The organism is Paenibacillus phytohabitans (genome assembly GCF_013141775.1).
In the GTDB taxonomy this organism is placed as follows: Bacteria; Bacillota; Bacilli; order Paenibacillales; family Paenibacillaceae; genus Paenibacillus_AQ; species Paenibacillus_AQ phytohabitans.
The window spans coordinates 230,687-346,029 of the sequence record NZ_WHOB01000062.1; the positions used below are offsets into that span (position 1 = coordinate 230,687).

Below are 115,343 nucleotides of genomic sequence, written 5' to 3' on the forward strand. Positions count from 1 at the left end.
GTGACCTCCATTCTGGCCATCGGCATGGTGCTGGTCATTGTGGCAGGGCACATCGATCTGTCTGTCGGCTCCATCGTCGGACTGACCGGCGGCATGGCAGCTATTCTCAGCAACTGGCTGGAGCTGCCGGCTATTGTAGTCATTCTTGGCACACTGGCCGCAGGTGCGGTACTGGGTCTGATTCAGGGCTGGCTGGTGGCGTATAAAATGATCCCCGCCTTCATTGTCACCCTCGGGGGAATGATGGTGTTCCGCGGGGTGCTGATGGGCGTGACCGAGTCGATGACCATTCCGGTATCCGACCCGGTGCTGGCCTTGCTCGGCAATGCTTATTTTGCCCCGGGCTTCGGGATCATCCTTGGTGTGATCGCAGTAGGACTGCTGCTCTGGAGTGCGTTCAATAAACGCCGTTCCCGCAGGAAATACGGCTTCGAAATCGCCCCGCTGGGCCTGGACGTCGCCAAGGTGGCCGGACTTGCCCTGCTGGTGGTGGCTTTTGTAGCCGTGATGAACAATTACAAGGGCATTCCGTTCCCGATTATTTTCGTAATTGTCCTGGCGGTCATCTTCTATTTCCTGTCAACCAAGACGACCTTCGGCCGTCATATCTATGCAATAGGGGGCAACATTGAGGCGGCACGCCTCTCCGGTATTAACATCAAGCGCAAATCCATGCTGATCTTCGTGCTGAGCGGACTGCTGGGCTCGATCGCCGCCATCGTGCTGACCTCACGCCTGGCCTCGGCTACCATCACCGCCGGTAATATGGCTGAGATGGATGCTATCGCCGCTTGCGTCATTGGCGGCACTTCACTGATGGGCGGAGCCGGCACAGTTATCGGTGCCATTATCGGAGCGCTGGTGATGACTTCGCTTGATAACGGAATGTCGCTGATGGGACTGGAATCCTTCTGGCAGTATGTCGTCAAAGGCTCCATTCTGGTCATTGCCGTCTGGCTGGATATTTCCAATCGCAGCAAGGGTGTGAGATAACCGCAGCTCCAGCAGGGTAAACAATTTCAGCAGAACAGCTAAACAGCCGGTTAAGGACAAGGGGACTGAGTCCCATGTTGACCTTGACCGGCTGTTTGCTGTGCCTATAGAGCCGCTTATTCGACGATAATCTTGGCGCTCATTCCGCTGTGGCCGGAGCCGCACATGATCGCGCAGGTGACCTCGAAGGTTCCTGCCTCCTCGGGGAGAATCACCTTGGAGGAATCTTTGGCGTCCAGCCGCAGCTTCATCTCAGGCACAAGAATGCCGTGGTTGCCGCTCTCGTTTTTGAAGATGATTTTGACAGGTACGCCCTTCTTCAAGTGGTATTCTTTCTGGTCAAAGCTGTAGTTGGTTGCTGTAATGACGATTTCTTCTTCCGCCGTAAGATTGGTGTCAGCAGCCTGGCTGTTAGCGCTGTCAGAATTGCTGCTGCCCCCGCCGGCTCCGCAAGCCGTAAGCAGTAGTGCAAATACAATAGAACAAAGAATAGCCGCCTTCCTGATCATAAGCATCCTCCTAAAAGGTTCGTGATGAATTGTGATAACAGATGACATTAGCATAGCTCAAATCCTGAAAGTTGTCTTGGATAATCTGTGAGGATTTGTTTGACCGGAAGCTGACTCCAAACTTTGTCGAAAATTGCAAAAATATGATGCAAAAACAATTAAAATTTATTATAATTAAAGCTATTATAATTTTAACTTTTATATTATTTGGTTAGAAGTAGGGGATCCACATTATTTTAGCCCACGAATCGCAAAGTTCGGAGAAATGGCACCGCAGAATATTAACCGGATACTGGATTATTGTGCTCTGTATGCTGGCAGCCCAATTTATTTTTATGCTGTCCTCCCATTCCACTGAGACTAAGACCATCCTCATCCCCAGTAAGGGCCACTTGTTCATCGCCTGTAATCTGATGATCATTATAGCTATGGCTTCCGCCGAGATTTGGCTGCGTATGATGCAGCATTATCATAAGCAGGCCGTTGTGATCTGCGGGTTCATCGTTTCTTATCTGATGTATTTTGTGCTGGAGCCTTTTGTAGATGGTGCCCAGATGACACTTATGATGCCGATTATGATTGCCCTGATCTATTTCGACCAGCGGCTGCTATACTATCTCGGGGTATTCAGCACGCTATTCTATAGCGGGATTTATTTCGGGCTGGAGCGGCCGCTGCTGGACAAACCGCTGCTGGAGTTTCTGATGGTGGAATGTGTGTTTATTGTGTTCGCCGTGATGGCGCAGGCTGTCATTGTCAGGGCCCGTGAGACCCGCGAATATCTGGAGCAGTTGACCAAGTCGGAGCAGGGGCTGATGGTGGAACGGGCGATTTCCGACAAGCTGCTGAAGATCGATGCGCTTACGGGCCTGTACAATCACAAAACCTTTCATGAATATCTGGATTCGCTGCTGGAGCAGTGCGAGAGCAACGGGCTGAGGCTGCAGCTGGCGCTGTTTGATATCGACAACTTCAAGCGTGTTAATGATACGTACGGACACTGGGTTGGCGATCTCGTGCTTAAGGAGGTGGCAGCGAAGGTGAATGGTCTGATCGGGCTGAATGATTTCGCGGCGAGATACGGCGGGGAAGAGTTCGCGGTGATTTTTACGGATAAAAGCTTTCCGGAAGCCTATGCTGCCGTCGAGGAGATGCGGGTAGGTATAGCCGCTATGGAGCATCCGTATGCCGGAGGCAAGCCGATTACGGTCAGTATCGGATTCTGCGATTATCAGCTGGGGGACGGCAAGGAAATGCTGTTCCGCAAGACGGACGAAGCGCTGTACAGCGCCAAGCGGGGCGGTAAAAATGCTGTCGTTACGGCTGCTGTCACCCAAGGCGATGATCCGGTTGTGTCCTATGCGTAATTTTTAGTTATAAAAATTTTTTAATTACAAAAAACCCCCAGTATCCGGTATAATCCGGGGATTGGGGGTTTCGTTGTACGCTGAAACGGATACCGTCCCCTAAGGATGGTTCAGCCGTTTCTACTTGGCCGCTTCAAACGGAGTGGATACCGGCAGGAAGAGGTCGATAATACCAATGACCAGGGCTGCGAGCAGCGCTCCGAGAATGGTGACACTGACTCCGCTCACAATGAACTGGGCAATCCAGATCACCAGGGCACTGACCAGGAAGCCGACGATACCGCGGCCGAAGGGTGTTGTTTTTTTGCCGAAAATGCCTTCAACCACCCAGCCGAGCAGAGCGATAACCAGCGCAAGCACAAGCGCGCTCCAGAACCCCCCGACCGTGAATTGCGGGACAATCCAGCCGACCACCATCAGAACGATTGCCGCGACCACGAAACGTACCACATGACCTAAGAATCTCACCTAACTAACCTCCTTTGGCGTTCGCGTAAGGATATGTGCGTTGTTATTGTGGCCCACAGCCGCTTTTCTATGCCCAGAAATCATACCCAAATAGCGAAAATGGGCTAAATTAGGTATAATGTAACCATCTATGAAGGGAGCTGTGACAGTAATTGGACGACAAAATTTTGCATACGCTTGAATATCGCAAGATTTTAAATAAATTGATGCAGTATACGCAGACACCGATGGGACGGCTGACCGCCGAATCGCTGAAGCCCTCCGGGGATTTCGAAGGAGTGAAGCTGCTTCTGCAGGCTACGGATGAGGCTGCTAATGTTGACCGGCTGAAGGGAATACCTTCCTTCCGCGGTGTGACTGACATCAAGCCCGCCCTGAAACGCGCTTCGATCGGCGGAATGCTGGGTACCACTGAACTGCTCTCTGTCGGCAACACGATCGGCGGAGCCCGCAGAGTGAAGCGGTTCCTCGGGGCGATGCACGAGGATGAGAAGATCCCTACCCTCTTCGCCCATAGCGATCTGCTCTCGGAGCAGAAGCATGTGGAGGACGCCATCCGCCTGTGTATCGACGAGAATGCGGATGTCATGGATTCGGCCAGTACAGAGCTGGCCTCCATCCGCCGGGAGCTGCGCGGCGGCGAGACCCGCATCCGCGAGAAGCTGGATTCCATGATCCGCTCGTCTTCGGTATCGAAGATGCTGCAGGATCAGCTTGTGACGATCCGTGGTGACCGGTTTGTCATTCCGGTCAAAGCGGAGTACCGTGCCCATTTCGGCGGCATTGTTCATGATCAGTCCGGCTCCGGGGCGACGCTATTCATTGAGCCGGAATCGATTGTGGCGATGAACAATAAGCTGCGCGAGACACGGCTGCGCGAGGAGCGGGAGATCGAGATCATCCTGCACCGCCTGACGGCACTTGTCGGCGATATTGCCGAAGAGATGGCTTATGATATCGATATTCTCGGCGAACTCGATTTCATCTTCGCCAAAGCGCGCCTGGCACGCGACATGAAGGCTACCCAGCCGCGTATGAATGACCGCGGCTACCTGCGCCTGCGTAAAGGGCGCCATCCGCTCATTCCCGCAGAGCAGGTCGTGCCGCTGGATGTGGAGCTGGGCAACCAGTACAGCTCGATTATCGTGACCGGCCCGAACACCGGCGGTAAGACGGTTACCCTGAAGACCATCGGCCTCCTCAGCCTGATGTCGATGTCGGGATTGTTCATTCCGGCAGAGGAAGGCAGCCAGATGTGCGTCTTCGATGCGATCTATGCCGACATTGGCGATGAGCAGAGTATTGAGCAGAGCCTGAGTACATTCTCCAGCCATATGACCAATATCATCTCCATTCTGAAGAGAATGACGCCGAAGAGTCTGATTCTGCTCGATGAGGTTGGAGCAGGAACGGATCCGGCGGAGGGATCGGCCCTGGCGATTGCCATTCTGGAGAATATCCACCGTACAGAATGCCGGATGGTGGCAACTACGCATTACAGTGAGCTGAAGGCTTATGCGTATGAGCGCAAAGGTGTCATCAATGCCAGTATGGAGTTTGATGTGGCCAGTCTGAGTCCTACCTACCGGCTGCTGATCGGTGTGCCGGGACGAAGCAATGCGTTCGCCATTGCCGAGCGCCTCGGCCTGCCGAATGCCATTCTTGAGCATGCGCGCGGCGAAGTCAAGGAAGAAGACATGCGCGTCGAGCACATGATCGCTTCCCTGGAAGAGAACCGCCTCACCGCAGAGAATGAGCGTGAACGGGCCGAGGGCCTGCGCCGCGAAGCGGAAGAATTCCGCAAGCGGCAGCAGCTAGAGCTGGAGAAGCTGGAAGGCCAGCGCGACAAACGCCTGGAGAAGGCGGAGAAGGATGCCAGCGATATCCTCGCCAAGGCGCGTAAGGAAGCCGAGGAGATCATCAGTGACCTCCGCCGCCTGGCAATGGAGGAAGGGGCATCCGTCAAGGAGCACAAGCTGATCGAAGCGCGCCGGAGACTGGATGAAGCGGAGCCTGCACCGCGCAAGAAGGTTATTGCCCGCAGCAGCACCAAGGCGCCGCGGAAGATTCAGCCCGGGGATGAAGTCAAGGTGGCTAATGTGAATCAGAAGGGCCTTGTTGTAGAGCTGAGCGGTGCCAAGGAAGCCGTGGTACAGTTCGGCATTATGAAGATGAAGGTCAACCTTGCTGATCTGGAGTTCCTGGCCTCTGCGCCGGATGCGCCTCCGCCGGCTCTGCGCCGGGCTACGACAGTCAAGCGTACGCGGGATGAGAATGTCCGCACCGAGCTCGATCTGCGCGGGGCCAATCTGGAAGAAGCCATCATGGAGACCGACCGCTTCATCGACGAAGCGTTCCTCGGCAATCTTGGGCAGATTTCGATTATCCACGGCAAAGGCACGGGGGTATTGCGGACGGGGATACAGGAATATCTGCGTAAGCATAAGAATATCAAAAGCTACCGGCTCGGGAATTACAACGAAGGCGGCGCGGGCGTAACCGTGGCTGAACTGCAGTAGCGTCCGGCAGAAAGAGGGAGAAGTATGCAAGATAATATTGATCTTTTGCTGGATCATCCGCTGGGAGCGCTGCTCGGCTACTTCACTGTGGCCATATTGGGTCTGGTGGTATTCCTGTCCTTCTTTGAAATGGTGACTAAATACAACTGCTGGGAAGAAATCCGCAAGGGGAATGTGGCCGTAGCGATGGCAACCGGAGGCAAGATCTTCGGCATCTGCAATATTCTGCGCTTCAGCATTGAAGCGGGAGCCTCGATCTATGAGACGATGAAATGGTCGGTTGTGGGTTTCCTCCTGCTGCTGCTGGCGTACTTCCTGTTTGAATTTCTAACCCCCGTCTTTTCGATTGATGACGAGATTGCTGCGGATAACCGGGCCGTGGGACTGACAGCACTGCTGATCTCCGTTTCATTGTCCTATGTCATCGGCGCCGCTATATTTTGATTTAGGGAGCAGGGAAATATGAAGATTCTGGTTCGGGTTCTGTTCTTTTCCGCTCTGGCGTTTATAGCGGCCGGAATTATCTATTTAATGTTGCATTGAAATTGAACCTAATGTGAGGAACGAAGGAGATTATACAGATGGAAACGACAGTATGTCCTTGGTGCCATACCGAGATTGTATGGGATGAGGAGTTTGGCCCGGAGGACACTTGTCCTCATTGCAATAATGAGCTTAGCGGTTACCGCACGATTACAATAGGCGCTGACGATCTCGAAGATGAAGAGCTGGACACAGAGGACGCTTCCGATCAGGAAGAGGTCAGTGACGAGGATCTGTGGGATGACGACGGTGACAAGGATAGTGTGGTTCCCATATTTAATACCCTGGTCCAGTTCGGTGATGATTATGATCTGACGCGTTATGAGCAGAGTGTCGCCAGCTTGCTGGCCGCGCAGCTGGAAGCGCCGGAATGTCCGCAATGCCATGAGCTGATGCTTCACTCCGGCACACAGCAGGTAAGCGGATTTACCCCGGCAACGCCGGAAGCGCTGGGCGGCGGAGCCGTGCTGAAGCCGCCGTTCTCGCTGAATCTGTTCGTATGTCCTTCCTGCTTCCATGTGCAGCACAGTCTGGCACAGGAAGACCGCATTCAGCTTGTGCGCAATCTCAGCACTACACCTCAGTAAGCTTCGGATTCATGCTTTCCCTGTGATTTGGACATGTTAGTTATACATGAGGTGTCCAGAATAGCAGGGAGGTATAGCATGAGGAGGTTATTACGGAACCAGGCAGCGCTGCTGCTTGCCGTGGGCGGGCTCTACCTGCTGGCTACGGTGCTGGCAGGTACTTTTTTGAACGTGTATTTGTGGAAAAGCCGGCAGAACTTCGCCATGATCGGCTGGTTTACGGTTGCCCAGCAGCTCGCAGTCGGACTAAGCTTCTGGCTGGGCGGCAAATGGGTGAAGGAGCATAACAAAATGAATGCCCTGCGGCTGGGAATTGCCGTTTCGGGCTTTTTTTATTTGCTGGTGCTCTGGCTGCGCGGAGAAGCGGTGTATTATATCTGGCCGCTGGGACTCATTCTCGGTCTTTCCATCGGGTTCTACTGGCTGGCTTTTAATATTGTTTTCTTTGAGATTACCGAGGCGGGCAACCGCGATTTCTTCAACGGCTGGATGGGACTGCTGGGTTCGCTGACGGGCATTGTCGGTCCGTGGGTATCCGGTAGTCTAATCTCCTTGTGGCACGGGGACAAGGGCTACCGTATTGTGTTTATCCTGTCACTGTGCATCTATGGAGTGGCTGCTGTACTCAGCTTTGGGCTGGAGAAGCGGCCGCGCGGCGGAATCTACCTGTGGTTGGAGCCTTGGCGCGAGCTTAGCCGCAAGGAGAGTCCCTGGCGGCCCGCTGCGGCGGCGCTGCTGTTCCAGGGAGTACGGGAGGGCGTATTCTCGTTCCTGATCGGACTGCTGGTCTATATTGCAGCCCGTGAGGAGAGTAAGCTTGGGCAGTTCGCGCTGATTACCTCGGCAGTTTCTTTGATCAGCTACTATGCGGCCGGTAAATGGTTCAAGCCCGGAGCCCGCTTCAGGGGGATGCTGGCCGGCAGTCTGCTGCTGGCCGCTTTCATTCTGCCGCTTCTGTGGAAGGTGAATTACGCCACGCTGTTAATTATGGGGATTGGAACCTCGCTGTGCATCCCGCTCTACATGCTGCCGATGACGTCTACCAGCTTCGATCTGATGGGTGTCTCTGAAGAGAGTGCCGGCAAACGGGTGGAGCTGGTTGTGCTTAGAGAGCTGAGTCTGATGACCGGGCGGCTGATAGGCCTGCTTATATTCATTGCTGTGCTGTCGGTCAATCAGTCCCCGCAGGCTGTCACTTGGCTTATGCTGCTGCTGGGAACGGCTCCGCTGTGGGGCTGGCTGGTGCTGCGACGGTTGCTGAAGCAAGGAGCCGGGCTTAAGCATACCAAGATAACTTGAGCTCAACAGATCCGGGTGCAGGTGCTGAACCGGCTCGAATCTAGCCGGGATAACCTGTACAAATGTTATTTATGAGGAGGCATGGGCATCCTTGGCCAAGAAAAAAAGCTACAGCCTAAGGACAACGGTAGCGGTAATGGTATCTGCTGTTGTAGTCTTGGTGCTGCTGGTCTTATATATTATATTCCGCAATCAGATTATTCCCCAGACCCGGCATGCGCTGGAGGATAAGGCCATTACGATTGCCCGCACGATTGCCCTGATGCCGCTGCTCTCAGAGGGCTTAAGCGAAGGGAACAGCAAGGGGATTCAAGCCTACACCTCCAAGATTACACGCCGTAATGATATATTGTTTGTAGTGGTGATGGATATGAATAGCATCCGGTATTCGCATCCGGATACCTCCAAGGTTGGGCTGCCCTTCGTGGGAGGCGGGCAGGAGGCTGCGCTGCGCGGACAAGAGAGCATGTCCGAAGGAACAGGGACGCTCGGGAATTCGTTGCGGGCATTCGTGCCGGTCTATGACGGCAGAGGGCATCAGCTCGGGGTTGTAGTAGCTGGACTGTCGATGGACAGGGTGCAGCGTCTGGTCAGGCAGAATGAATGGACGATTATTGCCATTCTGGTCTCAGGCGCGCTGTTTGGGGCCGGAGGCGCTTTTGTTCTGGCGAGGAGGATCAAGCAAATGATGTTCGGCATGGAGCCTGCCGATATTTCCAGACTCCTGCAGGAACGCAGCGCCATGCTGGAATCCATTCGCGAGGGGATTATTGCGATTGACCAGGAAGCGCGCATTACGCTTATCAATATGGAGGCGCACCGGCTTCTCAAGGCGGCAGGGATCAACGGCGCTGTTGTAAACCGGCAGATTGCCGATTATTGGCCAGAGCTGCGTCTGGAGCATGTGCTGGCCAGCGGGGAAGGCAGGCAGGACCAGGAGCTGGAGCTGGGCGGTATCTCCCTGCTCGTAAGCAGCCTGCCGGTCCGCGTAGGCGGCGAGATTGCCGGAGCCATCGCTACATTTCGTGACAAGACTGAGCTGGCAGTTCTGGCCGAACGGCTGTCGGGTATTTCTGTCTATGCAGACGCCCTGCGGGCAGGTGCCCATGAATTCATGAACAAGCTGCATGTGATTATGGGCATGACGCATATGGGCTTATATGACGAGCTGCAGCAGTATATTTTGGGAACGGCAAATAACTACCAGCAGGAGATCGGGGCCATCACGAGACAGATTAAGGACCCGGCTATGGCGGGTTTTCTGCTGGGTAAGCTGAGCCGGGCGCGCGAGACGGGAATTGAACTGCTGCTGACTGCGGACAGTTATCTGCCGGAATCGGCAGATTCGCAGGTTATTCATGAGCTGATTACCATTGCCGGGAATTTGCTGGACAATGCGATGGAAGCGCTGGGCGGGCCGGGGTCTGATGAACACAGCGGCGATGTACACAGCAGAGATGTACACGGCAGAGATGTACACAGTAATAAGCGGATCGGGCTTGCTTTTCACTATGAAGAGGGAAGGCTGCTGTGTGAGGTTAGCGACAACGGCCCGGGGATTCCGGAGGCACTCCGGGAGCAGATCTTCGTCCAGGGCTTCTCCTCCAAGGGGGAACACCGGGGAATCGGACTGTATTTAGTCAGGAAGAGTGTAGACAAACTGCAGGGACATCTTCAGATTGCCGCCTGCGGCGGCGGGCAGGGAACCACGTTCATCGTTGATGTGCCATATGCTGCAAAGGGTGAGGAGAGCCAATGAACATTAAAGTGCTGATTGTAGAAGATGACCCGATGGTAGCGAAATTCAACCGCCATTATCTCGAACAGGTCCAGGGCTTCGAATTCGCGGGCTGGGCGGCTTCAGGAGATGAGGCCTTGAAGATGCTGGCGGAACAGGAGATCGATCTCCTGCTGCTGGATATCTATATGCCCCGTACCAGCGGGCTTCAGCTGTTGTCCACGCTACGGGAGCAGGGAAGCAAGGCGGATATCATTGTGATCTCCGCCGCCAGCGATAATGCAAGCATCCGCAAGGCGCTGCAGAACGGGGCTGTGGATTACCTGATCAAGCCATTTGAGTTTGCCCGATTTCAGGCGGCTTTGTCGGCATACCGCGAAGACTTTCGGTTAATGCACAAGGAGCATCTGAGCCAGGAACAGCTGGATAAGCTGCTGCGCCACTCCGCTCCGGAGGCTGAAGAAGACAAGAGTGGAGCGCAGAGCCTGCCCAAAGGTCTTACCGAAGGCACACTGGAGAGTATCTGGGATACGATTAAGCAGCTGCCGAACCCGGTATTCTCCACTGAAGATATCAGCAGCCAGGCGCCGATTTCGCGGATTTCCGTCCGCAAATATCTGGCTTTTCTGACCGAGGCAGGCATTCTGGAGATGGAGCTCAGCTACGGCGCGGTAGGCAGACCGGTATATATGTACAAAGTGAAGCCGGAGGGGCATGAACTTATAAGTAAATATAGGTGAGCGGCTGGTAAATTGGACAGCGGATGGTTAGTAGTTAATGGAGGGCCTTCGGGTCCTTTTTTTGTTGCCTGGGAGATTGTGTGATCGGGGAAATTGTTGATATTTCAAGCCTGTAAGTGAAGCGGACTGAGAAGTCGCTATATTTGCAAATAACCTTTTTATGAGGATGAAACGGACTGAGAATCCCTTATCCTGTTCATTCGGGCCGGAAATGAGCTATGTCTGGTCAAATAAGCGATTCTGAGTCCGATTAGTCAACGAATCCGCCTAATCTGCCCAAATAACGGAATTTCAGTCCTCTACATCAAGGAATTAATGAATAAGATTACAACTTCTACTAATTCTACTAATATGGAGTCATGGCCGCCCCAACACTGCCAGCTATGACTCCAAGTTTAATTCTGATTCTATACGTTAGCAAAGGTGATTTATGCAGCCCTGCGATCAGGCAAAAGCCAGTTTCAATGCCTGCGGATGGAAGGAACCCATGATTTTATAGGCTTTTAAATGCGGATTGTTCATATCATTATCGTAAATAATCATATGCTGCCTGCCCTTGAGAATGATATCAAACCGCTGCTTCCGGTCAGCCTGTACGATGGTAATATAATAGCTGTATTTGTTGTCTGTGCTTACATTCCGCGCTGATTTCATTAACCGGACGTCGGCGAAATCATCACATATTTGTTTGATGGCCTCCGGCTCCGTAACCACAATATCCTTCTGTTCACCGGGAACAGAGGACAGACGGGTGATTTCAAGGGAGGCGATATCCTCCAGCCGGATGGTTCTGGCCACCACTTTTTTGAAGGAAGTGTAACGGTTTGCTGTATAGGTCATTAGAGAAACACCAGCTGCGGTCAGGATGGCGCCGGCAAGCATATATTTTTTGCTTTTGTCCATGGTTCAGTTCCTCCTAGTCATACGATTGTGTAAGTCCCAATTATAAAACTATAAACATCCGCACGCAAATTCACTTACTTTAACGGGGTGCTTCCGTATAACATTGGCTGCGGGTTGGCGAATGAAAGAAGAATTAAATATGGTGAACATAAATGAAATCCCTACTGGAGGGAAATGCCTTGCCCCCTTAAAGAAGCGTTATGACATTTTTTTGAGGAGGGTTTATGTACATCAACAATTTGACTCCAGCTGCCCATGAGCATAAAATAATAATAAATGATAGATAAATATATCATTATATTCATAAAAATATCAATTAATCCACAGCAAAGGCAGGACTATGTTCATGAAACCCAGTGTTAAGGACAATAAACGGAAAGCTATTCTGGACGCAGCAACGGAGCTGCTGGCGTTGAAGCCCACGGCTACGCTGCAGGAGATCGCGGATCATGCACAAATCGGCATTGCGACGCTGCATCGCTATTTCTCTACAAGGGAGCTTCTGCTGGATGCGCTGGCGCTGAATGCCATCGGGCTGGTGGATGAAGCGCTCGAAGGAATCATGAATGATGACAGCGATATGCTCCGCTTCCTGACGGAGGTGTTCGAGGCGCTGATTCCTTTGGGCAGCAAGATGTCTTTTCTAAGCTTCGCGGCATCGGTTGACGAGAATCCTAATATTCTTGCCGAGGAAGCCCGAATCAAGCAACCGCTGCGGGAAGCTGTGGAAGGGTGGCAGACACGCGGTCTGCTGAATGCCGCGATGCCCGCCCACTGGATGATAACCGTCATGTATAATCTGCTGTTCGTTGCCTGGCAGGAGATCCAGAATGGCAATCTTGCGAAGAATGATGCTCCGCAATTGTTGGTATCCACCGTCATTCAAGGCTTCGGCGCCTCGGGACGAAGCGGCAGCTGAAGCAACATAAAGGAGGAAGCTTTATGTCAACGTTAGACGTAGAAGTTGTCGACCGCCTGGACGAAGTGCAGAAAGGCGAGGTTGCCAGACTGTTTTATCAGGCTTTTGCCTTGAAATTCAATGCCCTGTGGATATTTACCCGCAATGAGAAGCAAGTCGTGGAGGTGTTGTGCCGGAGTCTGCGTTATGACAACGGTCTGTATGCGGTACGCGAGGGAAGGGTGGTTGGATTCGTCGGTCTGGAAAAAGGAGACGGCTTCTTCGCAACGCTGGGTTACGGGGCTCTCAGACATTCGTTCGGCATAGCGGGCGGCGCGTGGCGTTATGCAGCCTACGGTATATATCGTATGTTTCACGGCGGCGTTCCGAAGGACTCCATTCATATTGATCCGCTCGTCGTCTCCAGTGAGGTAAGAGGGTTGGGGATCGGAACCCGGCTGCTGGAAGCGTCCTTTGCCTTAACACGGTCGGCGAACCGCAACAAGATGTTGCTGGAGGTTGTTGACACCAATCCGCAAGCCAAAAAGCTCTATGAGCGGCTCGGCTTCAAGACCTTCAAGGTGCAGAATACCGGGCTGTTCACGGCAAAAGCCGGCTTTGCCAAAGTGCTGCATATGGAGAAGCTGCTGGACTAGCGCGTGCCCCCTTCCCGATCCGCGAGAGGATCGGGAAGTTTTGTTTCTTTTCGGAAATGATGACAGCAACCCGGGAGGTTAGGAGCGGAGAGAGTTAAGACAATAGCAGTTGGATTTTCAACACTTGCTGATGAATGATGGGATCGTGTTGGAGCAGCAGTTGGACAAACAGCATATAAATGCTCACCATTCCTGCAAAGTGGCTAAATCAACAACAGTAGATGCTGTTTGCCCACTTACTTTAGTTACTTAATAATTTCTTTAATTACGTAAGCTTCCAAGGACAGCCCTTTTGCGGATATGATAATTGTGAAAATATGCACAAGGGGGCAAGCGTTACTATGAAAAAGAGATATGCAGCGACTCTTATACTCGTTCTTTCCGTTATGCTGGTTATCGCAGGCTGCGGTAACAACAATACTAACGGCAGTGTCAATGAGAGCAAGGGTAAGAACAGCGCAACCACAGAGCCTGCAGCAACCACTGCACCTAAAGAGACAGCCGAAGCCGTATCGGGAGCATCCGAAGCGAGCTATACACCGTACGATCAGTTAAAAGATAAATATGATATCATCATTGTCGGCGCAGGCGGTGCCGGAATGTCGGCGGCGCTGGAAGCCAAGGCTAACGGCATGAACCCGGTTATTTTGGAGAAAATGCCGGTTGCCGGCGGTAACACCACCAAATCCTCCTCGGGTATGAACGCTTCGCAGACGAAGTTCCAGAAGGAGCAGGGCATCGAGGACACCAATGATCTGTTCTATGAAGAGACACTGGCAGGCGGCCATGATACGAACAACAAGGAGCTGCTCCGCTTTTTCGTGGACAATTCCGCAAGTGCCATTGACTGGCTGGATTCGATCGGAATCCGTTTGAACAATATTACGATTACCGGGGGAATGAAAGAGAAGCGCACCCACCGTCCGGAAGACGGCTCAGCAGTCGGACAATATCTGGTTGCCGGACTCGTAAGAAATGTACAAGAGCAAGGGATTCCCTTGTTCGTTAATGCGGATGTGAAGGAACTTACAGTACAGGATGGCAAGGTGAACGGCGTCAAGGTGCTGTTCAACCAGGCCGATGAGAAAACAATTACCGGATCAGCAGTGATCGTAACAACCGGCGGCTTCGGCGCTAATATGGAGATGATTACCGAAGTCAGACCTGACCTCGAGGGTTATGTGACCACGAACCAGATCGGCAGCACCGGCGACGGCATCCGGATGATTGAACAGGCTGGCGGCACAACGGTAGATCTGGATCAGATTCAGGTACACCCGACTGTACAACAGGAGAAATCCTACCTGATCGGTGAAGCGGTCCGGGGCGAAGGTGCAATTCTGGTGTCCAGCGAGGGCAAACGTTTCGGCAACGAAATGGATACCCGGGATAAAGTGACAGCTTCCATCAATACACTTCCGGAGAAATCAGCGTATCTGGTGTTTGATTCCGGCGTGAAATCCCGCGTCAAAGCGGTGGACCAGTACATCAAGATGGGTGTAGTCAAAACAGCGGATACCACCCGGGCGCTGGCTGAACAAATGAACGTTCCGGCAGATCAGCTGAAGAAGACCGTAGATACCTGGAACAGCGCAGTGAAGAATAAGTCGGATGCGGAATTCGGCAGAACAACAGGCATGGATAATGATCTGTCCGGCGCACCGTATTATGCAATCCAAATCGGCCCGGGAATTCACTACACCATGGGCGGTGTGGTGATTAATACAAATACAGAGGTCTTGAACAAAGACGGCAAAGCGATCACAGGACTTTTTGCAGCAGGCGAAGTAGTCGGCGGATTGCATGGCCAGAACCGTATCGGCGGTAACTCTGTAGCCGAGATTATTATCTTTGGACGCCAGGCAGGGATCAAATCTGCTGAATTTGTAAAAGCACAATAAGCTATTATTCCATATTGTCAGGTTTATTATAAAAAGGGATGCTCCGCAGCCATCAGGCTTGCGGAGCATCCCTTTCCTGCGAGTACTTACTGCTGCTCCCGCCGGATGCAGCAAGGCTCCTGCAGGCTCTGCCGCTTACGCCTGAATTGCCGGAGACGGCGCAGGCTTCGCTGTACGGGTCAGCGAGAACAGCTCCAGCTCGGGGCGCACCTTGCCGGCAAGGGTATCTGCGAGCAGCTCGGCCGCGATCATGCTGTAGACGGTTCCGTTGCCCCCGTAGCCTTCAATGAAATAGCAGTGCGGGTACTCCGGATGCGGCCCCATATAAGGCAAGCCGTCACGGGTAGAGCCGAAGACCGCTCCCCAGGAGTATTCAGCCTCTATTCCCTGAAGCTCCGGGAACAGGGCCACAAGCTCCTCCAGCAGCCGCTGGCACTGGGAGAGCACACGGACATCGCGGCGCTCGGGACTGGTGAGCTGTTCATCCTTGCCTCCGGCAATGATCCGTCCGTCCGGTGTGGTCCGGAAGTACAGATAAGGCCGCGCTGTTTCCCAGAGCAGACTTTGCTCATGCCATTTGGGGAAGTCCGCAAGAGGCCTGGTCATGATGGCATATGTATTGATCAGCTCCGCGCCCCGGTCCTTTTTCATATCCTGCGTTTCATACCCCATGGCAAACACAACATTTTTCGCAAAAATCCGGCCATTCGCTGTGTGGCAGACTACGCCGTCAGCACTATATTCGTAATTAAGGGCTTCGGTATGCTCATAGACCCGGACTCCGCCGGAGTGGGCTTTATCGATCAGGCTGTGCACGGTCCGGAATGGATTGGTCTCGGCATCGCCCCGGGAGAAGAGTGCGGCAGGTTTGGAGAAGGAATAATGCGAGCGTACTTTATCCTCATCCCAGAATTCTGAATCAAATCCATGCCGGATCAGGTTTTCATTTTCCAGCTTCAGGGCGGGTACATCTTCAGGGACGCTGGCATACAGCAGACTGCTGCGTTCTATGATCTGCGGATCAATATCCAGCTTGCCCGGCAGGTCGAGAATCGCGCGGACGCCCTGCTGGCACAGCTTATAGAACAGCACGCCGTTCTCTTCCCCGAAGGTATTCATACAGGCGGTCAGCGACTTGTCGTTCGCAATCTGCAGCAGTCCCGTATTGGCGTGGGAGCTTCCGCTGCCCACTGCTCTTTTATCGATGAGAACGGTATCCGCTCCGCTAAGGGACATACGGTAGGACATCGTCGCCCCGCCCATGCCGCCGCCTACAATAAGACAGTCACAGGTAATATCTTCATTTAGTACCGGATACACCGGCGGTTGAAGCAGTGTATTCTCCCAGGGCAGCTGCCCGCTGATGAGTTTCATGGTATGGTCGCTCCTTTATATAATCCAGGTAAGGTATTGTTTGCAGTTTGGCAGCCGCTCATGCGCGGTTTATAAGGTGTTAATCCGATTTTTTCAGAAGCAGCTTTGCGCTTTTTGGCACATAAAGTGTTCTGCTCTGCGGCATACTAAGGAACGCTTGAACATCCAGAAGGAGGGAATACTGAACATGCAATCTAACCAAATGCAGGCGCTTAGCGGAAAAGAACTGGAATATATCGCAGATTCCATTTCCAACGAAGATTTGCTGATTAAGCAGCTGGCCGCTACAGCCGGAACCACTCAAAACTCCACGGTGCAGGGAATCTGTGTACAGCAAATTCAAAGTCATACCCACCATATGGATATGCTTGTACAGCTGCTGCATCAGCATCAGCAATATGCACCAACCCAGCCACAATAATTATTACTGGCCGCACACAAATTTGATGCCGGGAAGCATATCCCACAAACTTTAAGGAGGTTTTACTGTGTACGCACAAAACGGAACGCCATTCATGGCAGATGAGGATTTACTGAACACGGTTTTGGCTGATTTGAAGCGGACAGTCCGTGAATATACAACAGCAGCTACAGAATCGAATTGTCCTACGGTACGACGGGTATTCAACGATCTGACGATGGATACGCTCAGACTTCAGGGAGAGCTGTATAACCAAATGTCACAAATGAACATGTATACTGCCCCGGGGAAAGCGCTGCGTCAGGATGTAGACAAGCAGATTCAGGCTGCACAGCAGACCCAGCAGAAATGCCAGCAGTTCGTGCGTGAGAAGACAGGCGGAGCCGGTGCCTACAATCAGGCCTCCAATGTTCCGCTGCATCAGGCCAATGTCCAGCACAATAACGGTTCTTACTATATGTAACCCTCACGCGGGGCGGATGAAGCATAGGACTGCCCGTCCGCTGGTGTGGAGAAACACAAATAAAAAGATCCATTGTAACCCCGCCCAGGCGGGGTTATTTTGTTTGCAGAACTGTCATTTTCGTGTCATATTAATACTAAACTCTTTTCGCAGGCGCTCTGCCCTGAAGCAGGGGTACCGGACTGGCGAACTATCCGGAGGGAAGGCATGAAGGAAATGAATGATTTGAAGAGGAAAGTGCTGGAACTGCTCAAGGAGGACGCGCGAAGCTCAACAGCTTTAATGGCAACCCTGCTTGGTGCGGAAGAAGAAGATGTCAAAACCGTGATTGCACAAATGGAACAGGATCATGTCATTGTGAAATATGCTACTGTGGTCAATTGGGATAAGGTGGACGATGAACGGGTGACTGCGCTGATCGAAGTCCAGATTACCCCGGAACGCGGCCGCGGCTTCGAAGGCATTGCCGAGCGGATCTATCTGTATCCGCAGGTCAAATCGGTCTATCTGATGTCCGGCGCATACGACTTGCTGGTCGAAGTGGAAGGCCGCAATCTGCGGGAGGTCGCCAATTTCGTCTCCGAGAAGCTGTCGCCGATTGATGCGGTACTCTCTACCAAAACTAACTTTACGCTCAAAAAATACAAACAGGACGGTATCATCTTTGAAGAGCATGAAGAAGACAACCGTCTGATGATATCTCCGTGAAGGATGTAATGCCATGATTACGAAGTCGATGAATTCCTATTTGGCCCCGCTGGTCCAGCAGATACAGCCCTCGGGCATCCGCAAGTTTTTTGATCTGGCGGCAGGCAGCAAGGATATTATTTCACTGGGTGTCGGGGAACCGGATTTCAAGACTCCCTGGCATGTCAGGGAAGCCTGCGTCTACTCGCTGGAGCGCGGCTTCACCGGTTATACCTCCAATGCCGGAATGCCGGAGCTTCGAGAAGGCATTGCCGAATATCTGCAGACCCGCTTCGCGGTGCAATATGATCCTGCGAACCAGATTATTGCCACCGTCGGCGGCAGTGAAGCGATAGATCTGGCGCTCCGGGCCTTGATCTCACCGGGAGACGAGATTCTGATTCCCGAGCCTTGCTATATCTCTTATTCACCGATAACAGCAATCGGCGGCGGGATTCCGGTCGGCATTGAGACCTTCGGAGAGAATAACTTCAAGCTTACGGCGGCTGATCTGGAAGCCAAGATCACTCCGCGCTCCAAGATTCTCATTCTCTGCTATCCGAGCAATCCGACGGGTGCGATTATGAGCCGTGAGGATTGGGAACCGATTGCCAAAGTGGTAGAGAAACATGATCTCATAGTAATTTCCGATGAAATTTATGCTGAATTGACCTATGGAAGCAATCATGTAAGCTTTGCCTCCCTGCCGGGCATGATTGACCGGACCATTCTGGTCAGCGGCTTCTCCAAAGCCTTCGCCATGACCGGCTGGCGGATGGGATATGCCTGCGGTCACCCGGACCTGATCTCCGCGATGCTGAAGATTCACCAGTACACAGTCATGTGCGCGCCTTCGATGGGCCAGGTGGCTGCGCTGGAGGCATTGACCAACGGAATGGAAGAGAAGGACCGGATGGCGGATTCCTATAATCAGCGGCGCCGGCTGATCGTCAAAGGGCTGCGCGATGCCGGGCTGGACTGTCATGAGCCGCAAGGCGCGTTCTATGCTTTTCCGAGTATTCAGCGCACCGGACTGACCTCCGATCAATTCGCCCAGCGTCTGCTTCTGGAATATAAGGTGGCTGCAGTTCCGGGCAGTGTATTCGGACTTGGCGGTGAAGGTTACCTGCGCTGCTCCTATGCAACCTCGGTATCCCAGCTGAACGAAGCGGTTGAACGGATTGGGGCATTTGTCTCACAGCTGGCCCGCGAGCGGGCAGAGTAATGCAAACAGAATGAAGTAAATTGAACTATAGCCGATCACTCTTCTATATGGTATTATTTTACTCTAAGGACAAGAAACACCTGTAATACACTTACATGGAGGTCTTATTCTAGAAGAGGGCGCAGAGTCCGGATAGGAAGAATTCAGTATCAGGTATCCGGATATCACGCAATAATACATTAGGAGGGATGATTGTGCTGAGCGCAGATTATTACTTACCTTCCTATGGCGGGGAATGTAGTTCCGGAAGCGGGATACATCCTCCCAGGGGTGATGCAAATGCACGCAGGCTCTCGCTGGAAAATGAAATACAGGTCCTCCGCAGCAGAATGGAACAGCTCTTTGTACAGGAGAATTCCTTTACCTCAGATAATGTGATTGCCATCAGCAGCTTGCTGGACCTGAAGATCAATGAGTATATGAGAGGCCGCCACCGTAAGAACGATTAACCGGCTGATTTATATTGAAGCGGACATTTCCCTTTGCGGGAGGTGTCCGTTTTTTATTGCGCGTCACAGTCGCACCATGTAGGTGATTATGATCTTTGTAATTGGAAGCTATCTATCCGAAGGACGGAGCTATTCTTGTATCAGGAATCCCGCTGAATCCGCTGAAAGTGGGCGGGATGGGGGGAATTAAAGGGATAAATCCCTTTGAATCCGCCGAAAGTGGGCGGGATGCGGGAAAGAGGAGCAAAAGTGCCCCTGAATCCGCCAGAAGCGGGCGGCATGCGTAAATGAGGAGCAAAAGTGCCCCTGAATCCGCCGAAAGCAGGCGGTATGGGGAAATTAAAGGGATAAATCCCTTTGATTCCGCCGAAAGCGGGCGGTATGAGGGAATGAGGAGCAAAAGTGCCCCTGAATCCGCCAGAAGCGGGTGGGATGCGTAAATGAGGAGCAAAAGTGCCCCTGAATCCGCCAGAAGCGGGCGGCATGCGTAAATGAGGAGCAAAAGTGCCCCTGAATCCGCCGGAAGCGGGCGGCAGGGGGAAATGAGGGGCAGAAGTGCCCCTGAATCCGCCGAAAGTGGGCGGGATGCGTAAATGAGGAGCAAAAGTGCCCCTGAATCCGCCGAAAGTGGGCGGTATGAGGGAATGAGAAGCAAAAGTGCCCCTGAACCCGCCGAACGCGGACGGCATGCGTAAATGAGGAGCACTTCACAGTACGCAAAAGGAGGAAATGAGAAGCTCTGGCGTGTGATTTCGCCGAAGACTGTCCTGGAACTAGTCTGAGGGAAGCATAGGAGGTAGCCTACTATCTACATAAGCTGCACAGACCGCATAAGTCTCATATGCTTCGGATTGATTCACCCGTTAGGGTGAGTTTGTACTGAATATATGAATGAACTTATTTGCTGAATGCTATAACTTTTCTGCGACAACACAGGCCCCTCTTTTAATTTACATAAATATCCTTTCACAGTATAATGAATGAACAGTCATTCATTTTGAGGGAGATGGGAATCTTGAGTGATAACAGCAAGAGTGATAACAGCAAAAGCGACAACGGCAAATTGCTGGAACGTAAATTCATTGAGGGTTTTGAGCTATTGGCTCCGGACAAGACGATCCGGCAGATCATTTATCATGCAGTCGAGGTCTTCTCCAGGAAAGGCTATGCCGGGACCAAAATCAAGGATATCGCCGCCAGTGCAGGCTTCAGCCAGGGGTATGTCTATATGTATTTCAAATCCAAAGACGATATCTTCACCAGGATCGTTGAGCTGGCTTCGGATGGAGCAGGAATGTCGGTGCAATATGCAGCAGAGCTGGACGGAACCCCGATGGAACGGATTACCTGGCTGACCGAGGCCTTCCTGTCGCAAGGCAGTATTGCCTTGCAGCACTTCCGGCTCATTCTGCTGCAGACGGCAACCTCGGAAGCTATTCCGGAGGCGGCCAAGCTTGTTGCGCAGGAGAAGATTATGAAACCATTCGAGCATCTCGTTCCCCTGATCATTGCCGGGCAGGAGGCAGGGGAGATTATCCCGGGTGATCCGGTGGAAATCGCCGTCGCCTATTTCTCATTCATCCAGGGGCTTGGTATAGCGAGGGTACAGACCACAGCCGCCGCTACTTTTCCCTCAACAGAACTGGTTCTGCGCTTCATGAAAAGAGATCATTAGCCCATCCATATCCGAAAAGGTGGAATTAGCCATGGTCAAGGTATTTAAAAGTGATGCCGGCAAAGAACAGATTCTCCGTTCCTATAATGAGCTGCTCGGGGACTGGGGGACGGAGGTTCGGGAGCTGGATATCGAGACTCCGTACGGGACAACACATTGTATAACGGCGGGAGAGGCCGGTTTTCCGCCCCTGCTCCTGTTCCATGGGGTAGGCGATAATTCGGCGGTGATGTGGCTGCTGAATATACGGGAGCTGTCCCGGCATTTCTGCTGCATTGCGGTGGATACGCTGGGAGGGCCTGGGAAGAGCCTGCCGGGTGCCAGGTTCAATAAGCAGGATTTTAATCAGGTAGATTGGATTAACGGTGTAGCTGCAGGATTGAAACTGGAACAATTCTATGTGGCAGGTGTGTCGAATGGAGCCTACATGGCCTTCAATTATGCGATTAACGAGCCAGGAAGGGTGTTGAAGGCAGTTTGTATGGAAGGCGGGATGGTCACGGCTCCGTTAAAAAGCATGATCCAGACGCTGCTGATGATGTTCCCGGAAATCATGGTACCTACGCGCAAAAATCTGCTTAAAGTAGCCCGGAAGCTTAGTTCGCCTGCCTCCGGACTGTTTGACAAACATCCCGAAGTCGGTGAGCATCTGGTGCTATTGATGAAAAATCATAATCAGCAGGCTATGTTTGCCCATAAGCTCCAGCGATATGACAAAGACAAAGCTGTTGCTGTCAGGGATAAATTATATTTTCTGCTGGGAGATTATAAGCTCGAGCATAAGAAAGAATTCGCAGGAATTCTGAAGGATGACGGGTTTCATTATAAGGTCATACCGGATGCCGGGCATGGCATTAATCATGAACAGCCGGAGCGGGTCAACTGGGAGCTGATAGAGTTTTTGCAGGGACAGGGGGGAGTGCGATGATTCCAGAGAGTATCCGGCAGCGGGTGTTCATAGAGCTCGGCTGTCCTCCTGAAGCGGTCAAGCTGCTTGGAGGGTACAATGACAATGTATTTGAGCTTGAACGGGCAGGAGCCGAGAATATCGTCGTCAAAATACTGGATCACAGCGTGGTCCCCAAGGAACAAATTTTGCCGGAAATGGAATGGCTGAACTACCTGCAGGAGAGTGAAGTGAGTGCGATCCGCCCGCTATGCCTGGAGTCCGGGAAGTATATTTACCCGGTGTCAGAGCCTTTTTATTATATTCTGTTCCATAAGGTTAAAGGTACACATGTGAATCGGGAAGATAAGACGGTTTGGAATCCGCTGTTATTCGAGCACTGGGGAGAGGCGATGGGAAGGCTGCATTCCTGTGCCCGGAGCTACCAGGCAGTCCATCCGTATTCACATATGCAGGAGAATATAATTCTGCTGGCGGAGAGGATAGAAACAGACCCTCTTTTGTCGCAAAAGTGGAAGGTATACCAGGAAGAATTCAGCCGCCTTGGCACCTCCGGGAATGAATTCGGCCTGATTCATGGCGACCTTCATCCGCATAACTTCCTGGTGCATGACGGCTCGCTGACAGTGATAGATTTCGGGGATGCGGAATATCACTGGTTTGCGTATGATATTGCCATTGCCGTCTATCATATGGCCCAGACTGTGCCGGAAGGTGCCGGCAAGAAGGACGCTGTGCTGGCATTTTATCACGCCTTTATGAAAGGCTACCGCAGGGGTAACACAGATACCGGGTTCATGGCTCAGATCGGCTACTTTATAGATTACCGGCATCTTTATTCGTATACATATCATATGGTGCACACAGATCCGGGCGCGCTTAGGGAAGGCCAGAAGGCATATCTTGCCCGAATGAGGCGGACGATCGAAGCCGGGGAACCTTGCCTGGGGTTCAGGCTGCTGTAATGCTTGTACGTCCCGGGGCGGAGGAGGAGGTGGACCCGGGGCCCGATGGCGGACTCCTGCTGCAGGCATATAATGAATACTCACGACGATTCTAAAGGTACGGGCTCTTCTGCAGCGTACCGGAAAAAGAGGATGATATTCATGTTACAAGCCGATATACTGCGGGATCCCTATACGTATGATGAGCTGAAGCTGGAAGGAACAGGAGCAGGTAATACGAAGAGCGGGCGTAAGTATCCGTTGAAGCAGGGTTTTCTCGCCTTTTTGGGAGAAGCAGATGCCGAGGGCAGCAACAAAAAGTACCTTGAGCTATATAACCGGATAGCCCGTTTCTACCGGCTGTCCAACAAAGCTTATTTCGCTCTCAAATTCGGCGGGGAACGCAGCTACAGAGGGCAGTTCCTGTCTTCGCTTGAACTGCGGGAAGGTGACCGTGTGCTGGAGACCTCGGTGGGCAGCGGCGATAATTTCCCCTATCTGGGTGTACAGGCAGAGCTGTACGGACTGGATATCTCCAGCGGAATGCTGAAGCAGGCGGTGCGTAATCTGCGGCGCTGGAAGCTTCAGGGACATCTGTTCCAGGGACAGGCGGAGAAGCTGCCTTTTAAGGACAACGTCTTCGATTGTGTCTATCATGTCGGCGGTATCAATTATTTCAGTGATCCGGGAGCTGCGGTACTGGAGATGATCCGGGTGGCGAAGCCGGGCACGAGGCTGATGATTGCCGATGAGACAGAGAAGCTGGTTAAGGGAACGTACGGGAAGGTGCCGGTGGTTAAGGGGTATTTTCAGCAGGGGGAGGAGTTGCCGGGGGTGCTTGGACTCATTCCGCAGGATATGCTGGAGATCGAGTATAAGGAAGTATGTAAAGGCCTGATGTACTGTATTACTTTCCGGAAGCCGTAGGCGGGGTGGGGATACTAGCTCATTAGGGAGTTATTTACATGTCAGAAATGCTGATCTTTGTTTGCCTACATACATAAGAACGATTACACTATTACTATGTGATTTGCAACTTAGGAGGGAAATACTATGGCGATCTATACGCGTACGGGGGATAAAGGGGAAACCTCAGTCATCGGCGGCCGTGTGGGCAAGGACGATGTCCGCGTCGAGGCTTATGGCACCATAGACGAGCTGAACTGTTTCGTCGGCCAGGCACGGAGCCTGATGGAGGATGAACGGTTCGCGGATGTTAGGGAGCAGCTGCTGGAGATTCAGCATGAGCTGTTTGACTGCGGTTCGGATCTGGCGTTCGTGAAGCTGAGCGAGAACAAATATAAGGTGAAAAGCGAGATGGCCGTGCGACTGGAAGGCTGGATCGATGTGCTGCAGGCGGAGAATCCGGTACTGGAGCGCTTCATTCTGCCCGGCGGAAGCCAGCTGTCCTCGGTCCTGCATGTCTGCCGGACGGTCTGCCGCCGCGCGGAGCGCCGGGCTGTGACCCTGGGACGCAGTGCGGATATTAACCCGGAGGCTGTTGTCTATCTGAATAGACTCTCTGATTATTTCTTCGCGCTGGCCCGTGCCGCCAATACACGGCTGGAGGTTGCTGAGGTGGAATATTTACGCAGCAAAAAGGTGTTCCGGAACAAATGACCAGCTACTATCCGCCGATTACTTATAGAGTGCCGCCGGATGAAGACGGCTGGCTGCTCAAAACCATCCTGCAGAAGCGGATGGATGTCTCCCGTAAGCTGTTGTCCCGTCTGAAGATGACAGACCTCGGGATTACGCTGAACGGAGAGCGTGTCTATATCAGCGTCAAGGTAAGCAGTGGTGACCGGGTAGAGATCCGGATGGAGGAAGAAACGTCAGAGGATATCCTGCCGCAGCCGATTCCTTTTGAGATTCTATATGAAGACGGCCATCTGCTAGTCGTGAACAAAGCCGCGGGGATCATTGTCCATCCGACCCATGGCCATTACACGGAGACCCTCGCGAACGGAGTGGTGCATTACTGGGCGGAGAAGGGGGAACGGGTCCGCTTCCGCCCTGTCCACCGGCTGGACCAGGAGACCTCCGGTGTACTGGTCATTGCCAAGAACCCGTACAGCCATCAGCATATCTCCGAGCAGATGATCGCCGGGACGGTGGACAAGCGGTATGCTGCTTTTGTGCACGGGGTTCCCGCTGTGCAGAGCGGCGACATCGACGGTCCGATCGACCGCGACCCGCTGGAGCCACACCGGCGGATTGTGACGCCGGATGGTTATCCTTCCTTGACCCGGTACGAGGTCAAGGAGGTCTATCCGCGCGCGGCTTCGCGCGTGGAGCTGAAGCTGGAGAGCGGGCGCACCCATCAAATCCGGGTGCATATGAGCTCGATCGGCTGCCCGCTGATCGGTGACGGCATGTACCGTCACCCTTTGTATGCCGGGGCAACGGCAGGCGGACTCGTTCCGTCGGGCGGCGGAGAGCGGGAGGCCGGGCTGGTACTGTCCGGCGGCGAGACGCAAGAAGCCAGGCTGACGCTGCCGGGCGGAGAGAGCAAAGAGGCGGAGCTGTCGCCCGTGGAAGCGGCGCAGCTGGCAGAGATCGCGGAGCTGGACGCGTCCATTCCGCGCCAGGCGCTGCATGCGGTGCGCCTGTCCTTCCGGCATCCGGTCACGCATGCCGATCTGGTCTTCGAGGCTCCGCTGCCGCCGGATATGGCGAAGCTGCAGGCGAAGCTGCGTGAGACTGCGGCCGAGGAATAACGGTCTCAGCTGCCAGCCGTTAGATGGAGGGGCCGCTTAGGATTCCGCAGGTTGTTACAGCCAGGCGCCGGCGTGAGATTGTGAAATAAGTGCGAGGCTGCACTTATTCTTGGCTGTTTCTCCACTCTAAGACCAACAAGTGGAAAAAGTACAACTAATTTCAGAGGTTGGCCGAAAAGTATCGAATGCGCTCAAATTAAGTGTTGAAAATCCAACTAATTCCTATTAAGCTGCTAATTCACGCTAAATAAATGTACAATTTCCATCTATTTAGATTGAACCGGGAAAATTCCACTGTGGGGATTAGCCGTGGCTGCAGAGAATGTTTGACTTCCGGCCCATCCGGCCCGCGAACGCGGCTGCGCCGGCAGCCCTAATAATCAGCGCACTGCAACACTGCTGCTGCGCTTATAATAAAAGGAGAACCACATGAGTCAATTGAAGGTGTATCAATATCCGAAATGCAGCACCTGCCGCGCCGCAGTGAAATGGCTGAAGGAGCAGGGGCATGAGCTGGACTTGCAGCATATTGCCGAGCAGCCGCCCACAGTGGAGGAGCTGCGCGTCCTGCTGAAGAACAGCGGACTGCCGCTGAAGAAGTTTTTTAATACGAGCGGTGAGGTCTACAAGGAACTTAATCTGAAGGACAAGCTGGCCGGTCTCAGTGAAGATAAGCAGCTTGAGCTGCTCGCCAGCCACGGGATGCTGATCAAGCGTCCGGTTGTCACTGACGGCAAGAAGGTTACAGTCGGCTACAAAGATGAGCAGTACGCTGAAGCCTGGAGCAATACCTAAATTACGGAATACAAGGAGAGGTTACACATGAGCACAGTAACAGAAACTAAGGGCCGGGTAATGATCGTGGATGGAATGGCTCTGCTGTTCCGGGCTTTTTATGCTACCTCTTATGGAGGATATATCCGCAAGACCAGCGCCGGGCTTCCGACGAATGCGGTGTATGGATTTTTGCAGTATTTTTTCGACGCGGTGAGTACGTTTGAGCCTTCACATGTGGTCTGCTGCTGGGATATGGGCAAGGGTACCTTCCGTTCGGAGAAGTATGACGGCTACAAATCGAACCGTATTGACGCGCCGCTGGAGCTGATCCCGCAGTTTGACCTCGTGAAAGAGGTAGTGGCCGAGCTGGGCGTGCCGAATATCGGTCTGGTTGGTTATGAGGCAGATGACTGCATCGGTACACTGGCTTCGTGCTACAGCGGGGAGTCGGAGGTCTATATTCTCACAGGTGACCACGATATGCTGCAGCTGGTGAATGACAGCGTCAAGGTCGTGATTATGAAAAAAGGCCGCTCCAACTATAAAGTGTATGATCCGGCGGAGCTCCTTGCTGAGCGTGGCCTCACCCCTGCACAGGTGATAGACCTGAAGGGCTTCATGGGCGACACCAGCGATAATTATCCCGGCGTTAAGGGCATCGGTGAGAAAACAGCCACCAAGCTGCTGACCGAATACGGCACCGTGGAAGGTGTCATTGAGAATCTGCATCTGCTGCCCAAAGGCGTGCGGGCCAAAATCGAGGCTGACCTCGATATGCTGCATCTGTCGCGGGAGCTGGCGGAAATCCGCTGCGATGTGCCGGTGGTCTGCGAACTGGCGGACTGTCTGTGGGCACTGCAGCGGGATACTGCGGCACGCAAGTTCAATGAGCTGGAGTTCGGCAGCCTGATGCATCTGATCGGCGGGATCGCCGAGGTCCGGGATGACCGGGGAATCGTACAGATTGAACTCGGAGATTTGGGCTGAGAAGAGCCTTAGTTATAGGCTTAGGCAGGCCAGAGCCTCCTGAACAAGCAGAAGACCCCTTGCGAAAATCTCGCGTAGGGGTCTTTTTGTGTTGTCCCTAACAAATGAATACCATATACCGGGCTCAGATTACAATTCCGTCGCAGTGATCGATCTCATGCTGAATGATCTGCGCTGCAAAGCCGGTGAAGGTCTGCTTCTGCGGCTTGAAATTATAGTCGAAGTACTCTACCTCAATGGATTCATATCTAGTAGTTTTGCGTACGCCTTCGTGGGACAGGCAGCCTTCCTCTGTTTCATATGGATGGCTACGTTTAGTAATGAACGGATTGATCATTGGAATATTCATCTGTCCGATGCTGAAGGCGATGATGCGCTTGTTGACACCGATCATGTCAGCCGCCATGCCGACACACCGGTCTGCATTCGCCCGCAAGGTATCCAGAAGGTCATCTAACACTGGCAGATCCTCTTTAGTTGCCGGAGTAGACTTCTGGCTAAGAATCGTCATATCTTTACATATGGGTCTGATCATTGTACTCTCCATGTATTTTATTTGGGTGCCACTGCCATAATATCATCTTTTGTATGGACAATGAAATGAATCTGGCTAGAACAATAATGTCAAGCCGTCAGACACCACCGGGTGTGTATGGTGGTTTTTTGCAGTGCCGGTATATCGTGTATGGTACGGAATTACAGATTTACTTTGCTTATTCGACAAGACTACTGTAGAATTAACAAGTGTATAATGGTAAAAATTGGCAACAATAAGGGAGCATGCGTATGAAACTGAAATATCTAGGACTCACCGCAATTGTGCTGGTTTTCACGCTGTCTTTTTCAAGGATTTTGCTGCCCGCTTCAGCTGCGGTAATAGACATGAATTTGGGTTCAGCGGCCACTTTCGGACTACTTGCAAAGACGATGACAACGGTTGAGACTTCCGTTTCCGGAAATACGGGAGCTATTACTCAGACCGTAATTCCACATATAACGAATGGGAATAATTATTTAGATGATAGTGTTTATCATGCTGCTGACATTGATTTGGGTAATGCCATTGTGTATGCGAATTCACAGGTGCCTACTGTTAATGGAACGGCTGGAGCGGATCTGGGGGGCGAAATCCTGCTGCCCGGTATATATAATTATCCGGGTGCAGTTAATATCAGTGCTGATGTAACGCTTAGCGGTGATGATATTTTTATCTTCCAAATTGCTGGGACATTGGATACAACGGCCGGCACGAAGATTCTCTTAACAGACGGGGCACAAGCCTGTAATATCTATTGGGTGGTAAACGGGGCGGCGACACTCGCGGCAAATACGGAGTTCAATGGCAGTCTATTGAGTCAATCTTCAGCAACAACGGTTGGTATTAATACTATTATAAATGGCAGAATTCTGTCACAAGATGCAGTTACATTCACTGGCCCGGGCCCGTCTAACATTACTGTTCCGGCTTGTGTACAGGAGCCGCCTGTGGAACCACCGGTACAACCGCCAGTACCAGCTACGGCAACGCCAGTACCGGCTACAGCAACGCAAGTACCGGCTACGGCAACGCCAGTACCGGCTACGGCAACGCCAGTACTAGCTACGGCAACGCCAGTACCAGCTACGGCAACGCCAGTACCAGCTACGGTAATGCCAGTACCAGCTCCGGCAACGCCAGTACCAGCTCCGGTAACGCCAGTACCGGCCACAGCAACACCAGTACCGGCCACGGCAACGCCAGTACCAGCTCCGGTAACGCCAGTACCGGCCACGGCAACACTAGTACCAGCTACGGCAACACCAATACCGGCTACAGTAATGCCAATACCGGCTACAGCAATGCCAGGTCCCGCTGCTTCACCTGTCAATACTCCTGCTACGGTATCTCCTGCGGAGCCGGCAGTGCCTGAATGGATGGTTGAAACGGAATGGATTAAAGTAGGCTTGCTTCCGGACGGGGATATGGTTATTGATGCAAAGCTCCCTGATCATCAAGAAGACACAGGATTGTGGAATTTCGATCTGGGGGGGAAGTTATACAATATAGAAGGAACTGAAAGTGTTAAGTATAGGATCGCTAAAGCACCAGTAGGGACTTATAATATTCTGGTGAGATTCACTTCCCATAACGGAACTGTGTTCAAGTTTGAGGCGGTTCCCGTATCAGTACCTACAGTCACCGGAGGCCAGCTTCCGGCTACTGCAACGCCGTGGTACAACTTGCTTCTCTCCGGAGCTCTATTAACCATAATGGGAGGAGTAATCTTATGGAGGAGAAAGCTTCGTGAATAAGCGGCACACTGAGCACAAAGTAAAAGCCGGAAAACAGATATACATTATCTCCCTGGGAACAATGATTATGGGGATCTTGTCTATCTCTTGGGCTCTGATTCATATCCAGGCGCAAGCCGTACCCGCTGCTTATAGCGAGAATACTGATCTTTTCCCAATTCAAGCTGATCTGCGCAATATTGTAAAGAGCAGCATCGCCGTTCCGGCAGAAGCAGGCGATTCCAGCAGCATACCGCCGCAGGATGATATCCTCTATCCCATAAGGCCGCTGGAAGGCGATGTTATCGGACAGCTGATAATTCCGGCATTACAGCAAATTCTTCCAATTATACACGGGACAGACGAGGATGAGCTGGAGGAGGGAATTGGACATTTCCCGGAAAGCGTACTGCCGGGTGAGAATAACAATTCGGTTCTATCCGGACACCGGGATACAGTCTTTTCCAAATTAGGCCAGCTGGAAATAGGAAACAAGCTTATCGTTGATACATCAGCCGGTTCTTTCACCTATAAGATAAGTGCTATACGGATTGTTGATAAAGACGATAAAACGATTATTGTACCTACAGACCACGCTGTCCTAACCGTAAGTACCTGCTACCCCTTTCACTTTATCGGTTCGGCTCCCGACCGTTATATTCTCATCGCAGACCTGATTGCTGAGGTTCGTTCCCCCACAACATGAAGAGCTTTCGGCTTACCTTTATCCTTTGACATCTTGGTGTCAAGGGATTTTTTTGGAGGGAAAACGGGCCTGACCACCCAAAGAAGTACTTTATTCTATGCGCCAACGCGGCGAAGGATGGAAAGATTCTTAAGAAACGGTAGCACGAGTCACTTAATTTAAAGATTGACGAACCGGCGGAAGCCTGACTATAATATTAATATAAGTGTTAAATGATTAATAAATATATTAACTTAAAGAGGAGCGTTAACTGAAATGGCAGAACGCATCGTACTGAACACTGATATCCGCAAAGGCACAATTAACCGTAACATCTATGGACATTTCGCTGAGCATCTGGGACGCTGTATCTATGAAGGCATCTGGGTAGGGGAAGATTCGCCGATTCCGAACACGAAGGGGATCCGCAACGATGTAGTGGAAGCGCTTAAGGAAATGAAGATTCCCGTATTGCGCTGGCCGGGCGGCTGCTTCGCCGATGAATACCACTGGAAGGACGGCATTGGCCCGAGTGAAGAACGCAAGCGGATGATCAATACCCATTGGGGCGGTGCGGTTGAGAACAATCATTTTGGTACACATGAATTCATGCGGCTCTGCGCCATGCTGGAATGTGAGCCGTACATCAACGGCAATGTAGGGAGCGGAACGGTACAGGAGATGTCCGAGTGGGTTGAGTATTTGACCTTTAACGGTGTATCGCCGATGGCTGAGCTGCGTCAGAAGAACGGCCAGGAAGAGGCCTGGAGTGTAGCTTACTTCGGCGTGGGCAATGAGAACTGGGGCTGCGGCGGCAATATGCGTCCTGAATATTATGCTGACCTGTACCGCCAATATCAGACTTATGTGCGCAACTATGGGGATAACAAGATTCACCGGATCGCCTGCGGCGCGAACTCGGATGACTATAACTGGACCGAAGTGCTGATGCGCGAAGCCACCCGCTTCATGGATTCGCTTACCCTGCACTACTACACCCTGCCGACTTCGGATTGGACTAATAAAGGTGCGGCTACCGGCTATGGAACGGATGAATATTTCAACACATTGAAGAAGGCGCTGTTCATGGATGAGCTGGTTACCCGCCACAGTGTCATTATGGACAAATACGATCCGGACAAAAGAGTGGGCCTGATCGTTGATGAATGGGGCACCTGGTATGATGTGGAACCCGGTACGAACCCTGGATTCCTCTACCAGCAGAACACGATCCGCGATGCGCTGGTTGCCGGTCTGACCCTGAATATCTTCCACAAGCACAGCGACCGTGTGCGGATGGCGAACATTGCCCAGACCGTTAACGTGCTGCAGGCTGTAATCCTGACCGAAGGCGAGAAAATGCTGCTGACTCCAACCTATCATGTATTCAATATGTATAAAATACATCAGGATGCGGAGCTGCTGGATCTGACAGTGGATAGCCCGTTATACAGCTATGAGGGCGTGGAGATTCCTGAAGTATCTGCTTCAGCTTCCGTAACAGCAGAGGGTGTCATTCATGTCAGCCTGTGCAACCTGAATCACGCTGCACCGGCAGTATTGCCGCTGGAGCTGCGCGGACTGGCTGGACAGTCAGCAGCCGTAAGCGGTACTACACTTGCCGGGTCTTCCATCGATGCCCACAATACCTTCGGGCAGCCGGAAGCGGTAGTACCGCAGCCGTTCACCGCCTTCCAGCTTGAAGGCGACACCCTTACGGTTGAACTGCCGCCAATGTCGGTGACAGTACTGGCAATTACTCCGGGAGCTTAACGGGAAGGAGCGCAGCATGACTACAACCTCAGCATGCAAGGGATGCCGGGAAGAGTACAAGGTGACGGAAGCGCAGATTGCCCGGATTCTCGCCTCCTCCATGTTCAATCCGGAGAATACAGCCCCGGACGAAGTCTATGCCGAGCGGGTTGCCCTATGCGGAGCATGTCCCAAGCTGCAGGATGGCGTAACCTGCATTGTCTGCGGCTGCATTATACCGGTCGTGGCCCGGCTGAAGGCACGCGGCTGTCCGCTGCCGGGCGGCGGCCTGTGGCAGCCGGTGACTGATTAAACTCCAAAGCTGCTGCAATACACCGTAACCACAACAGCGGCAGCGGGGGACCTGAGCTTAAGGTCTCCCGCTGCCGCTGTTTGCTGCCCCATCCTGTCCTGGTCATTCCGTCCGGCTGGCACTTGCCGAAGCTTCAACAGCATCTGTATAAAAGAGCTCAAAGACCAGATCCTCGTTGTAGTTGCCAAACCCCTTGCCGAATAAGGTAAGGCCGCCGATATGCTCCGCATCCTCTTCCACTGAGACCTTGAACGTCCACTGCTTATCACGGATACCGACCTGCTCCAGCGTAACCTCTGACAGCTTCTGACCATCCATGAACGTGCCCGCCGGAGTAATCCGCAGCTGCTTAAGCAGTCCATATTGGTTGGTGAGCGCAGGCCACCAGGCAGGAGTGTATTTGCCCGGACTGTCCCCGTAGTCGCCGGGGCTGGTCCAGAAGCCGAGCCGCTGTCCGTTCAGTGTGAAGGTGATGTCGGAAGGCCAGTTATTATTGATGGACGGGGCTTCGGAGGCAATCTCCATCGTGATGACCAGCTCCTCAGGCTTCTGGCTGGACAGCAGGAAGTTCGGGATTTTATATTCTACGAATCCTTTGCCGAACCACAGAATGCCTGCATTCACCCGCTCCTGATCCCAGAAATACCGCGGATCGTCAAAGTTGCCAATCACCCGCTCGGTTGTAGATAAGCCGCAGGTCGGTTCAATCTGGAAATCAGAGTAGTGGCCCACGGGAATTTCCTTACGGTAGCCTCTGCGCTGTGTTCTGGCTTGTCCGGGGAAAATAATCTCAGCACTCTCGGCGGCCAGTGTACAAATCTTCTGCAGTCCGCTGCGTCCGGGAGCCATGTGGCTGCGGATCAGCCCGGCAGCTTCCAGCTTGCGCACATGCATCGTCATAATGGCACTGCTGAGCTTCAGCGCCCCGGCCAGTTCCTTGACGTTCATAGGCTGTTCGGACAGGAGCCGCAGCATCTGCAGGCGCACAGCGCTGGATAACGCTTCGTACACGGGTAAAGATTGTTCGGTTAGATCAAGTTTCATGTGCTGCCTCCACGTTCAGGTTATATAGTTAATAATTATATTACTCAAATGATGTTCTTACAAGCAAATGAACGCTGCCCTGCAAGCAAATGAATACTGCGCCTCGCAGCCGCTCCAATTTTATCACAGACATGCAGAGCCTGTTCCGCTATGATGTAGGATGGATTAGCGATGTAACAAGGTGCTCTTGCCGGATCAGGCAAGGGATAACAGGGAATCGGGTGCAAGTCCCGAGCGGTCCCGCCACTGTAAGGAAGAGCTGAACTTCAAGATGTCACTTGGGGAGAACCCCGGGGAAGACGAAGGATAAAGCGCCCGTATTCCAAGCCAGGAGACCTACCTTGATTACGCACACCACGACTCTACGCGGATAGGAGCGGTGTACGGATAGGTTAATGAGAAGAGGCGTCTCTGCAGCGTTCTCTATCGAATCATACCTGCGTACATACACTCCCACCCTGAAGGGCGGGAGTTTTTTTTGGTTTGCTAAATTAAAGAAACTTGGAGGCTGACAAATGAAGAAACGCGGATTTTGGAGTTTTGCGGCGCTGATTGCCGGATTTACAGTGTACTTTATGCTGAACGAACCGGGAACGGCCCAGGCTATGCACATTATGGAAGGGTTTCTGCCGGTAGGCTGGGCTGTGTTCTGGTGGGTGGCGTTCTTACCGTTCTTCGTACTCGGGATTATTAGGCTTAGATCGATGACCAGGGAGAATCCGGAGCTGAAGCTGCTGCTGGGTCTGGCAGGGGCATTCACCTTCGTCTTATCGGCGCTCAAAATGCCGTCCGTTACCGGAAGCAGCTCGCATCCTACAGGTACCGGACTTGGCGCAGTTATGCTGGGGCCGCTGCCGATGGGCGTGATCGGCTCGATCGTCCTGTTGTTTCAGGCGCTGCTTCTGGCGCACGGGGGAATCACTACGCTGGGGGCGAATGCGTTCTCGATGGCGGTCGCGGGGCCTTTTGCCGGATATGCAGTCTATAAGCTGATGATGAAGCTGCCGGACCGCGAGAAGCTGGCCTTATTCTGTGCGGCGGCGGTTGCCGATCTAATGACATATGTAGTGACTTCCTTCCAGCTTGCGGTGGCTTTTCCGGCTGCGGATGGCGGAGTCCTGGCGTCTTTTCTCAAATTCGGGGGGATCTTTGCCGTGACGCAGATTCCACTGGCCATCAGTGAAGGGCTGCTGACCGTATTATTGTGGAACTGGCTGAAATCTTATAGTCCGAATGAAATGTCGCTCCTGAAACGCAAGGTCAAAGGGGGAAATGCATGATGAGCAATAAATGGAAAAATGGATTGATGCTGCTGGCCGTTGTCCTGTTGTGTGTCTTGCCGCTGCTGTTCGTGAGTGGTGATTTCGGCGGGGCCGATGATGCTGCCGAGGGTGTAATCACAGAGATTAACCCTGAATATGAACCCTGGTTCAAGCCGCTGACCGAGCTTCCGGGTGAGACGGAGAGTATGCTGTTCGCATTGCAGGCGGCGATTGGTGCCGGGGTGATCGGCTTTTCACTGGGGCTGCTGAAGGGGAAACAGGGCCAGGCGAAGCAGAACAGCATCAGCAAGTGATCAGACGAATTGATGTCCTTTCTTATAATAATGCCTTGAGGCAGCTGTCTCCCATGTGGAAAAGCTCGTTCGCGGCACTGATGTTCCTGCTCTCCTATACCGTACATCCGGTGCTGCAGATTGTGATTACGCTGTGGATGATGTCCTGGTGCATCCTGCATGCCAAAATTCCCTATCGCGCCTATGGGCTGCTGTTTGGTACGGCGCTGCTGTTCTATTGCCTTAGTGTCCCGGCGCTGCTCGTGGAATTCGGCCACCCGGCTGCGGGGGAAGCTGGCGTATTCCGGATTTCCGGGCAGCCTCTTCCGATGTATATCACGGCAGCTGGGCTGGAGCGGGCCGGTGAACTGCTGGCCAGAATCTCGGCCTGCATGAGCTGCTTCTTCTTCCTGATGTTCACCACCCCGTTCAGCGAGCTTCTGCAGGTGCTGCGCAGGCTGCGTATGCCGCAGATTGTGCTGGAGCTGATGCTGATCATGTACCGCTTCCTGTTCCTGCTGAATGATGCAGCGCACGGGCTGATGCTGGCCCGGAGGCTGCGCGGCGGCCGCAGAGGGTACAAGGCCAGGCTGCGGGAGACTGCGGCCATGGCCGGGGCCCTCTTCGGCAATACGATGCACCGTTATTACGGATTGTCGCAGGGGCTGCTGACCCGCGGGTTCACGGGGGAGATCATTCTGCCGCCGTACACTGCGCGTCCTGTGCCGCGGCGTTATGCGGTCCGGGCGTATGCCGGGATCGCTGTGCTGGTGCTGGCGCAGCTTTGGCTGTGGCTGCGGGGTTGAATTTAAGATTTTAGTGCAGGAAATCTGCTGGCTTTGTTGAAATCATGCCCAAAGTACAACAATTTCCCCGGAATATCGGATGTATTCCAAGATTGTTGTACAAAAGGCAGTATTTCACTTCATTTAGTTGGCTTTGAGGGAAGAATGTTGTATTCCATACAACAATCCCCCAGAAGGCCGGAGTATCCAGGATTCAAAGCTGTAAAACGTACAACATTTATCCGATACCGCTTTGCCAAATCACATTAGAGGGGTACGTCATGGACATGGAATATAGTCTGGCTTTTGACGGGGTGGTGTTTCATTACCCGGATACGAAGGAAGCCGCGCTGCGTGAACTAACCGTCTCCATTCCCAAAGGCCGCAAAACGGCGGTGCTCGGCCACAATGGTTCGGGCAAATCGACCCTGTTCCTGCATGCTGTCGGCATTCTGCGTCCACAGAAGGGTACGGTTCAGCAGGGAGGCAGGACATTGTCCTATGCCAAAAAAGAGCTGGCCGCGCTGCGGCGCAGTGTGGGCCTTGTTTTTCAGGACCCGGAGCAGCAGCTCATATTGAGCACACCTCTGGAGGATGTGTCCTTCGGGCTGCGGGGAACGGGGATGGACGAAGCCGCAATAGCTGAGCGCTGCCGCAGTGTCATGGAACTGCTGAACCTGACGGAGCTGAGTGACAAACCGGTTCACCAGCTTAGCCTGGGGCAGAAAAAACGCACCGCACTCGCCGGAGTAATGGCGATGGAGCCGGAGCTGATCCTGCTGGATGAGCCGACCTCGTATCTGGATCCGTTATCCGAGACACAGATGCTGCAGGGTCTTGATCTTATACATGAAAAAGGCACAACCGTAGTTATGGCTACGCATGATATGAACTTGGCGTACCGCTGGGCCGACTGGATTATCGTACTGGATCAGGGGAGGTGCCGGGCTGAGGGGACGCCGGAGGAGATTTTTGCCGGGGCGGAAGAATTGCAGGCCATCGGCCTCGGTCTGCCGCTGCTGGCTGACTTGTGGTACAGCCTGCCTGCACGGCACACCGCCGGCCAGCCGCCCCCCCGCACGGCGGAAGATTTCAAAGCCGTACTAACCAGGCTACTGAATAGTTAATACAGGCATTCACGAATGGGGGAAGAAGGATGAAGAAACAAGGAAAGCTGCTCATTATCGGCTTCGGTCCCGGAGCGCTGGAGCATATTACCGGCCGGGCGCTGGCCGCTCTCGAGGAGAGTGACGCTGTAATCGGCTATAACACTTATGTGGAGCTGATCCAACCGCTGCTGCGGCATCAGGAGATTGTCGGCACCGGCATGACCGAAGAGGTCAGCCGGGCGCAGGAGGCCGTCCGCCGAGCCGAGGACGGCCAGACCATTGCCGTAATATCCAGCGGCGATGCCGGTGTATACGGCATGGCGGGTCTGGTCTACGAGGTGCTGATTGAACGGGGCTGGAACCGGGCTGACGGAGTAGAGGTCGAGGTGATCCCCGGAATATCGGCGATCCAGTCCTGTTCTTCCCTGCTGGGAGCGCCGATTATGCATGATTCCTGCACAATCAGCCTCAGCGATCATCTTACCCCGTGGGAGAGCATTGCTGCGCGTGTGGAAGCGGCGGGTGCTGCGGATTTCGTGATCGCCTTCTATAACCCGCGCAGCGGCAAGCGTACGCGCCAGATTGAAGAAGCACGCAATATCCTGCTGCGTTACCGTGATCCTTCCACGCCGGTCGGCATTGTCAAAAGCGCCTACCGTGACCGTCAGCAGACGATCGTAACTACGCTGCAGGAGATGCTGGAGCATGAGATCGGCATGCTCTCTACGGTTGTCGTCGGCAACTCGGCGACGGTGGTCTACGAGGGTCTAATGGTTACGCCGCGCGGATACAAGCGCAAGTACAATCTTGGCGCGCAGACGCAAGCGCTGAAGCCGCATGAGCGGCTGCGCACTGCGGCCGAACCTTGGTCGCTGGCTGCGGCTGAGAGTGTGGCGGCTGAGGCGGGATGGTCTGAAGGGGCAGCGATAGAGAGTGTGGCTGCTGAGGCGGAGCGGACGGAAGAGATAGCGGTGGAGAGTGTGGCAGCAGCTGAGGCGGGACGGATAGATGGAGCAGTGGCACCGGGTGCAGCTGCCGGTGAAACCGGACGGGTAGAGCGATTGGGGTCAGAGAGTATGGCTCCAACTGACGGGGGACGGAAGGAGGAGGCTGCGGCGCTAAGCCTGGCAGCATCTGCGCGTGTGGAGCAGCTACGCCGTCCTGCCGTTCAGCTGGCGGAACACGCTGATGAAACCTTCGAGCTGGAGGTTTCTCCTGTCATCGGCAGCCGCAGATTCAGCGGTATCCAGATGAAGCTGCTGGCGGAGCTGGCAGGCGATGAGGGGCAGCTGATCTATACGAAGGACGGACATTTTCTGCTGCGCAGCCATCCGGGCGACCGTGCTGAGGTGGCGGCGAAGCTTACAGAGGCAGGACTGAGCGTTAGTATACCCGGTGATTATGTGAAAGTAAAAACCTGCGGGTTCTGTGAATTGCGGAGAAGCGGCGCTTTAAGCGCGGCGGTCCGCCTTCATACCCTGCTGCACGGACTTGCTGTACCCAAAGAGCTGCATATAAGCGTGGCAGGCTGCGGCATGGCCTGCAGCTCGGCTGTTCTGGATGACATCGGGCTGGTCCTTTCGCGGGGCAGCTATGAGCTCTATCTGGGCGGCAAGAAGTCGGGCCGGGGAGCGCATGCCGGCACTCTGGTCCGGGAAGGTATGGATGAAGATGAAGCCGTGGCTGCTGTAGCAGCGGCAGTGGAGCATTATACTGCGCAAGGCCGGGAGAAGGAGCGGTTTCATGCTTTTTATGAACGGATGGGCAGTATTGAAGAACAGATGAACAGCACTGCAGGAAGTATAGATAATAATGACAGCATAGAGGGAGTACGCATGATGAGAACCGTATTACTGGTTGGACACGGCAGCCGGATTCAAGCGGGAAATGATGAGCTGCTGCAATTCACCAGCCAGCTAGCCGCCCGCAAGCCGGAGCTTAAGTTTGAGACCTGCTTCATAGAGCTAGCCTCACCTTCAATCGCGGGCGGAATTGCCAAATGTGTGGAGGACGGCGCGACGCAAATTTATATTGTGCCGATTATATTGTTCGCGGCGGGCCATTCCAAGCTGGATATTCCGCTCGCGATCGATGAAGCCAAGCTGAAATATCCGGGTGTGGAGTTTGTATACGGGCGTCCGCTGGGTGTTCAGGAGCGGGCTGTCGATATTGTGCTGGACCGGATACGGGAAGCTGAATCGCTTTCTGCTTCTGTGAAACACAGTAATGAAGCTGACTCTCTTGCCGTTTCTGTGGATCACAGTAATGAAGCCGGAGCTGCAGACTTGAGTTTGCAGGAAGCCGAAGCCCGTACAACATCTGCAGCAGAGGATAAGGATACCATCGTGCTGCTTATGGGGCGCGGGGGCAGTGATCCGGATGCCAACAGTGATTTCTATAAGCTGGGCCGGCTGCTATGGGAAAGAACGTCTTACCAAAGCGTTGAAAGCTGCTTCATCGCCATCACGAAGCCGTCGCTTCCGGGTGGGCTTGAACGCTGCCTGGCACTGGGTGCGCGTAAGATTATAGTTGTGCCGTACCTGCTGTTCACCGGAGTGCTGATGAAGCAGTTCGCAGAAATGGTTTCTCGTTTCGCCGCAGAGCATCCGGAAATTGAAGTGCAGCTCGGCCGCCAGCTCGGCACACATCCGCTGCTAGTCGATATGCTGACAGAGCGCATTGAGGAGACAATGGAGGGGCAGTCTTTCAGCAATTGCGATAACTGCAAGTACCGTGATGAAGCGGCATTGCACCACCATCACCACCATGGTGAGGAGGGGCATGGGCACGAGCATCACGGGCATGGGAATCATGGGCACGGGCATCACGGGCACGAAGAACACGAGCATGGACACCACGATCATCAGGAACACGGTCATGGGGAACTCGAGCACGGGAAACACGAGCATGGACACCACGATCATCAGGAACACGGTCATGGGGAACTCGAGCACGAAGAACACGAGCATGGACACCACGATCATAAGGAACATGGTCACAGGGAACACACGCACGGAGGACATGGGCATGAGCATCACGGGCACGGGCATCACGGTCATGGGCATAAGCATGGGCATCACGGTCGCGGGGATCATGGGCATGGGCATCAAGAGCAGCATGATGTAACCGGAACAGCGGCTCCGGCAGACAACCGGGATCTGCGCCAGCCGCGATGATCTTCATGCTGTGCGGCACCAGCGATGCCCGGGAGCTGGCGCTGAATCTGTCGCGACAAGGCCTGCCGCTGCAGGCCTCTGTCGTAACGCCCAGTGCGGCTGAACGGCTGGAAGCCGCAGCAATCCGCACCCGGGTCGGCCGTCTGGATAAGCCGGCCATGATCTCGCTGCTGCAGGAGGGCAGCTATCGTGCAGTAGTGGACGGCAGCCATCCTTTTGCGCTGGAGGCACACGTCAATGCTATGGGCGCGGCTGCAGCGCTGGGCCTGCCCTATTTTCGCTACGAGCGGCAAAGTCTTATCTATGACAGCCACCCCCGGCTGATCGTTGTGCATTCCTATGAAGAGGCTGCGCGCAAGGCCAGGGAACTTAAGGGTTCCATTATGCTTACAACCGGCGGCAAGACACTTGAGCTGTTTGCGGAGGCGCTGCTGGGAGATCCGGATATCCGGCTGACGGTCAGACTGCTGCCCTGCCTGGAGAATATGGAGAAATGCCTGTCCCTTGGCATTGAGCAGCGGAATATTATTGCGCTTCAGGGCCCTTTTAGCAGAGAGATGAACGAGGCACTTTACCGGCAATATGGCACACAGGTGATGATTACCAAAGAGAGCGGAGCGGAAGGCTCGGTGGATGAGAAGCTGCATGCCGCGCTGGATATGGGGCTTTACGTCATTTTAATTATGCGGCCGGAGCTGACCTTTGGAGAGAGCGGGAAGGTGTTTGACTCTTTTGACGAGATTACGGAGGCCGTGAGAACTGCGCTGCAAATGAACAAGGAGGGATAACTGTGGATTTTGGTACGGATTTCAAGCCGGTGACGGTACAGCCGCAGGAAATAGAGGGTCTGAGTTTTCAGATGATTACAGAAGAGATGGGTGAACATTCCTTTAGCGAGCTGGAGTACAAAATAGTGCAGCGGATCATTCATGCTTCTGCCGATTTCGAGCTGGGGCGCAGTCTTGTTTTTCACCCGCGGGCGATTGAGGCCGGCATCAGCGCCATTCTGCAGGGCAAGCCGATAATTGCCGATGTGCGGATGGTGGAGGCGGGCATTGCCAAGGAGCGGATTCAGCGGTACGGCGGGGAAGTCAGGGTTCATATTTCCGATTCGGATGTGATGGAAGAAGCGAAGGCGCTCGGGACTACACGGGCCATTATGGCTACGCGCAAAGCTTGTGCACAGGCTCCGGGAGGGATCTATGTGATCGGCAACGCGCCGACTGCCCTGCTGGAACTGATTCGTCTGGTAAAAGAAGGCGCAGCGCAGCCGGGTCTTGTCATAGGTATGCCGGTCGGGTTCGTCTCTGCAGCGGAATCCAAGGATGAGCTGCGCAAGCTCGATATTCCTTACATCACGAATATCGGCCGCAAAGGCGGAAGCACGATCGTGGTCGCTGCGGTCAATGCACTGAGTCTGCTGGCGGACCGCCGGGCTGCGGGCGAATTGAATTAGGTCTGCGTCAGGTATAAGCGGGAACTTTGTTAGCGCTGGGCAAAACTCTATAAGGGTTGGGTCAGAGCGGGTTTTGAACAGGATATGAACAAGTTCTAATCTATATGCCAGGCTTATGAGGTATGTTTACTTAACTGCACTTTGTACAACTAAAACGTCTGATTTACAACCAATTATCCGTTTAGCTGTATTTTGTACAACTAAACTACTGTTTTTTGCTTGTTCTCACCCATTTGGGCAGATTTAGTTGTACAGAGTACAGTTATAAGATGCTAGCCTACCTTTTCGCTGATTTTAATTGCACAGTATACAACTATTATGAAATTTTCACTTGGAACTGAATACATCAATGACTGCATTGTTGATTGAACTCACTTATTTAATTGTTAGCGTGTCTAAATATATCTACGATGCTCCATATAGGTTGCATATCATCACAAAGAGGGATTGCCATGAGCGAGGAAACACCAGACAACCGGGCAGATCAGAATAGGAGGAAACGGAGGTGAAGCATGATAATGAGTCCGCGGCAGAGTACACTGCAAAGCGGTTGTCTGAGAAGAATGCAGAGTACGCAGCGAATCGCGAGCATGAGCATGATGCAGAGTATGCAAAATATGCAGCAAAACGAGAATCTGAGCATGTTGTTGAATCCGCAGCCAACCCAGGCGGTCTGTCAGCGTCACCTACCGCTGCTCCTGCCTCCTCAACTCCTGCCGCCCCGCTGCGCAGGGGCTACACCACAGGTGCTTGTGCCGCCGCCGCTGCCAAAGGTGCGGCATTGCTGCTGATTACAGGCGACAGGCTTGCCGCTGTGGATATTGATCTCCCGGCGGGCTTCCGGCACTCCTTTGAACTTACAGGCTGGCAGCGCGAAGGAGCGGACTCGGCAATCTGTGCCACGGTCAAGGATGCCGGAGATGATCCGGATGCCACGCATCAGGCCTGGATTGAAGCAGCGGTGAGCTGGCTGGATCACCCCGGTGTGGAGATCGACGGCGGCCGTGGCGTCGGCCGGGTGACGAAGCCAGGGCTGCCGGTGCCCGTCGGAGCAGCGGCGATTAATCCGGTGCCGCGGCGGATGATACTGGAGGCGGTGTCCGGTGTGCTGGAGGAGCATGGCGCGGCGCGGGGGCTGCGGGTGGTCATCAGCGTGCCGGAAGGCGAAGCGATTGCCTTAAGAACGCTGAATCCGCGGCTCGGCATCATCGGCGGCATTTCTATCCTCGGCACGCGGGGCGTGGTTACCCCGTTCTCCACTGAAGCCTACAAGGCGAGTGTGGTTCAGGCGATCTCGGTTGCGGCCGCGACGGGGAACGGGCAGATTATTCTGACCACCGGCGGCAGCAGTGAGAAATATGCGATGGCGATGTTCGGCGGGCTTCCGGAGGAAGCTTTTATCCAGATGGGGGAATATGTAGGCTTCTCACTGGAGCATGCCAAGGCCTACGGAATCCGGAAGGTTACCTTTGTGGGCATGGCCGGTAAGTTCTCCAAAGTCGCTCAAGGCGCTATGCTGATCCACTCGAAGAATGCACCTGTTGACTTCGGATTTCTGGCAGCCGTGGCGGCGGAGGCCGGGGCAGATGACAAGCAGGTGAGGGAGATTGCTGCCGCCAATACAGCCTCGCAGGTGGTGGATATGATGACCGAGGCGGGGAATTCCGCTTTTTTTGAGAGCCTGTGCCGGCATGCCTGTGAACAAAGTCTGAAGCATATGAACGGGGGCATGGTTGTGGAAATGGTATTGATGACGATGAAGGGCCGAGTGCTGGGAAGGGCGGAGATCCGTGGGTAACCTGATCTATGTTATCGGTATCGGTGAGGATGGCGCCGGCGGTCTGACACCGGATAGCTTAAGTAAAGTGAATAACAGTGAGATACTGCTCGGCGGAGAACGGCAATTGAATTTTTTTGGCGGATATACCGGTGAGAAAATCGTTCTGCAAGGCGGGCTGAAGCCCTTTACAGATAAGCTGGAGGGGTTGTGGAGGGAGCGGCGGACCGTGGTTCTAGCCTCGGGGGACCCGCTCTTTTTTGGCATCGCGGGGTATCTTGTCCGCAAGTTCGGGCCGGAGCATGTTGAGGTTATTCCGCACTATAGCAGTGTGCAGCTCGCATTTGCCCGGCTGGGGGACAGCTGGCAGGATGCCGAGCTGATCAGTCTGCACGGGCGCCCCATCCAGGGACTGGCCCAGCGCATAGACGGCAAGCACAAGGTGGCTCTGCTAACGGACGAGAGTAATACGCCTGCGGTGATTGCCGCTTATTTGCGTGAGTTCGGGATGATAGAATATGAAGCGTTTGTGTGCGAACGGTTGGGGGGAGTGGAAGAAATCTGCCGCTTCTGGACGCTGGATGAGATGGAGACTAGTGAATTTGCGGCGCTGAATGTAGTTATCCTGCGCAGAAGGCCGGGAACCGGCTCATCATTGCGGCGCGGCTTCGCTTATCCGGACGAGGAGTTCCAGCAGCGGAAGCCGGAGAAAGGCCTCATTACGAAACGTGAGGTCCGGGCTCTGGTCCTGTCCGAGCTGAATCTGTCCGAGGATGCGGTGGTGTGGGATATCGGCTCCGGCTCCGGTGCGGTTGCGGCGGAATGTGCGCGGATCGCCAGGCTCGGCAAGGTCTATGCCCTGGAAAAGGGAGCGGAGAATCTGCCGAACATGGAAGCGAACCGCCGGAAGTTCCGCGCCGATTTCCAGATCATACATCAAAAAGCGCCGCAGGGGCTGGAGAGTCTCCCGGATCCGGATGGAGTGTTCATCGGCGGCAGCGGCGGGGAGCTGGCGGATATTATCGCGCTCTGCGCCGCGAGACTCCGGCCGGAAGGGCGGATTGTTGTTGGAGCGATCACCATTGAGACGTTATATGGAAGCATGGAAGCGTTGAAGCAGGCAGGCCTGGATTGCAGGGTAACGATGCTTCAGGCATCACGCGGCAAGCCGATTCTCGGCATGACCCGGTTCGAAGGCATGAATCCGGTCTATGTGGTAAGTGGACGGAAGAGCTGAGGCAGACCAGATCAGATATTCAGATATAAGGAAGCAAGAAGCATCAGAAACAAAGGAGGAACATGCGATGAATACCCATGTAACGGCGGCGAGTCAGCAGGCAGTGCAGGCTGTGGACGGGCAGGAAGCATCTGAGGGAGAAGGAATTGCTGCTGAAACGCAGCTGGCAGAAGCGGCGATGCAGGCCGCAAGTGCGCTCTATGATGCTATGGATGAGGAAGAGCTGAAGCTGGAGGAAAGGCTGACTCCCCGGGCGATCGGGACGTTGTACGGTGTCGGTGTCGGCCCCGGTGATCCGGAGCTGATTACGCTCAAGGCCTGCCGGCTGCTGCGGGAATGTCCGGTGATTGCCTACCCGGCAACCAAAAAAGGCGGCAAATCCTACGCCCACGAAATCATCGAGATGCATGTGAAGCCGGATGAGAAAATCATGCTCGGACTGATCTTCCCGATGACGAAGGATCCGGTGCTGCTGGCCGGCGGCTGGAACCGCACTGTGGAGCTGTGCTGGAGTGAGCTGAAGCAGGGCCGGGATGTGGCTTTTGTGACGGAGGGTGACCCTAATCTGTTCAGCACCTTTATTCACCTGGCCCGGTTAATGCAGGAGCTGCATCCCGGTGTACCGATCGTCTCCATTCCGGGGATTTCCTCGGTGCTAGGCGCGGCTGCTGCCCTGGAGCAGCCCTTGGCGGACGGAGATCAGCGGGTGGGAATCATCCCGGCGACAGATGACCGTGAGGCACTGAAGGAAGCGCTGCTGCATCACGAGACGGTGGTATTCCTCAAGGTGGCCAAGGTGCTGGATCTGGTGCTGGATGTGCTGGATGAACTGGGGCTGTCCGGCAAAGCATCCGTCGTTACCAAGGTAACCTCGCCTTACGAAACGGTATGGCGCGATGCGCGGGATCTGCGGGGCAAGGAGCTGGAGTACTTAAGTCTGATGGTGGTGAGCAAATGACAGATATCGTGCTCGAACCTAAAGTATACATTGTGGGTGCCGGACCCGGCGATCCGGAGCTGATTACAGTAAAAGGCAGCCGGATCCTGCGCTCAGCGGACGTGGTGCTCTATGCCGACTCTCTGGTCAGTGAGGAGCTGATCCACAGTGCGAAGCCCGGTGCAGAGGTACTGCGAAGCTCGAGGCTGGATCTGGAGCAGCAGGTAGAGCTGATGGCGGCAGCAGTACAATCTGGTAAAAGCGTAGCCCGCGTCCACACGGGCGACCCGTCCATGTACGGCGCGATTCTGGAGCAGATGTCGCTGCTGAAGCTATGCGGCGTCTGCTATGAAATCGTGCCGGGTGTAAGCTCGGTCTTTGCATCCGCTGCGGCGCTTGGTGCAGAGCTGACCGTGCCTGATCTGACACAGACGGTAATTCTGACCCGTGCGGAAGGACGCACACCGGTGCCGGAGCGCGAGCAGCTGCGCAAGCTGGCCGAGCATCACTGTACAGTGGCGCTGTTTCTTAGTGCCTCCCTGGCAGGGCATGCGGCCGGGGAATTCCTGGCTGCCGGCTGGAGCCCGGATACACCGGTAGCTGTAGTGAAGCGGGCGACTTGGCCGGATCAGCAGATTCTGCGGACAACGGTGCAGAATTTGGAGCCGGATCTGCGGGAGGCGGGTATCACCATGCATGCCATGATCCTGGCCGGCTGGGCGCTGGACCCCGGGCTGACGGACCGCGATCAGCACCGCTCCAAGCTCTATGACAAGGCATTTACCCATGGCTGCCGGGAAGGAATTGGCTCTGGTGAGTAAGCGGCGGTATGCAGCGGTCGCGATCACGCGAAACGGCATCGGGCTGGCGCTGAAGCTGGGAGCGGGGCTCGGGGAGACGGAAGTCTTTTGTTATGCCAAGTATAGCGGCGGGGTGGAGATGCGGGCCGGGGAGATTTCGCTTTTTGAGGGGCCGGTAAAAGATTTGCTCCCCCGGCTCTTCCGGGATTACGAAGGCGTCATTCTGTTCTTCTCACTGGGCGCCGCGGTCCGGCTGATTGCTCCGCTGCTGCAGGACAAAAGAACCGATCCTGCCGTCATCGTCATTGATGAGCGCGGGGAGCATGTTATCAGCATGCTGTCCGGCCACCTCGGGGGGGCCAACAGACTGACGCTGCAGATCGCCGGGCTGCTCGGCAGTCATCCGGTAATTACAACGGCTTCCGATGTGCAGGGCACCTTCGCTGTGGATCTGCTTGGCCGGGAATACGGCTGGCGCGCAGACAGCTTTACCGGTATGAAAAGTGTCAGTGCTGCGCTTGTCAACGGGGAAGCGGTAGCTTTTGTCCAGGAGAGCGGAGAGCCGGGCTGGCTGCCGCCGGGGGCAGTGCTGCCGGAGCATGTACGCGTATTTGCCAGCAGGGATGAGCTGCGAGGCAGCGGCTTCCGCTTCAGCGCAGCGATCGTGGTGAGTGACCGGCTGCCGGATCAAAATTTGCCGGAGGAGGCCGTGCTTGCTGAATGCGCTGTAGTCTATCGTCCGCGCAGTCTGGTGCTCGGTTTGGGCTGTAACCGCGGAACCTCTGCGGAGGAGCTTGAAGCTGTAGTGCTGCATTCGCTGGCAGAGCTCAGGCTATCGCTCTACAGTGTGCGGAATGTGGCGACAGCCGGAATAAAGGGAGATGAGGCTGGACTGCTGGCTCTGTGTGCCAAATACGGCTGGGAGCTGGCGTTGTATTCACCGGACCAGCTGAACACCGTCACTCTGGACAATCCTTCGGAGGTAGTGTTCAGAGCGACCGGAGCGTACGGAGTCTGTGAGCCTGCCGCATTGTTATCTTCAGGTGCGCAGGCGCTCCTGCAGCGCAAACATAAAAGCGGAAATGTGACAATCGCCGTAGCGCGGGTTGTCTATGCCGGTTAGAGCGGGGGAGAAGCGGTGAGAGAGAAATGGAATGAAATGAAGGACCGGGAGCCGTTCTTGCAGACACGCCCGCGCTTTGTAGTAGCAGGCACGGGCAGCGGCTCCGGCAAAACAACGGTCACGCTGGGACTGATGCGGGCGTTTGCCCGGCGCGGCCTGAAGGTTCAGGGCTTCAAATGCGGGCCTGACTATATCGATCCTGCGTATCATACTGCAGTCACTGGCCGTTCTTCCCGCAACCTGGACTCCTGGATGACTTCAAGCAGCTATCTGCAGGAATATTTCCTGCGCGTATCGGAGGATGTGGATCTGTCAGTCATCGAGGGTGTGATGGGGCTCTTTGACGGCAAAGAGGACACTGCACTCACCGGATCAACGGCAGAAATCGCCATCCTGACAGACAGTCCGGTGCTGCTTGTAGTCGATGTCCGCAGTATGGGACGCAGTGCTGCGGCCATTGTCCTGGGCTTTCAGCAGCTGGAGCCACAGGTGCGGATTGCTGCGGTCATAGTGAACCGCTGCGGCAGTGATGGCCACTACCGGATGGTCCGGGCAGCGATTGAAGCGGCCTGCGGCATTCCGGTCATCGGCTGGTTGCCGCGCGACGGTGGTCTCGATATCCCGGAGCGGCATCTGGGCCTGCTTCCCGCTGTGGAGCGCGGAGAGCTGGAGCCTTTGTTCGAGCATGCCGCCGACCTGCTGGCGGAAGGCACCGATCTGGAGCGGCTGCTGGAGCTTGCCGCTGCTGCGCCTGCATTGCAGTATCCGCCGGAACCGGATGCGGTGCTGCAGGCGCAAGGGCCCTCGCAGGGCTGCCCGGGTATACTGGAGCCAGGAATGCCGGGGTTTACGGCGACTGAGACTCCGGGTTTGGGCAGCCCGCCGGCAATGGAGCCTGCATCACAGGAGCGGCCTGTGTCAGCAGGGCCAACCTTGTCTTCACCGGCAGTACGGATAATGCCGGCGGATACGAACAGGCCGGCACACCGTCCTGTCCAGCCGGTTATTGCCATAGCCCGGGATGCGGCATTCAATTTCTATTATGCCGACAATCTGGAGCTGCTCGAGCGCGCAGGTGCGCGGCTGGTTCTGTTCAGCCCGCTGAGCGGAGAGGGAATCCCGCCGGAGGCCGACGGAATCTATATCGGCGGCGGGTTTCCGGAAGAATTCGCTGCTGTAATTGCAGCGAATTCGCTCTTCCTGGACGGCGTAAGAGCTGCAGCTGCAGACGGAATGCCGCTGTATGCGGAATGCGGCGGCTACATGGTGCTGGCCCGCAGCCTGACTGACCGCTCCGGCGCTGTACATGAGATGGCCGGGATCATTCCGGCGCACACCGTAATGCAGGAACGCCGCGCTGCTCTCGGGTACCGTGAGGTGACAGCCCTTCACGATTGCCTGCTGCTGAAGCAGGGCGGGCGACTGCGCGGCCATGAATTCCATTATTCCAGCATGAGCTACTCTCCTGGTGAAGCTCGGACTTATGCCTATGATAGCAAAGGCAGAGGAGGCAGTCAGCCGGAGGGCTACATCAGCGGCAACATTATGGCTGCTTATGCGCATATTCATTTGGCGTCCCATTTCCCGGCCGCCGGGCGGGTGGTGGAAGCCTGCCGTACTTATCGGGAACAGAAGAAGCAAGCGAAGCAGCGGCTCTGATTATTCCAGACCGGAGGAGAAGGCAGAAACTGGACTCCGTATAAATCCTGCACCTAATCCTGCTTGAAATCCTGCACGAAATACAACATTCCCCTCAAGCTATCGATGATAATCGGACATTGTTGTATGAAAGGCAGGATTTCTACTCCATCAGGTCGGTTAGCGGATTGAATTCTTGTATTTTCTGCAACAATCTTCATGAACACACTAATATCAGTGAACCCAAGTTGTAATACTTACAACTTTTGAGCCTGTCCATACTGAGGGAGCCTAACAATCACTTCGCTGCCGGGTGAGACTCTAGGCTCATAGCTTAACCCTTAGCCGGATTGCCTAATATATAGTCTATACAGGTGGTCCATACAAGTGGTCTATACCATGAGAGCTTAAGTCTCTTACTTTTCGGATGAACAAATTGGATGGCCTAAATTTATGGTTTGCAGGGATTTCGGCCATCAGTAAGACAGCCTTCTAAAGCCCTTATCTTGTATATTCAGGCTGTTTGCCTGCTGATCATAATCGTTCGGGTAATTCCTGCATCAGCCAGCTCGTAATACTAACACCTTGCCCGAACCGCCATTGACTGGTTTTTCACTCCCCGCTGGAGAGTGGAATTCCAGAATATTTTTTAGCCGTACCATCTATGTCAACCGCTTGTCATACATCTGTAAGCCTCGTATAATAGGATCAAGAGAGCGCTTTATTACCCTGCTGGCAGGTTACCGGCTTATTTTTTATCAGGGGATAGATTGGATTATATGCTGCTGAATTTCAAAGTCTGGAAGCAATCACTTAATGATGGTAATGGAGAAGGGAGCACGCTGCAGTGAAATTGTTGGGAGCGATTGAAGCAGGAGGAACAAAGTTTGTATGCGGAATCGGGAATGAGGTCGGGACGATTATCGACCGGGTGAGCTTTCCGACCACAACCCCTCAAGAAACGATGGGGCTGGTATTAGATTACTTCTCCGGTAAAGATGTGGAGTCCATTGGCATCGGTTCATTCGGACCGATTGACCCGGTGATCGGCAGCCCTACTTACGGATATATTACAACCACACCGAAACCCCACTGGGGCGGATATAATCTCGTTGGAGCCGTGACGGAGCAGCTTGATGTTCTGGTCGGTTTCGATACAGATGTGAACGGAGCCGCCCTGGGCGAGTACACTTGGGGTGCCGCGCAAGGGCTGGATAGCTGCCTCTATATCACCGTAGGCACCGGCATCGGCGCCGGTGCAGTAGTCGGCGGGAAGCTGATCCATGGGCTGTCCCACCCTGAGATGGGACATATTCTGGTGCGCCGCCATCCGGAGGATCACTATGAAGGCTTCTGCCCTTATCATGGCGATTGCCTGGAAGGTCTGGCGGCAGGTCCGGCTATCGGCAAGCGCTGGGGCAAGCCTGCGGGCGAGCTGCCATCGGATCATCCGGCCTGGGCGATGGAGGCCCACTATCTGGCCCACGCCCTGATGAACTATGTGCTGATCCTATCGCCGCAGAGAATCGTGATGGGCGGCGGCGTGATGAAGCAGAGCCAGCTCTTCCCGCTGATTCATACCAAGCTGCAGGAATTGCTTGGCGGATATGTGCAGCATCCGGCGCTCAATGAAGCGATCGGCGGTTATATCGTCCCTCCTCAGCTCGGGGATAATGCGGGACTCTCCGGTGCGCTTGGCCTTGCGAAGCTGGCGCTTGACGGACAGTAGAATATCCTACAAAAAGGCATTGACTGTTTCGCAATATGTGGTATCCTAGGTTTTAACAGTATAGCATTTAAGAGGAAGCACCTCTTTCACGGATTTTCGTGGGAGAGGTGCTTTTTTTTGTGCAAAGATAAGAATTTATAGGCTCCGCGCAATAAATGTTCCTTATCTTTCCCGCTGAAACGGTATCGGCGGGGGCAGGTAATCCGGTCCGCACAAAGCTCATGCATACTGTAAGACGATGAAGGTAGGGATTCATATGCAGATCGTATTTATGAACCGTTTGTCCAGAATGTCAGGAGTAGACCAGGAGGTATTTGCCCAGTTGTGGATTGGAGAGGAGGAGGGACTATGGCGCCTGGGCTGGCGCGACTTCTCAGGAGAACAGGAAATGGGTGACAGCTTATGGTATGAAGGCGGTTCATGGAATGAGATGCTGTGTGTGTACCGGCATGAGCTTGCAATGAAGATGGGAGACGGTTACCGCCCCCTGATTGACGGTGTATTTCATGAAGATGAGCATCTTAACAGCCGCGGCCAGGAGCAGCTTAAGCTGCAGTATTACAGTGAGCAGTACGCCAATGAAACGGTCTATGAGGAGCTTTGCTCCTGGCGCAGGGGGAAGGCCTCAAGCGAACGCAAGGCACCTTACATCTTGGCCAGCAACCGTCTGCTGCGGATGATCAGTGCATTTCTGCCCCATACGGCGGAAGAGCTGCTGCAGATTCCCGGCGTAGGTGAAGGTAAAGCCTCGCAATATGGCGCCGACTGGCTCAGTATTACCTCCGGTGTGCAGCATGAGCATCAATATCCGCTGGGCTGGGTAAGTGATTCGATCGACGAAGAGAGCTTTGTTTCCTGGCTGTACAAACAGAAGGAGCTGAAATACAAGAAGCAGCTGGAGCGGCTGAGACTGCGGCGTGTGCTGCTTCAGGGGATTGAAGAAGGGCAGGGAATGGAGCAGCTCAAGGCGCTCAGCGGGGTCTCCCGCCGTGAAGTTCTTGAAGCTGTAGAGGAACTGGAGAAGGACGGTTATTCCGTCGAGAAGCTCATTGCTCTTGAACTCAGTGAAGTTACTTCCCAGGAACAGAACAATATATGGACAGCCTATGAGCTGATCGGTGATACCTTCCTGAAGCCCGTTCTCTATAAGGCCTATGGCGAGGATTTCTCCCCCGCAGAAGGCCTCGATATGTACTATGAGCGCCTGCGGCTGATCCGTATCCGCTTCCGCCGGGAGCAGCCGGCCTCGTTAGGACTGGCTACGAATCTGTAAGAAGCAGCCTTCTTCCCCGGATTAACCCTGCACAGCTTGCTTTTCCTTTCGCGAGAGAGGAAGCGCGCTGCAGGGTTTTATCTGCGGCCGGCAGTGTTGTCCAGGTTATTAGGAGAAAGGGGCGATTAGCGGTACTATACCTGTATGCAGTTAAAAAGGAGTGGGACATATGATAGTAACGTTGACGGTTAATCCTAGCGTCGATGCCAGTACGGGTATAAGTAAAGTTGTTCCCGATCATAAGCTGCGCTGCCGTGAAGCCTCGTACAAACCGGGAGGCGGCGGTGTGAATGTGTCACGGGCGATTCACAGACTGGGCGGGGATTCCCTTGCACTCTATGCCTCAGGCGGACTTCATGGTCAGCTGCTGCACCATATGCTGGAACAGGAGGGCGTAAGGCATCAGGAGATTCCGATCAGCGGGCAGACCCGGGAGAATCTGATTGTCGTGGAGGAATCCACCGGGCAGCAGTTCCGGTTCGACATGCCGGGCCCGCGGTTCATCGAAGGCGACTGGAAGGAGTGTCTTGAGCAATTAACGGCGCTGCAGGATAAACCTGCTTATCTTGTAGCCAGCGGCAGTCTGCCCCCGGGCTGTCCCGCTGATTTCTATGCGCGTGTCATTGAAGCTGCGAAGCCCTGGAAGGCCAGGGTTATTATCGATACTTCCGGCGAAGCGCTGCAGCTTGCGGCTGATGCCGGTGTATATCTGCTGAAGCCGAACGCGCGTGAGCTGGAAGAATTGGTAGGGCATGCAATAACCGGTGATGAGGAAGTGAAGGCAGCCGCACTTCAGCTGATTGAAGAAGGCCGGACGGAAGTAGTGGTAGTCTCACTGGGCGGGGACGGGGCGCTGCTGATTACCAGAGAGGGCAGCGAGCATCTGCACGCACCTGAAGTTCCTGTACTCAGTGTAGTAGGTGCTGGCGACAGTCTGGTTGCGGGGCTCGTGTACAGTCTGGAACGGGGCTGGCCGCTGCGCAGAGCCGTTCAGTTCGGCATCGCCTCCGGAGCTGCGGCGGTCATGAATCCGGAGCGTCAGCTCTGCAAGCGCGAGGATACGGAGCGGTTGTTTGCCGGCATGGATACCGGCGCAGCCGGACACATGTAGTTTTGTGGCCGCCATATACCAAAAAGACGAAGGCTTCCCTATACCCTGAGGTATCCGGTGCCTTCGTCCTGCGTATTCGTCCGTTTAGTTTCATAGCCAATCCTTCTTGCGGAAGATCACCAGCATTCCGCAGCCGAGCGTCACCATGACGGCGATGACTCCATAATAGCCGTACTGGGAATGGGTCTCGGGAATATTGTCAAAGTTCATACCGTAGATACCGGTAATAACGGTCAGCGGCATGAATATCGTAGTAATTGCCGTAAATACTCTCATGATTTCATTGGCGCGGTTAGCAATACTGGACTGATAAGCTTCACGTAAGTTGCCCATGAGATCGCGGTACGTTTCAAAGGTTTCAGAGATCTTGACCGCATTTTCATAAATATCGCTGAAATACTTCTGCAGCTGATCGTCGATCAGGCGGAGGTCTTTTTTGTTGAGCGTGTTGATAACTTCCTTCTGCGGGCCCAGCATCTTCTTCAGCCAGAGAATTTCACTGCGCAGACCGATAATCTCGCTGAGATGCGATTTCTTGGTGTGCATGAGGATATCCTCCTCCAGCTTCTCAATCCGCGCTTCAATCCGGTCACCGACCGAGAAGAAGTTGTCGACCACAAGGTCGATTAACAGGTACAGGAAGCGGTCCGGCTCACTGACCTCCTGCTCCCACAGAATGGGCTTCAGGACGCGCAGCTCATGGATCTTCTGCTTCGTAACGGTGATGATGAAATGTCTGCCCAGGAATACGTTGAGCGCGCGGAGGAAGATTTCCTCGTCATCAAACCGGATGCTGTTGACTACGATAAAATAATGGCTCTCATAGATCTCCAGCTTCGGGCGCTGATCCTCTTCACTGAGACAGTCCTCGACAGCCAGATCATGCAGATTGTACAAAGGCTGAAGCTCAACAAGATCCTCAACATCCGCATCAATCCAGTAGAAACCCTCAGCGGGTGCGGTAAGTGTATCCTCAATATTGTCAATAGTCGTAAAAACCCCTGCGTTCACCAGCCGGATTTTCATCTGATTCACTCCTTCTGTCCCTGGTCTTCTCCAGGGATATGCTAATTAAAGCACAGAGAAAAAATCAGCTTGGCCGGTGGTACAATCATGGATGAAGGCCAAAAGACGGTCCGAGAGCATGAAGAAGAACTGCCCCCGCCGCCGGCAAGCTGATGTTAATCCTGTGTGGTTGTTCTTTCTGCACGCTTATTCGCGAGCCCGGGTCGCCTTCCATTCTTCTCTCACCTCTTCTTTTCGCCGTTTATGGTTGAAACACTTGTCTAGTATAACGCCGGGGTATGGCTCTTTCAAGAGAAATTCTTTTCATTCTCCAGGCCCCTTAAGCATTGTATGGACTTGACGAAAAGGAGGTTCATGATTTAAAGTGAATTTTAAGAAAAGTATCCGCGGATGCTTTGGAATAACCCAACTGAATACAGCTAAATCTTATCAAGAGCAGGTGGAGGGACTAGCCCGATGAAACCCGGCAACCGGCGTGTGAACGCACGGTGCTAATTCTTGCGGAAGCTTTGCAGGACGTTATTCGTCCGGCGGAAGTTCTCTGGCAGATGAGAGAGGCGCATATGACTGCAGATATATGACCTTTCTCGCCCGAGAAAGGTCTTTTTTCGTTGTTTTACATCAGATTTAACCGCCAAGCGGAACCTAATTTCAGTTAAGGAGTGGAAACAGCAATGCCTATTAAAATTCCCGACAGTCTTCCGGCCAAAGAAGTATTATCCGGTGAGAATATTTTTGTAATGGATGAAAGCCATGCCTTTCATCAGGATATCCGTCCTTTGCGGATCGCCATCCTGAATCTGATGCCGACCAAAGAAACCACGGAAACGCAGCTGCTGCGCCTTATCGGGAACTCACCGCTTCAGGTGGACGTTGTTCTGCTGCATCCCAGCTCCCATACCTCGAAGAATACTTCGGCAGAGCACTTAAAGAGCTTTTACAAAACCTTTGATGAAATCAGTGACCGCCGCTTTGACGGCTTGATCATCACCGGGGCTCCGGTGGAACAAATGGAGTTCGAGGATGTCAACTACTGGGAAGAGCTGAAAGTGATTTTTGAGTGGAGCAAGCAGAACGTAACCTCGACCATGCATATCTGTTGGGCCGCGCAGGCAGGACTATACCACCACTTCGGCGTGCGTAAGGTAAGTCTGCCGGATAAATGCTTTGGAGTGTTTCCGCATACGCTGAGCCATAATAATGTGAAACTGCTGCGGGGCTTCGACGAAGTATTCCATGTGCCGCATTCCCGTCACACCGATGTCTCCCGTGAAGATATAGAGAATAATCCGGATCTGCAGATTCTGGCGGAATCAGAGGAAGCCGGTGTGTACCTGGTTTCTGCGCATGACGGCAAGCAGATTTTTGTAACCGGACATTCAGAATATGATCCGTTCTCCCTGAAATGGGAGTATGACCGCGATATCGCCAAGGGCATGGATATTGAGATTCCGAAGCACTATTATCCAAAAGATGATCCCACCCGTACACCGCCGGCCGTTTGGCGCGCCCATGCCAACTTATTATTCGCTAATTGGCTCAATTACTATGTATACCAGGAGACACCCTACGATATCGGAGCGTTTATTTAAAAAAATTATTTATATATAGAAGCAATGGTTACACGCACAAAACTTTTAGGAGGCAATGGAAATGGACGAGAAACTGAAAATTGAGAGCAGACTGGCACAGATTGGTTCGATGGAGGACCCCGCGACAGGGGCGATTAATTATCCGGTGTACAACGCGACGGCATTCCGTCACCCGAGACTCGGACAGAGCACGGGCTTTGATTACATCCGCACCAAAAATCCTACCCGCTCTGTGCTCGAAGATGCGGCAGCGGCGCTGGAATCCGGCGATGCCGGCTTCGCCTGCGCCTCAGGTATGGCTGCACTGACTACTGTGTTTGCTTTGTTTGGACAAGGTGATCATCTCGTTGTCTCGCTCGACCTGTATGGCGGAACGTACCGTCTGCTGGAACGGATTCTGTCCAAATACGGCATCAGCGCCTCCTATGTTGATACGAATGATCTGGATGCTCTGGAAGCTGCGCGCCAGCCGGGCACCAAGGGTGTATTCATTGAGACACCAACCAATCCGCTGATGATGATTACGGATATCGAAGCGGTATGTACATGGGCCCGCCACCACGGGCTGCTTACGATTGTCGACAATACGCTGCTTACCCCGTTCTTCCAGCGCCCTATTGAGCTTGGAGCAGATATCATCGTTCACAGCGCGACCAAATATCTGGGCGGACATAACGATGTCCTTGCCGGACTTATTGTGACCAAAGGTGCTGAATTGTCCGCAGAAATGGCGATTCTGCATAATTCACTGGGCGCTGTCCTTGCACCAAACGACAGCTACCAGCTGATGAAGGGGATGAAGACACTTGCCCTGCGCATGGAGCGGCATGAGAGTAATGCGCTGGCTCTCGCCCGTTATCTGCTGGAGCATCCGGCCATTGCCGAAGTCTTCCATCCGGGTCTGCCGGATCATCCGGGATACGAAATCCAGAAGCGCCAGTCCTCCGGCAACACCGGGATTTTCTCCTTCAAGGTGAAGGATGCCAGATACGTGGAGCCGCTGCTCCGCCATATCCGCCTGATTGCTTTTGCTGAGAGTCTTGGCGGTGTGGAATCGCTTATGACCTATCCGGCTGTACAGACTCACGCCGATATTCCGGCGGAAATCCGGGATGCGGTTGGCGTAGATGACCGGCTGCTGCGTTTCTCGGTCGGCATCGAGCATGTGGACGATCTGATCGCTGATCTTACCCAGGCACTGGAGGCTGCGCGCACCGAGCTGGAATAGGCATCTTGGAACCTTGGCAGCCAGATAGAATCACTGTATACATTGAACAGCAGCGCCAACAGGGTGCTGCTGTTTTATTTGGCGAAAGATTTTTCAAGCTCATCCGATTGTGATACGATGGGGGAACGAGTTTGTTTATTTTTTAAATTAAATTCATCTACTATACTTCATAGGATTAAGAGGAGGCTGCGAACGTTGAGTGCAATTGATCTTATTCTGGATAAGACACTTAAAGGTGAACGTCTTCAATTAGAAGACACAATCACACTGTTCGAAAGCAATGAAATTGAGAAAATGGGCGCGGCTGCGGATATTATTATGAAGCGCTGGCACCCGGACCCGCTGGCTACATTCGTAATCGGCCGTAATATTAACTACACCAATGTATGTGATGTCTATTGCCGCTTCTGCGCCTTCTACCGCAGACCGGGTTCGGAGGAAGGTTATGTGCTTCCCGATGAAACGATCTATCAAAAGATAGCCGAGACGATCAGCGTGAACGGGACTGAAATTCTGATGCAGGGCGGAACGAACCCGAATCTGCCGTTCAGCTATTACACGGATATCCTGCGCGGAATTAAGCAGCGGTTCCCGGAGATCACCATGCATTCCTTCTCACCGGCAGAGATCATGAAGATGGTCGAGGTCTCCGGACTGCCGCTGGAGCAGGTCATGCGTGAGATTCATGCCGCAGGCCTGGATTCCCTGCCCGGCGGGGGAGCGGAGATTCTCGATGACCGCACGCGCCGCAAGATCAGCCGGCTCAAAGGCTCCTGGCGCGAGTGGATGGATGTCATGCAGACTGCGCACCGGATCGGCATGAACACGACAGCCACGATGGTGATCGGTCTGGGCGAGAGTATGGAAGAGCGGGCGCTGCATCTGCTGCGTGTCCGTGAAGCCCAGGACGAGTGCATAGCGAACAAATATGACTCCGAAGGATTCCTGGCCTTCATCTCGTGGACCTTCCAGCCGGATAATACGAACCTCAAGCTGGACCGGCAGACACCGGAGGAATACCTCAAGACCGTGGCAATCAGCCGTCTGGTGCTGGATAATATCAAGAACTTCCAGTCCTCCTGGGTCACGATGGGCCCTGAGGTCGGCAAGCTTTCCCTGCAATACGGCTGTAATGACTTCGGCAGCACGATGATCGAGGAGAACGTAGTTTCCTCGGCGGGCGCAACCTACAAGGTTAACATTGAGTCGATTACCCAGCTGATCCGCGAAGCAGGCAAGATCCCGGCGCAGCGCAACACGCGCTACGACATCCTGCGGACGTTCGAGGATGCGAACGCCAAGATCGACAATGACTTTATCATGCAGAACTAGAGGGTAGCTATAGTGTGTTTTTGGCATAATAGGGTATATACTTCAAGGGTAAAATAGCGGGTATGTGCTACAGATAATGTAGTGTTTACCCCGTTATTTTCATAATTTCAACTACAACGCTTGTTCAATATTAATCCATTTGGAGGGATTAGTTATGGACAAGCGTTCTTTGTCGTCTGGAAGAGACATCCGGGAGAAAGAGGTGCTATTATCCATATAATCCATTATGCGTTAATTTTTAATTGTGAAATCACTTAAATAAGCATGTGGGAGGCTGAAGATGAAACCAATACATTTTGAACGCCCAACAGAGCATTATGATGAACGAATTACCGATATAAATACGTTGTCTCCCCGCCATTACCTGACGATGCTTCAGGATTGCAAATGAGGTTCACACAATACATCAACCCGTTCAAGAAGAGTGAGACAGGCGACGAGATAGTATTTGAGATTTAGTAAAAGCAAAAGATAGCCCTTCAGCACATATTAGATGTGTAAGAGGGCTGTTTATCAATGTCTTTTTTCCATCTATTCCACCGGCACCGTTAGCATCAGCTACGGGCGAGTCAATTGTATTCGAATTTTCGCATACACTATGCTCATTGAGCTACGTGGAAGCCCATTGTATTCGAATTTTCGCATACATTATACTTTTACCTACGCACTTGCCTTCGCTCAGCTTTTCCATTAGTGGCACCAGCCCCCATCAACTCACCCAAACCTTAAATATCGTTTGACCATCCCGCTCCTCTTCATCAGCATAGATATCATTAAAGGAAGCGTCGCCCAGAGTCTTCAGGCGTGTCAGGTTATAGACCAGCGCAAACGCCAGCTTAGGATCACCAGTCCAATAGCCGTCAAACTGGTCTCCGCCAATTTTATTATAGGCATCACTCATAACCCATTCTTCCGCTTCCCGTAAAGTATCAAAGGTGAGCATTTCCTCAAACCAGCGGATATCTTTCCGGTTTGTGTTCCGGTTCTCGTCTTTGATCCAGAATAATTCTTCATGTGTGTTCTTTCCCTCGTCCATAGTCAACCCTCTCCTTATAAAAATATGAATGCAACATATCCTTTTTTACATTTTACACAATTCGCAATTCTAGTTAACCCAGTTTGATAGATAGGAATAAGTTGATATGTTACGCTTTGACGGTCAATTTAAAGAGATTAACTGGGAGGGTATAAGATTCTATGGTACAAAAACGTTGGAATAAGCCTATTGCTTCAATATTGGCTACCGCTGTGATTACAGCACAGGTGCTGGGCGGAGTCGTTGCCGGTTCAGTACTGGGAGCCGGGAAGGCAGCAGCTGAACCTGCGTCAGGCGCGATCAACCTGCGGCTGATGAGTACTACAGATGTGCATACCAATGTGATGGGCTGGGATTACTTTAAGAACCAACCGTCTCTGACGGTAGGACTGGACCGGACGGCTACGCTGGTGAAGCAGGCCAGAGCCGAGGATAAGGGTGTTAACAACCTTTTGCTCGACAACGGAGATTTGATTCAGGGTACACCGCTGGGAACGTACGCTTCCAAGCAAGTTGATGGAGACGGCAAGACTAAGCAGATCAATCCGATGATTGCAGCTTTGAATACCATGAACTATGATGCTGCGACACTCGGCAACCACGAATTCAACTATGGGCTTCCTTATCTGGAGAGCATTACTTCTGCCACTTCAGCCACATATGAGTATACAGACATTCCTTTTATTAATGCGAATGTGTATGCCGTAGACGGGGACGAGGATGATTCCAATAACCCGAACTATTTCACTCCTTATAAAATAATCGACAAGGCAGTTACCGACAGCAACGGAGCTACCCAACATGTTAAGGTCGGCCTGATTGGTCTCGTTACTCCGCAGATTATGGATTGGGACAAGGTCAACCTGGAAGGTAAGGTCATTACTAAGGACATCGCTGAAACGGCCGCTAAATTCATTCCTCAGATGAAGGAAGACGGTGCGGATATTATCGTTGCGATGGCACATACCGGATATGATAATAATGCAGTACCCGGAACCAAATCTGAAAATGACATCAAATCACTAAGCCTCGTGCCGGGGATCGATGCCATTACGTTCTCGCATACCCATAAGGTATTCCCGGCTGCGACTGTGGAAGCGCTGGACGCATCCTTCAAGGATTCTACGGGTAAAGCTGTACTGCCCGGCATCGATAATGCCAAAGGCCAGATCAACAATGTTCCAGCCGTTCAGGCGGGATTCGGCGGCGCCAATCTGGGTCTCATCGATCTGGCAATCGTTCCGGACCCACAGCGGAGCGGACACTTTATGGTGGACAAGAGCGCTTCGGTTTCATCCACCCGTTCAATCTACAGAACGGAGAACAAGGTTAATATTGCAAACGTAGAGCCGGATGCTGAGCTGGATGCAGTGGTTGCCGCTGATCACCAGGCTACGATTGCTTATGTCAATCAACCCCTTGGACGTACGGATGTACCGATGAACAGCTTTTTCGCTATGGTGCAGGATGATCCGACGGTTCAAATCGTAACCTATGCCCAGAAAAACTATGTTGAGAAGCTGATCAACAGTGATCCTAACCTGGCTGCTTACCAGGGAATGCCCATCCTGAGCGTTGGTGCACCCTTCAAGGCCGGACGCAATAACCCGGATGAGTATACAGAAATCGAAGCGGGAGATCTGACCATCCGCAGCGCAAGCGACCTGTATCTCTATGACAACACGCTTAAGGCTATTAAGGTCAAGGGTGAGACTGTAAAAGAATGGGTTGAAATGAGCGCGGGTGCCTATAACCGTATTGACCCAGCGGTGACAACGGAGCAGCCGCTGCTGAACTCCGCATTCTCCGTATTTAATTTCGATGTTATCGACGGAATTAAATACACGATTGATGTCACCAAAAATGCAAGATACAAGCCTGACGGCACGGTGAATGACCTCACTTCTGAGCGGGTTACCTCCATTACCTACGATGACAAGCCGCTGGATATGAATCAGGACTTCATCGTAGTGACTAACAATTACCGGGCAAGCGGCGGCGGGAATTTCCCGGGTGTCAAAACAGGCGCTGCCGGTCTTACGATGGTGCTGGATACCCTGGAAGAGAATCGTCAGATTCTGATGGATTACATCAAGGAAGCAGGAAACGTTAACCAGCCGGCCGATAATAACTGGTCGATCGCTCCGATCAAGGGCGATGTCAAGGTTACCTTTACTTCTTCACCTAAGGCTAAGAATGCACTTCCTAAACATGATAATATTACCGACACCGGAACCCAGAATCTCCGGGGTGACGAGATTTACAATCTCGACCTCAGCGGAAGCGTCAAAGTCCATCTCCTCGGCATCAATGACCTTCACGGACAATTGGATACGACATCTTTTGTAACTGTGGGTACGGAGAGCAAGCCTGTAGGAACTGCGGCGATTCTGGCAACCTACCTGAAGAATGCCCGTGCCAAATACGATAACACCCTGCTAGTCCACAACGGGGACTCTGTCGGTGCCTCTGCTCCGGTATCCTCCATGGAGCGTGACAAGCCGACCCTGGAATGGATGAACATGATGAAGTTCGATGTGGGAACCTTGGGTAATCATGAATTCGACCAGGGTGTTGAAGCGTTGAAGGCACAAATTTTTGGCGGTGCGGACCCGGTTAACCCGAGCATTGTCCATGCACCTGTGAATTTCGATTACATTAATGCCAATGCGATTGACATGAAGACTGGAGAGCCGCTGATCAAGCCTTACACGATTAAAGAAATCGGCGGTGTAAAAATCGGGTTTATCGGCGTAGTAACCAAGGCAACACCAAGTAAGGTATCCCCTGCCGGTACAGCCGGTGTGAAATTCCTGAGCGCTGAAGAAGAAGTGGCTGCCATTGAAAAGTATGCTGCAGAGCTCAAAGGTAAAGGGGTCAACACGATTATCGTGCTTGCCCATGATCCGGCAACCACGAAGGTTGATGCTGCAACGAAGAAAAATGTATCCACAGGCGAAGCAGTAGATTTGGCGAACGCACTCCCGGCCAATTCTCCGGTGGATGTTATTGTGGCTGGTGATAATCATGCCTACGCTAACGATATGGTGAACGGCAAACTGGTTGTTCAGGCCTACTCTTACGGTACTGCCTATGAAGACATCCGCCTGGCTATTGATCCGGAGACCGGAGAGGTTAAGAGCAAATCTGCTGAAGTAATTACTACCTTCCAGGAGAATGTGACGCCCGATGCTGAAACCAAAGCACTGGTAGATCATTATCTGGCTCTGCATCCTGAGCTGGCTAAGCCTGTAGGGACTACAGATGGAACCGTTACCCGTACAGATGTATATCTGAAGGAAGCCCCCCTGGGCAACCTGATTGCGGATGCTATGCGTCAGGCTGATTTCAAAGACGGCGCTGCTGGTCCTGCTGACTTTGCATTTATGAATCCGGGCGGTATCCGTGCCGATCTTCCTAAGGGGAATGTTCTCTTCGGTGATCTGGCCAAAATCCAGCCTTTCGGCAATACGCTGGTGAAGCTGACGCTTACCGGCGAACAGATCAAAACCTTGCTGCAGCAGCAATGGGCAGTTAAGGCTGACGGAACAGCAGACATCAAGACGCTGCAAATTTCCGGCCTGAAATATACGGCCAATATGTATCTGCCGGTTGCCAGCCGTGTGGCCAACCTGACCAAAAGTGATGGAACACCGATTGAAATGTCCAAGAGCTATACGGCTGTAGTCAATAACTTCATGGCTGCAGGCGGAGACAACTATAAGGTATTGACCCAGGCAAGTAAATCGCTGGCCGGACCGATCGATCTGGATGTATTCTATGATTACATTGTGAAGAAATTCAATGGCGGAGCTATTACTGCTGCAATTGAAGGACGGATTACCAACAATGCTGCTCCAGAAACAGATCCAGGCACTAACCCGGGCACTAATCCTGGTACTGGCACAGGGCCTGTAGCAACGGCGACACCTAAACCGACTGCTTCACCATCAGCTTCTCCTAGTCCAGCCGCATCAGCTACTCCGGCTCCGGCTGCAACCACCGCTCCAACACAGAGCCCGGCCGTTCCTAGTACTGCATTCAAGGATTTGGGTAAGGTAGCGTGGGCTGCAGAAGCTATTAATGCACTGGCGGCTAAAGGTATTGTAAAAGGCATCGACGGCACGAACTTCGCACCCGTGAAGAGTGTAACCCGTGCTGAATTCGTAACTATGCTCGTTCGTTCGCTTAACTTGAGCAATACTGCATCAGCAACTACTTTCACTGATGTGAAACAAGGTGTCTGGTATACAGATACGATCGCTGCTGCCGTAAACGCCGGTTTGGTGAGAGGTTCAGGCAACGGTAAATTCGAGCCGGGCCGTGAGATCACCCGTGAGGAAATGGCGATTATGATCGCTAATGCCCTCAAGGATCAGCTGCAGCCGGTTGAGCCTGCTGCTCTGAATAAGTTTGCTGACAAGGCCAAGATTGCAGCTTACGCACAGCAGCCTGTGGCACAGCTGACCCAGCTGGGGATCGTCAACGGTGTAGACGCGCAGAAATTCGCGCCTAAGAGTATCGCGAACCGCGCCCAGGCAGCGGTCATTATCTACCGGATGCTGGAGAACAAAGCTTCCTGATTTCTATATGAATACAATTGAATAAGGCAAAAGGCCCGTGCACATTGTGCGCGGGCCTTTCCGTTTGCGAGGATGCTCAGGCTTGTCCAGCCCAGACCATAATACGTCCCGTTATTTCACTGCAGCTTCCCATTTGCAGCGGATGGGGGAGACAATCGCATTTTCTTTTTTGAGTTCGGTGAAGGCCTTGTCGACCGCTTTGCGTTCCAGTCCCGACAGCTTTTCGACTTCTCCAGCCGTTACAGGAGCCGGTGAAGCTTTAATGATTTCCAGTACTTGATCCTTAACACTCATGAATTACACATCCTTTGGAGTAATGGATTGGTCTATCCTGATGCTTCGTAACATCCGTAATGTCAGACAAATTATAAAAGAAAAACGGCAAAGAGGCAGTGATTTTTTTACAATAGTAGTTTACAGTTGTATCCAAAAGTGATATCATAATTATATCAAATACATATCTAATGGAGGCATCTTTATGAAAGAGAAAACATTGCATCCTGTCAGCGGATTCTGGGTTGTGGCTCTAATTGCCATTTGTATCGGGGGCGGAATTTACGGTGCCGTTCAGGAATACGTGGCATTGCCTGTCATCCTGTTTGTTGCAGCCGGTATTCTATGTACGAGTATTACCGTCGTTCAGCCGAACAAGTCAGTGGTCGTGACCTTCTTTGGCCAATATGTCGGTACGATTGCAACCAGCGGGTTGTTCGCTGTCATTCCGTTCAGCATCCGCAAGACCGTATCACTGCGGGTCCGCAACTTCAACAGCGTGAAGCTGAAGGTCAATGATGTGGAAGGTAATCCGATTGAGATTGCTGCGGTGATTGTATTCAAGGTCATTAATTCGGCCAAAGCGCTGTTTGATGTAGATAAGTATATGGCGTTTGTGGAAATTCAGAGTGAAACGGCGCTGCGTCATGTGGCAAGCAAATACCCCTACGATAACTTCAATGAGACTGGCATGTCCCTGCGGGCCAATGCCGATGAGATTGCCAAAGAACTGGCGGTGGAGCTGCAGGAGCGTCTGTCCTTATCCGGCGTAGAAGTGATCGAAGCCCGCCTGACCCATCTGGCCTACTCCACAGAGATTGCCAGTACGATGCTGCAGCGCCAGCAGGCTTCGGCCATTCTGTCTGCACGCCAGATCATCGTGGAAGGTGCAGTCGGCATGGTGGATCTGGCGATCCGCCAGCTCAAAGAGAGCGGTGTAGTTGAACTGGACGAAGAACGCAAAGCGGCGATGATCAACAATCTGATGGTGGCGATTGTGTCGGAGCGCGGAGCGAGCCCGGTTATTAACGCCGGCTCGTTGTACTAAGGCGGTAATATTATGGCGGCCAAAAAAAGCTTTCCGCTGCGGATCGATCCCGAACTGCACGAAGCGCTGGAACGTTGGGCGGGAGAAGAATTTCGCAGCGTAAACGGACATATCGAATACTTGCTGCGTGAGTCTTTGAAGCGCGCAGGCCGCTTGCCGGGTAAGAAACGCCGGGAAGAAGAATGAACAGCCTGGGGCGGCGGCGCTTCAGACTTGTATGACATGCCGGTTCCACTTGACGGAAGATAAGCTGAGATTTATAATTACCGTAATTCACGTTATCAGCTTCGACAAAGATATGAATCGATGTTCAGGACCGCTTCAGAGAGAGGAAACCTCAGGCTGCAATTTCCTCCGGTACCGGCTTTTGATTTACCCCTTTGTAGCTGCGGTTATGAATTCCTGGGATGTCCGTTTACGGACATCATTACGCAGGATAGTAAGAACCGCCGGTTCATGGCCGTTATCTCCATGCTGACGAAGGATTCTATTCTGCAATGCCGCTGCTCTGCAGCAGCTTTTGCATAATGGCATCGAATTTGGGTGGAACCACGGGTGCAATCACTCGTCCCTTTGCGGGACGGGTGTTTTTTGTGTGCAGAAGCTAACTTTTAGGAGGAAGAAAAATGTCAGTAAATATCAAACTTCCGGACGGTTCGGTCCGGGAATATGCCGATGGCAGTAGCATTGATGATGTAGCAGCCTCGATCAGCAGCGGACTGCGCAAGAATGCCGCAGCAGGTAAGATCAACGGAATCGTCGTGGATCTGTCCACTCAGCTGCAGGAAGGCGATCTTGTAGAGATCGTTACCCTGGATTCCCCGGAAGGCCTGGAAGTGATGCGTCACAGTACAGCTCACCTTATGGCCCAGGCGGTAAGACGCCTGTTCGGGACTATGGAAGTTAAGCTCGGAGTAGGTCCGGTCATTGAAGACGGCTTCTATTATGATATGGATCTGGAGCATCCGCTTAATCCGGAGGATCTGCTGAAGATTGAGAAGGAAATGGAGCGTATCGTTTCAGAGAACCTGCCGATTGTCCGCCATGAGGTGAGCCGCCAGGAAGCACTGGACAGATTCGGCGAGCTGGCTGATCCTTACAAGCTGGAGCTGATCCAGGCGCTGCCGGAAGACAGTGTGATTACAATCTATGAACAGGGCGAATTCTTCGACCTCTGCCGTGGTCCGCATTTGCCGTCCACTGCGAAGATCAAAGTGTTCAAGCTGATGAACGTAGCCGGTGCCTACTGGCGCGGAGACAGCAAGAACAAGATGCTGCAGCGCGTATACGGAACAGCCTGGATCAAGAAGGCCCAGCTTGACGAGCATCTGCGCCTGCTGGAGGAAGCGAAGAAACGCGATCACCGTAAGCTGGGCAAGGAACTGGAAATCTTCACCTTCAACCAGCTGGTTGGACAAGGCCTGCCGATCTGGCTGCCTAAGGGCGCCAAGCTGCGCAGCATTCTGGAGCGCTATATTGTAGATCTGGAAGCCAGCCTTGGTTACCAGCATGTCTACACTCCTGTACTGGGTAATGTAGAGCTGTACAAGACTTCTGGACATTGGGAACACTACCAGGAAGACATGTTCCCTAAGATGACTATCGATAATGAGGAGTTCGTGCTCCGTCCAATGAACTGCCCGCATCACATGATGATCTATAAGAGCTCGATGCACAGCTACCGCGATCTGCCGATCCGTATTGCCGAGCTGGGTATCCAGCACCGTTATGAAATGTCGGGAGCCCTGACAGGCCTGCACCGTGTCCGTTCGATGACACTGAATGATTCGCATATCTTCTGCCGTCTGGACCAGATCAAAGGCGAGTTCATCCGCGTGCTGGAGCTGATCAAGCAGGTATACAGCGACTTTGGGATTGAAGATTACCGTTTCCGCCTCTCTTACCGGGACCCTAAGGATACAGAGAAGTATTATGCCAATGATGAGATGTGGGAGACTGCACAGCGCATGCTGCGTGAGGTTGTCGAAGAGGCCGGCCTGCCGTTCTACGAAGCCGAAGGCGAAGCAGCCTTCTATGGGCCGAAGCTGGATGTTCAGATCAAAACAGTATTGGGCAAGGAAGAAACACTGTCGACTGTACAGATCGACTTCCTGCTGCCTGAACGCTTTGAGCTGGAATATGTCGGTGATGACGGGCAAAAGCATCGTCCGGTTGTCCTGCACCGCGGGATTCTAGGAACAATGGAACGTTTCGTAGCGTTCCTGCTGGAGAACTTTGCCGGATCACTGCCGCTGTGGCTGTCTCCGCAGCAGGTGAAGATTATTCCGGTATCCTCGGCCTTTGATGAATATGCGAAGGAAGTGGCTGCCAAGCTGCTGCGCAGCGGCATCCGCGCCGAAGTCGATTTGCGCAATGAGAAAATGGGTTACAAAATCCGTGAAGCACAGCTGGAGAAACTTCCATATATGTTCGTTGTAGGCGAGAATGAAATGAATGCCGGCAGCGTGTCGATCCGCAAACGCGGAGAAGGCGACATTGGCGCCAAACCGCTGCAGGAAGTCATCGATTCGCTTGGACAGGAAATTGCGGAACGTATAATCTAAAGCATACACAAGCTGTTAATAGTACGTATAATTACCAATAAATAGCCTCTGTTATAAGCCGCGTGGGACCGCTATTATCCGGTTTCAGGTATAAAATTTTGTGAAACGGGAAACCTTCGCTATATGGGGAGGTTTAACTAATGAACAAAATGGGCTTATACCAGAGGTTTTGGTGTCTTTTCGTCACCATCGTGCTTCTGCTGACAGCAGCCGGGATCTACCCGGATTATTCGCGCAAATCGGCACAGGCAAGAGGGACGGAAGACACTGCAGGACAACTGAGTGCAGTCACCACGAATTCTCAGGTTCAGCGTCAAGAGGCAGGTTCGGCATCCCGTCTGGGAGGCTCTTCGCGGTTAAGACAGCCGGTTACCGTTCAGGCTCCTAAGCCAGCACAGGTGCCGGAAAGTAAGCCGAAGGCGAAGGCAGCCGCCAAGCAGCCGGATTCGGTACCGGTAGCTGCACCTGCGCCGGAGCAGATCATCACTTCAATGAAAGTAACAGCGACCGGCTATACGGCCGGATACGAATCCACAGGCAAGACCGCGAAGCATCCACAGTACGGAATTACGTATTCGGGTGTCAAGGTACGCCGGGACAAGAATGCCGTATCCACCATTGCTGCGGACCCGAAAGTTCTGCCTTTGGGAAGTATTTTATATATACCGGGTTACGGATATGCTATAGTGGCCGACACCGGTTCGGCGATTAAAGGGCGGAAGATTGACCTGTACTTCAGCACCACCAAGCAGGTGTATAAGGAATGGGGCAAGAAGACTGTTGTCGTCCAGCTCATCAAACGAGGCAACGGAAAATGTACGGAGAGTATGCTGAAAAGTCTTGGACATGCAATCCAGACCTATAACGCAGTGCCGCAATATTTGCTGGAAGAGGTTATTTAAGGGTTGGACCGGCCTCACTGAGTTTGAATTATTTTTCACGTAAGCATGCATAATACGGCTTCACATTTCCCATAATATCGACTGGGGCAAGCGACTTGCCTCTTCCGAGATGAGGGAGGTGAACAATTCCGTGGCTAATTCCAAGAAACCAAAGGTACAAGAGAACTACAAAACACCGAATGAAAAATACAATGCTGAGTTTGCCGTTGAGAACGACGGTGCAACTACTAAGAGCAACACGTTCTCCAAACCGGTACAAAAACCGCAGCAGTAATGCTGGGGTTGCCGGTATGAGCATTTGAAGCGTCAAGGCTGTCCTCTCAAGTCCGGATTATGGGCTGGAAGGGCAGCTTTTTTATGGGCATCATACAATTTACGGAATATTCCAGCCGCCTCGGTCTGGAGACTGAGGCCTGTTTCCTTCTCACGCCGCTGTTCCCCGCCGCTTTCTTCCTGTAGACTAGGACTATAAGCGTGAAGAAGCAAAAGTTACACTAACTACTGGGGGGAATGACATATGAAACGACGGTTCACCAGCCAGGTGCTCGGCGGACTGATCCTTATCGGTCTGGGAGGCCTGTTCCTGCTAAGACAGATGGGCTACACTGATTTCAGCCTGGGTTCAATGATATCTACGTATTGGCCGGTTATTCTGATTATATTAGGGGTTAAACGCTTTCTGTCCCCGGACGATGAGCATTCGAGATTCTCTGCGACACTTGGCGGATTTTTCTTTCTGGCCATCGGTGTGTTTTTCCTGGGACGGAATTTAGAATGGTTTGACTTCTCGGCAGGCGATTTCTTCAAAATGCTGATCCCGGTTATGCTGATCGGCGGCGGTTTAGCTGTTATTTTCAAGCCGCGGGGCACAACGCCGCCGGTTCCGCCGGCACCACCGAATTTCTATCCGCCCGGACCGGGCAAAAGCCCGCTGGATGCGAAGCCTCCTGCACCGCTGGAATCGACGCTCGATGAGCAGTTTGAGCAGAAGTTCGGCAAATCTGCCGGTGCCGGCGGGCGGGACTGGAATGATTATCTGCACAAAGACATTGAGGATGAAGACGGAGAACAGGGAGTGTCCTCCTCTTCGGCGGATAACCGGTGGCAGGAGAAGCAGGAACGCCATGAACGCAGACGCCAGGAGCGTCAGGAACGCCATGCCCGCCGGCACGGCGAATGGCATGAGGAGTTTCAGGATTCCGGGCAGGACAAAGAAACGACGAACCGCTCGGCTTTTATCGGCGATGTCCATATGGGCCGTGAGCATTTCCAGCTAAAGCAAACCAACATTTCGCAGTTTATCGGGGATACAGTGCTGGATCTGACCAATGCGCAAATTCCTTACGGTGAGACTAAGATCAACATTTCCGCTTTTGTCGGTGATATTAAGGTTTATATTCCGGATGATATGAATCTAGGTGTATCGGTTATCGGCAGCTCGTTCATTGGTGATATGCAGGTGCTTGAGCAGTCGCGCAGCGGGTTCATGAGCAATGTGCAGTGCAAGACGCCTTATTATAAGGAAGCTGGTAAAAAAGTCCGCATTAACGTCAGCTGCTTCATCGGTGACATTAAAGTCAAAACGGTGGGCTAAATGGGGACGATCTTCAGCAATACCAAGTGGATGCTGCTGGTGTATTTCCTGCTTAGCGGCGGAGTAACTGCCGGACTGATGTATGCCGGGACATGCCTGGGCTATATCCGGGTGGTGGATACCAGCATGTGGCTGTACCTGTGTCTGGGCATTGTGCTCTTCACCGTGACTATCGGCTATATTGCCGGACAGCGGATTCAGCGGCGGATCGACCATCTGGACCTGAATATGCTGCAGGTGGCCAAAGGCAATCTGTCCGTACGGATGCCGGAGAGCGAAGACCAGTCTTTTGCCCGGGTATATCACGAATTCAATATTATGATGGATACTGTGGAGAAGAAGATGAAGCTCCTGCAGCAGCTTGGCGAACAGGAAGTCATTGAGAAGGAAAAGGCGGCGGAGAGCGCGGTACTGGAAGAGCGGAGGCGTATGGCCCGGGATCTGCATGATACGGTGAGCCAGCAGCTTTTTGCGATTCACATGTCCGCTTCTTCGCTGCCTAAAGTGCTTGAACGGAGCGCAGAGCATGGGCAGACGGTCATGGACCAGCTGATCAGCATGTCCCAGATGGCGCAGAAGCAAATGAGGGCATTGATCGCGCAGCTGCGTCCGGTGGAGCTGGAGGGGCGCAATCTGTTCGAGGCGCTGGAGAAATGGTTCCCGGATTACTGCCGCCAGAACGGGCTCAAGGGGGTAAAGGAGCTTGAACTGCAGGGTGAGCTATCCGAGGCGATTGAGCATCAGCTGTTCCTGATTATTCAGGAGTCGATGGCGAACATCGTGAAGCATGCCGGAGCACGGGTTGTCAGCCTGTCGCTGCGCGAGGTGCCGCGCCAGGTTGTGCTGAGCATCAGCGATGACGGGCAGGGCTTCGAGCAGGTGCAGCATAAACAGGGCTCCTACGGGCTAACCACCATGCGCGAGCGTGCCGAGAAGCTCGGCGGCCAGGTAGAGATTATCAGCCGCAAGGGGGCGGGAACGACGATCCGCGTACATATACCAAAGTTTGTGCAGGGCATCCCGGAGCCGGTTGATGCCGAATCTGAGCCTGATAGGGGGAGTACAGAATGAGTCTCATTAAAGTGCTGCTGGTGGATGATCATGATATGGTGCGGATGGGTCTCAAAACATATCTGATGCTTGATCCGATGTTTGAAGTTATAGGTGAGGCAGAGAACGGGCATAAGGCGCTTTGCATGCTGCGTGAACTGGGGCATGAGGCCCTGCCGGATCTGGTGCTGATGGATTTGATGATGCCGGTCATGAACGGGGCGGAGACAACGCGCGCAGTGCTGGCCGAATTCCCGGGCCTCAAAATTGTCATCCTCACCAGCTTCCTGGAGGATGATCTTGTTGTAGACGCGATCGAGGCAGGGGCGGTCAGCTATGTCCTCAAAACCGTCTCGGCAGAAGAGCTGATCTACGCGCTGCAAGGTGCGTACCGCGGTATGCCGGTGATGACCGGCGATGTCTCGCAGGCACTGACCCGAGGCATCCGCCAGCGTACCGTACAGGGTGACTCTTCCGGCTTGACCGAGCGGGAGAAGGAAGTGCTGCTGCTGATCGCTGAGGGCAAAACCAATAAAGATATCGGCGAGGAGCTGCATATCAGCATCAAGACGGTGAAGACGCATGTCAGCAACCTGCTGATGAAGTGTGAGCTGGATGACCGCACCCAGCTGGCAATCTACGCCCACCGTAAGGGCTGGGCGCAGAGTTAGCTCCTTCAGTTCAGTGAATCCTGCACAGAATACAACATTTTCCTCTACATATCATCTATAATCGAAAATTGTTGTACGAAAGGCAGCATTCCACCTCTTTCGAGCGGCTAAACGGGGCAATTCTTGTATTTCGTACAACAATTCTCCCTAACACCCCTGTTATCTGGTAGCGAAGTTGCAATTTGTACAACATTCATGCCTATTGTACGTATGCGTGAAGCGGTAACCTGCAATACCCCGGCGCTATAGCGCCGGGGTATTTACTTGTCCTCTACGTTCACCAATTGCCTCAACAACTGTATTTCCTGCGGTTCTCCCTCATATTCTCTTTTAATTGTTCATATCTTTTATCTCCGCTTAAATTGTTTTTAATGTGACCTTAAGGTTTAAAGTACAAAATAAGAACAAGAAAACAAATAACACTTTGCCGGATGCGGCAAAGCGCGGGAGGAAAGAAAACATGGACGATAACAAAAACAATTACAATCGTGAGAACAACTTCAATCGTGATAATGAACCGGGACCGCAGCGGGAATGGGACAGTAATGATAGCAGTAACTTTAACAACAATGGCAATAACAACAGTAACAGTAATTCATCAACCGAAGCAGGCTCCTCCTACTACTATTCTTATGGGCCGTTCAAATCCTTGAACAATGATGAGATGAATGGTGAAGATCCGCAGCATTACAACCGCCGGGAGCCGGAACGTGTAGAGATTTCACCTCCGCAGCCGGTCAAGTCTTTACCTTACAGCACTTCGCTCCGCACAACCGGATATGACGGAAATGGCGGAAATGGCGGACGCGGCGGTAACCCTCCTGAGGGAAGTAATGGCTGGCAGTATAACCGTAAGCCGAAGAAGCCGGTCAAGGCGGTACTTATCTCTTTTCTTGCCGGAATGATTGTATTATCGGGTTCGATGTTCATGGCGGACCGGGGCAACTGGTTCACAGGCGATCAGGCAGTTACAGCAGCCGTTACGAATACAGCAGCTAAGACAGCGAACGGAAGTGCTACCATTACGCCTTCCACTTCCACAGCAGCACTGGTTACCGGATCGGGTGATGTATCCAGCGTAGTGGATGGGGTGGGGCCGGCAGTTGTCAAAATTGAGACGCTGGTTAAATCAAGCAGCAGAAGCAGCAGTAATCCGAATATGAGCGATCCGTTCTCCCAGTTCTTCTTCGGTGATCAGTTCGGCGGCAGCGGATCTTCCGGCTCCAATTCAGAATCCCAGCCGGAATCCAACAATTCGGATTCATCCCAGCTTACTCCTTATGGAATCGGCACAGGCTTCATTTATAATTCAGACGGTTATATTCTGACCAACCAGCATGTGGTGGATAATGCAGATGTCATTCAGGTTACGGTTGACGGCAATACCAAACCTTATGAAGCGAAATTGCTTGGCTCCAGCAAAGATCTGGACTTGGCCGTGCTCAAAATTGAAGGGACGGACTTCCCTACAGTGGCGCTCGGTGATTCCGACAGCATTAAGGTAGGTTCAGAAGTCGTAGCGATTGGTAACCCGCAGGGCTTTGACCACACGGTTACAGCAGGTGTACTGAGTGCCAAGGGCCGCAGTATTGATATTAATGAAGAAGACGGAAGCGGCACACGCAATTACAAGAACCTGCTGCAGACGGATGCTTCGATTAATCCCGGGAACTCGGGCGGACCGCTGCTTAACATGAACGGTCAGGTCATTGGGATGAATGTGGCGGTTAGCACAGACTCCCAGGGTATCGGTTTTGCTATCGCGGTCAATACCATTAAAGAAGTTGTAGAGAAACTGGAAGCCAATCAGGAAATTCCGAAAGAACCGGTACCATTCATCGGCGCTTCGCTGATGACCATTACCGATGAAGTCGCTAAGCAAATGGGCACTGACCTTAAAGAAGGCTCCGTAGTCGCCGAGATTGTCTTCAAATCTCCAGCGTATACCGCCGACCTCCGCCCTTACGATATCATCACAGGTGTGAACGGTACGAACTATGCCACCAGCCAGGATCTGATTACTTACATCCAGACGCTCAAAGTTGGCGATCAGGTGACACTGAATGTGGTTCGTGACGGTAAGAAGCTGGATCTTCCGGTAACAATCGGCAACAAAAATGATTTTGACACGACTCAAACTCAGAAGCAATAAACACACCGGACGGTGAGCAGCACAGCGGAAGGGGAGACCCTTCCGTTTTTGCTGCATAGGCTGCGGATAAACGGATTCATGATACAATATAGATATATGAACTGAACAATGGGGGCTGCTTGATGCGACCGAATATTTTAATTATTGATGACGATGAGAAAATTATATCCATGCTGCGCCGCGGGCTTGCCTTTGAAGGGTATGATGTCAAAACAGCCGCTAACGGGGCAGATGGGCTGCGTGCTGTTCTGAACAGTGATCCGGATGTGGTTATCCTGGATGTAATGATGCCGCAAGTGGACGGGTTCGAGGTCTGCCGCCGTCTGCGTGAGGGCGGAAGCAGTGTTCCGGTACTTATGCTGACGGCCAAGGACGAGATTGAACACCGGGTCAAAGGGCTCGATCTGGGTGCAGACGATTACCTGGTGAAGCCGTTTGCTCTGGAGGAGCTGCTTGCCCGGGTACGGGCACTGCTCCGGCGCAAAAGTGAGCAGGGCGGAGGCTCGGACCAGGCGGTTTCCTATGAGGATATCACACTGGATGTAGATTCGCGTGAGGTGACGCGTGCAGGCAAACGTCTGGAGCTGACGGCGAAGGAATTCGAACTGCTGCATCTGTTCATGCAGAACCCGAAGCGGGTGCTGTCCCGTGATCTGATCATGGACAAGATCTGGGGTTACGATTACAGCGGTGAATCCAACGTGCTGGAGGTATACATCGCAATGCTGCGCCAGAAGACGGAAGAGCATGGCGGCAAAAGGCTGATTCAAACGATCCGGGGAGCCGGCTACATCCTAAGAGGTGACTAATATGTCTATACGTTTGCGGCTGACTGCCTGGTATTCAGGGATTCTGGCCATTATGCTGCTGGCTTTGTCCGCGTTAATCTACGGGTTTGTCTATATTAATACGTACGGTGACTTGAAGGACCGGCTTAAAGAGCAGTCCAATCAGGTCCAGCTGAAAACGGGTTTGAATTATGACGGCACCTTGCAGCCCATTCTTGGAGGTCCTGCTGGTCAAAGCCTGTTTGCCCAAATGTACATTTATGATCTGAACAAGCTGATTCCCAGTCCTAATATGACGGAGATCAATCTGGAATTTAAAATCCCTGCGAAGGAAAGCCTCAATAGCCAGCAAGGATTCCAGCAGGCCTCTTACGGCGGCAACCCTTTTCTGATCTATCAGAAAGCAGTTCCGGTTAACGTTAATAACAGCAGCATGCCTGCTGTTCTCCAGGTTGCTGTTTATACAGGAGAACAAGTTACCTTGCTCAACAGGCTGAAGAATATTCTGCTTGCCGGTTCCTTCGCCACCTTACTAGCAGCCTTCACCTTCGGGCTCTTCCTCGCCCGCAAAGCAATGAGTCCGATCGGCAAGGTTATTGAGGCGGCAAACGGGATACAGACCGGGACGGATTTGAGCTCGCGCATTGAATACGACGGGCCGCAGGATGAGATCGGCCGGCTGATCGATACGGTCAACAACATGCTTGGGCGGATGGAGGGCTTCTATACAGGGCTGGAGGAGGCTTATGCCACTCAGCGCCGCTTTGTATCCGATGCTTCGCATGAACTCCGGACACCGCTTACAACGATACGGGGCAACATAGATCTGCTGCAGAAGATCTGGGAGATGGAGCCGGATGACAGCCGGATGACCGAGGCGGAAATCCGCCAGCTCTCCATTGAATCGGTGAAGGATATTGCTGATGAATCCAAGCGTATGAGCCGGCTGGTGGCGGATATGCTCTCTCTGGCCAGAGCGGATACAGGCCGGACCTTTGATATAGAGCCGGTAGCGCTGGAGCCGATGATGACCGAAGTAGCACGCCGTGCTTCCTTCCTGCCGCGTCAGGCCGAGTGGTCTGTGGGCGAAATGGGCCAGTTGAACGGCAAATATATTCTTGGCAACAAGGATTATCTGCAGCAGATGCTGTTCATCTTCATTGATAATGCCTTTAAATACACACCTGCGGGTGAGGTTACGCTGGATGCCGTCTTTTATCAGAACCAGGTGGGAATCCGTATCTCGGATACCGGAATCGGGATGGACAAGGACGAAGTGCCGCATATCTTTGACCGTTTCTACCGTGCGGATGAATCCAGAGGGATTACCGAAGGGATCGGTCTGGGGCTGTCCATCGCCAAATGGATAATTGATGAGCACGGCGGTTCTGTAGAGGTGGTCACACGGCAGGGGGAAGGGACGACTTTTGTGATCTGGATGCCGCTTCTCTTTGCCCCGCCGCTGGAATAGGGTATAATTAAACGGTTCCTATTACAGCAGTCATTGACAGCAGAAAGCGGTGAATCATGGAAGTCATCAAAATTTCTCCCCGGGGCTATTGCTACGGCGTCGTCGATGCTATGGTAATGGCACGGCAGGCCGCACAAAATCTTGATTTGCCACGGCCGATTTATATATTGGGCATGATTGTGCATAACAGCCATGTCACGAACTCCTTTGAGGATGACGGAATCATTACGCTGGACGGGCATAACCGTCTGGATATTTTGGATAAAATAGAAAGCGGGACGGTTATTTTCACTGCTCATGGTGTGTCGCCCGAGGTACGCAAGATAGCACGGGCCAAAGGGTTAACCACAGTCGATGCCACTTGTCCCGATGTAACAAAGACTCATGACCTCATCAAGGAAAAGGTTGAAGAGGGCTACGAGGTTATCTACATCGGCAAGAAAGGCCATCCTGAGCCGGAAGGTGCGGTGGGGATTGCCCCTGAACATGTCCATCTGATTGAGAAGGAAGATGAAATTGCCGGTCTCTCGGTCCCTTCCTCGCGTATTGTAATTACGAATCAGACCACCATGAGCCAGTGGGATATTAAGCATATTATGAAAAAGCTGCTGGAGACCTTCCCGGGAGCCGAGGTCCATAATGAGATCTGTATGGCGACCCAGGTCCGCCAGGAAGCGGTAGCGGAGCAGGCAGGCCAGTGTGAGCTGGTCATTGTTGTCGGTGATCCGCGCAGTAATAACTCTAACCGACTGGCACAGGTGTCGGAGGAAATTGCCGGCGTACCGGCTCACCGGATCTCAGATGTATCTGAACTGAATAGGGATTGGCTGAAGGGGATTACCAAGGTAGGGGTAACCTCAGGTGCGTCTACGCCAACACCGATTACCAAGGAAGTTATCAATTATCTGGAGCAGTATGACGAAGCGAACCCTGATACGTGGGAGATCAAGCGTACGGTGAATATGGCGAAGCTTCTGCCGCCTGTGAAGAACAAGAGTGCGAGTGCTACCTGACTTGATAGCAAAGATGAACTTATAGAATAGGTATAGCGGCAGTGCGGCCTGTATTCAGGTGTGCTGCCGTTTTTTCGTCCCCCGGCGGTTTTGTTATATATACTATTGGGGTTGACTGGAACAGAAACTTGCGGTAAAATCACTTTAGTGCTTAAAAGCGTACACGCGTCGTAGCGAGATAGTATCAAATTTGATTGATTATACCCGTTTATAAGAATAAGTGTCCAAAAAGGGGAGCTATAATATGATCGTTATTACATCCAACCAAACACCGCAGGATCAGGTAAATGATATTATTGCCGTAATTGAAAAAGAAGGCTTGCAGGTACATCTCTCAAGGGGAGCAGATCATACTGTAATCGGTCTTGTCGGCGGCGTGACGCCGAAGCTGGCCGAGCATCTGCGCCAGATGAAGGGCGTCGAGAATGTCGTGAAGATTACCAAGTCTTATAAGCTGGCAAGCCGTGATTTCCATCCGGAGGATACGGTTATCGATATCCGCGGGGTGAAGATCGGCGGAGAGAATCTCGTTATTATGGGCGGTCCTTGTGCCGTGGAATCCCCGGAGCAGATTGATGAAATCGCACGGCTGGTTAAAGCTTCCGGCGGCCAGGTGCTGCGCGGCGGTGCTTTCAAGCCGCGTACCGGACCTTACAGCTTCCAGGGTGTAGGCGTGGAAGGTCTTACGATGATGGCTGAAGCCGGCAAGCGCCACGGCCTGCTGACCATCACGGAAGTGATGACGCCGGAGTATGTGGATATCTGTGCGGAGCATGCGGATATTCTGCAGGTAGGCACACGTAACATGCAGAACTTTGACCTGCTGCGCAAGCTGGGAACCTGCGGGCGTCCTGTCCTGCTGAAACGCGGTTTCAGTGCGACTTACGATGAGCTGCTGAACGCAGCGGAATACATTCTCGCCGGGGGCAACCGTGATGTTATGTTATGTGAGCGCGGAATCCGGACTTTTGAAACCTATACACGCAATACGCTGGATCTATCAGCTATTCCTGTGCTGCAGAACCTCAGCCATCTGCCGGTGATTTCCGATCCAAGCCATGGCACTGGACGCCGTGAGCTGGTTGCGCCTATGGCCAAGGCTTCGGTTGCTGCGGGAGCCAATGGTCTGATCATCGAGATGCATACCGACCCTGATAATTCCATGACAGGTGACGGAGTACAGTCTCTGTTCCCGGAACAGTTCGACAGCCTGCTTAGAGATCTTGAGAAGCTGGCGCCGCTTGTCGGACGCAAGTTCTCTCCTTCACTGGAAGCAGCCCCGGTAATTTAAACTTCTGAGTGCGAATTAGCTTCTTACAGGCTCTCTTCTCCCGCTTTGGGCGGAGGAAGGGGGCTATTTTTATTGAATATGGGACAAAGGTGACATGGGAATCGGATGAACTGAGTTTTTTCACCAAAGCGTCAGAATATCTTACATTGTCGTAAGAAATACCTGACATAAGCATTGACGATGTTAGGTTTGAGATTTATAATGACGACAGCCAAAAAATAAAAACAAGAACATTTGATACTGTGAGCGGCCTAATGTTCGGAACTTGGGGAGGAATAAAGCATGTCGGTTGAAAAAGTATTGCAGACGATCAAGGAGAACAATATCGAATGGGTGGATTTCCGGTTTGTAGATTTGGGTGGACGTGCTCACCACATCTCGCTGCCAGCATCCGCAGTTGAAGAAGAAACATTTGAGAATGGTGTAGCATTTGATGGTTCTTCCATTACAGGGTTCCGGGGTATTGAAGAGTCGGACATGGTAATGATGCCTGATCCAAGCACTACATACATCGATCCTTTTACAGCTCACCCAACGCTTAACATCATGTGTGACATTTTCACACCGGATGGCGAACGTTACGAGCGTGACCCGCGCGGTATCGCTGTGAAGGCTGAAGAGTTCCTGCAATCCAGCGGTGTAGGTACAGCGGCATTCTTCGCACCTGAGTCTGAATTCTTCATCTTCGACGATGTTCGTTATGAGAGCGGAATGAACAGCTCTTCCTACTTCGTTGATTCCGAAGAAGCAGCTTGGAACACTGGCCGTAAAGACGAAGGCGGCAACCTCGCATTCAAAGTAGGCGTTAAAGGCGGATACGTGCCTGTAGCTCCAGTGGATTCCCAACAGGATATCCGCAGTGAAATGTGCCGTTTGCTTGCTGAAGCAGGCCTTGAAATCGAACGCCATCACCATGAAGTGGCGACTGCAGGCCAGGCGGAAATCAACTTCCGTTTTGACACCCTGAAGAAAACAGCTGACAATCTCCTGACTTACAAATACATTGTGCAGAACACTGCACGTCAATACGGCAAGGTAGCAACCTTCATGCCAAAACCGCTGTTCGGTGATAACGGTAGCGGTATGCACGTTCACCAGTCGATCTTCAACGGCAGCGAGCCATTGTTCTACGAAAAAGGCTCTTATGCTAACCTGAGTGAATTGGCTCTGCACTACATCGGCGGTATCCTGTATCATGCTCCTGCATTGATCGCGCTGACTAACCCAAGCACCAACTCGTTCAAACGTCTGGTTCCTGGTTATGAAGCACCAGTTAACCTTGTTTACTCCAAGGGTAACCGTTCCGCTGCTGTCCGTATCCCGGTAGCTGCTGTAACACCTAAGGGCTGTCGTATCGAATTCCGTACACCTGACTCCACGGCTAACCCTTACCTGGCATTCTCCGCAATGCTGATGGCGGGACTGGACGGAATCAAGAAGAAGATCAACCCTGAAGAAATGGGTTACGGTCCACTGGACAAGAACATCTACGAATTGTCTGATGCAGACAAAGAGAAGATCCGCAGCGTTCCAGGTACACTGGACGAAGCACTTGACGCTCTGGAAGCTGACTACGAGTTCCTTACAGAAGGCGGCGTGTTCACTAAGGACTTCATCGATAACTACATCGCTCTGAAACGTTCTGAAGCTCAAGCCGTTGCGATTCGTGTTCATCCGCATGAATACTCCCTGTACTTTGATGTATAAGATAAGTTAACTTGAATAGAGCTTGATGAAGAAGCCCCCGAAATCTATTGATTCCGGGGGCTTTTTTTGTTGTGCTCTGGACACCAAAGCTGTACCTGTCCCGCCTATCAGTTGTGCCGAGCTATTCTGTATCTGTACGGGGAAGTAACTGGTATGGCCACAAATGATTGTAGGATAGCGGTATTGGCGGAACGGGGCGGTTGCAAAGGCCGGGTAGCTAATCGTGCCGGGACGGAGGAACATCAGTAACTTCACGCGGACTGAGAGGGCGCTATTTCGTCAAAAAAAACCATAACGGGGTCTAAACGGACTGAGATTCCGTTATGTTGTTCATTCGAGCCCGAAATGAGGGGGAGATGCTCATTTAAAGGAATCTGAGTCCGCTTGGCTAAAAAATAAGCCGAATTGGATCAAATAACGGATTCTCAGTCCGACTCTCTAACTTAGGGAGCGTGGAGAGTCCAGTCCGGCATGCTTATGAGTAGTCGTGATTTCGTGATTTTTCGTGTTATTTAATAGAATATATTCTATTAAATCTCAACTTGATCATATATAACGTTTACATTTCATGTGTATTTCAGATGTGTGAAATTTCACGCTTGTTTGTACTATGTTTAAGTCAGATTTATATAGAATATAAGACTGATAACGAAAGTGGTTTCGTCACGGATGAAATACACATAAAGGCCGTAATGTCAGCTTTTATAGTAACAATTTTGCACATTATAGAACATGAAAAAAACCTTTACAAAGATTTATAACGATGCAATAATGAAAAACGAAACCGATTTCGGAAAGTTCAAAATGCAATCTATCTTTGTAGTAGAGAGAGGATGAATACAGTGAATCACGATCACAAGATAAAATCAGGCTGGAGCTTCACCGGCAATAATGGGGATTTCAGACTGGAGCAGCCGGACCGGAGCAGTTTTTTATATTTTCCGCTGGTGAATGAGGGGGGCATGATGTCCTCGGTCAGCCCGAAGCTGCATGGTCAGGTGACTTCAGGTCATAATACATTCCTTACTCCGCCGCTCTCTGTGGAGGATCTGCACAATTCCCGCGCTTCCCGCAATTTCTGGGTATATATCGAAGGACAAGGCGCATGGTCAGCTACGGGAGACTCCGCCCGGCAGAATTCCGCGGTATATGGCGAGGGTGCTGATGAATCTCTGCTGGAAGCCGGACTGTTATGGCATAAAGTGACCCGGGGCAATAAGGAGCTGGGGGTAGGAGCACAGATCACGAGCTTCGTACCTTGCGGTAATGACAAAGTAGAGCTGATGAAGGTTGTGCTGACAAACAGCGGCACGAAGGAGCTCACGCTGACTCCGACGGCTGCCATTCCGCTGTATGCGCGCTCTGCAGATGATCTGCGGGATCACCGTCATGTTACTTCGCTGCTGAACCGGACTTATACATCCGCTTACGGAGTGGAGGTACAGCCGGCACTTTCCTTCGACGAACGCGGGCACCGGGTAAATCATACCTCTTACGGGGTATTTGGTGCTGCGGAAGGTGGAGCACAGCCGGTTGGCTTCTTCCCGGTGCAGGAGGAGTTCATCGGTGAAGGCGGAAGCCTGGACTGGCCGGAAGCGGTGGTACGCAATCTGGCTCCGGAGATTGGTGAAGGGGGCGGAATACACAAGGAAGGGTATGAAGCGCTTGGCGGACTGCGTTTTGCCGAGATTACACTAGCTCCAGGACAGAGCCATTCCTATGTAGTTGTACTTGCGATAGAGAATGACAGAATCGGCGTGCCGGCATTGATGGCCAAGTATGGCTCAACCGCTGCTTTTGATGCGTTATTGGAGGAGAATAAGACCTTCTGGGCAGAAAAAGTGAATACAGTAGAGTTCCATACGGGAGATCATGCCGCTGATGAATGGATGAAATGGGTAACTCTGCAGCCCGTGCTGCGCAGACTGTACGGCAACTCCTTCCTGCCTTATCATGACTATGGAAGAGGCGGCCGCGGCTGGCGTGATCTCTGGCAGGACTGTCTCGCTCTGCTGATCATGGAGCCTGCTGATGTGCGCAGCCTGCTGCTGAACAATTATGCCGGTGTCAGAATCGACGGCAGTAATGCAACGATCATCGGGCAGCAGCCTGGTGAATTCATAGCGGACCGTAATAATATTCCCCGCGTCTGGATGGATCACGGTGCATGGCCGTTCCTAACCACGATGCTGTATCTTGATCAGAGTGGTGATCTCGACTTCCTGCTGCAGGAGCAGACCTATTTCCGGGATTCCTTCATGAGCCGCTGCAAGGAACGCGATACGTCCTGGGAGCCCGGAGCCGGCAGCAGCCTGCGGACTGCAGCAGGTGAAGTATATACAGGCACCATTCTGGAGCATATCCTGCTGCAGAACCTGGTTCCATTCTTCAATGTGGGTGAGCATAACAATATTCTGCTTGAAGGTGCTGACTGGAATGACGGCCTGGATATGGCCGCCCAGCGGGGTGAAAGTGTAACCTTCACCGCTTTCTACGCCAGCAATCTGCTGGATCTCTCCCGGCTGCTGATCACGCTTAAGGAACGTACCGGTGGAGACACCCTGGAGCTCGCGGAAGAAATGAAGCTGCTGCTGGATTCGCTTGGCGAATCTATTGATTATGAATCTATCCCTGCCAAACACGGGCTGCTGGACCGCTACTATGCCGCAGCACCGAATAAGGTTAGCGGAATCCGTACCCAGCTGAAGCTGGAGCAGGTTGCAGCAGATCTGGCCCGCAAAGCGGAATGGATCTTCGATCACCTGCGCCGCAATGAATGGGTAACAAGCGGGCATGGCGACGGCTGGTTCAACGGCTATTACAATAATGACGGGGAACGTGTGGAGGGTGAGTTCGCTGAAGGTACCCGCATGACGTTGACCGGGCAGGTCTTCCCGCTGCTGGGTCATGCTGCTGCACCGGAGCAGATTGCAAGCATTGTCTCGGCGGTGGAGCGCAATCTGTTCGATGACAAAATCGGCTACCGGCTGAACAGCAACTTCGGCGGTATTCAGCAGAATCTGGGCCGTGCGTTCGGCTTCGCCTTTGGCCACAAAGAGAATGGAGCCATGTTCAGCCACATGACTGTAATGTACGGCAACGCGCTGTATAAACGCGGATTTGTTAAAGAAGGCCGTAAAGTACTCGATTCGCTGTACAGCCTGAGCGCGGACTTTGAAGTCAGCAGGATGTACCCGGGTATCCCGGAATATATCAACGAGCAGGGCAGAGGGATGTATACGTATCTGACCGGTTCGGCAAGCTGGATGCTGCTGACGATGGTCACGGAAGTATTCGGTGTCAAAGGCAAGCTTGGTGATCTGCTGCTGCAGCCAAAACTGGTTAAAGAACAGTTTGATGCTGAAGCCCGTGCATCTATCAAAACTATCTTTGCCGGACGCGAGCTGAAAGTCGTCTATACGGCTTCAGGAAGCGCTGAATACGGAGAGTACCAAATACATGCTGCGAAGCTGGACGGGGCTGAAGTAACGCTTCAGCGCGTCTCAGAAGGGGCTGTGATCTCGCGTAGCCTGCTGAGCGCCCTGCCTGAAGGCCAAGTCCATCTGCTGGAGGTTGAACTGGCGTAACGCCGGACGATAGGAATTTAAGACGCCTGCTCTGCCGGTCCGCCGGGAGTGGGCGTTTTCATATGAGATGCCCTATAAACAGTGCAGTAGCTGCGGACAAGAGCGTAACTTCAGGAAACCTGCAGGAAATTGCAGCCGGAAGCTTGTGTATTCCCCGTAATAACGGGTAAGCTTAGAATCCATAGGTTAAGCATAGGTCGATCATAGGCCAAACATAGAAAGTAGAAAGGAAGGGCATTAAGTGGCACATATTCTATCAAACGGAATACTTACAGTGGAGATAGCAGAGCCGGGAGCATATAGCGGCACCCGGTTTGATTGGAGCGGTTTTATTACAGGAGTGACTCTGGAGCAGGGGGGGCATACCTTTTGTGTGCCGGAGAGTCTGGTTCCGGGACAGGGCAGCGGAGGCATAGGCTTGTGCAATGAGTTCGCCATTTCCCGGGCAATCGGCTATGAGGATGCCGCTGCCGGTGAGTGGTTCCCGAAGCCCGGGGTCGGGCTGCTGCAGAAGCAGAGCGATGAAGCATACGATTTTTTCGGGAAGTATCCGCTTATTCCCTTCACCATAAATCAAGAGCTCAGCAGGCATTCGGTCACTTACACCGTCCAGCCGATGGAGTGCCAGGGCTACAGTATGCGGCTGACTAAGACGATTACGCTGAATGAGGACCGGCTGGATATTGCCTACGGGATCGAGAATGTAGGGGACAAGCCGCTGCGCATAGAGGAATATATTCATAACTTTGTCGGAATCAACGGCGCGGCTGTCGGCGGGGAATATGAGCTGAGGCTGCCGGGCACACTCCGTATTGCAGCGCCGGAATCCTCATATACGGACAATTTGCTAAGCGTGTCCGGTAACAGTCTTACATGGAAGGAGGAGCCGGACCGTCCCTTCTATTGCAGGCTGGAGGGCTGGGAGAACGCGGCGGCTGATCATTATTGGGAGCTCGTCCATAAGCCAAGCGGCGCCGGAATCCGGGAGAGCGGGGATTTCACGGCGGAACGGATCATTCTATGGGGGGAGAAACATGTAATTTCTCCCGAGGTTTTTATTGACATCACCATTTTACCGCGTCACAGCAAGGGTTGGAAGCGCAGCTATCAATTTTTTGCCTCCTGAAGCCTGCCCTAGCTTACCTCCTATGTGAATAATTATACTTGCTGCTGTTTAATGTTATCTGCTATCATAGCGATATCCATATTCATAGGAGAGAAAGGGTGGGAGTAATTTTGAGCAAGAGAGCATACAATTTTAATGCCGGACCGGCGGCACTGCCGCTTACAGTATTGGAACGTGCACAAGCGGAGTTTGTTGAATTCCGGGAGAGCGGAATGTCTATTATGGAGATGTCACACCGCGGAGCTATATACGAATCCGTGCATAATGAAGCTCAGGAACGCCTGCTTTCACTCCTCGGCAATCCGCAAGGCTACAAGGTATTGTTCATTCAAGGCGGAGCAAGCACACAATTCGCTATGGTTCCGATGAACTTCATCTCTGCAGGCCAGGTCGGCAGCTATGTCATGACAGGAAGCTGGGCGGATAAGGCCCTGAAGGAAGCCAAGCTGGCAGGCGGCGGGCATGTTGCCGCATCCTCAGAGGATAAGAAGTTCCTGGCGATTCCGGAGCTTGGCAGCATCAAGGCTGCTGACAATGCCGCATATCTGCATGTTACCTCGAATGAAACGATTGAAGGGACACAATACGCAGAGTACCCGGATGCCGGTTCTATTCCGCTGATCGCAGATATGTCCAGTGACATTCTGAGCCGTTCCTTCGACATCAACAAATTCGGTCTGATCTATGCAGGTGCGCAAAAGAATCTGGGACCTTCGGGCGTCACTGTAGTGATCGCCAAGGAAGAGCTGATTTCCAGTTCTCCTGCGAATATTCCGACGATTCTGCGGTATGATACACATTATAAGAACAACTCTCTCTACAATACGCCGCCATCCTTCTCTGTATATATGGTTAATGAAGTGTTAAAATGGATTGAGGAACAGGGCGGGCTTGCCGGTACCGAAGCCAAGAACCGTGATAAAGCAGGTCTCCTCTATGACTATATCGACGGCAGTGACGGCTTCTACCGCGGAGTTGCGGAAGAAGGCAGCCGTTCCATTATGAATGTAACGTTCCGGATGCAATCGGAGGAGCTGGAGAAGCAGTTCATCAAGGCTTCCGAAGCGGAAGGATTCGTTGGCCTCAAAGGCCACCGCAGCGTTGGCGGCTTGCGTGCCTCCATCTATAATGCGGTTCCTCATGAGAGTGTTAAGGCACTTGCCGATTTCATGAAGCATTTCCAGCAAACTCAAGGTTAATGAAAGAACGCTCCTGACCTTCCGCCTGGCGGTGGAGGGTCTTCTTCTTGCCCGCAGCTCAGGATTTCCGGGGTCCGCCTGTACCTGGAGTCATCATCAAGAATTCATTACAGGGCCAAGTAAGTCTTTAGGACCCTACAGAGAGGAAGCATCCGAATTATGGCATTACACATTGTGCTCGTAGAACCGGAAATTCCGGCGAACACAGGCAATATTGCCCGCACCTGTGCGGCTACGGGAACCCATCTCCATCTCGTGCGTCCCCTCGGTTTCCGTACAGATGATGCAACACTGAAACGTGCCGGACTCGATTATTGGCATGCGGTAACTATTGAGTATCATGATTCCTTCAGTGAAGTACTTGAGAAGTATAAGGAGGGCCGCTTCTTCTACGCCACCACTAAGGCGGAGAAGCGTTATACGGATTTCACCTTTCAGGATGGTGATTTCTTTGTGTTCGGCAAGGAAACCAAGGGACTGCCCGCAGATATTCTGGAAGCCGGCAAGGAAACCAGAATGCGCATGCCGATGAGCGAAGCAGTAAGATCGCTTAATTTATCTAATTCTGCAGCGATTATTGTTTATGAAGCACTCCGGCAGATGGATTTCCCGCAACTTTTCTAAAAGTTGACATCAATTTTTATTTTTTTCAGCAGGATTCGACATTTTAGTAACGAAATAGTTAATTAGTGCCGAAATAAGTAGTATAGAACGTGAGCTTAAGAATGAGAGTTCTCATTCTTAAGTTTATCTTATGTAGCTACTAATTATCAGTTGAACAGGAGAGTGTAAGTTAGATATGAAACCTGCTGGCGTTGTACGTAAAGTAGATCAGCTGGGTAGAATTGTTCTGCCTAAGTCCCTGCGTAAAAGGTATTCAATGAATGAAGGCGACCCTGTAGAAATTCTGGTTCAGGGCGACCATATCATTCTGGAGCGTTACCGTCCGAAATGTGTCTTTTGCGGAGGTATGGAAGGCGTAAGCGAATATAAAGACCGTTATATTTGTGCAAGCTGCCTTTCGGAAATGACTCAATTGCCAAGACACGCGTAAGTACAAACAGTATTACTATCTACATAGGAGAAGCGCTGAACGGCGTCCTTTAACAGGCTGCTGATTGGAAAAGGCTTTTCTTCACACCAAAAAGAGCGCCGCACATCAGTGCGGTGCTCCTTTTTTTGTAAACGCTCAGCGGACTCTTATAAGCCCTTGGTCTTGTCGTCGTTGTAGGAAGAAGTAAGGATGCCGGCCAGAAACAGCAGAAAAACCAGGGTCACGATCCAAAAAGTCAGGGAGAACGACATGCTGTGCACCTCCGTTAGTGACTGTTATTCGTTAATCTGATTATACGCTTTCATTCCGCAAAAATAAATGAAAATGTGATTTATGGCATTGACGAACTCCAGTCACTTACTTGAAGAACAGGAAGTTCGTCGGTACACGCCGCAAATTGCCGTCAGAAGGGTTATTGATGACCTTCCCCCGGAAGATCAGCGAGGAAGATCCGCCTCCATCGAGATTGTAGGCATCAATGACGCCAAGGTTATACAGCTTGTCCTGAAGCTCTGCCAGAGTAGCCCCGGAATTGCCGTTCTCGTCATAACCGTCGGCCACCAGGATGAGCAGCTGATCATCCTTGAAGTTGCCGATCACGGTGCGCGGTGCGCGCTTCGGAGTGAGCTGCCATTTCTGCGGGATCACAGTCTTGGTGTGATTCTTCAGCAGAACCGGCACGAAGGTGGCGCCAAAAACGGGCTCCAGCTGATCCAGCTGTGCCCGGCTGCTGAACTTGCCGCCGATCAGCTGCCCGGACTTGTTCAGGCCGACAAAGCTGAGATCCTTGTAGCTGGGTTCGAAGCCGTACAGATACTGGCCGCCGACAATGGTTGTAGACAGCGGATATCGCTTGCCGTTCTGATCGGCGAACCCGCCGGCGTTGATGCCTGCGGATGCACCATAGCGGTTCACGGCCTGCATGGTGGTCTCGGATGCGCCAGTGCCGTCACCGGCCAGACTCATCTTCATGGCAGCAGGATCCTTCAGCCTGATCTTTAACGCGTATGCTTTATAGTTTCCGGGGTTCAGCCGGTACAATTCAATGGTAATCCGGTCACTGGTAATTACATCGGCAGGTATGCCCAGCCGGGAGGTAATCCTGTTATTGTAGATCCGCTCCGGGCGGGAGGTCTGGGCTGCCGCCGTACTGACCAGCGCATTCATGGCATTCGTGGTCTGCTTGTACAGCAGGGCACTGGCGCTGATCGAATCGATGGTGTAAGACGCATAGCTCTTGGCTACGGCCAGATCCTGCTTAAGCTTAGCGGTCTCACTAACAGGGCCGGAGACAGCAGTAAAGGGTCCGGTATCCAGCTTGAGGTCGAGCGGCGGCTGATACAGCCACAGGCAGAGCAGCAGTCCGAAGAGCGGCGCGGTCAGGAGCATGAAGAAACGGTTTACTCTTTTGACAGGAGTCATCATTTGAGCAGATCCATCTCTTTCTTAAGCGCATCCAGCTGTTTCTTGACCTCGCTTAATTGTGTATACAGTTTGTTGCTGTTGTCTGTCTTGTTGCTGGCGTTATCTTTGGTGAAGGTCAATAATTCATTAAAGGTCTGCACCGTGCTCTGCAGTTCCTTCACCTGTTCGGTCAGGACGGCGATCTTGGATTCGTAATCGGTCTTCAAAACGGTAAGCTGCTGCTGGCTTTGTGATCCAAGCTCGCTCAGCACCTGATCTTTCAGATGGTTTGTGTAGCTGTACACGGCATAAACGCCGAGTGCAATCATCAAAATCCAGAACAGTAGAAACCATTTTACGGAAGGTCCGCTTCTCTCTGCGCTCCGGCGCGAGTGTACCCGGGTCGATTCCGCTAGCGGTTGCATTTTATCACCTCAAGCCATTTTTTTTCAAGTCCCCATTCTATCAGACTTTTACTATTTTCGCAAAAGTGAAAGAGCTTGTGAAAACAAGAAAAAGTAATTGCATCCTGTTAAACTACTGCGATACAATTTCTATAGATTGGAATATCTGAGGGGCGTATTCAAGGTAAAAGTAGGAAGAACAGACAAGACATCATAGTTCCTTGCTTGCGTGTTAACCGGAAACGCTTATCGCGCTTTCCATTCTGGTAAATTATATAGATAGCAGGAGGTCTGGGCATTGATGAAAGTCTGGCGGGTGGTCATCGTGGGATGTCATCCCACAAGTATGTTGGGAACAAAATTGATTCTGGAAGAAGGGGGAGAGCTGGAGGTTGCAGGTATGTATTCCACCTGGAGCGAATGCGTTTCCATGGTGCGCGATACCGGGCCGGACCTGGTACTCAGCGATTATCAAATGCCGGAAGGAACGGTAGAGGATGTTCTGCCAGAGATGAAGAAGAGCTCACAGAGCTCCCATTTTATAATTATGACCGAAGAGAATGATAAAGAAATGTTTCAGCCGCTGATTGAGCTTGGGGCCAGCGGAGTGCTGTCCAAGGGGGCGACTCCGAATCAGCTGCTGCAGATGATTAGCGGAATCCGTGAAGGCTTCCTCTCCATTCCGCTCGAATGGATTGAGAAGGGGTTGCGTCCGGTGACCTCTTCCAGAGGGCTGGATGCTGTAATGCAGCTGACACAGACAGAGATGTTTATTATGGAACGCATTGTGCAAGGAATTACATACGATAAGATCGCCCTGGAGATTGAAGTCAGCCGCCGCTCGATCGATAACTATCTGCGCAAGATTTATGTTAAGCTGGAAGTATCTACGAGGGCACAGGCGATCGAGAAATTCGCCCTATTCTCAAGACAGAACAAGCAAATCTACGCCTGATCCCCGTATAACGACATAATGCCGTCCGGGCTGGAATATTCTTAAACCAGAGTAAAGGGGGGAGCGTATGAAGTATGAATTTTCTGCGCGCGCACATACGTTGTTGTCATCACCACTGCTGAGCATCCGCAAACAGACGCGGCGCGGCACGCTGATCTCGCTGGCGGAAGAGCTGCCGGCGGAGGAATTATTCCCGTTGCCGCTATTGTCTGAAGCGGCATCGACGGTGATATCAGCAGATGCCGGAGCTCTGCAGTACGGCGATCCCGAGGGCTATGGCCCGCTGCGGGAGTGGCTTACCGGAGATTGGCTGGGAGGCAAGGGGGTTAATGTGGGCGAAGGCGGAGTTCTTCTGACAACGGGAAGCCAACAAGCCATCGATTTGCTGGCCAGAGTCTATATTGATCCAGGTGACCGGGTGCTGGTCGAGAATCCGACCTCTCCGGGCATTCTGCAGGCGCTGCGGATGCAGGGTGCCGTGATCATTCCGGTGCAGGGGGATAAGGACGGCCTGCTGCCCGATCATCTGCGCAGCGGAATCCGCCAGCACCGGCCCAAAATGCTGTTTGCCACGCCGAGCTTTACCAATCCGAGCGGTGTGCTGTGGAGCCTTGCGCGGCGTAAGGAAATCCTTGAGCTGTGTACCTCGCATAACGTGCTGATTATAGAGGATGATTCTTACGGTGATCTGCATTTCCAGCGTTATGATGAGCATCCTTCCCTGAGATACCCTTCCCTCTACGCGCTGGAGAATGTCAGCGAGGGCGGGCATGTGCTGTATATCGGTTCATTCAGCAAAACGGTTGCGCCGGCGCTGCGGACGGGCTGGGCGGCGGGAAGCCGCGAGCTGATCGGGATGATGACCGCTGCGAAGCAGATGGCGGACTGGCAGTCCAGCTCGCTGAACCAGCGGCTGCTGCATCATCTGCTTAGTGTAAGCGCCTTTGATCTGCGGGAGCATATCACCCTGCTGAACCGGGAATACAATACCCGCCTGAAGCTGATGGCCGAGCTTCTGAAACGCCCGGCCTGGAAGAGCAGCGTGTATGATATGCCGGTTGGCGGGATGTTCCTCTGGGTGTCGCTGCCGGAGGGGCTGGATGCCATGGCACTGCTGCGTGCCTCATTGGCTAAAGGCGTAGCCTTTCTGCCCGGACCACTCTGCAGTGTAAGCGGAGGCTCGGACCGGATCCGGCTTAACTTCAGCCACCCCGGCCGGGATGAGCTGCTGCTGGGCATGAATCTGATGAGTGAAGCGGTATCGGAGTTTACGGCGCGGAGCTGAGAGGAGCGCAGCAGATTTTAATTTGAAATTTCACGGGTGCTGTGTTAGGCTGAAATCAATTAAATACTCCATAAACACATCGTTTACTGGATTGTTACTGGCCGGGCCAGGCAAAACCTAAACTGATGGTGACTGATTTGAACCCTTTAACCGGGGCTTCAATGACATTGCCATAGGTTTAGGTTTTTCTGTTTTCCAGGCCTGCTGATCTGAACAACAACTTGGAAAAGGGGTAATGACAATGGCTGCAGTACAAAACGGATTTCCTGAGAATTTCTTATGGGGCGGCGCAACCGCTGCCAATCAGCTGGAGGGGGCTTTTGACCAGGGGGGTAAAGGGTTGTCGACCGCAGATATGATCGCCTTCGTGCCCAAGGATAAACGCCAGGGAGATCATTCGATGGAAATCTCCACCGAGCGGATCGCCCGGATTCTTGCCGGAGAGACGGACGACTGGTTCCCGAAACGTGAAGGCGTTGATTTCTATCACCGGTACAAAGAGGATATCGCCTTATTCGCCGAGATGGGCTTCAAGGTCTTCCGGATGTCGATTAACTGGGCACGTATTTTCCCGAATGGCGATGATGCCATGCCGAACGAGCAGGGCCTGCAATTCTACGATGATGTATTCGATGAACTGCTTAAATACGGCATTGAGCCGCTCGTGACCCTGTCTCATTATGAGACGCCGCTGGGACTTACGCAGAAGTATAACGGCTGGGCCAGCCGTGAAGTGGTCGGCTTCTATGTGAAATATGCCGAAACTGTATTTACCCGCTACAGAAGCAAGGTGAAATACTGGCTGACCTTCAACGAAATTAATGTGATGCTGTTCAGTCCATACACCGGAGGCGGCATCCTTACCGATCAGGTGGAGAACAAGCTTCAGACCGTGTTCCAGGGACTGCACCACCAGTTTGTGGCAAGTGCTCTGGCAACCAAGCTGGGTCACGAGATTATTCCCGGCTCCCGGATCGGCTGTATGCTGGCTAGAATGGAGAGCTATGCGAATACCTGCAATCCGGCAGATGTGCGCAAGAGACAGCAAGAGGACCAGATGAATCTGTTCTTCACTGACGTGCATGCGCGCGGCAAGTATCCCCGTTACATGGACCGTTATTTTGCCGAAAATAACATTGTGATCACCCGCGAGCCGGGAGATGATGAGATTCTGGCTGCGAATACAGTGGACTTCATCTCGTTCAGCTATTATATGACGCTTACGGTATCTGCCGGTCCGGAAGGCGAAGCTACCGCAGGGAACCTGCTTGGAGGAATCAAGAACCCTTATCTGAAAGCCTCCGATTGGGGCTGGCAGATTGACCCGGTGGGTCTGCGTATCACTCTGAACAACCTGTACGACCGGTACCAGAAGCCATTGTTCATTGTGGAGAATGGACTGGGTGCTTTTGACAAGGTAGAAGCAGACGGGGCGGTTCATGACCATTACCGGATCGATTATTTGCGTGAGCATATCAAGGAGATGAAGGAAGCGGTGAAGGATGGCGTGGAGCTGATGGGCTACACAGCCTGGGGGCCGATTGATCTGGTCAGTATGTCTACCTCGGAAATGTCCAAACGCTACGGATTCATTTATGTAGACCTGGATGATACCGGAAGCGGCACGCTGAACCGCAGCAAAAAAGATTCTTTTGAATGGTACAAGCAGGTTATTTCATCGAATGGTGAAATTTTATAACATCGTTGGGGCAAGCTTAAGAAGCCCAAGATCTTAAGTAAACCGTTTTCATAAAAGTATTGTCAATTTCATAATGATATGCTAAGATGCTGCTACAGGTGAAATAACTGGATTGTTACTGTTCATTCAGGCAAAACCAGAAACGGGCATTGTTGATGCCGTTTTGGTTTTGCCTTTTTTTATCCTATTAGGAAGTATATATTTGGAGGTCCCTGCAAAGTACCTGAGTTCGTATCCATGTTATATCCCCACTTTGTGGGGTGATTTTATTACTCTGACGGTGTAAGGTGATGGAATGAAAATTGCTAAGGTGCTCAACAACAATGTTGTAACTGTAATCGATGCCAGCGGGAAGGAACTGGTCGTAATGGGCCGGGGGCTTGCCTTCAAGAAGCAGGCTGGTGATGACATTGAAGAGGACAAGGTTGAGAAAGTATTCTCTCTGGAGAATAAGGAAGTATCACAGAAGCTGATGTCGCTGCTCTCCGATATTCCGATGGAGTATGTGGAATGTACCGATGAAGTGATCCGTTATGCCGAAACGGTCCTGGGAGAGAAGCTGCATGACAGCATCTATATCTCGCTCACGGACCATATCCATTTCGCCATCGACCGCCACCGTCAGGGGCTTCAAATCAAGAATGCACTGCTATGGGAAATCAAGCGGATGTACCGTAAAGAGTTCTCCATTGGACGGAAGGCGCTGCAAATCATTGAGGAACGGCTTGGCGTGCTGCTGCCGGAGGACGAGTGCGCTTTCATTGCAATGCATCTGGTCAATGCGCAGATGAATGGTGAAATGCGTGAGACGGTGAGCATTACGAATATTGTGAAGGACATCCTAAACATTGTCCGGCGGACTTTTCTGATTGAGCTGGATGAAGAATCGCTCGGCTATTACCGTTTTTTGACCCATCTGAAATTCTTCGCGCAGCGGGTCGTTCAGGGTACCGCCGCTGAGGACCGGGATAAGGATCATGCGCTGCATGATCTGGTTATGCAGCAGTACCCGGCAGCATATGCCTGTACGATGAAAATTGCCGACTACACACGCAAGATTTACAAGCGGGTCTTGTCTAAGGAAGAAATCCTCTACCTGACTATCCATATTGAACGGATTAACCGCAATGAAAATGATGTAACTGAATAATGTGGGGCAGGATTGCTACTCTACCCGGAGGCAAAACCTAAACCCGGACAGTGATGAGCGTAAGTATGCATCACGGACCGGTGTTTAGGTTTTTATTTTGCCAAAAATACACAATAAACAACATAATAGACTAAAGGAGTTAGCCCATATGAATAAAAATGAGCTGTCTAAAGAAATATTGCGGCTGGTCGGCGGAGAAGAAAATATCGATCAGGTCACCCATTGCATGACCCGGCTGCGCTTCAATCTGAATGACAATAACCGTGCCGACAAAGCGGCGCTGCAGAAGACGGACGGGGTAATGGGAGTTATGATTAACGGCGGGCAATTCCAGGTCATCATCGGTAATGATGTGCCGGTAGTCTACAATGAGCTGGTCGGCAATATGGCGGGTTCTCCCGAGAAGAAGACCTCCGCTGAAAAGGTAGACAAGAAGAAGCAGAATCCGCTCAGCAAGCTGTTCGATTTCATCTCGGGGATCTTCACACCGATCCTTCCGGCCATCACCGGCGCGGGGATGATCAAGGGGATTGTAGCCCTGCTCGTGGCGCTGGGCTGGATGGGTACGGATAACTCTACTTATGTCATTCTCTCGGCCATCGGCGATGGTGCCTTCTACTTCCTGCCGATCGTCCTGGCGGTCAGTGCTGCCCGCAAGCTGGGCAGTAATATGTACATTGCTGCAGCAATAGGGGCTGCGATCCTGCATCCAACGGTTACTACGCTGCTGGGGTCCGGGGAGACTGTCACGTTTGCTTCGCTGCCGGTGGTAGCCGCAACCTATTCCTCATCCGTGATTCCGATTGTCATTGCGGTATGGCTGGCTTCCTATGTGGAAAAAGCAGTAGATAAAATCACCCACGCCTCCCTGAAGCTGATTATTGTTCCAACGGTAACACTGCTTGTCATTGTGCCGCTTACCCTGATTGCTGTCGGCCCGCTGGGCGTAATTATCGGGGACGGCCTTACCGGAGGAATCAGCTGGCTGTTCGAAAATACCGGCCTGTTCGCAGGACTGCTGCTCGGCGGAACGATGTCATTGCTGATCATCACAGGGATGCACTATGCACTTATTCCGATCATGATCGCTTCTATTGCCCAGCTTGGTTATGACTATATGATTCCAATTATGATGGTTGCTAACTTTGCCCAGGCGGGCAGTGCGCTTGGTGTCTCGCTGAGAACCAAGAACAGCAAGCTGAAATCTCTATCGATGTCCACTAGTATTACTGCCTTTATGGGGATTACAGAGCCTGCTATGTATGGCGTGAATATGCGCCTTAAGAAGCCGTTCATCTCAGCCCTGATCGGCGGAGCTGTCGGCGGTGCGTTCCTCAGCTTGTTCAAAGTCAAGGCTTATGTCATCGGCGGACTTGCCGGGCTCTCCGGGATTCCGATGGTTATTGGAGCGACCTTCGTCTATTCGGTCATCGGCTTTGCGATTGGTGCTGCGGTTGCGGCTGTCGTCACTTATATTCTGGGCTTTGAAGATGAGCCTGAGGCTGCTGCAGCGCCGGTTGTGGAAGCAGCACCTCCGGTAGCAAGCGTGACGGCTGCGTCTGCTGTAACGCGGGTTGAACCGACGATGGTTAATGAAGAAGTGTTCAGTCCGATTGCAGGTGAAGTGAAGCCGCTGAGTGAAGTGAATGATCCGGCGTTCTCCGAAGAAATTATGGGTCAGGGTTTTGCCATTCAGCCCTCCGAAGGCCGCGTAGTATCGCCGGTTAACGGAACGGTGTTCTCGCTGTCGAAGAGCGGCCATGCGATTGGTCTGGTCAGTGACAACGGAGCGGAAATGCTGATCCACATCGGGATCGACACCGTGAAGCTGAAGGGACTGCATTTCTCGCCTAAGGTTACCGCTGGAACCAAGGTGTCTGTCGGCGATCTGCTGATGGAGTTCGATCATGTTGAGATCGAGAAGGCAGGCTACAGCACCATTACGCCGGTCATCATCACAAACATCCAGCAGTATAAGTCAATCCTGCCTTCCGGCCGTTCCTCTGTTAAGGAGAAGGAGCTGCTGTATACGGTGCTTGCTTAGGCACGGTAGCTGGAAGCTGAAAAGTTAGATAGCCGAAAAGCCAAAAGCATAAGGCGTGTGTGACTGCAAGGTGTGGGAGGATGTAGGGCTGAGACTTGTAAGTCTGGCGCGAAAGTAATGGAAGAACGACTGGAACAACGATTACAAGAACAAGTGAAAGAACTAGGGTGAAAAAAAGGAGTTGTCTCGCCACGCAGGGGGTCTGCGTACGGGATGACTCCTTTTGTATCTGTATGCGTATGCGTGTCTTTTTGCTCTGCCCAATTCTGCTCTACCCTTCTTCACGGAATAGGTGGAAAAAGAGCATTTAATTCTTCTGAAACTGGAGATTTCAGGAATTTAAATGGAAATAATACATCTATTGATTCGGAATTCGCCATTCGATTCGAAATCAGATCAATTAGATGCCTTTTATCCAACTAAACCGTTCTGACGGGATAAAGTCATGAAGTTAAGTGCTATTATTCCACTTGTTGGGTGGCTACAGCTTGCCCGCACTGATCTCCGCGATCGCCGCGTATTCGATCAGCGCTGCAGTGCCGGCGGCCGTGAGCGTGTAGCGGCCGCGTTCGACCCGGAAGAACCACGCATAGTAGTTCTTCTGCAGGTAGGCGGCGGCGCCGGGCACGCCGCTTCTCTTGCGCAGCGCGGCGGGGGTCACGCCGCGCGGGGCCTCGGGCGCGCCGCCCAGCGGGGCGCGCCCGTCTGTGAGGCCGGCCGCGCCAGCAGCGGCTTCGGCCTCGAGGGCCTGCAGCGCGGCGGCCACGCGCAGCGCCTTCTCGCGGTAGGCCGTCACGAGCTTGACGCGCGTGCTGCCGCCGGTGTTGTAGTCCCCGCTGCGCTCGCGGAACTCGTAGAGCAGGCGCTCGCGGCGGCGTACGGCGCTGCGGGCCTGAGGCGGCGCCTCGCCCGGCTCCGCGAGCACCTCGACGAGCGGGGCCTTCGTCTTGTAGAAGACGACGGTGATCAGCCCGAGTCCGAGCCGGCGGCACAGCCCGCTGAGCTCGCCCCAGCGCTGGTTCACCGCGCCCTTCTTATCCCGCACGCGTTCCACGGCGAGATAGACGTTCGGGCTGAGGCGCAGCCGTTCCACCCCCTGCAGCAGCAGGGCGAGGTTGAACGATTTTTTCATCTCCACGATCAGCGGCTGATCCTCGTCCTCCCGGATGCCCACCAGGTCGCAGGTCCGCACCTCACCCTTGATGTCATAGCCCTGCCGCTCAAAAAAACTCTTCAAAGGAGCATACAGCTCCGTTTCCTGTTTGATCGCCATTGTACTCACTCCTGCGCTCTTAATGCAGCATAATTATTTAAGGGAAATCATGATTCTCTATTATAGCACAGCAAAAAAGAGGTCAACTATTCCGGGCTCGCCGCATAGGTATGTAATACACTTTCTAAGCTTGGTGGAGCAAGTAGGAGCGCAAGAGGAGGCAGCGAGCCATGGATATTTTTGAGCGTATAGCTTCGTATCGGGCTGAGAACGACCGTTTGGCGTGGAGCGGCACTTTCAAGGACTATATAGAACTGCTGAGACTAGATCCCTCTCCCGCAAAAACGGCTCATTCCCGCGTATACGACATGATCAAGTCACACGGCGTCGAGGACATCAACGGACGTAAACGGTATAAGTTTTTTGAACAGGAGATCTTTGGGCTGGACCGTGCGGTAGAGAAGCTGGTGGAGGAATATTTCCATTCCGCCGCCCGGAGGCTGGATGTGCGCAAACGGATTCTGCTGCTGATGGGACCGGTCAGTGGAGGCAAGTCAACACTCGTCACTCTGCTCAAACGCGGACTGGAGCAATATTCGCGTACGGATGCAGGTGCGGTATATGCCATCGCGGGCTGCCCGATGCACGAGGATCCATTGCATCTGATTCCGCTGGAGCTGCGGCCGGAGATCGAGCGGGAGCTGGGTGTACGCATCGAAGGCAATCTCTGCCCGTCCTGCCAGATGCGGCTGAAGAATGAATACCAGAGTGATATCGAACAGGTTGGAGTTGTCCGGGTGCTGTTGTCGGAGGAAGAACGGGTAGGTATCGGGACCTTCAGTCCGTCCGATCCGAAGTCGCAGGATATTGCTGACCTGACGGGCAGTATCGACTTCTCGACCATCACGGAATTCGGCTCGGAATCCGATCCGCGCGCCTACCGCTTCGACGGGGAGCTGAACAAGGCTAACCGTGGGGTAATGGAGTTCCAGGAAATGCTGAAATGCGATGAGAAATTCCTGTGGAATCTGCTGTCGCTGACCCAGGAGGGCAACTTCAAGGCCGGGCGCTTCGCGTTAATCTCGGCGGATGAGATGATCATTGCCCATACCAATGAGACCGAGTATAAATCCTTCATTTCCAATAAAAAGAATGAGGCTCTCCAGTCGCGCATGATCGTCATGCCGGTGCCTTATAATCTGCGGGTATCGGAAGAGGAGAAAATCTACGCTAAGCTCATCGGCCAAAGTGATATGAAGCATGTGCATATTGCCCCGCATGCGCTGCGGGCGGCGGCGATCTTCTCGATTCTGACCCGGCTTAAGGAGAGCAAGAAGCAGGGCATGGACCTGATCAAGAAGCTGCGCATGTACGACGGCGAAGAGGTAGAGGGCTACAAGGAAGCCGATCTCAAGGAAATGCAGACCGAGTACCTGGACGAAGGCATGTCCGGCATCGACCCGCGTTATGTCATCAACCGTATCTCCAGCGCCTTGATCAAAGGGGACCTGCAGTGCATGAACGCACTGGATGTGCTGCGGGCGATCAAGGACGGCCTGGACCAGCATCCTTCGATTACGAAGGAGGAACGCGAGCGTTACCTGAACTTCATTTCCATTGCCCGCAAGGAATACGATATTCTCGCCAAAAGCGAAGTGCAGAAGGCGTTTGTGTACTCTTTTGAAGAATCCGCCAAAACCCTGTTCGAGAACTATCTCGACAATATTGAAGCCTTCTGCAACTGGTCCAAAATCCGTGACCCGCTCACGGACGAGGAGATGGAGCCGGATGAGCGGCTGATGCGCTCCATTGAGGAGCAGATCGGCATTTCCGAGAATGCCAAGAAGGCCTTCCGCGAGGAGATCCTGATCCGCATTTCCGCCTACTCCCGCAAGGGCAAGAAGTTCGAGTACAACAACCACGACCGGTTGCGCGAAGCCATCGAGAAGAAGCTGTTCACCGACCTGAAGGATATCGTCAAAATCACCACCTCCTCCAAAACGCCGGATGAGAGCCAGCTGAAACGCATCAACGAAGTCAGCCGCCGCCTGATCGATGAGCACAACTACTGCCCGATCTGCGCCAATGAGCTGCTGAAATATGTCGGAAGCCTGCTGAACCGCTGAAGCTATCAGAGAATAGGGTATGGACTGCCTGCTGGCGGTCCTTTTTTTTAGATATAAGATTCGCTATAAGTTATTCTTCTATTTCTCGCTGAAACGGATACCCTCCTCTTAAGGACGGTATCCGTTTCCACTTGAATATGCGCCAGTATTAAAATATAGCAGTTGGATTTTCTCCACTTGCTGATGAACAACAGAGCCTTGCTAAAACAGCAGTTGGAAAAAGAGCACTTAAATAGTTTCATATCACTCAAAGTCGCTGAAACCCTGAGCAATAGATGTCATTTTTCCAATTAATAGACTATAAACCTCCGAAATCGAATAATTAAGACACCTTTTTCCACTTGCTTGTGGGAACAGCTGGTTTCCAGACCTACAGCCAGCTCAGTGATCCTTCTGAAAGTCGCCGGCGGTTCGCTAAAACTCAGCGGAACTTTCATATACAGATACTGTTACTGAACAGATGTTGAGCGGACGAGGTATAGTCTTGAAAAAGGGCGGTAAAGCCGTTTCCAATTGAAATATAATTTATATGCTTCACGCTTGTCCGTATGTATACCGGCGCACGGAGAATAGGGGCTGACCGCCCCCTCCTGCACTAAAAGTCAGGGGCGGATCAAACCTCCGGCCCGGTTACTCCTTGGACTCCTTATCCTTGCCGCCAATGGTAAAGCCTAATTGTCCGTTATATTTGCCTACCTGTCCGGTAACGTCTATGCCTGCGCCCTGACCTCCGCCGAGCTGCGCCTTGGCCTGTGCACCGAGCCCATTGTCACCGCCGAGCTGCAATTGGGTCTGGAGCCCTGCACCTTGACTTAAGCCCAGATGGCCGCCGGCCTCTGCACTCAGACCGTGTTCACCTCCGGCTTGTGCCCCCGTATGAAAATTGGCTCCCTGGCCGCCGCCGAGCTGGGTAGCTGCCTGGGCCGCCAGCCCGTACTTGCCGAAGGCCTGGGCTTCTGCATTAAGCCCAAGACCCTGGCCGCTGTCCAGATGGGTGTTACCTTGTGCCTGGATTCCATAGGAAGTGTTCCCGATATGGCCGCCTGCATGCATACCAGCGCCGGTGTATTTTACATTCCCGCCGGCATTTACACCGATGCCGTGTTTACCGCCCACTTCGCCTCCGGCATCGACATGAATTCCCTGCCCGCTGCCCACATCTGCGTTCATATGCCCTTTTACGAAATCGTTTTTGACACTTTGGTTTTCTGTTGCCGGAAGGATTTGACCGGGTTCTGAGCGGACAAGATGGTAGTAATGCGAGTAAGGGAAGGAAGTGTTACGCGGAGAATAAGGATATGCGGATGGATAAGCCTGACTGCTAGGATATTCGTTATCAAAGGTCATAAGGGTACCTCCATTATTCAATTAATTACAACAGCCTATTCATCGCAGCATTGAAGTGATACGATTCAGAGTAGTTAAAAGTGTGTTGTAATGACAGCAGCGCTGTGCTACATTATGAATGAATTAAATATTATTCACTCAGGCACGGAGGGCTTACGGATGGAAGATAAGAAGGCTGAGATTTTCAGATGCGGCAAAGAGCTGTTCAGCTCTAAAGGCTTCAAGGACACCAATATTTCCGACATCACCAAAATGTGCGGGTTCGCTGTAGGCACGTTCTATAATTATTACGCCTCGAAGGAGAAGCTGTTCATCGATATTTATCTGCAGGAGAACGAGAAGCTGAAGCGGAGCATCCTGCAGTCTTCGGTCAACCTGGACGACGAGCCTGCCAAAGTGCTCAAAGAAATCATGGCGCTTAATTACAGCGGGATCAATACGAATCCAATCCTGAAGGAATGGTACAACAAAGCTCTTTTCAGCAAGCTGGAGAAGGAATTCTATGAGCATGGCGGTATAGAGGGCATTCATGAAATGATGAACAGCGGCACGCTGGAATTAATCCGGCACTGGAAGACCAAGGGGAAGATCAGAGAGGATCTGGAGGACGGCATGATTCTTGCCTTATTCAACTCCGTGCCGTATATCGACATTCACAAGGAAGAGATCGGGGTGAGCTATTTTCCGCAAATCCTGGACTATTTAGTCGAGTTTATCATGAAAGGCTTGACGGATACACAGCATTGACAAAGGTCTCCGGCTTCGTTTGGCCGGTGGCAGAATACACTATTAAATGTTCAGTGGATGTACTGGGCATTTTATTCCGGTTTGAAATGAATGAATTTAATTATGTTCATTCATATTTTAAATATAACGAATTGAGGCGCCATTATGAAGACTATCATTATTTACAGATCAGGCCGCAGCATGAACACACAGAAGATTGCAGCCGCTATGGCTGAAGTGCTGGGTGCAGATTTGGCCAAAGTGGAGGACGTTAAGCCTGAGATGCTGTCCGGATATGACCTGATTGGCTTGGGTTCAGGCATTTACGCCTCCAAAATCCACCGCAGGATGTTCAAATTCATCAAGAGGATGCCGCTCCGGGACAAGAATGTCTTTATTTTTTGCACATCCGGGTCGGGAGAATTCAAGAATAAAGCGCTGGTTGAGGCCAAGCTGGCGGCTAAAGGCTGTAACGTCATCGGTGATTTCAACTGCCCCGGGGAATTCAGCCCGCTGGGCTTCAATCTGGATAAAAAGGGGCATCCCAATGAGCAGGATTTCGCGGATGCCCGCAAGTTTTCAGCTGGATTATTAGATAAAGCTTCCTTAATCAGCTAGAGTAATGCAGCAAATCTGGAACAGACCGGCTGGCTGCCGGTTGTTATAATGGAATCAGCTTTGTGTTATGGAAAGGCTGGTGGATCACCTGAATTACAGCAGAGAGATCGAGCGGAGTATTGATTATATTGAGGAGCATCTGCGGGAGAATCTGACGGCAGAGGAGATTGCCGCACAGGTGGGGTATTCGCTGTATCATTTTTGCCGGATGTTCAGCCAGTGCCGGGAGATTCCGGTCATGGAATATGTGCGCAGCCGGAGGCTGTCCCTGGCAGCAGTAGAGCTGTTTGGCGGGCGGCGGATTACGGATATTGCGCTGGAGTATGGTTTTGAGACCCCCGGCGGCTTCGCCAAAGCCTTCCGCAAGGCCTTCGGCTACAGTCCCTCGCAGTATGCGGCACGGATGGACGGGTATCTCCGGGACAGATCGGTGTACCAAATCGGAGATTATATCTGGGAGCCCGTGATGGTGAGCAAACCGGCGTTTAAGGTGGCTGGTTATGGCATCGAAACGAACGTGGAGGCCGGAAGCTATACGCAGGACGTCGCTTCCTTCTGGTATTACTATGACGGAGACAATCTGGAGGATAAAATGTACGCCAAGCTGAACCCGCCGAAGCACGGGGAGGTTGGCTTATGTATTCCGGCAGACGATGGCGGCAACGCCGTCTACCTGCTGGGGGTTATAGTGGAGGACTTCAGCCTTGTGGCTGAGGATATGGTTACCGCTGTTGTGCCTGCTGCGCAGTATGCGGTATTCACGACACCGCCGGTGGATAATAGCGATGAGGAGAACCCGGATACTTTTGCCCAAGTGGTGAAGTCTACGTGGCAATATATCTTCGAGGAATGGTTCCCGGAAAGCGGTTATGTACATGACGAGGGCAAGCTGAACTTTGAGTACTACGACGAGCGGTGCCATGCGCGGGTAGATACGGTGATGGAGATCTATGTTCCGGTGGTGGAGCGGCGGGGAAAATAGTAGCTAAATACGGCGGAGGCAAAGGCTGTGCGGTGAAGGGCGTAACTGCGGGGATTTTGGACTTCCGGTCGCTGTTAAGATTGGATTTCTTCATTTAAACCGCTGGGCAGCGGTGGAAATCCAATCTTAGCTTATGCTTCCGAAGCGAGCTTTCCTATGGAAAGCTTTCAGGCGAACGCTATCGCTCCTACAGTTCCCAAATCCCCTCCGTTACTCCCACCGCCCAGCCTTTGCCTGGTTATTAGTCCTATTGTTCCGGCCGCTTGGTGGTGGCGGCCGCAAGGAAGGCCCGCAGCGCACATTCCAATGTGCTGGCGGGCCTGGATTTTGTAAACCGGTAAACCGCTGCTACACCCGCTGACACTTCGTACAGGGCCGGGTGTAGCAAAAACCACCAACCACGTTTACCATGGATTATTAGCCGGAACTGACTGAATGCCAGCAGTTATGTGTTAGCACAGGTCATCACGCGAGCAAATTCCCCGCTGGGATTCCACTTTTACAAGCTGGTTGTACTTTGTACAATAGAAACCCCTATATTTGTTACTGAATCGAATTCTGTTGTATTTCGTGCATTAGATTTCTGCGTGTAGAGTAAAAAACAGCCTATTCTCTAAATTCAATTGTACAAAGTACAATTGCTAGTATTGTAATCCATCATAGAGTGCTCTCCGGGCTCAGGTTGAGCTGTACTAAGAGGACACGCTACATAAACTTCCGCTGCACCTTTTTGCCGTCATAGGTAAAAAGGGCTTTTTTGTCTTCCACAACAGTCTGCAGATGCACGGTGCGGCCCCACAATGAGTAGATATGCGGGAGGGTGCGTTCCAGGTACTTGAGATCCAGCTCGATGCTCTCGTAGCGGTGGGCGATCAGCAATTCGCCGTTGCGCTCATAGTCGGCATCCTGGACAACGAGGTACGGTGAGCCGCCGTTAACCCGGGCCAGCACAAGCTGGTCACGCACATTTTCCCAGGCTTTGTCGGTGATCTTCCATTCCGGGCCTTTTTTCTCGAAGACATAGAGGTCAAGGTCGTTAACCAATTGCTTCGACAGGTAGCTGCGGATAAAAGAAATGTCGGAATCCAGCTCGCGCACCTCGAACATTTTGTCCCGGTCCCAGCGGCGTTCGATATCCTCGAAGATTTTCAGCCCCAGGTAATAAGGGTTCAGGCTCTGGCGCGAAGGCTGGACTACAGATGAGTTGAGCTTGGCGTATTCCACTGTTTCCTCGGCCGTCAGATCCAGCTCGCGCATGATCCGCTGATGCCAGTACGAAGCCCAGCCTTCGTTCATGATCTTGGTCTCCATCTGCGGCCAGAAATAGAGCATTTCGTCATGCAGCATGGTCATGATGTCGCGCTGCCAATCCTCCAGGGCGGTGGAATATTGCTGGATGAACCAGACGATGTCCTTTTCCGGCTCCGGAGGGAAGGTTCGTTTGCCTGCAGTTTCCGGCGTTGGCGGGGCGACATCGCTCTTCTCCAGATCCCACAGCTCACTGTAGGCATTCGCAGGACCGGGACCGCCGGGAGGGGAGTCCTTGCGCTCTTTCATTTTGGCTTCGAGCAGGTGGGTCTTGCCCAGCTTGCGCGGCTGGATCAGGCTGGGATCAATATGCTCCTGAATCGCCAGCACAGAATCGATGAAGTTCTCCACCGTATCCGTTCCATAGGTGACCGAATAATCGGCGATCCGGTCAGCGGTAGCCGACATGCTCTCGACCATATCCCGGTTGGACATCGAGAAGCGCATATTGTTCTTGAAGAAGTCGCAGTGCGCCAGCACGTGGGCAACAATCAGCTTGTTCTGGACCAGCGTGTTGCCGTCGAGCAGGAAGGCGTAGCAGGGGTTAGAGTTAATGACGAGCTCGTAAATTTTGCTGAGGCCGAAGTCGTATTGCGACTTCATTTTATGAAAAGTCTTACCAAAGCTCCAGTGTCCGAACCGGGTGGGCATCCCGTAGGCACCGAAGGTATAAATGATATCCGCAGGACATATCTCATAACGCATCGGATAAAAATCGAGGCCGAAGCCGGTAGCAATCTCCGTAATCTCGGCAATCGCCCGTTCCAGCGCTTTAATCTCATCACCGGGCATGCATCCATCTCTCCTTCCAGCTTGTGAACCGTTCTTCTTATGTATATGGGCGGAGGGGAGGGAGTATGATGGGCATGCGCGCTGCATGAAGGGGATAGAAGAGTTATTGTACAAAAAATAGCCTAACCACAGCGAATACGCTAAGAGGTCAGGCTATTTATTCGTTCTGGATATTGTTCAGTAACTGGGCAAACTCCTCTTCGCTGTCACTGTAAATGGAAATTCCATCTCTGCGATCCTTTTGAGCTTGTTGAAGTTGGGTGAGAACACCTTCATCTTTGAAGATAATCGAAGTCATTTGCTTCTTTTGTTCATCTGTAAGTATTCTGGTCATTCGAGCCACTCTCGGTCTACTAAAAACGCGAATTTCAACCTTCAATTCTTCATTTGCGGTATGTGACACAATCACGCCATCCTTAGATTGTAGCAGCTCCTTAGTCGCTTCTTGGGGGTCTTGAATAGCGCGGATCAGTGCGACTTCATCAACAAACTTAATGTTGCCTTCGGTATGTGATGCAAGGATTTGCAGCTTGACGTATTGATTGGGATAAATCCTCCGAACCTCTTCCCATTGCATGGCTGGCACCTCCAATTTGGTTTGTCCTTATATTGTATCAGAATATTTTCCATAAAAAAGCTCTCCAAAACGATCTATATCGTTCATGGAGAGCCTTTTTGCGTAAGCCTTGCCCAGCCTAAATATTCATTATTCTGCTTCGGTGTAGAATATTTTAAGCAGAATATTCTGCGAATAATTTCCAAAGTGCTCCCCGAATATGGTAAGTCCGCCTTTGTTTGTAGAATTCTCATCAATACCAATCTTCAACTTGATGAAGGGGGAATCTTCGATCTTTAAATGGGCCAGTGTAACCGATGATATTTTCTGACCGTCTATTCCCGTATCTTTCTTGGTGACTCTTAAATGCTTCAAAAGGCCGTACTGGCTTAGTTCATTATCCCACCAGGCTGGTGTTAATTTCCCGCGCACATCTGAAAAATTACCTGGAGCCGTCCAGGTGCCTAAAAAAACATCGTTGATATAAAAAGCGATATCACTGGGCCAATTATTGTTGGAACCAGGAAACTCTGAAGAAAGCTCTAAGGATAACTCTAATAATTCTGCAGTGAAATTTTGGTTGAAATCATTCGGAATCATATATTCAACGAAGCCCTCCGCAAACCAAAGTAATGAAGCATCGATCCGGTTATTGGATACGAAAGCCCGTTGATCATCTAACTTTCCGATTACTTTAGTTTGGCTGGCTAATCCACATGTAGGGGTAACTGAAAAGTTAGAATAGTATCCCAGCTTAATTTCATTAGTGATTACATTAAAAGGAAGGTGGAGTTTCTTCGGTAAGTTGATGGCAATATGATCAACAGCAAGAATGAAATTCTTCTTTCTGTTATCGGTAATCCCTAAGTTGTCCTGGAGCTTGATGATCTTGGCGTCCTCCAGTAACCGGATATGGCGTGAAACGATAGCTTTGCTTAAATTTAGCTTTTTGGCGAGCTCACTGACCGTAAGCGGTGTATGTAACAATAGTTTGAGAATGGAAGCTCTTGTGTCAGATGCCAGTGCTTTCAAAACAGAAATACCATTCTCATCGAGTTCTAAGAACATAAGTACCTCCTTACCCGGATCAATCTAGCTTCTAGCCGCTGCCTAACATTATAACATATTGTTAACTTTTTAGTTTACAATAATAGGTCCGGTTGGGCGGTAATTTATTATTGTATACCACAAAGTTGAAAATCACGAATAACGTTGATACAAGCTTGAAAGAACGCTTTCATCATGATAGTATTTGCTTGCTTGTGAGGAAGAGTTACTGTTGAACTCGCAAAAAAAAGTTAACTATTATTGTTGCGGGACTAATAGGATAGGAGATGAAGTTAGATGTCACATCGGATGGAATATCCGCGTCCACAGTTAGTTAGAGACGCATGGCTTAACTTAAATGGAGCATGGCAATTTGAATTTGATGACAAGAATGTTGGAGCTGCACAGCGCTGGTTTGATCCAAGTGAAAATTTCAGTCAGACCATTCAAGTTCCCTTTGCTTTTCAAACCCCTGCGAGTGGAATACACGACACCTCTTTTCATGACTATGTCTGGTATAAGCGTAATTTTACACTTGAGCCAGGTTGGTATAAGAAGCGTGTTGTCTTACATTTTGGAGCGGTAGATTATAGAGTCTGGGTGTATGTGAATGGTCATTATATCGGCATGCACGAGGGAGGACACACCCCATTTTCTTTTGATATTACACATGCATTAACCGGGCAGGAGGAACAGGTGACTGTTCACGTTGAGGACCCTTCGCAGGATGAGACAATACCCCGGGGCAAACAGTTCTGGTTAGAGAAGCCGGACAGCATCTGGTATACCCGCACGACAGGGATTTGGCAGACCGTGTGGCTGGAGGCGGTAAACCCTGTTCATATTCATCAGGTGAAATTCCAGCCCGATGTAGATCAAGGGAGCATTGGAATAGAAGTTAAATCTGAGGGATATGGATCAGAAGAATTAGATTTAGATATTCGTATTTCTTTTCGGGGAGTACCTGTTATTCAGGATCGAGTACGATTGCTGCAGCCAATAACACGTAGAACGGTAGAGCTATTCGGTTTGAAAATATTCCGAACAAACTTTCATCATGCCGGCTGGACTTGGACTCCGGAAAATCCTAATCTGTTCGATGTTGAAATGAAGCTGTACGATCATGGGGTTGAGGTGGATTGTATACAATCGTATTTTGGCATGCGGAAAGTTCATACAGAGAATGGTATGGTCTATCTGAATAACAAACCTTATTATCAAAAGCTTGTACTCGACCAAGGTTATTGGCAGGAAGGATTGCTTACTGCGCCAACGGATGAACACCTGAAGAAAGATATTGAATTAGCTAAAGAATTAGGGTTCAACGGTTGCCGTAAGCATCAAAAGGTAGAGGATCCGCGGTTTTTATACTGGGCAGATCGAATAGGGTTCCTTGTATGGGGAGAATGCGCGGCCAGCCCCTCTTACAATAATGATGCTGTAGCCCGGTTAACCAAAGAATGGATTGAAATTATTGACCGTGATTTCAATCATCCATCTATTGTTGCCTGGGTTCCGCTTAACGAGAGCTGGGGAATTCCGATGGTGAAATCGAATAAGCAGCAGCAGTACCACAGCTTAGCCATGTATAGTCTTATTCATTCATTGGATGATACCCGATTAGTGATATCGAATGATGGATGGGAAATGACACGAACTGACATTTGTGCGGTACACAATTATCAGCATGGCAGAGCAGATGAGACCGATAAGTATGAAGAATTCAAGCGGATTCTGTCCACGAAGGAAACGATGCTTGCTTCCAAGCCATCCGCCCGCAGTGTATATGCAGATGGTTATGAGCATCGGGGAGAGCCAATCTTGTTAACTGAATTTGGTGGTATAAGCTATAAGGCTGGCGCTGACGATGGTTGGGGATATACCAGTGCACAATCTTCAGAGGATCTTGTTCTAGAATATGAAAGAATTATGAAGGCTGTATACGCTTCTAAGATTATTTATGGTTATTGTTATACGCAGTTGACCGATGTGGAGCAAGAAATTAACGGTCTATTGGCCTATGATCGGACACCCAAATGCGATACGAAGTTAATTAAAGAAATCAATAATCAATGGCATCTGCGGACCATTTAACCGGAACATATTGAATGACAAGGAGCTTAGGAATCCATGACAAATGAAAACCTGCTTCAAAAAATTGGGCTGGTAGTAGATAAGCTGATGAATCTGGGCGGCAGCGACTATGAAAAGGATAAAACCGTGGTTCAGGCCGATACAAGAGTAGGGATTGTGCAACGGGATTTCGGAATTGAAGAATGGGACTGGCCGCAGGGCGTCGGTCTGTATGGTCTGTACAAGCTGCAGAAGGTTTACGGCGATCAACGCTATAAGGAATTTTTTCAGAATTGGGTTTCCCGTAATCTGGAGGTTGGACTGCCTTCAAAAAACATTAATACAACAGCTCCTTATCTGGCTCTGGTTCTGCTCCTGGATCAACTTGAGCCTTCCAGCCAACTGGAACAGCTATGCCGGGAACATGCGGATTGGCTCCTTCATGAGTTGCCCAAAACCAAAGAAGGAGGCTTTCAGCATACGGTCACTGCCATTGGCAACCGGGATGGAATTCACTTGCACAATGGACAGTTATGGATTGATACGCTTTTTATGGCGGTTCTGTTTCTGAACCAGGCCGGGCGCAAGTTCAACCAGCCGGAGTGGCAGCATGAAGCTGAACACCAGATTCTGCTCCATATCAAGTATCTGTTCGACAAACATACCGGCCTGTTCTTCCATGGCTGGAGCTTTGAACGTAATGATAATTTCGGCAGTATCTTCTGGTGCCGCGGCAATTCCTGGTTCACCTATGGCATCGTCGATTACCTGGAAACTTGCCAGGATACGATTAGCCCGGGCATCCGGAAATTTCTGGTGGATACGTATAAAGCTCAGGTCAATGCCTTGGTTTCACTTCAGGCAGCTTCCGGTCTTTGGCATACAGTCCTGCAGGACCGGGCCAGCTATGAAGAGGTATCCGGGTCGGCCGCAATTGCCGCAGGTATCCTAAAAGGCATTAAAGCCGGTATTCTGGATTCCTCATATCAGACTGCGGCAGACAAGGCCATTCAGTCGGTATGTCAAAATATTAGCGGAGATGGAACCGTACTGAATGTGTCGGCCGGAACCGGGATGGGAATGGATAAGGATCATTACAAGAACATTACCCTCATGCCGATGGCATACGGACAGTCCCTGGTGCTTATTGCCTTGTATGAAGCTGTAAAATAAACCCTGCGTAAGCTCATTTATTCATCTTTTCTTGGATACAAATAGCCTAATCCTTGAGCATTTACGCCAAAGGATTAGGCTATTTATCTTCTTTACTCAGTTACTCGTAAACCCGCACCTCAATAATCTCCGCATACTGGCTTCCGTTAGTCGCCCCGATCACAACGCGCAGGCGATCAGTTGTTACAGCTTCGGCAAGTGTGTGCACATGCTTGCGCTTATGATTGTCACTTCCTGCGGCGACTGCCGTCCAGTTGCCGTCCATGTAAGCTTCAATACGATAATCCTTGACGAGCGTTGGCAGGATTTCGTAAGGCGTGATGTGATGATGCAGGTTGATCAGGTCCTCATTCACATCGTCATTGAAGGTGACTTGCACCTGGCGGAGGGTAACCGGGGCGGTCCAGGCCAGCTCCAGCCATTCCTCGCGGCCGGATTCCAGCTGCTCAGAGGACCATAGATGTGGGCCTCCGTAAGGACGGAGGTATCCGTCCACCGCTTTGTCAGTGGCAAAGGCTTGGGTTGGCCCAGACAGGCGGATACACGGTGCGGTGTGGTCGAATTTCTTTTTGTCCCACAGCACTACTGGCTGTGCGGGCTGATTCTGGAAATCCAAGGATACTACAGGTGTGTTGCTATGCCCATAGGCAAGCATTCCTGAAGTTGGCTGATCTGCCATATGCAGCGCTATTGCTGCATTAGCCTTGATGATCAGAAAAGCATTACGCGGCGTCTCCGGCTGCCAGCGCAGGTCAAGCTTCACCCATTGCTGCGCCCCGGAGTTGACAGAAGCCGATGCGGATTGCAGGTGCGCATACGGAACATAATTCTCGGGCCGGCCGGTCTCCCATAGCTGAACGGTCAGCTCTGCTGCTTCGCTCGCATCAATCAGCAGCTCAATTCCGTCAAGCAGAGGATCGACCGGAAGGGTGATGCCGATGTCAGTCGTAAGAGGGACACTGAATGCCGGATGCTCTACTGCGAACCGGCTCCGTTCGCTGGAGGCACTGACGGCTGCCTGGAGCGCCAGATCGGATTCGTCTTCATTGCGCAGGCCGAGAACGGATGCATCCTGGCGCAGCATGGTCTGCTGCAGGTCTTGCAGGTGGTTCGCATGCAGTTCACGCGGCGTAATTCCCCTGGCTGCGCAGAGTGCAGCGCCGGTGCCGGCAGCTTCGCCGATGACCGCGCAGGTAGCCATAACCCGTGTCGTCCCGAACGCGACATGCGATGCGCTGATGTCGCGGCCGGCCATCAGCAGATTGTTCACATTCACTGAATACAGTGAACGGAACGGAATGTGGTAGCTGCCGTCGGAATACATATGCTTCGAGCCTGATTCGGTAGCATAGACACCCTGCGGCGGGTGCAGATCGATCGACCAGCCGCCGAAGCCAATGCGGTCTGCGAATTCACGCTGCGCAAGGATATCGTTCTGGTTCAAGATATAATCGCCTACGAAGCGGCGGTATTCCCGTTTGCCCGGAAGGGAGCCGACCCATTCCAGCGTCATATTCCCGGCATCGAATTTACCGGAATTCTTAATATAGTCCCAAATCCCGTAAATGATGGACCATAGCTCGTCGCGGATGGCCTCGTTATCATGAACGGTATCCTGTTCGCCGCCGAACTCAATCCACCAGTATGCGCAGCCATTGTCGCCGCTGCGGATGATGCGGTTCTCGGTGATTGACGTTTGTGTAATATCGATGGCCATAGCCGGAGCTATATATTTGACCGGATGACCGGCATCCTTGGTATAGAAGAGCAGGGTGCTGCCAAGAGTGATATCATCTGCAACCAGCGGTGCCCATTCTTCGCCCAATTCATCGCGCGCTTCGCGGCCCATCCGGAATTCTGCACCAGCCAGGAAGCCGACCAGCCCGTCTCCGGTGCAGTCCAGATAGACCGGGCTCTCAAAACGGATGCTCCGCTCTGATCCCATCATCCAACCGGTAACCGAACGGATCTGCCGCCCGCCGTCCGCTTCCTCATCCGCCTCGGCTTCATGCACATCCGTGTTCAGAAACAGCTGGATATTCGGTTCAGCCTGCACAGCCTCAAGCACAACCATATCCCATAAATATGGATTACCGTCCTTGTTGCGGTACTGGTTCTCTACAAACAGCTCCCCCATTATCCCCGTTTCCCGGGCATACCGGTGAATGCCGTGTGAGGTGGCGCCGCACACCCATACCCGCACCTCACTGCTGGAGTTGCCGCCAAGCACTGGACGGTTGTTGACCAGTGCGACCGTCTGCCCCAGACGTGCCGCTGCAATTGCCGCACATACTCCTGCCAGACCGCCGCCTACAACGGTTACATCCGTTTTGACCGTTTCTTTCCGCATGGTTGAATCTCTCCCCTGAGTTATGATAATATATCCGTAATTTCATAATAAATCACCTGTATATCAAATAACATGCATATAATTTCTTTTGATATATACTTTATTTCATTTCATTTACTGGTTGGAGGGAGAGCAGTGCATGCGAATTAATTGGTCAGTTCATCCAGTAGCCTATACGTATTGGGAGAAGAAGGAACAGTTCCTGCTGGAGTATGACACGTATCCTGTGTGGACGATATTTGCGGTGGAACAAGGGCAATTCGCCTACCGGTTCGGAGATCATGAGGGAGAAGCCGGATGGGGGGATATCATCGTATGTCCGCCGGGTACGGCCTTTTACCGGAGAACGGTGACAACTTTAACCTTTCATTTCATCCAGTTCGAATGGGAGGAGAAGCCGGGGCTTGAAGAAGCAGCTGCAACGCTAGGCGGAAGGTGGACGGTCAGGGATGTGGAGCGTCTGCTGTCGACTTACCGTTATATGAGGAACATCGGAAGAAGCATTCAGGAGGAGCCGGGCTTTGGACGAATGAAGCATATGCTGGAGGATTTGTGGAGACTCCTTGATATCGAGCGCAGCTTTGCGGCGGAGGAAATGCAATCCGAAGGGGAGAGTTCCGATCAGGACATGCAGAAGGCCAGGCAATGGTTGCTTGAGCATGCATGCACCCCTATGACGATGCAGGAGCTGGCGGCCGCGCTTAGTATCACACCGGTGCAGTTAACACGGCGGTTCCGGGCAGCTTATCAGGCGACACCTTCAGAATTTGTGACCGGAATCAGGCTCCAAAAAGCCTGCCTGCTGCTTGAAGATTCCACACAGTCCATTGAAATCATCGCCCAGCAGTGCGGTTATGAGAATGGCTTCTACCTGAGCCGCGTGTTCAGTGCGAAGCTTGGTTTAACCCCCTCGAAGTACCGCAAGCTGCACCGGCTATAAGAATTTACCAAACAAACGCGACAAACGCGCCTCTCCGAATAAGGAGGGCGCGCTGCCGATAGTTCATATTAAGGTTGTCCTAATCAGACAGCAGTAGAGCACAACTATACAACTCGAGCCGTATTCTATTGCTGCTTCGCATACCATTCAGAGAACTGCTTCTGGTATTCGGCGATGTACTTGTCGATACCGGCTGCTTTTAACCGCTCAAGTGCCTTAGGGAAAGCAGAATCATAATCACTGAAGCCGCTGCCGATCGGGGCCAGGTATTCGGTGAATACGCCGTTCAGCTTGGTTTCTTCATTCTTGACCGGGGTATTGTCGAAGTTGAAGCCCGCACCCTTGGAGATAATTGCTCCGTCATCCCATGCTTTGTAATCGGCAATGAAATCATCCGGTACGGTGTTGTCAAAGCGCATGAAGTTTTTGTTCATCAGCAGCCAATCGGGAATTAGTGAATCGGTATTGATTTTGGTCAGACGGCCGTTAGCGTCCAGCGTATAATCGGTTCCTTCAATACCATAGGCGAACAGGTCGTACAGCTCCTGGTTTTTTTGCAGCAGGTTGAAGAACATGACATAACGCTCAGGGTCCTTGGCCGCGGCAGAGACGAAGAAGGCGGTGCTGTAGGTGCCTCTGCTGATTTTTGGACGGCCGGTGCCCAGGAAATAATTGACCAGCTTGGCTTCAGGCACTGCCTGCGAGATGGTAGCTGCGCCTTCGAACGGACGTGCTGCGGTTCCTGCCCAGAACATTGCTTTGCCGGAGTTCCAGTCAGACTGCAGCTGAGGCACATTCGTTGCGGCGTATTTCGGAATGATTCCTTTCTCGTACCAGCCGTGCATCAGACCGGCATAGGTCTTGAATTCTGGGGATTCGAACCAGCTGATAATCTGATCATCCTTGGCCGACTCATCGAGGGCGATGAAATCATTTTGCCAGTACAGATTTTTGTCGGTGAAGTCATATTGCAGCATTCTGCGGGCGTCCGTGTTGGCATATCCGATCAGCTCGGGGTGAAGCGCATGGACTTTATCATAAAATTGCTCAAGCTCCGCAAGGGAGGAGACCTGTGTCATTCCTGCTTCCTCCAGCAGATCCTGCCGGACAAGCACACTGTAAAATTCAGCGGAATTCGGTTTGTTGCCTACAGGTACCGCATATTGTTTCCCCTCTAGCTGGAAGGCCCGGAAGGATGCCTCGTCCACCGCCGCACTCAAATCCGCTGCTGCTGCAGAGATATAGGGAGTGAGGTCCGTGTAGAGCCCTTTGGCGACAGATTTCACCATATAGTTGGCATCCGTATAGGTCGCGAAATCTTCGCCGGTCGACAGCATCAGGTC

Annotated in this window: 98 protein-coding genes, 2 pseudogenes and 2 riboswitches (2 of these 102 running past the window's edge); of the genes and pseudogenes, 82 read left to right on the forward strand and 18 right to left on the reverse strand. The window is 52.3% G+C overall.

Annotated features, from left to right (window positions below; all coding sequences use genetic code 11):
* Positions 1 to 993 carry the 3' portion of a sugar ABC transporter permease gene (locus tag GC101_RS21335; RefSeq protein ID WP_171718885.1) on the forward strand. 201 nt of this gene lie to the left of the window's left edge, so only the last 993 of its 1,194 coding nucleotides appear in the window; its start codon lies off the left edge, out of view; its stop codon occupies positions 991 to 993.
* Between the two features lie 116 nt (positions 994 to 1,109).
* Here the strand turns inward: GC101_RS21335 and GC101_RS21340 are convergent, their stop codons facing one another.
* Positions 1,110 to 1,502, reverse strand: a complete 393-nt coding sequence (locus tag GC101_RS21340) for a cupredoxin domain-containing protein (RefSeq protein ID WP_171718886.1) — start codon at positions 1,500 to 1,502, stop codon at positions 1,110 to 1,112.
* Positions 1,503 to 1,813: 311 nt separating this feature from the next.
* On the opposite strand from GC101_RS21340, the gene GC101_RS21345 reads away from it, so the two are divergent.
* On the forward strand, positions 1,814 to 2,869 hold the full coding sequence (locus tag GC101_RS21345) for a GGDEF domain-containing protein (protein ID WP_171718887.1): 1,056 nt from the start codon (positions 1,814 to 1,816) through the stop codon (positions 2,867 to 2,869).
* A gap of 120 nt (positions 2,870 to 2,989) precedes the next feature.
* Here GC101_RS21345 and GC101_RS21350 read toward each other — a convergent pair whose 3' ends face one another.
* Positions 2,990 to 3,337: a phage holin family protein gene (locus GC101_RS21350; RefSeq protein WP_039308415.1), complete on the reverse strand. Its 348-nt coding sequence runs from the start codon at positions 3,335 to 3,337 to the stop codon at positions 2,990 to 2,992.
* Between the two features lie 152 nt (positions 3,338 to 3,489).
* Here GC101_RS21350 and GC101_RS21355 point away from each other — a divergent pair, with 152 nt between their 5' ends.
* From GC101_RS21355 to GC101_RS21380, 6 genes are all read left to right on the forward strand, one after another.
* On the forward strand, positions 3,490 to 5,856 hold the full coding sequence (locus GC101_RS21355; protein ID WP_171718888.1) for an endonuclease MutS2: 2,367 nt from the start codon (positions 3,490 to 3,492) through the stop codon (positions 5,854 to 5,856).
* Positions 5,857 to 5,880: 24 nt separating this feature from the next.
* Positions 5,881 to 6,300, forward strand: a complete 420-nt coding sequence (locus GC101_RS21360; RefSeq protein ID WP_039308413.1) for a DUF350 domain-containing protein — start codon at positions 5,881 to 5,883, stop codon at positions 6,298 to 6,300.
* A 137-nt stretch (positions 6,301 to 6,437) separates the two neighbouring features.
* Positions 6,438 to 6,986 (forward strand): hypothetical protein, encoded by a 549-nt coding sequence (locus tag GC101_RS21365; RefSeq protein WP_171718889.1) that lies wholly within the window; start codon positions 6,438 to 6,440, stop codon positions 6,984 to 6,986.
* Between the two features lie 78 nt (positions 6,987 to 7,064).
* Positions 7,065 to 8,285, forward strand: a complete 1,221-nt coding sequence (locus tag GC101_RS21370; RefSeq protein ID WP_171718890.1) for an MFS transporter — start codon at positions 7,065 to 7,067, stop codon at positions 8,283 to 8,285.
* A gap of 91 nt (positions 8,286 to 8,376) precedes the next feature.
* Positions 8,377 to 10,044, forward strand: a complete 1,668-nt coding sequence (dcuS, locus tag GC101_RS21375) for a DcuS/MalK family sensor histidine kinase (RefSeq protein ID WP_171718891.1) — start codon at positions 8,377 to 8,379, stop codon at positions 10,042 to 10,044.
* A complete protein-coding gene (locus GC101_RS21380; protein WP_171718892.1) occupies positions 10,041 to 10,763 on the forward strand; it encodes a response regulator in 723 nt (240 codons plus the stop codon). Before dcuS ends, GC101_RS21380 begins: the two co-directional genes overlap by 4 nt.
* 444 nt (positions 10,764 to 11,207) lie before the next feature.
* Here the strand turns inward: GC101_RS21380 and GC101_RS21385 are convergent, their stop codons facing one another.
* Positions 11,208 to 11,666 (reverse strand): hypothetical protein, encoded by a 459-nt coding sequence (locus GC101_RS21385; protein ID WP_171718893.1) that lies wholly within the window; start codon positions 11,664 to 11,666, stop codon positions 11,208 to 11,210.
* Between the two features lie 346 nt (positions 11,667 to 12,012).
* Here GC101_RS21385 and GC101_RS21390 point away from each other — a divergent pair, with 346 nt between their 5' ends.
* The 3 genes from GC101_RS21390 (at position 12,013) to GC101_RS21400 (ending at position 15,121) form a co-directional block, all read left to right on the forward strand.
* Positions 12,013 to 12,585: a TetR/AcrR family transcriptional regulator gene (locus tag GC101_RS21390; protein ID WP_171718894.1), complete on the forward strand. Its 573-nt coding sequence runs from the start codon at positions 12,013 to 12,015 to the stop codon at positions 12,583 to 12,585.
* Positions 12,586 to 12,608: 23 nt separating this feature from the next.
* On the forward strand, positions 12,609 to 13,220 hold the full coding sequence (locus tag GC101_RS21395) for a GNAT family N-acetyltransferase (protein WP_171718895.1): 612 nt from the start codon (positions 12,609 to 12,611) through the stop codon (positions 13,218 to 13,220).
* A 341-nt stretch (positions 13,221 to 13,561) separates the two neighbouring features.
* Positions 13,562 to 15,121: a flavocytochrome c gene (locus GC101_RS21400; RefSeq protein WP_171718896.1), complete on the forward strand. Its 1,560-nt coding sequence runs from the start codon at positions 13,562 to 13,564 to the stop codon at positions 15,119 to 15,121.
* A gap of 135 nt (positions 15,122 to 15,256) precedes the next feature.
* On the opposite strand, the gene GC101_RS21405 is transcribed toward GC101_RS21400, so the two are convergent.
* Positions 15,257 to 16,495: an NAD(P)/FAD-dependent oxidoreductase gene (locus GC101_RS21405; protein WP_171718897.1), complete on the reverse strand. Its 1,239-nt coding sequence runs from the start codon at positions 16,493 to 16,495 to the stop codon at positions 15,257 to 15,259.
* A gap of 187 nt (positions 16,496 to 16,682) precedes the next feature.
* On the opposite strand from GC101_RS21405, the gene GC101_RS21410 reads away from it, so the two are divergent.
* The 13 genes from GC101_RS21410 to GC101_RS21470 all read left to right on the forward strand — a co-directional run bounded on the left by GC101_RS21410 (position 16,683) and on the right by GC101_RS21470 (position 27,750).
* Positions 16,683 to 16,916, forward strand: coding sequence for a hypothetical protein (locus tag GC101_RS21410; RefSeq protein ID WP_039308384.1), 234 nt, complete (start codon positions 16,683 to 16,685; stop codon positions 16,914 to 16,916).
* Positions 16,917 to 16,983: 67 nt separating this feature from the next.
* Positions 16,984 to 17,379, forward strand: a complete 396-nt coding sequence (locus GC101_RS21415; RefSeq protein WP_171718898.1) for a spore coat protein — start codon at positions 16,984 to 16,986, stop codon at positions 17,377 to 17,379.
* Between the two features lie 207 nt (positions 17,380 to 17,586).
* The gene (locus GC101_RS21420) at positions 17,587 to 18,087 is read left to right on the forward strand and encodes an Lrp/AsnC family transcriptional regulator (protein ID WP_039308379.1); all 501 of its coding nucleotides are present in this window, start codon (positions 17,587 to 17,589) and stop codon (positions 18,085 to 18,087) included.
* A gap of 13 nt (positions 18,088 to 18,100) precedes the next feature.
* Complete coding sequence (locus GC101_RS21425; protein WP_042135087.1) at positions 18,101 to 19,291, forward strand: aminotransferase class I/II-fold pyridoxal phosphate-dependent enzyme; 1,191 nt, start codon at positions 18,101 to 18,103, stop codon at positions 19,289 to 19,291.
* A 254-nt stretch (positions 19,292 to 19,545) separates the two neighbouring features.
* On the forward strand, positions 19,546 to 19,740 hold the full coding sequence (locus GC101_RS21430) for an aspartyl-phosphate phosphatase Spo0E family protein (RefSeq protein ID WP_340989372.1): 195 nt from the start codon (positions 19,546 to 19,548) through the stop codon (positions 19,738 to 19,740).
* A gap of 1,015 nt (positions 19,741 to 20,755) precedes the next feature.
* Complete coding sequence (locus GC101_RS21435; RefSeq protein ID WP_171718900.1) at positions 20,756 to 21,415, forward strand: TetR/AcrR family transcriptional regulator; 660 nt, start codon at positions 20,756 to 20,758, stop codon at positions 21,413 to 21,415.
* 31 nt (positions 21,416 to 21,446) lie between these two features.
* Entirely contained in the window at positions 21,447 to 22,343 is an 897-nt protein-coding gene (locus GC101_RS21440; RefSeq protein ID WP_171718901.1) for an alpha/beta fold hydrolase, read from the forward strand.
* Positions 22,340 to 23,287 (forward strand): phosphotransferase enzyme family protein, encoded by a 948-nt coding sequence (locus GC101_RS21445; RefSeq protein WP_171718902.1) that lies wholly within the window; start codon positions 22,340 to 22,342, stop codon positions 23,285 to 23,287. Before GC101_RS21440 ends, GC101_RS21445 begins: the two co-directional genes overlap by 4 nt.
* Before the next feature lie 141 nt (positions 23,288 to 23,428).
* On the forward strand, positions 23,429 to 24,193 hold the full coding sequence (locus GC101_RS21450) for a class I SAM-dependent methyltransferase (protein ID WP_171718903.1): 765 nt from the start codon (positions 23,429 to 23,431) through the stop codon (positions 24,191 to 24,193).
* 126 nt (positions 24,194 to 24,319) lie between these two features.
* The gene (locus GC101_RS21455; protein WP_171718904.1) at positions 24,320 to 24,886 is read left to right on the forward strand and encodes a cob(I)yrinic acid a,c-diamide adenosyltransferase; all 567 of its coding nucleotides are present in this window, start codon (positions 24,320 to 24,322) and stop codon (positions 24,884 to 24,886) included.
* Positions 24,883 to 25,986 (forward strand): RluA family pseudouridine synthase, encoded by a 1,104-nt coding sequence (locus GC101_RS21460; RefSeq protein WP_171718905.1) that lies wholly within the window; start codon positions 24,883 to 24,885, stop codon positions 25,984 to 25,986. Before GC101_RS21455 ends, GC101_RS21460 begins: the two co-directional genes overlap by 4 nt.
* A 429-nt stretch (positions 25,987 to 26,415) precedes the next feature.
* Positions 26,416 to 26,781, forward strand: a complete 366-nt coding sequence (locus GC101_RS21465) for an arsenate reductase family protein (RefSeq protein WP_042135100.1) — start codon at positions 26,416 to 26,418, stop codon at positions 26,779 to 26,781.
* Between the two features lie 27 nt (positions 26,782 to 26,808).
* Complete coding sequence (locus GC101_RS21470; RefSeq protein WP_171718906.1) at positions 26,809 to 27,750, forward strand: 5'-3' exonuclease; 942 nt, start codon at positions 26,809 to 26,811, stop codon at positions 27,748 to 27,750.
* Positions 27,751 to 27,874: 124 nt separating this feature from the next.
* On the opposite strand, the gene GC101_RS21475 is transcribed toward GC101_RS21470, so the two are convergent.
* Positions 27,875 to 28,285 (reverse strand): peptide deformylase, encoded by a 411-nt coding sequence (locus tag GC101_RS21475; protein WP_171718907.1) that lies wholly within the window; start codon positions 28,283 to 28,285, stop codon positions 27,875 to 27,877.
* 392 nt (positions 28,286 to 28,677) lie between these two features.
* Between GC101_RS21475 and GC101_RS36935 the strand changes: the two are divergent.
* The 6 genes and pseudogenes from GC101_RS36935 to GC101_RS21495 form a co-directional block, all read left to right on the forward strand.
* Positions 28,678 to 29,169: pseudogene (locus GC101_RS36935) on the forward strand (ice-binding family protein); the annotation flags it as partial.
* Positions 29,170 to 29,216: 47 nt separating this feature from the next.
* The gene (locus tag GC101_RS36230; protein WP_246354439.1) at positions 29,217 to 29,660 is read left to right on the forward strand and encodes a hypothetical protein; all 444 of its coding nucleotides are present in this window, start codon (positions 29,217 to 29,219) and stop codon (positions 29,658 to 29,660) included.
* Positions 29,653 to 30,042 carry an LPXTG cell wall anchor domain-containing protein gene (locus tag GC101_RS36235; RefSeq protein WP_246354440.1) on the forward strand — a complete coding sequence of 130 codons (390 nt, stop codon included), beginning with the start codon at positions 29,653 to 29,655 and terminating at the stop codon, positions 30,040 to 30,042. Before GC101_RS36230 ends, GC101_RS36235 begins: the two co-directional genes overlap by 8 nt.
* Positions 30,035 to 30,727, forward strand: coding sequence for a class D sortase (locus GC101_RS21485; RefSeq protein ID WP_343049794.1), 693 nt, complete (start codon positions 30,035 to 30,037; stop codon positions 30,725 to 30,727). The genes GC101_RS36235 and GC101_RS21485 overlap by 8 nt, the downstream gene beginning before the upstream one ends.
* Positions 30,728 to 30,982: 255 nt before the next feature.
* The gene (locus GC101_RS21490) at positions 30,983 to 32,479 is read left to right on the forward strand and encodes an alpha-N-arabinofuranosidase (RefSeq protein ID WP_171718909.1); all 1,497 of its coding nucleotides are present in this window, start codon (positions 30,983 to 30,985) and stop codon (positions 32,477 to 32,479) included.
* A gap of 16 nt (positions 32,480 to 32,495) precedes the next feature.
* Positions 32,496 to 32,771: a hypothetical protein gene (locus tag GC101_RS21495; RefSeq protein WP_171718910.1), complete on the forward strand. Its 276-nt coding sequence runs from the start codon at positions 32,496 to 32,498 to the stop codon at positions 32,769 to 32,771.
* 102 nt (positions 32,772 to 32,873) lie between these two features.
* On the opposite strand, the gene GC101_RS21500 is transcribed toward GC101_RS21495, so the two are convergent.
* Complete coding sequence (locus tag GC101_RS21500; RefSeq protein WP_039303273.1) at positions 32,874 to 33,815, reverse strand: ArsR/SmtB family transcription factor; 942 nt, start codon at positions 33,813 to 33,815, stop codon at positions 32,874 to 32,876.
* Positions 33,816 to 33,977: 162 nt separating this feature from the next.
* A riboswitch (cobalamin riboswitch) is annotated at positions 33,978 to 34,173 on the forward strand.
* 157 nt (positions 34,174 to 34,330) lie between these two features.
* Here GC101_RS21500 and GC101_RS21505 point away from each other — a divergent pair.
* The 17 genes and pseudogenes from GC101_RS21505 to GC101_RS21585 all read left to right on the forward strand — a co-directional run bounded on the left by GC101_RS21505 (position 34,331) and on the right by GC101_RS21585 (position 53,521).
* Positions 34,331 to 35,095 carry an energy-coupling factor ABC transporter permease gene (locus GC101_RS21505; RefSeq protein WP_171718911.1) on the forward strand — a complete coding sequence of 255 codons (765 nt, stop codon included), beginning with the start codon at positions 34,331 to 34,333 and terminating at the stop codon, positions 35,093 to 35,095.
* The gene (locus GC101_RS21510; protein ID WP_171718986.1) at positions 35,095 to 35,391 is read left to right on the forward strand and encodes an energy-coupling factor ABC transporter substrate-binding protein; all 297 of its coding nucleotides are present in this window, start codon (positions 35,095 to 35,097) and stop codon (positions 35,389 to 35,391) included. The genes GC101_RS21505 and GC101_RS21510 overlap by 1 nt, the downstream gene beginning before the upstream one ends.
* Entirely contained in the window at positions 35,388 to 36,176 is a 789-nt protein-coding gene (gene cbiQ, locus GC101_RS21515; RefSeq protein ID WP_171718912.1) for a cobalt ECF transporter T component CbiQ, read from the forward strand. Before GC101_RS21510 ends, cbiQ begins: the two co-directional genes overlap by 4 nt.
* A 260-nt stretch (positions 36,177 to 36,436) precedes the next feature.
* Positions 36,437 to 37,282, forward strand: coding sequence for an energy-coupling factor ABC transporter ATP-binding protein (locus GC101_RS21520; RefSeq protein WP_171718913.1), 846 nt, complete (start codon positions 36,437 to 36,439; stop codon positions 37,280 to 37,282).
* Between the two features lie 29 nt (positions 37,283 to 37,311).
* A pseudogene (gene cobJ / locus GC101_RS36940) lies at positions 37,312 to 39,039 on the forward strand (precorrin-3B C(17)-methyltransferase); the annotation flags it as partial.
* Between the two features lie 63 nt (positions 39,040 to 39,102).
* Entirely contained in the window at positions 39,103 to 40,440 is a 1,338-nt protein-coding gene (locus GC101_RS36945; RefSeq protein WP_171718987.1) for a sirohydrochlorin chelatase, read from the forward strand.
* Entirely contained in the window at positions 40,437 to 41,228 is a 792-nt protein-coding gene (gene cobK / locus GC101_RS21535; RefSeq protein WP_171718914.1) for a precorrin-6A reductase, read from the forward strand. The genes GC101_RS36945 and cobK overlap by 4 nt, the downstream gene beginning before the upstream one ends.
* Positions 41,229 to 41,230: 2 nt before the next feature.
* Entirely contained in the window at positions 41,231 to 41,896 is a 666-nt protein-coding gene (locus GC101_RS21540; RefSeq protein WP_171718915.1) for a precorrin-8X methylmutase, read from the forward strand.
* Positions 41,897 to 42,569: 673 nt separating this feature from the next.
* A complete protein-coding gene (locus GC101_RS21545; protein ID WP_171718988.1) occupies positions 42,570 to 43,694 on the forward strand; it encodes a cobalt-precorrin-5B (C(1))-methyltransferase in 1,125 nt (374 codons plus the stop codon).
* Positions 43,687 to 44,910 carry a precorrin-6y C5,15-methyltransferase (decarboxylating) subunit CbiE gene (gene cbiE, locus GC101_RS21550; protein ID WP_171718916.1) on the forward strand — a complete coding sequence of 408 codons (1,224 nt, stop codon included), beginning with the start codon at positions 43,687 to 43,689 and terminating at the stop codon, positions 44,908 to 44,910. Before GC101_RS21545 ends, cbiE begins: the two co-directional genes overlap by 8 nt.
* Positions 44,911 to 45,118: 208 nt before the next feature.
* Positions 45,119 to 45,868 (forward strand): precorrin-2 C(20)-methyltransferase, encoded by a 750-nt coding sequence (cobI, locus tag GC101_RS21555; protein WP_042140913.1) that lies wholly within the window; start codon positions 45,119 to 45,121, stop codon positions 45,866 to 45,868.
* 5 nt (positions 45,869 to 45,873) lie between these two features.
* Positions 45,874 to 46,668, forward strand: coding sequence for a precorrin-4 C(11)-methyltransferase (gene cobM / locus GC101_RS21560; protein ID WP_171718989.1), 795 nt, complete (start codon positions 45,874 to 45,876; stop codon positions 46,666 to 46,668).
* Positions 46,634 to 47,770: a cobalt-precorrin 5A hydrolase gene (locus GC101_RS21565; RefSeq protein ID WP_171718917.1), complete on the forward strand. Its 1,137-nt coding sequence runs from the start codon at positions 46,634 to 46,636 to the stop codon at positions 47,768 to 47,770. Before cobM ends, GC101_RS21565 begins: the two co-directional genes overlap by 35 nt.
* A 36-nt stretch (positions 47,771 to 47,806) precedes the next feature.
* Complete coding sequence (locus GC101_RS21570; protein WP_171718990.1) at positions 47,807 to 49,429, forward strand: cobyrinic acid a,c-diamide synthase CobB; 1,623 nt, start codon at positions 47,807 to 47,809, stop codon at positions 49,427 to 49,429.
* A gap of 826 nt (positions 49,430 to 50,255) precedes the next feature.
* Positions 50,256 to 51,137 carry an ROK family protein gene (locus GC101_RS21575; protein WP_343049798.1) on the forward strand — a complete coding sequence of 294 codons (882 nt, stop codon included), beginning with the start codon at positions 50,256 to 50,258 and terminating at the stop codon, positions 51,135 to 51,137.
* Positions 51,138 to 51,393: 256 nt separating this feature from the next.
* Positions 51,394 to 52,410 carry an HRDC domain-containing protein gene (locus GC101_RS21580; protein WP_171718918.1) on the forward strand — a complete coding sequence of 339 codons (1,017 nt, stop codon included), beginning with the start codon at positions 51,394 to 51,396 and terminating at the stop codon, positions 52,408 to 52,410.
* A gap of 169 nt (positions 52,411 to 52,579) precedes the next feature.
* Positions 52,580 to 53,521 (forward strand): 1-phosphofructokinase family hexose kinase, encoded by a 942-nt coding sequence (locus tag GC101_RS21585; protein ID WP_171718919.1) that lies wholly within the window; start codon positions 52,580 to 52,582, stop codon positions 53,519 to 53,521.
* 90 nt (positions 53,522 to 53,611) lie between these two features.
* Here GC101_RS21585 and corA read toward each other — a convergent pair whose 3' ends face one another.
* Positions 53,612 to 54,547, reverse strand: a complete 936-nt coding sequence (corA, locus tag GC101_RS21590) for a magnesium/cobalt transporter CorA (RefSeq protein ID WP_042211571.1) — start codon at positions 54,545 to 54,547, stop codon at positions 53,612 to 53,614.
* Positions 54,548 to 54,970: 423 nt separating this feature from the next.
* Positions 54,971 to 55,102, forward strand: a riboswitch (SAM riboswitch).
* Positions 55,103 to 55,221: 119 nt separating this feature from the next.
* On the opposite strand from corA, the gene metA reads away from it, so the two are divergent.
* The 3 genes from metA to mqnC all read left to right on the forward strand — a co-directional run bounded on the left by metA (position 55,222) and on the right by mqnC (position 58,699).
* A complete protein-coding gene (metA, locus tag GC101_RS21595; RefSeq protein WP_042135138.1) occupies positions 55,222 to 56,139 on the forward strand; it encodes a homoserine O-acetyltransferase MetA in 918 nt (305 codons plus the stop codon).
* A 61-nt stretch (positions 56,140 to 56,200) separates the two neighbouring features.
* Positions 56,201 to 57,367, forward strand: coding sequence for an aminotransferase class I/II-fold pyridoxal phosphate-dependent enzyme (locus GC101_RS21600; protein ID WP_171718920.1), 1,167 nt, complete (start codon positions 56,201 to 56,203; stop codon positions 57,365 to 57,367).
* Positions 57,368 to 57,562: 195 nt separating this feature from the next.
* The gene (mqnC, locus tag GC101_RS21605; RefSeq protein WP_042135145.1) at positions 57,563 to 58,699 is read left to right on the forward strand and encodes a cyclic dehypoxanthinyl futalosine synthase; all 1,137 of its coding nucleotides are present in this window, start codon (positions 57,563 to 57,565) and stop codon (positions 58,697 to 58,699) included.
* Between the two features lie 709 nt (positions 58,700 to 59,408).
* On the opposite strand, the gene GC101_RS21610 is transcribed toward mqnC, so the two are convergent.
* Complete coding sequence (locus tag GC101_RS21610) at positions 59,409 to 59,735, reverse strand: hypothetical protein (RefSeq protein WP_171718762.1); 327 nt, start codon at positions 59,733 to 59,735, stop codon at positions 59,409 to 59,411.
* A gap of 161 nt (positions 59,736 to 59,896) precedes the next feature.
* Here GC101_RS21610 and GC101_RS21615 point away from each other — a divergent pair, with 161 nt between their 5' ends.
* Positions 59,897 to 64,318: a bifunctional 2',3'-cyclic-nucleotide 2'-phosphodiesterase/3'-nucleotidase gene (locus GC101_RS21615; protein WP_171718921.1), complete on the forward strand. Its 4,422-nt coding sequence runs from the start codon at positions 59,897 to 59,899 to the stop codon at positions 64,316 to 64,318.
* A gap of 111 nt (positions 64,319 to 64,429) precedes the next feature.
* Here GC101_RS21615 and GC101_RS21620 read toward each other — a convergent pair whose 3' ends face one another.
* A complete protein-coding gene (locus tag GC101_RS21620) occupies positions 64,430 to 64,612 on the reverse strand; it encodes a hypothetical protein (RefSeq protein ID WP_042211579.1) in 183 nt (60 codons plus the stop codon).
* A gap of 184 nt (positions 64,613 to 64,796) precedes the next feature.
* Here GC101_RS21620 and GC101_RS21625 point away from each other — a divergent pair, with 184 nt between their 5' ends.
* From GC101_RS21625 to GC101_RS21715, 19 genes are all read left to right on the forward strand, one after another.
* A complete protein-coding gene (locus GC101_RS21625) occupies positions 64,797 to 65,639 on the forward strand; it encodes an SPFH domain-containing protein (RefSeq protein ID WP_042135152.1) in 843 nt (280 codons plus the stop codon).
* Positions 65,640 to 65,651: 12 nt separating this feature from the next.
* Positions 65,652 to 65,825 (forward strand): type II toxin-antitoxin system antitoxin, encoded by a 174-nt coding sequence (locus GC101_RS21630; protein ID WP_039303331.1) that lies wholly within the window; start codon positions 65,652 to 65,654, stop codon positions 65,823 to 65,825.
* 440 nt (positions 65,826 to 66,265) lie between these two features.
* On the forward strand, positions 66,266 to 68,203 hold the full coding sequence (gene thrS / locus GC101_RS21635; protein WP_171718922.1) for a threonine--tRNA ligase: 1,938 nt from the start codon (positions 66,266 to 66,268) through the stop codon (positions 68,201 to 68,203).
* Between the two features lie 338 nt (positions 68,204 to 68,541).
* Entirely contained in the window at positions 68,542 to 69,105 is a 564-nt protein-coding gene (locus GC101_RS36585; RefSeq protein WP_418793975.1) for a 3D domain-containing protein, read from the forward strand.
* A 130-nt stretch (positions 69,106 to 69,235) separates the two neighbouring features.
* On the forward strand, positions 69,236 to 69,379 hold the full coding sequence (locus tag GC101_RS21645) for a hypothetical protein (RefSeq protein ID WP_156118574.1): 144 nt from the start codon (positions 69,236 to 69,238) through the stop codon (positions 69,377 to 69,379).
* A 243-nt stretch (positions 69,380 to 69,622) separates the two neighbouring features.
* Positions 69,623 to 70,699, forward strand: a complete 1,077-nt coding sequence (gene liaF / locus GC101_RS21650) for a cell wall-active antibiotics response protein LiaF (protein WP_171718923.1) — start codon at positions 69,623 to 69,625, stop codon at positions 70,697 to 70,699.
* Positions 70,700 to 71,770, forward strand: coding sequence for a HAMP domain-containing sensor histidine kinase (locus tag GC101_RS21655; protein WP_039303347.1), 1,071 nt, complete (start codon positions 70,700 to 70,702; stop codon positions 71,768 to 71,770).
* Positions 71,767 to 72,420, forward strand: coding sequence for a response regulator (locus GC101_RS21660; RefSeq protein ID WP_171718924.1), 654 nt, complete (start codon positions 71,767 to 71,769; stop codon positions 72,418 to 72,420). Before GC101_RS21655 ends, GC101_RS21660 begins: the two co-directional genes overlap by 4 nt.
* Positions 72,421 to 72,880: 460 nt before the next feature.
* Positions 72,881 to 74,572, forward strand: coding sequence for a S1C family serine protease (locus tag GC101_RS21665; RefSeq protein WP_171718925.1), 1,692 nt, complete (start codon positions 72,881 to 72,883; stop codon positions 74,570 to 74,572).
* 122 nt (positions 74,573 to 74,694) lie between these two features.
* On the forward strand, positions 74,695 to 75,381 hold the full coding sequence (locus GC101_RS21670) for a response regulator transcription factor (RefSeq protein ID WP_042135165.1): 687 nt from the start codon (positions 74,695 to 74,697) through the stop codon (positions 75,379 to 75,381).
* Position 75,382: 1 nt separating this feature from the next.
* Complete coding sequence (locus GC101_RS21675; RefSeq protein ID WP_171718926.1) at positions 75,383 to 76,831, forward strand: sensor histidine kinase; 1,449 nt, start codon at positions 75,383 to 75,385, stop codon at positions 76,829 to 76,831.
* 56 nt (positions 76,832 to 76,887) lie between these two features.
* On the forward strand, positions 76,888 to 77,844 hold the full coding sequence (locus GC101_RS21680; protein WP_171718927.1) for a 4-hydroxy-3-methylbut-2-enyl diphosphate reductase: 957 nt from the start codon (positions 76,888 to 76,890) through the stop codon (positions 77,842 to 77,844).
* Positions 77,845 to 78,088: 244 nt separating this feature from the next.
* Positions 78,089 to 79,135 (forward strand): 3-deoxy-7-phosphoheptulonate synthase, encoded by a 1,047-nt coding sequence (gene aroF, locus GC101_RS21685; RefSeq protein WP_171718928.1) that lies wholly within the window; start codon positions 78,089 to 78,091, stop codon positions 79,133 to 79,135.
* Between the two features lie 282 nt (positions 79,136 to 79,417).
* The gene (glnA, locus tag GC101_RS21690; protein ID WP_042135170.1) at positions 79,418 to 80,842 is read left to right on the forward strand and encodes a type I glutamate--ammonia ligase; all 1,425 of its coding nucleotides are present in this window, start codon (positions 79,418 to 79,420) and stop codon (positions 80,840 to 80,842) included.
* A gap of 842 nt (positions 80,843 to 81,684) precedes the next feature.
* Positions 81,685 to 84,429, forward strand: coding sequence for a GH36-type glycosyl hydrolase domain-containing protein (locus tag GC101_RS21695; protein WP_343049799.1), 2,745 nt, complete (start codon positions 81,685 to 81,687; stop codon positions 84,427 to 84,429).
* A gap of 241 nt (positions 84,430 to 84,670) precedes the next feature.
* Positions 84,671 to 85,555, forward strand: coding sequence for a hypothetical protein (locus tag GC101_RS21700; RefSeq protein WP_171718930.1), 885 nt, complete (start codon positions 84,671 to 84,673; stop codon positions 85,553 to 85,555).
* A gap of 107 nt (positions 85,556 to 85,662) precedes the next feature.
* Entirely contained in the window at positions 85,663 to 86,754 is a 1,092-nt protein-coding gene (gene serC / locus GC101_RS21705; RefSeq protein ID WP_171718992.1) for a 3-phosphoserine/phosphohydroxythreonine transaminase, read from the forward strand.
* Between the two features lie 159 nt (positions 86,755 to 86,913).
* The gene (trmL, locus tag GC101_RS21710) at positions 86,914 to 87,378 is read left to right on the forward strand and encodes a tRNA (uridine(34)/cytosine(34)/5-carboxymethylaminomethyluridine(34)-2'-O)-methyltransferase TrmL (RefSeq protein WP_039303379.1); all 465 of its coding nucleotides are present in this window, start codon (positions 86,914 to 86,916) and stop codon (positions 87,376 to 87,378) included.
* A gap of 175 nt (positions 87,379 to 87,553) precedes the next feature.
* Positions 87,554 to 87,808, forward strand: a complete 255-nt coding sequence (locus GC101_RS21715; RefSeq protein WP_039303382.1) for an AbrB/MazE/SpoVT family DNA-binding domain-containing protein — start codon at positions 87,554 to 87,556, stop codon at positions 87,806 to 87,808.
* 357 nt (positions 87,809 to 88,165) lie between these two features.
* Here the strand turns inward: GC101_RS21715 and GC101_RS21720 are convergent, their stop codons facing one another.
* Both GC101_RS21720 and GC101_RS21725 read right to left on the reverse strand, forming a co-directional pair.
* Positions 88,166 to 89,233, reverse strand: coding sequence for a phosphodiester glycosidase family protein (locus GC101_RS21720; protein WP_076242662.1), 1,068 nt, complete (start codon positions 89,231 to 89,233; stop codon positions 88,166 to 88,168).
* Entirely contained in the window at positions 89,230 to 89,637 is a 408-nt protein-coding gene (locus GC101_RS21725; protein ID WP_039303387.1) for a hypothetical protein, read from the reverse strand. The genes GC101_RS21720 and GC101_RS21725 overlap by 4 nt, the downstream gene beginning before the upstream one ends.
* 277 nt (positions 89,638 to 89,914) lie before the next feature.
* Between GC101_RS21725 and GC101_RS21730 the strand changes: the two genes are divergently transcribed.
* The 5 genes from GC101_RS21730 (at position 89,915) to GC101_RS21750 (ending at position 96,749) form a co-directional block, all read left to right on the forward strand.
* Positions 89,915 to 90,571: a response regulator transcription factor gene (locus GC101_RS21730; RefSeq protein ID WP_076242663.1), complete on the forward strand. Its 657-nt coding sequence runs from the start codon at positions 89,915 to 89,917 to the stop codon at positions 90,569 to 90,571.
* 67 nt (positions 90,572 to 90,638) lie between these two features.
* Positions 90,639 to 91,856 (forward strand): aminotransferase-like domain-containing protein, encoded by a 1,218-nt coding sequence (locus GC101_RS21735; RefSeq protein ID WP_171718931.1) that lies wholly within the window; start codon positions 90,639 to 90,641, stop codon positions 91,854 to 91,856.
* Positions 91,857 to 92,097: 241 nt separating this feature from the next.
* Positions 92,098 to 93,555: a glycoside hydrolase family 1 protein gene (locus tag GC101_RS21740; RefSeq protein ID WP_171718932.1), complete on the forward strand. Its 1,458-nt coding sequence runs from the start codon at positions 92,098 to 92,100 to the stop codon at positions 93,553 to 93,555.
* A gap of 295 nt (positions 93,556 to 93,850) precedes the next feature.
* Complete coding sequence (gene licT / locus GC101_RS21745) at positions 93,851 to 94,705, forward strand: BglG family transcription antiterminator LicT (protein ID WP_171718933.1); 855 nt, start codon at positions 93,851 to 93,853, stop codon at positions 94,703 to 94,705.
* A gap of 148 nt (positions 94,706 to 94,853) precedes the next feature.
* Entirely contained in the window at positions 94,854 to 96,749 is a 1,896-nt protein-coding gene (locus GC101_RS21750) for a beta-glucoside-specific PTS transporter subunit IIABC (protein ID WP_171718934.1), read from the forward strand.
* A gap of 481 nt (positions 96,750 to 97,230) precedes the next feature.
* On the opposite strand, the gene GC101_RS21755 is transcribed toward GC101_RS21750, so the two are convergent.
* Positions 97,231 to 98,022, reverse strand: a complete 792-nt coding sequence (locus tag GC101_RS21755) for a DUF2161 family putative PD-(D/E)XK-type phosphodiesterase (RefSeq protein WP_171718935.1) — start codon at positions 98,020 to 98,022, stop codon at positions 97,231 to 97,233.
* A gap of 170 nt (positions 98,023 to 98,192) precedes the next feature.
* Between GC101_RS21755 and GC101_RS21760 the strand changes: the two genes are divergently transcribed.
* Complete coding sequence (locus GC101_RS21760; RefSeq protein WP_039304496.1) at positions 98,193 to 100,088, forward strand: PrkA family serine protein kinase; 1,896 nt, start codon at positions 98,193 to 98,195, stop codon at positions 100,086 to 100,088.
* A gap of 630 nt (positions 100,089 to 100,718) precedes the next feature.
* On the opposite strand, the gene GC101_RS21765 is transcribed toward GC101_RS21760, so the two are convergent.
* Entirely contained in the window at positions 100,719 to 101,435 is a 717-nt protein-coding gene (locus GC101_RS21765; RefSeq protein ID WP_171718936.1) for a hypothetical protein, read from the reverse strand.
* Positions 101,436 to 101,594: 159 nt separating this feature from the next.
* On the opposite strand from GC101_RS21765, the gene GC101_RS21770 reads away from it, so the two are divergent.
* From GC101_RS21770 to GC101_RS21780, 3 genes are all read left to right on the forward strand, one after another.
* Complete coding sequence (locus GC101_RS21770) at positions 101,595 to 102,182, forward strand: TetR/AcrR family transcriptional regulator (protein WP_171718937.1); 588 nt, start codon at positions 101,595 to 101,597, stop codon at positions 102,180 to 102,182.
* Positions 102,183 to 102,326: 144 nt separating this feature from the next.
* Positions 102,327 to 102,779: a flavodoxin domain-containing protein gene (locus GC101_RS21775; protein ID WP_171718938.1), complete on the forward strand. Its 453-nt coding sequence runs from the start codon at positions 102,327 to 102,329 to the stop codon at positions 102,777 to 102,779.
* Positions 102,780 to 102,846: 67 nt separating this feature from the next.
* On the forward strand, positions 102,847 to 103,761 hold the full coding sequence (locus GC101_RS21780) for an AraC family transcriptional regulator (protein ID WP_246354442.1): 915 nt from the start codon (positions 102,847 to 102,849) through the stop codon (positions 103,759 to 103,761).
* Positions 103,762 to 104,466: 705 nt separating this feature from the next.
* On the opposite strand, the gene GC101_RS21785 is transcribed toward GC101_RS21780, so the two are convergent.
* From GC101_RS21785 to GC101_RS21795, 3 genes are all read right to left on the reverse strand, one after another.
* Positions 104,467 to 105,861: a SpoVR family protein gene (locus GC101_RS21785; RefSeq protein WP_171718939.1), complete on the reverse strand. Its 1,395-nt coding sequence runs from the start codon at positions 105,859 to 105,861 to the stop codon at positions 104,467 to 104,469.
* A 157-nt stretch (positions 105,862 to 106,018) separates the two neighbouring features.
* Positions 106,019 to 106,438: a hypothetical protein gene (locus GC101_RS35840; RefSeq protein WP_216626699.1), complete on the reverse strand. Its 420-nt coding sequence runs from the start codon at positions 106,436 to 106,438 to the stop codon at positions 106,019 to 106,021.
* A gap of 129 nt (positions 106,439 to 106,567) precedes the next feature.
* Positions 106,568 to 107,485, reverse strand: a complete 918-nt coding sequence (locus GC101_RS21795) for an ArsR/SmtB family transcription factor (RefSeq protein WP_171718940.1) — start codon at positions 107,483 to 107,485, stop codon at positions 106,568 to 106,570.
* A gap of 276 nt (positions 107,486 to 107,761) precedes the next feature.
* On the opposite strand from GC101_RS21795, the gene GC101_RS21800 reads away from it, so the two are divergent.
* Entirely contained in the window at positions 107,762 to 109,558 is a 1,797-nt protein-coding gene (locus tag GC101_RS21800) for a glycoside hydrolase family 2 protein (RefSeq protein ID WP_171718941.1), read from the forward strand.
* A gap of 36 nt (positions 109,559 to 109,594) precedes the next feature.
* Positions 109,595 to 110,710 carry a glycoside hydrolase family 88/105 protein gene (locus GC101_RS21805; RefSeq protein ID WP_171718942.1) on the forward strand — a complete coding sequence of 372 codons (1,116 nt, stop codon included), beginning with the start codon at positions 109,595 to 109,597 and terminating at the stop codon, positions 110,708 to 110,710.
* A gap of 100 nt (positions 110,711 to 110,810) precedes the next feature.
* On the opposite strand, the gene GC101_RS21810 is transcribed toward GC101_RS21805, so the two are convergent.
* A complete protein-coding gene (locus GC101_RS21810) occupies positions 110,811 to 113,060 on the reverse strand; it encodes an FAD-dependent oxidoreductase (protein ID WP_171718943.1) in 2,250 nt (749 codons plus the stop codon).
* Positions 113,061 to 113,199: 139 nt separating this feature from the next.
* Here GC101_RS21810 and GC101_RS21815 point away from each other — a divergent pair, with 139 nt between their 5' ends.
* Positions 113,200 to 114,000, forward strand: a complete 801-nt coding sequence (locus GC101_RS21815; protein ID WP_171718944.1) for an AraC family transcriptional regulator — start codon at positions 113,200 to 113,202, stop codon at positions 113,998 to 114,000.
* A 125-nt stretch (positions 114,001 to 114,125) separates the two neighbouring features.
* Here GC101_RS21815 and GC101_RS21820 read toward each other — a convergent pair whose 3' ends face one another.
* Positions 114,126 to 115,343: the 3' portion of an ABC transporter substrate-binding protein gene (locus GC101_RS21820; RefSeq protein WP_171718945.1), read on the reverse strand. It continues 324 nt past the right edge of the window; 1,218 of the gene's 1,542 nt are visible here — the last part of the coding sequence; the start codon falls outside the window, past its right edge — the gene reads right to left on this strand; it ends in the stop codon at positions 114,126 to 114,128.

Coding starts and splice junctions, on each gene's coding strand:
- GC101_RS21655 (WP_039303347.1), top strand. CDS start 70,700: ATGGGGACGATCTTCAGCAATACCAAGTGGATGCTGCTGGTGTATTTC.
- GC101_RS21630 (WP_039303331.1), top strand. CDS start 65,652: ATGGCGGCCAAAAAAAGCTTTCCGCTGCGGATCGATCCCGAACTGCAC.
- GC101_RS21800 (WP_171718941.1), top strand. CDS start 107,762: ATGTCACATCGGATGGAATATCCGCGTCCACAGTTAGTTAGAGACGCA.
- GC101_RS21450 (WP_171718903.1), top strand. CDS start 23,429: ATGTTACAAGCCGATATACTGCGGGATCCCTATACGTATGATGAGCTG.
- GC101_RS21740 (WP_171718932.1), top strand. CDS start 92,098: ATGGCTGCAGTACAAAACGGATTTCCTGAGAATTTCTTATGGGGCGGC.
- licT (WP_171718933.1), top strand. CDS start 93,851: ATGAAAATTGCTAAGGTGCTCAACAACAATGTTGTAACTGTAATCGAT.
- GC101_RS21725 (WP_039303387.1), bottom strand. CDS start 89,637: ATGCAACCGCTAGCGGAATCGACCCGGGTACACTCGCGCCGGAGCGCA.
- GC101_RS21615 (WP_171718921.1), top strand. CDS start 59,897: ATGGTACAAAAACGTTGGAATAAGCCTATTGCTTCAATATTGGCTACC.
- GC101_RS21445 (WP_171718902.1), top strand. CDS start 22,340: ATGATTCCAGAGAGTATCCGGCAGCGGGTGTTCATAGAGCTCGGCTGT.
- GC101_RS21465 (WP_042135100.1), top strand. CDS start 26,416: ATGAGTCAATTGAAGGTGTATCAATATCCGAAATGCAGCACCTGCCGC.
- GC101_RS35840 (WP_216626699.1), bottom strand. CDS start 106,438: ATGCAATGGGAAGAGGTTCGGAGGATTTATCCCAATCAATACGTCAAG.
- GC101_RS21585 (WP_171718919.1), top strand. CDS start 52,580: ATGATAGTAACGTTGACGGTTAATCCTAGCGTCGATGCCAGTACGGGT.
- GC101_RS21765 (WP_171718936.1), bottom strand. CDS start 101,435: ATGACCTTTGATAACGAATATCCTAGCAGTCAGGCTTATCCATCCGCA.
- GC101_RS21735 (WP_171718931.1), top strand. CDS start 90,639: ATGAAGTATGAATTTTCTGCGCGCGCACATACGTTGTTGTCATCACCA.
- GC101_RS21470 (WP_171718906.1), top strand. CDS start 26,809: ATGAGCACAGTAACAGAAACTAAGGGCCGGGTAATGATCGTGGATGGA.
- GC101_RS21675 (WP_171718926.1), top strand. CDS start 75,383: ATGTCTATACGTTTGCGGCTGACTGCCTGGTATTCAGGGATTCTGGCC.
- GC101_RS21380 (WP_171718892.1), top strand. CDS start 10,041: ATGAACATTAAAGTGCTGATTGTAGAAGATGACCCGATGGTAGCGAAA.
- GC101_RS21500 (WP_039303273.1), bottom strand. CDS start 33,815: ATGAAACTTGATCTAACCGAACAATCTTTACCCGTGTACGAAGCGTTA.
- GC101_RS21340 (WP_171718886.1), bottom strand. CDS start 1,502: ATGATCAGGAAGGCGGCTATTCTTTGTTCTATTGTATTTGCACTACTG.
- GC101_RS21580 (WP_171718918.1), top strand. CDS start 51,394: ATGCAGATCGTATTTATGAACCGTTTGTCCAGAATGTCAGGAGTAGAC.
- GC101_RS21440 (WP_171718901.1), top strand. CDS start 21,447: ATGGTCAAGGTATTTAAAAGTGATGCCGGCAAAGAACAGATTCTCCGT.
- GC101_RS21660 (WP_171718924.1), top strand. CDS start 71,767: ATGAGTCTCATTAAAGTGCTGCTGGTGGATGATCATGATATGGTGCGG.
- cobI (WP_042140913.1), top strand. CDS start 45,119: ATGGATGAGGAAGAGCTGAAGCTGGAGGAAAGGCTGACTCCCCGGGCG.
- GC101_RS21395 (WP_171718895.1), top strand. CDS start 12,609: ATGTCAACGTTAGACGTAGAAGTTGTCGACCGCCTGGACGAAGTGCAG.
- GC101_RS21345 (WP_171718887.1), top strand. CDS start 1,814: ATGCTGGCAGCCCAATTTATTTTTATGCTGTCCTCCCATTCCACTGAG.
- GC101_RS21770 (WP_171718937.1), top strand. CDS start 101,595: ATGGAAGATAAGAAGGCTGAGATTTTCAGATGCGGCAAAGAGCTGTTC.
- GC101_RS21625 (WP_042135152.1), top strand. CDS start 64,797: ATGAAAGAGAAAACATTGCATCCTGTCAGCGGATTCTGGGTTGTGGCT.
- GC101_RS21620 (WP_042211579.1), bottom strand. CDS start 64,612: ATGAGTGTTAAGGATCAAGTACTGGAAATCATTAAAGCTTCACCGGCT.
- GC101_RS21665 (WP_171718925.1), top strand. CDS start 72,881: ATGGACGATAACAAAAACAATTACAATCGTGAGAACAACTTCAATCGT.
- GC101_RS21490 (WP_171718909.1), top strand. CDS start 30,983: ATGGCAGAACGCATCGTACTGAACACTGATATCCGCAAAGGCACAATT.
- GC101_RS21365 (WP_171718889.1), top strand. CDS start 6,438: ATGGAAACGACAGTATGTCCTTGGTGCCATACCGAGATTGTATGGGAT.
- GC101_RS21755 (WP_171718935.1), bottom strand. CDS start 98,022: ATGGCGATCAAACAGGAAACGGAGCTGTATGCTCCTTTGAAGAGTTTT.
- GC101_RS21425 (WP_042135087.1), top strand. CDS start 18,101: ATGATTACGAAGTCGATGAATTCCTATTTGGCCCCGCTGGTCCAGCAG.
- GC101_RS21420 (WP_039308379.1), top strand. CDS start 17,587: ATGAAGGAAATGAATGATTTGAAGAGGAAAGTGCTGGAACTGCTCAAG.
- corA (WP_042211571.1), bottom strand. CDS start 54,547: ATGAAAATCCGGCTGGTGAACGCAGGGGTTTTTACGACTATTGACAAT.
- GC101_RS21410 (WP_039308384.1), top strand. CDS start 16,683: ATGCAATCTAACCAAATGCAGGCGCTTAGCGGAAAAGAACTGGAATAT.
- cobK (WP_171718914.1), top strand. CDS start 40,437: ATGATCTTCATGCTGTGCGGCACCAGCGATGCCCGGGAGCTGGCGCTG.
- GC101_RS21570 (WP_171718990.1), top strand. CDS start 47,807: ATGAAGGACCGGGAGCCGTTCTTGCAGACACGCCCGCGCTTTGTAGTA.
- GC101_RS21455 (WP_171718904.1), top strand. CDS start 24,320: ATGGCGATCTATACGCGTACGGGGGATAAAGGGGAAACCTCAGTCATC.
- GC101_RS21385 (WP_171718893.1), bottom strand. CDS start 11,666: ATGGACAAAAGCAAAAAATATATGCTTGCCGGCGCCATCCTGACCGCA.
- GC101_RS21400 (WP_171718896.1), top strand. CDS start 13,562: ATGAAAAAGAGATATGCAGCGACTCTTATACTCGTTCTTTCCGTTATG.
- GC101_RS36945 (WP_171718987.1), top strand. CDS start 39,103: ATGAGAACCGTATTACTGGTTGGACACGGCAGCCGGATTCAAGCGGGA.
- GC101_RS21390 (WP_171718894.1), top strand. CDS start 12,013: ATGAAACCCAGTGTTAAGGACAATAAACGGAAAGCTATTCTGGACGCA.
- aroF (WP_171718928.1), top strand. CDS start 78,089: ATGATCGTTATTACATCCAACCAAACACCGCAGGATCAGGTAAATGAT.
- GC101_RS21715 (WP_039303382.1), top strand. CDS start 87,554: ATGAAACCTGCTGGCGTTGTACGTAAAGTAGATCAGCTGGGTAGAATT.
- GC101_RS21805 (WP_171718942.1), top strand. CDS start 109,595: ATGACAAATGAAAACCTGCTTCAAAAAATTGGGCTGGTAGTAGATAAG.
- GC101_RS21475 (WP_171718907.1), bottom strand. CDS start 28,285: ATGATCAGACCCATATGTAAAGATATGACGATTCTTAGCCAGAAGTCT.
- glnA (WP_042135170.1), top strand. CDS start 79,418: ATGTCGGTTGAAAAAGTATTGCAGACGATCAAGGAGAACAATATCGAA.
- GC101_RS21815 (WP_171718944.1), top strand. CDS start 113,200: ATGCGAATTAATTGGTCAGTTCATCCAGTAGCCTATACGTATTGGGAG.
- GC101_RS21460 (WP_171718905.1), top strand. CDS start 24,883: ATGACCAGCTACTATCCGCCGATTACTTATAGAGTGCCGCCGGATGAA.
- GC101_RS21565 (WP_171718917.1), top strand. CDS start 46,634: ATGGCTGCCGGGAAGGAATTGGCTCTGGTGAGTAAGCGGCGGTATGCA.
- GC101_RS21370 (WP_171718890.1), top strand. CDS start 7,065: ATGAGGAGGTTATTACGGAACCAGGCAGCGCTGCTGCTTGCCGTGGGC.
- GC101_RS21600 (WP_171718920.1), top strand. CDS start 56,201: ATGGACGAGAAACTGAAAATTGAGAGCAGACTGGCACAGATTGGTTCG.
- GC101_RS21610 (WP_171718762.1), bottom strand. CDS start 59,735: ATGGACGAGGGAAAGAACACACATGAAGAATTATTCTGGATCAAAGAC.
- GC101_RS21670 (WP_042135165.1), top strand. CDS start 74,695: ATGCGACCGAATATTTTAATTATTGATGACGATGAGAAAATTATATCC.
- GC101_RS21720 (WP_076242662.1), bottom strand. CDS start 89,233: ATGATGACTCCTGTCAAAAGAGTAAACCGTTTCTTCATGCTCCTGACC.
- GC101_RS21405 (WP_171718897.1), bottom strand. CDS start 16,495: ATGAAACTCATCAGCGGGCAGCTGCCCTGGGAGAATACACTGCTTCAA.
- thrS (WP_171718922.1), top strand. CDS start 66,266: ATGTCAGTAAATATCAAACTTCCGGACGGTTCGGTCCGGGAATATGCC.
- GC101_RS21810 (WP_171718943.1), bottom strand. CDS start 113,060: ATGCGGAAAGAAACGGTCAAAACGGATGTAACCGTTGTAGGCGGCGGT.
- GC101_RS21360 (WP_039308413.1), top strand. CDS start 5,881: ATGCAAGATAATATTGATCTTTTGCTGGATCATCCGCTGGGAGCGCTG.
- GC101_RS21680 (WP_171718927.1), top strand. CDS start 76,888: ATGGAAGTCATCAAAATTTCTCCCCGGGGCTATTGCTACGGCGTCGTC.
- liaF (WP_171718923.1), top strand. CDS start 69,623: ATGAAACGACGGTTCACCAGCCAGGTGCTCGGCGGACTGATCCTTATC.
- GC101_RS21750 (WP_171718934.1), top strand. CDS start 94,854: ATGAATAAAAATGAGCTGTCTAAAGAAATATTGCGGCTGGTCGGCGGA.
- GC101_RS21520 (WP_171718913.1), top strand. CDS start 36,437: ATGGACATGGAATATAGTCTGGCTTTTGACGGGGTGGTGTTTCATTAC.
- metA (WP_042135138.1), top strand. CDS start 55,222: ATGCCTATTAAAATTCCCGACAGTCTTCCGGCCAAAGAAGTATTATCC.
- GC101_RS21795 (WP_171718940.1), bottom strand. CDS start 107,485: ATGTTCTTAGAACTCGATGAGAATGGTATTTCTGTTTTGAAAGCACTG.
- GC101_RS21510 (WP_171718986.1), top strand. CDS start 35,095: ATGAGCAATAAATGGAAAAATGGATTGATGCTGCTGGCCGTTGTCCTG.
- GC101_RS21785 (WP_171718939.1), bottom strand. CDS start 105,861: ATGCCCGGTGATGAGATTAAAGCGCTGGAACGGGCGATTGCCGAGATT.
- GC101_RS21495 (WP_171718910.1), top strand. CDS start 32,496: ATGACTACAACCTCAGCATGCAAGGGATGCCGGGAAGAGTACAAGGTG.
- GC101_RS21505 (WP_171718911.1), top strand. CDS start 34,331: ATGAAGAAACGCGGATTTTGGAGTTTTGCGGCGCTGATTGCCGGATTT.
- GC101_RS21780 (WP_246354442.1), top strand. CDS start 102,847: ATGGAAAGGCTGGTGGATCACCTGAATTACAGCAGAGAGATCGAGCGG.
- GC101_RS21775 (WP_171718938.1), top strand. CDS start 102,327: ATGAAGACTATCATTATTTACAGATCAGGCCGCAGCATGAACACACAG.
- GC101_RS21760 (WP_039304496.1), top strand. CDS start 98,193: ATGGATATTTTTGAGCGTATAGCTTCGTATCGGGCTGAGAACGACCGT.
- trmL (WP_039303379.1), top strand. CDS start 86,914: ATGGCATTACACATTGTGCTCGTAGAACCGGAAATTCCGGCGAACACA.